115 protein-coding genes, 1 pseudogene and 1 riboswitch (2 of these 117 only partly in view) are annotated in these 115343 nt (G+C 64.6%); of the genes and pseudogenes, 31 read left to right on the top strand and 85 right to left on the bottom strand.

What is annotated here, in order from left to right:
• The 5 genes from AC5Y5C_RS08785 to AC5Y5C_RS08765 all read right to left on the bottom strand — a co-directional run.
• Positions 1-254, bottom strand: partial view of an Nramp family divalent metal transporter gene (locus AC5Y5C_RS08785; RefSeq protein ID WP_499971811.1) — the 5' portion only. It extends 1414 nt beyond the left edge of the window; 254 of the gene's 1668 nt are visible here — the first part of the coding sequence; the start codon lies at positions 252-254; its stop codon lies beyond the left edge, outside the window.
• Positions 255-322: 68 nt separating this feature from the next.
• Complete coding sequence (locus AC5Y5C_RS08780) at positions 323-1627, bottom strand: magnesium transporter MgtE N-terminal domain-containing protein (protein WP_499971020.1); 1305 nt, start codon at positions 1625-1627, stop codon at positions 323-325.
• A 137-nt stretch (positions 1628-1764) separates the two neighbouring features.
• Positions 1765-1902: a hypothetical protein gene (locus AC5Y5C_RS08775; RefSeq protein WP_167668454.1), complete on the bottom strand. Its 138-nt coding sequence runs from the start codon at positions 1900-1902 to the stop codon at positions 1765-1767.
• 232 nt (positions 1903-2134) lie between these two features.
• Positions 2135-2303: riboswitch (M-box (ykoK) riboswitch) on the bottom strand.
• 70 nt (positions 2304-2373) lie between these two features.
• Positions 2374-3540, bottom strand: coding sequence for an SPFH domain-containing protein (locus AC5Y5C_RS08770; protein ID WP_499971019.1), 1167 nt, complete (start codon positions 3538-3540; stop codon positions 2374-2376).
• Positions 3541-3570: 30 nt separating this feature from the next.
• The gene (locus tag AC5Y5C_RS08765) at positions 3571-3996 is read right to left on the bottom strand and encodes an NfeD family protein (RefSeq protein ID WP_499971018.1); all 426 of its coding nucleotides are present in this window, start codon (positions 3994-3996) and stop codon (positions 3571-3573) included.
• 65 nt (positions 3997-4061) lie between these two features.
• On the opposite strand from AC5Y5C_RS08765, the gene AC5Y5C_RS08760 reads away from it, so the two are divergent.
• Complete coding sequence (locus AC5Y5C_RS08760) at positions 4062-4889, top strand: Rv1486c family protein (protein ID WP_499971016.1); 828 nt, start codon at positions 4062-4064, stop codon at positions 4887-4889.
• On the opposite strand, the gene AC5Y5C_RS08755 is transcribed toward AC5Y5C_RS08760, so the two are convergent.
• From AC5Y5C_RS08755 to AC5Y5C_RS08715, 9 genes are all read right to left on the bottom strand, one after another.
• On the bottom strand, positions 4886-5917 hold the full coding sequence (locus tag AC5Y5C_RS08755; protein ID WP_499971015.1) for a ferrochelatase: 1032 nt from the start codon (positions 5915-5917) through the stop codon (positions 4886-4888). The genes AC5Y5C_RS08760 and AC5Y5C_RS08755 overlap by 4 nt on opposite strands.
• Positions 5917-6726: an NADH-dependent enoyl-ACP reductase InhA gene (inhA, locus tag AC5Y5C_RS08750; RefSeq protein ID WP_499971014.1), complete on the bottom strand. Its 810-nt coding sequence runs from the start codon at positions 6724-6726 to the stop codon at positions 5917-5919. Before inhA ends, AC5Y5C_RS08755 begins: the two co-directional genes overlap by 1 nt.
• Positions 6727-6800: 74 nt before the next feature.
• On the bottom strand, positions 6801-7547 hold the full coding sequence (fabG1, locus tag AC5Y5C_RS08745; protein WP_499971012.1) for a 3-oxoacyl-ACP reductase FabG1: 747 nt from the start codon (positions 7545-7547) through the stop codon (positions 6801-6803).
• A gap of 74 nt (positions 7548-7621) precedes the next feature.
• Entirely contained in the window at positions 7622-8632 is a 1011-nt protein-coding gene (locus tag AC5Y5C_RS08740; protein WP_499971011.1) for a VWA domain-containing protein, read from the bottom strand.
• Entirely contained in the window at positions 8629-9600 is a 972-nt protein-coding gene (locus AC5Y5C_RS08735) for a DUF58 domain-containing protein (protein WP_499971009.1), read from the bottom strand. Before AC5Y5C_RS08735 ends, AC5Y5C_RS08740 begins: the two co-directional genes overlap by 4 nt.
• Positions 9597-10742 carry a chaperone MoxR1 gene (gene moxR1 / locus AC5Y5C_RS08730; protein ID WP_499971006.1) on the bottom strand — a complete coding sequence of 382 codons (1146 nt, stop codon included), beginning with the start codon at positions 10740-10742 and terminating at the stop codon, positions 9597-9599. Before moxR1 ends, AC5Y5C_RS08735 begins: the two co-directional genes overlap by 4 nt.
• A gap of 184 nt (positions 10743-10926) precedes the next feature.
• On the bottom strand, positions 10927-11613 hold the full coding sequence (locus AC5Y5C_RS08725) for an NlpC/P60 family protein (RefSeq protein ID WP_499971809.1): 687 nt from the start codon (positions 11611-11613) through the stop codon (positions 10927-10929).
• A gap of 74 nt (positions 11614-11687) precedes the next feature.
• The gene (locus AC5Y5C_RS08720; protein WP_499971807.1) at positions 11688-13130 is read right to left on the bottom strand and encodes an NlpC/P60 family protein; all 1443 of its coding nucleotides are present in this window, start codon (positions 13128-13130) and stop codon (positions 11688-11690) included.
• 316 nt (positions 13131-13446) lie between these two features.
• Positions 13447-14004: an Rv1476 family membrane protein gene (locus AC5Y5C_RS08715; protein ID WP_499971004.1), complete on the bottom strand. Its 558-nt coding sequence runs from the start codon at positions 14002-14004 to the stop codon at positions 13447-13449.
• Positions 14005-14289: 285 nt separating this feature from the next.
• Between AC5Y5C_RS08715 and AC5Y5C_RS08710 the strand changes: the two genes are divergently transcribed.
• The 3 genes from AC5Y5C_RS08710 to AC5Y5C_RS08700 are packed head-to-tail and all read left to right on the top strand — an operon-like array spanning position 14290 to position 18217.
• The gene (locus tag AC5Y5C_RS08710) at positions 14290-17115 is read left to right on the top strand and encodes an aconitate hydratase (protein WP_499971805.1); all 2826 of its coding nucleotides are present in this window, start codon (positions 14290-14292) and stop codon (positions 17113-17115) included.
• A 15-nt stretch (positions 17116-17130) separates the two neighbouring features.
• Positions 17131-17703, top strand: coding sequence for a TetR/AcrR family transcriptional regulator (locus AC5Y5C_RS08705; protein WP_078288046.1), 573 nt, complete (start codon positions 17131-17133; stop codon positions 17701-17703).
• The gene (locus tag AC5Y5C_RS08700; protein ID WP_499971002.1) at positions 17687-18217 is read left to right on the top strand and encodes a DinB family protein; all 531 of its coding nucleotides are present in this window, start codon (positions 17687-17689) and stop codon (positions 18215-18217) included. Before AC5Y5C_RS08705 ends, AC5Y5C_RS08700 begins: the two co-directional genes overlap by 17 nt.
• On the opposite strand, the pseudogene AC5Y5C_RS08695 reads toward AC5Y5C_RS08700, so the two are convergent.
• The 7 genes and pseudogenes from AC5Y5C_RS08695 to AC5Y5C_RS08665 all read right to left on the bottom strand — a co-directional run.
• A pseudogene (locus tag AC5Y5C_RS08695) lies at positions 18214-18813 on the bottom strand (hypothetical protein); the annotation flags it as partial. The gene AC5Y5C_RS08700 and the pseudogene AC5Y5C_RS08695 overlap by 4 nt on opposite strands.
• 48 nt (positions 18814-18861) lie before the next feature.
• Positions 18862-19506, bottom strand: a complete 645-nt coding sequence (locus AC5Y5C_RS08690; RefSeq protein WP_499971001.1) for an AMIN-like domain-containing (lipo)protein — start codon at positions 19504-19506, stop codon at positions 18862-18864.
• A 64-nt stretch (positions 19507-19570) separates the two neighbouring features.
• Positions 19571-19753, bottom strand: a complete 183-nt coding sequence (locus tag AC5Y5C_RS08685) for a helix-turn-helix domain-containing protein (RefSeq protein ID WP_499971000.1) — start codon at positions 19751-19753, stop codon at positions 19571-19573.
• Positions 19754-19869: 116 nt separating this feature from the next.
• A complete protein-coding gene (locus AC5Y5C_RS08680) occupies positions 19870-21498 on the bottom strand; it encodes an ABC-F family ATP-binding cassette domain-containing protein (protein WP_499970998.1) in 1629 nt (542 codons plus the stop codon).
• A 36-nt stretch (positions 21499-21534) separates the two neighbouring features.
• Positions 21535-22344: an enoyl-CoA hydratase gene (locus AC5Y5C_RS08675; RefSeq protein WP_499970997.1), complete on the bottom strand. Its 810-nt coding sequence runs from the start codon at positions 22342-22344 to the stop codon at positions 21535-21537.
• Between the two features lie 65 nt (positions 22345-22409).
• Entirely contained in the window at positions 22410-22763 is a 354-nt protein-coding gene (gene trxA / locus AC5Y5C_RS08670) for a thioredoxin (RefSeq protein WP_499970996.1), read from the bottom strand.
• A 91-nt stretch (positions 22764-22854) separates the two neighbouring features.
• Positions 22855-23982 (bottom strand): NADH:flavin oxidoreductase, encoded by a 1128-nt coding sequence (locus AC5Y5C_RS08665; protein WP_499970994.1) that lies wholly within the window; start codon positions 23980-23982, stop codon positions 22855-22857.
• 232 nt (positions 23983-24214) lie between these two features.
• Between AC5Y5C_RS08665 and AC5Y5C_RS08660 the strand changes: the two genes are divergently transcribed.
• Positions 24215-24784 carry a DUF5666 domain-containing protein gene (locus AC5Y5C_RS08660; RefSeq protein ID WP_499970993.1) on the top strand — a complete coding sequence of 190 codons (570 nt, stop codon included), beginning with the start codon at positions 24215-24217 and terminating at the stop codon, positions 24782-24784.
• 143 nt (positions 24785-24927) lie between these two features.
• Positions 24928-25704 carry a DUF5666 domain-containing protein gene (locus AC5Y5C_RS08655; protein WP_499970992.1) on the top strand — a complete coding sequence of 259 codons (777 nt, stop codon included), beginning with the start codon at positions 24928-24930 and terminating at the stop codon, positions 25702-25704.
• Here AC5Y5C_RS08655 and AC5Y5C_RS08650 read toward each other — a convergent pair.
• The 7 genes from AC5Y5C_RS08650 to AC5Y5C_RS08620 are packed head-to-tail and all read right to left on the bottom strand — an operon-like array spanning position 25701 to position 31862.
• The gene (locus tag AC5Y5C_RS08650; protein WP_499970990.1) at positions 25701-26045 is read right to left on the bottom strand and encodes a metal-sulfur cluster assembly factor; all 345 of its coding nucleotides are present in this window, start codon (positions 26043-26045) and stop codon (positions 25701-25703) included. The genes AC5Y5C_RS08655 and AC5Y5C_RS08650 overlap by 4 nt on opposite strands.
• The gene (gene sufU / locus AC5Y5C_RS08645) at positions 26042-26494 is read right to left on the bottom strand and encodes a Fe-S cluster assembly sulfur transfer protein SufU (RefSeq protein ID WP_499970989.1); all 453 of its coding nucleotides are present in this window, start codon (positions 26492-26494) and stop codon (positions 26042-26044) included. The genes AC5Y5C_RS08650 and sufU overlap by 4 nt, the downstream gene beginning before the upstream one ends.
• Before the next feature lie 6 nt (positions 26495-26500).
• Positions 26501-27781 carry a cysteine desulfurase gene (locus tag AC5Y5C_RS08640; RefSeq protein ID WP_499970988.1) on the bottom strand — a complete coding sequence of 427 codons (1281 nt, stop codon included), beginning with the start codon at positions 27779-27781 and terminating at the stop codon, positions 26501-26503.
• A 2-nt stretch (positions 27782-27783) separates the two neighbouring features.
• The gene (sufC, locus tag AC5Y5C_RS08635) at positions 27784-28548 is read right to left on the bottom strand and encodes a Fe-S cluster assembly ATPase SufC (RefSeq protein ID WP_499970986.1); all 765 of its coding nucleotides are present in this window, start codon (positions 28546-28548) and stop codon (positions 27784-27786) included.
• Positions 28549-28569: 21 nt separating this feature from the next.
• A complete protein-coding gene (gene sufD, locus AC5Y5C_RS08630; RefSeq protein ID WP_499970985.1) occupies positions 28570-29757 on the bottom strand; it encodes a Fe-S cluster assembly protein SufD in 1188 nt (395 codons plus the stop codon).
• A gap of 3 nt (positions 29758-29760) precedes the next feature.
• Positions 29761-31188, bottom strand: coding sequence for a Fe-S cluster assembly protein SufB (gene sufB / locus AC5Y5C_RS08625; protein ID WP_499970983.1), 1428 nt, complete (start codon positions 31186-31188; stop codon positions 29761-29763).
• The gene (locus tag AC5Y5C_RS08620; protein ID WP_499971803.1) at positions 31185-31862 is read right to left on the bottom strand and encodes a helix-turn-helix transcriptional regulator; all 678 of its coding nucleotides are present in this window, start codon (positions 31860-31862) and stop codon (positions 31185-31187) included. Before AC5Y5C_RS08620 ends, sufB begins: the two co-directional genes overlap by 4 nt.
• A 274-nt stretch (positions 31863-32136) precedes the next feature.
• Between AC5Y5C_RS08620 and mptB the strand changes: the two genes are divergently transcribed.
• The 3 genes from mptB to AC5Y5C_RS08605 are packed head-to-tail and all read left to right on the top strand — an operon-like array spanning position 32137 to position 35562.
• Positions 32137-33930 carry a polyprenol phosphomannose-dependent alpha 1,6 mannosyltransferase MptB gene (gene mptB / locus AC5Y5C_RS08615; protein ID WP_499970982.1) on the top strand — a complete coding sequence of 598 codons (1794 nt, stop codon included), beginning with the start codon at positions 32137-32139 and terminating at the stop codon, positions 33928-33930.
• A complete protein-coding gene (locus tag AC5Y5C_RS08610; protein WP_499971801.1) occupies positions 33872-34771 on the top strand; it encodes an ABC transporter ATP-binding protein in 900 nt (299 codons plus the stop codon). The genes mptB and AC5Y5C_RS08610 overlap by 59 nt, the downstream gene beginning before the upstream one ends.
• Positions 34768-35562, top strand: a complete 795-nt coding sequence (locus tag AC5Y5C_RS08605; RefSeq protein ID WP_499970981.1) for an ABC transporter permease — start codon at positions 34768-34770, stop codon at positions 35560-35562. Before AC5Y5C_RS08610 ends, AC5Y5C_RS08605 begins: the two co-directional genes overlap by 4 nt.
• A 39-nt stretch (positions 35563-35601) precedes the next feature.
• Here AC5Y5C_RS08605 and AC5Y5C_RS08600 read toward each other — a convergent pair whose 3' ends face one another.
• The 3 genes from AC5Y5C_RS08600 to AC5Y5C_RS08590 form a co-directional block, all read right to left on the bottom strand.
• Entirely contained in the window at positions 35602-36165 is a 564-nt protein-coding gene (locus AC5Y5C_RS08600; protein WP_499970980.1) for a TetR/AcrR family transcriptional regulator, read from the bottom strand.
• 99 nt (positions 36166-36264) lie between these two features.
• Positions 36265-36480, bottom strand: coding sequence for a hypothetical protein (locus AC5Y5C_RS08595; protein WP_499970978.1), 216 nt, complete (start codon positions 36478-36480; stop codon positions 36265-36267).
• Between the two features lie 17 nt (positions 36481-36497).
• Positions 36498-37571, bottom strand: coding sequence for an oxygenase MpaB family protein (locus AC5Y5C_RS08590; protein ID WP_499970977.1), 1074 nt, complete (start codon positions 37569-37571; stop codon positions 36498-36500).
• Between the two features lie 233 nt (positions 37572-37804).
• Here AC5Y5C_RS08590 and AC5Y5C_RS08585 point away from each other — a divergent pair, with 233 nt between their 5' ends.
• A complete protein-coding gene (locus AC5Y5C_RS08585) occupies positions 37805-38749 on the top strand; it encodes a COX15/CtaA family protein (protein WP_499971799.1) in 945 nt (314 codons plus the stop codon).
• On the opposite strand, the gene AC5Y5C_RS08580 is transcribed toward AC5Y5C_RS08585, so the two are convergent.
• Both AC5Y5C_RS08580 and AC5Y5C_RS08575 read right to left on the bottom strand, forming a co-directional pair.
• Positions 38702-39667 (bottom strand): ATP-grasp domain-containing protein, encoded by a 966-nt coding sequence (locus tag AC5Y5C_RS08580; RefSeq protein WP_499970976.1) that lies wholly within the window; start codon positions 39665-39667, stop codon positions 38702-38704. The two genes, AC5Y5C_RS08585 and AC5Y5C_RS08580, sit on opposite strands and share 48 nt — an antisense overlap.
• Positions 39649-39981: a hypothetical protein gene (locus tag AC5Y5C_RS08575; protein WP_078295837.1), complete on the bottom strand. Its 333-nt coding sequence runs from the start codon at positions 39979-39981 to the stop codon at positions 39649-39651. The genes AC5Y5C_RS08580 and AC5Y5C_RS08575 overlap by 19 nt, the downstream gene beginning before the upstream one ends.
• A gap of 34 nt (positions 39982-40015) precedes the next feature.
• Here AC5Y5C_RS08575 and AC5Y5C_RS08570 point away from each other — a divergent pair, with 34 nt between their 5' ends.
• Positions 40016-40993, top strand: coding sequence for a quinone oxidoreductase family protein (locus AC5Y5C_RS08570; RefSeq protein WP_499970975.1), 978 nt, complete (start codon positions 40016-40018; stop codon positions 40991-40993).
• On the opposite strand, the gene AC5Y5C_RS08565 is transcribed toward AC5Y5C_RS08570, so the two are convergent.
• Positions 40982-41920 carry a heme o synthase gene (locus AC5Y5C_RS08565; protein WP_499970973.1) on the bottom strand — a complete coding sequence of 313 codons (939 nt, stop codon included), beginning with the start codon at positions 41918-41920 and terminating at the stop codon, positions 40982-40984. The genes AC5Y5C_RS08570 and AC5Y5C_RS08565 overlap by 12 nt on opposite strands.
• Positions 41921-42147: 227 nt before the next feature.
• Between AC5Y5C_RS08565 and tkt the strand changes: the two genes are divergently transcribed.
• The 5 genes from tkt to pgl are packed head-to-tail and all read left to right on the top strand — an operon-like array spanning position 42148 to position 48662.
• Positions 42148-44277, top strand: coding sequence for a transketolase (gene tkt, locus AC5Y5C_RS08560; RefSeq protein WP_499970972.1), 2130 nt, complete (start codon positions 42148-42150; stop codon positions 44275-44277).
• Positions 44278-44303: 26 nt separating this feature from the next.
• On the top strand, positions 44304-45437 hold the full coding sequence (gene tal, locus AC5Y5C_RS08555) for a transaldolase (protein ID WP_499970970.1): 1134 nt from the start codon (positions 44304-44306) through the stop codon (positions 45435-45437).
• A gap of 2 nt (positions 45438-45439) precedes the next feature.
• Entirely contained in the window at positions 45440-47017 is a 1578-nt protein-coding gene (gene zwf / locus AC5Y5C_RS08550; RefSeq protein WP_499970969.1) for a glucose-6-phosphate dehydrogenase, read from the top strand.
• Positions 47014-47922, top strand: a complete 909-nt coding sequence (opcA, locus tag AC5Y5C_RS08545; protein WP_499970968.1) for a glucose-6-phosphate dehydrogenase assembly protein OpcA — start codon at positions 47014-47016, stop codon at positions 47920-47922. Before zwf ends, opcA begins: the two co-directional genes overlap by 4 nt.
• A complete protein-coding gene (pgl, locus tag AC5Y5C_RS08540) occupies positions 47919-48662 on the top strand; it encodes a 6-phosphogluconolactonase (protein ID WP_499970967.1) in 744 nt (247 codons plus the stop codon). Before opcA ends, pgl begins: the two co-directional genes overlap by 4 nt.
• A gap of 56 nt (positions 48663-48718) precedes the next feature.
• Here pgl and AC5Y5C_RS08535 read toward each other — a convergent pair whose 3' ends face one another.
• The 12 genes from AC5Y5C_RS08535 to uvrC all read right to left on the bottom strand — a co-directional run bounded on the left by AC5Y5C_RS08535 (position 48719) and on the right by uvrC (position 60285).
• Positions 48719-49468 (bottom strand): hypothetical protein, encoded by a 750-nt coding sequence (locus AC5Y5C_RS08535; protein ID WP_499970965.1) that lies wholly within the window; start codon positions 49466-49468, stop codon positions 48719-48721.
• Complete coding sequence (locus AC5Y5C_RS08530) at positions 49455-49790, bottom strand: hypothetical protein (protein ID WP_499970964.1); 336 nt, start codon at positions 49788-49790, stop codon at positions 49455-49457. Before AC5Y5C_RS08530 ends, AC5Y5C_RS08535 begins: the two co-directional genes overlap by 14 nt.
• Positions 49787-50173 carry a hypothetical protein gene (locus AC5Y5C_RS08525; protein WP_499970963.1) on the bottom strand — a complete coding sequence of 129 codons (387 nt, stop codon included), beginning with the start codon at positions 50171-50173 and terminating at the stop codon, positions 49787-49789. Before AC5Y5C_RS08525 ends, AC5Y5C_RS08530 begins: the two co-directional genes overlap by 4 nt.
• Positions 50174-50438: 265 nt before the next feature.
• Positions 50439-50675, bottom strand: a complete 237-nt coding sequence (secG, locus tag AC5Y5C_RS08520; protein WP_030093493.1) for a preprotein translocase subunit SecG — start codon at positions 50673-50675, stop codon at positions 50439-50441.
• A gap of 49 nt (positions 50676-50724) precedes the next feature.
• Complete coding sequence (gene tpiA, locus AC5Y5C_RS08515; protein WP_499970961.1) at positions 50725-51510, bottom strand: triose-phosphate isomerase; 786 nt, start codon at positions 51508-51510, stop codon at positions 50725-50727.
• Positions 51507-52754 carry a phosphoglycerate kinase gene (locus AC5Y5C_RS08510; protein WP_499970960.1) on the bottom strand — a complete coding sequence of 416 codons (1248 nt, stop codon included), beginning with the start codon at positions 52752-52754 and terminating at the stop codon, positions 51507-51509. Before AC5Y5C_RS08510 ends, tpiA begins: the two co-directional genes overlap by 4 nt.
• Positions 52755-52758: 4 nt before the next feature.
• The gene (gene gap, locus AC5Y5C_RS08505) at positions 52759-53781 is read right to left on the bottom strand and encodes a type I glyceraldehyde-3-phosphate dehydrogenase (RefSeq protein ID WP_057965938.1); all 1023 of its coding nucleotides are present in this window, start codon (positions 53779-53781) and stop codon (positions 52759-52761) included.
• 57 nt (positions 53782-53838) lie between these two features.
• A complete protein-coding gene (locus AC5Y5C_RS08500) occupies positions 53839-55059 on the bottom strand; it encodes an MFS transporter (protein WP_499971797.1) in 1221 nt (406 codons plus the stop codon).
• 178 nt (positions 55060-55237) lie between these two features.
• Complete coding sequence (whiA, locus tag AC5Y5C_RS08495; RefSeq protein WP_499971795.1) at positions 55238-56215, bottom strand: DNA-binding protein WhiA; 978 nt, start codon at positions 56213-56215, stop codon at positions 55238-55240.
• Positions 56212-57336, bottom strand: coding sequence for a gluconeogenesis factor YvcK family protein (locus AC5Y5C_RS08490; protein WP_499970959.1), 1125 nt, complete (start codon positions 57334-57336; stop codon positions 56212-56214). Before AC5Y5C_RS08490 ends, whiA begins: the two co-directional genes overlap by 4 nt.
• A complete protein-coding gene (rapZ, locus tag AC5Y5C_RS08485) occupies positions 57333-58238 on the bottom strand; it encodes an RNase adapter RapZ (RefSeq protein ID WP_499970958.1) in 906 nt (301 codons plus the stop codon). The genes AC5Y5C_RS08490 and rapZ overlap by 4 nt, the downstream gene beginning before the upstream one ends.
• Positions 58210-60285 (bottom strand): excinuclease ABC subunit UvrC, encoded by a 2076-nt coding sequence (uvrC, locus tag AC5Y5C_RS08480; protein ID WP_499970957.1) that lies wholly within the window; start codon positions 60283-60285, stop codon positions 58210-58212. Before uvrC ends, rapZ begins: the two co-directional genes overlap by 29 nt.
• Positions 60286-60424: 139 nt before the next feature.
• Here uvrC and AC5Y5C_RS08475 point away from each other — a divergent pair, with 139 nt between their 5' ends.
• From AC5Y5C_RS08475 to AC5Y5C_RS08465, 3 genes are read left to right on the top strand one after another with little or no spacing between them, the layout of a single operon-like run.
• Entirely contained in the window at positions 60425-60709 is a 285-nt protein-coding gene (locus AC5Y5C_RS08475) for a hypothetical protein (protein ID WP_499971793.1), read from the top strand.
• Between the two features lie 15 nt (positions 60710-60724).
• Positions 60725-61360, top strand: a complete 636-nt coding sequence (locus AC5Y5C_RS08470) for a hypothetical protein (RefSeq protein ID WP_499970955.1) — start codon at positions 60725-60727, stop codon at positions 61358-61360.
• A 19-nt stretch (positions 61361-61379) separates the two neighbouring features.
• Entirely contained in the window at positions 61380-63323 is a 1944-nt protein-coding gene (locus tag AC5Y5C_RS08465; RefSeq protein WP_499970953.1) for a gamma-glutamyltransferase family protein, read from the top strand.
• 1 nt (position 63324) lies between these two features.
• Here AC5Y5C_RS08465 and eutC read toward each other — a convergent pair whose 3' ends face one another.
• The 10 genes from eutC to AC5Y5C_RS08415 form a co-directional block, all read right to left on the bottom strand.
• Complete coding sequence (gene eutC, locus AC5Y5C_RS08460) at positions 63325-64098, bottom strand: ethanolamine ammonia-lyase subunit EutC (protein WP_499970951.1); 774 nt, start codon at positions 64096-64098, stop codon at positions 63325-63327.
• Positions 64095-65510, bottom strand: a complete 1416-nt coding sequence (locus tag AC5Y5C_RS08455) for an ethanolamine ammonia-lyase subunit EutB (RefSeq protein WP_499970949.1) — start codon at positions 65508-65510, stop codon at positions 64095-64097. The genes eutC and AC5Y5C_RS08455 overlap by 4 nt, the downstream gene beginning before the upstream one ends.
• Complete coding sequence (gene eat, locus AC5Y5C_RS08450) at positions 65507-66934, bottom strand: ethanolamine permease (RefSeq protein WP_499970948.1); 1428 nt, start codon at positions 66932-66934, stop codon at positions 65507-65509. Before eat ends, AC5Y5C_RS08455 begins: the two co-directional genes overlap by 4 nt.
• A gap of 76 nt (positions 66935-67010) precedes the next feature.
• Positions 67011-68534 carry an acetaldehyde dehydrogenase ExaC gene (exaC, locus tag AC5Y5C_RS08445; protein WP_499970946.1) on the bottom strand — a complete coding sequence of 508 codons (1524 nt, stop codon included), beginning with the start codon at positions 68532-68534 and terminating at the stop codon, positions 67011-67013.
• Positions 68535-68638: 104 nt separating this feature from the next.
• Positions 68639-69931 carry a helix-turn-helix domain-containing protein gene (locus AC5Y5C_RS08440; protein ID WP_499970944.1) on the bottom strand — a complete coding sequence of 431 codons (1293 nt, stop codon included), beginning with the start codon at positions 69929-69931 and terminating at the stop codon, positions 68639-68641.
• Between the two features lie 109 nt (positions 69932-70040).
• Complete coding sequence (locus AC5Y5C_RS08435) at positions 70041-70511, bottom strand: PH domain-containing protein (RefSeq protein ID WP_499970942.1); 471 nt, start codon at positions 70509-70511, stop codon at positions 70041-70043.
• Entirely contained in the window at positions 70508-70996 is a 489-nt protein-coding gene (ribH, locus tag AC5Y5C_RS08430; protein WP_078295696.1) for a 6,7-dimethyl-8-ribityllumazine synthase, read from the bottom strand. Before ribH ends, AC5Y5C_RS08435 begins: the two co-directional genes overlap by 4 nt.
• The gene (locus tag AC5Y5C_RS08425; RefSeq protein WP_499970940.1) at positions 70993-72246 is read right to left on the bottom strand and encodes a bifunctional 3,4-dihydroxy-2-butanone-4-phosphate synthase/GTP cyclohydrolase II; all 1254 of its coding nucleotides are present in this window, start codon (positions 72244-72246) and stop codon (positions 70993-70995) included. The genes ribH and AC5Y5C_RS08425 overlap by 4 nt, the downstream gene beginning before the upstream one ends.
• A gap of 95 nt (positions 72247-72341) precedes the next feature.
• Positions 72342-72938, bottom strand: coding sequence for a riboflavin synthase (locus AC5Y5C_RS08420; RefSeq protein ID WP_499970939.1), 597 nt, complete (start codon positions 72936-72938; stop codon positions 72342-72344).
• A 29-nt stretch (positions 72939-72967) separates the two neighbouring features.
• Positions 72968-73501, bottom strand: coding sequence for an Rv2240c family protein (locus tag AC5Y5C_RS08415; protein WP_499970937.1), 534 nt, complete (start codon positions 73499-73501; stop codon positions 72968-72970).
• Between the two features lie 485 nt (positions 73502-73986).
• On the opposite strand from AC5Y5C_RS08415, the gene AC5Y5C_RS08410 reads away from it, so the two are divergent.
• The 3 genes from AC5Y5C_RS08410 (at position 73987) to AC5Y5C_RS08400 (ending at position 76178) form a co-directional block, all read left to right on the top strand.
• Positions 73987-74664 carry an MspA family porin gene (locus AC5Y5C_RS08410; RefSeq protein WP_078329828.1) on the top strand — a complete coding sequence of 226 codons (678 nt, stop codon included), beginning with the start codon at positions 73987-73989 and terminating at the stop codon, positions 74662-74664.
• A gap of 62 nt (positions 74665-74726) precedes the next feature.
• Positions 74727-75410, top strand: a complete 684-nt coding sequence (locus AC5Y5C_RS08405; RefSeq protein WP_499970936.1) for an MspA family porin — start codon at positions 74727-74729, stop codon at positions 75408-75410.
• Positions 75411-75452: 42 nt separating this feature from the next.
• A complete protein-coding gene (locus AC5Y5C_RS08400; RefSeq protein ID WP_499970934.1) occupies positions 75453-76178 on the top strand; it encodes a hypothetical protein in 726 nt (241 codons plus the stop codon).
• Here AC5Y5C_RS08400 and AC5Y5C_RS08395 read toward each other — a convergent pair whose 3' ends face one another.
• From AC5Y5C_RS08395 to AC5Y5C_RS08380, 4 genes are all read right to left on the bottom strand, one after another.
• Complete coding sequence (locus AC5Y5C_RS08395; RefSeq protein ID WP_499970933.1) at positions 76179-76841, bottom strand: methionine ABC transporter permease; 663 nt, start codon at positions 76839-76841, stop codon at positions 76179-76181.
• Positions 76838-77869 (bottom strand): methionine ABC transporter ATP-binding protein, encoded by a 1032-nt coding sequence (locus tag AC5Y5C_RS08390; protein WP_499970931.1) that lies wholly within the window; start codon positions 77867-77869, stop codon positions 76838-76840. The genes AC5Y5C_RS08395 and AC5Y5C_RS08390 overlap by 4 nt, the downstream gene beginning before the upstream one ends.
• Positions 77870-77877: 8 nt before the next feature.
• On the bottom strand, positions 77878-78744 hold the full coding sequence (locus AC5Y5C_RS08385; protein ID WP_499971791.1) for a MetQ/NlpA family ABC transporter substrate-binding protein: 867 nt from the start codon (positions 78742-78744) through the stop codon (positions 77878-77880).
• A 154-nt stretch (positions 78745-78898) separates the two neighbouring features.
• Positions 78899-79630: an Rv1815 family serine proteinase gene (locus AC5Y5C_RS08380; RefSeq protein WP_499971789.1), complete on the bottom strand. Its 732-nt coding sequence runs from the start codon at positions 79628-79630 to the stop codon at positions 78899-78901.
• A 172-nt stretch (positions 79631-79802) separates the two neighbouring features.
• On the opposite strand from AC5Y5C_RS08380, the gene AC5Y5C_RS08375 reads away from it, so the two are divergent.
• Positions 79803-80477, top strand: a complete 675-nt coding sequence (locus AC5Y5C_RS08375; RefSeq protein WP_499970929.1) for an LppX_LprAFG lipoprotein — start codon at positions 79803-79805, stop codon at positions 80475-80477.
• The gene (locus AC5Y5C_RS08370; protein ID WP_499970927.1) at positions 80474-82012 is read left to right on the top strand and encodes an MFS transporter; all 1539 of its coding nucleotides are present in this window, start codon (positions 80474-80476) and stop codon (positions 82010-82012) included. The genes AC5Y5C_RS08375 and AC5Y5C_RS08370 overlap by 4 nt, the downstream gene beginning before the upstream one ends.
• Here AC5Y5C_RS08370 and ribD read toward each other — a convergent pair.
• Genes ribD through fmt form a run of 4 tightly spaced genes read right to left on the bottom strand, consistent with a single transcriptional unit; the run spans position 81980 to position 86051 of the window.
• Entirely contained in the window at positions 81980-83011 is a 1032-nt protein-coding gene (ribD, locus tag AC5Y5C_RS08365; protein WP_499970925.1) for a bifunctional diaminohydroxyphosphoribosylaminopyrimidine deaminase/5-amino-6-(5-phosphoribosylamino)uracil reductase RibD, read from the bottom strand. The two genes, AC5Y5C_RS08370 and ribD, sit on opposite strands and share 33 nt — an antisense overlap.
• A gap of 1 nt (position 83012) precedes the next feature.
• Positions 83013-83678: a ribulose-phosphate 3-epimerase gene (rpe, locus tag AC5Y5C_RS08360; protein WP_499971786.1), complete on the bottom strand. Its 666-nt coding sequence runs from the start codon at positions 83676-83678 to the stop codon at positions 83013-83015.
• A gap of 40 nt (positions 83679-83718) precedes the next feature.
• Positions 83719-85122, bottom strand: coding sequence for an RsmB/NOP family class I SAM-dependent RNA methyltransferase (locus tag AC5Y5C_RS08355; RefSeq protein WP_499970923.1), 1404 nt, complete (start codon positions 85120-85122; stop codon positions 83719-83721).
• Positions 85119-86051 (bottom strand): methionyl-tRNA formyltransferase, encoded by a 933-nt coding sequence (fmt, locus tag AC5Y5C_RS08350; protein WP_499970921.1) that lies wholly within the window; start codon positions 86049-86051, stop codon positions 85119-85121. The genes AC5Y5C_RS08355 and fmt overlap by 4 nt, the downstream gene beginning before the upstream one ends.
• A gap of 179 nt (positions 86052-86230) precedes the next feature.
• Between fmt and AC5Y5C_RS08345 the strand changes: the two genes are divergently transcribed.
• Complete coding sequence (locus AC5Y5C_RS08345) at positions 86231-86797, top strand: TetR/AcrR family transcriptional regulator (protein ID WP_499970919.1); 567 nt, start codon at positions 86231-86233, stop codon at positions 86795-86797.
• An 11-nt stretch (positions 86798-86808) separates the two neighbouring features.
• Here the strand turns inward: AC5Y5C_RS08345 and AC5Y5C_RS08340 are convergent, their stop codons facing one another.
• The gene (locus tag AC5Y5C_RS08340) at positions 86809-88815 is read right to left on the bottom strand and encodes a primosomal protein N' (RefSeq protein ID WP_499970917.1); all 2007 of its coding nucleotides are present in this window, start codon (positions 88813-88815) and stop codon (positions 86809-86811) included.
• A gap of 57 nt (positions 88816-88872) precedes the next feature.
• Between AC5Y5C_RS08340 and AC5Y5C_RS08335 the strand changes: the two genes are divergently transcribed.
• Positions 88873-89844 carry an alpha/beta hydrolase gene (locus AC5Y5C_RS08335; protein WP_499970915.1) on the top strand — a complete coding sequence of 324 codons (972 nt, stop codon included), beginning with the start codon at positions 88873-88875 and terminating at the stop codon, positions 89842-89844.
• Here the strand turns inward: AC5Y5C_RS08335 and AC5Y5C_RS08330 are convergent.
• From AC5Y5C_RS08330 to AC5Y5C_RS08315, 4 genes are read right to left on the bottom strand one after another with little or no spacing between them, the layout of a single operon-like run.
• Positions 89809-91278 (bottom strand): NCS1 family nucleobase:cation symporter-1, encoded by a 1470-nt coding sequence (locus tag AC5Y5C_RS08330; RefSeq protein WP_499970913.1) that lies wholly within the window; start codon positions 91276-91278, stop codon positions 89809-89811. The genes AC5Y5C_RS08335 and AC5Y5C_RS08330 overlap by 36 nt on opposite strands.
• A complete protein-coding gene (locus tag AC5Y5C_RS08325; RefSeq protein ID WP_499970912.1) occupies positions 91278-92294 on the bottom strand; it encodes a TIGR03842 family LLM class F420-dependent oxidoreductase in 1017 nt (338 codons plus the stop codon). Before AC5Y5C_RS08325 ends, AC5Y5C_RS08330 begins: the two co-directional genes overlap by 1 nt.
• A 25-nt stretch (positions 92295-92319) precedes the next feature.
• Positions 92320-93741, bottom strand: a complete 1422-nt coding sequence (gene hydA / locus AC5Y5C_RS08320) for a dihydropyrimidinase (protein ID WP_499970910.1) — start codon at positions 93739-93741, stop codon at positions 92320-92322.
• 10 nt (positions 93742-93751) lie between these two features.
• The gene (locus AC5Y5C_RS08315) at positions 93752-94594 is read right to left on the bottom strand and encodes a nitrilase-related carbon-nitrogen hydrolase (protein WP_499971784.1); all 843 of its coding nucleotides are present in this window, start codon (positions 94592-94594) and stop codon (positions 93752-93754) included.
• A gap of 209 nt (positions 94595-94803) precedes the next feature.
• Here AC5Y5C_RS08315 and AC5Y5C_RS08310 point away from each other — a divergent pair, with 209 nt between their 5' ends.
• Positions 94804-95595 (top strand): phosphatidylethanolamine N-methyltransferase family domain-containing protein, encoded by a 792-nt coding sequence (locus AC5Y5C_RS08310; protein ID WP_499970908.1) that lies wholly within the window; start codon positions 94804-94806, stop codon positions 95593-95595.
• 83 nt (positions 95596-95678) lie between these two features.
• Here the strand turns inward: AC5Y5C_RS08310 and metK are convergent, their stop codons facing one another.
• From metK to mihF, 5 genes are all read right to left on the bottom strand, one after another.
• Positions 95679-96881: a methionine adenosyltransferase gene (gene metK, locus AC5Y5C_RS08305; protein WP_499970906.1), complete on the bottom strand. Its 1203-nt coding sequence runs from the start codon at positions 96879-96881 to the stop codon at positions 95679-95681.
• Positions 96882-96963: 82 nt separating this feature from the next.
• On the bottom strand, positions 96964-98217 hold the full coding sequence (gene coaBC / locus AC5Y5C_RS08300; RefSeq protein ID WP_499970904.1) for a bifunctional phosphopantothenoylcysteine decarboxylase/phosphopantothenate--cysteine ligase CoaBC: 1254 nt from the start codon (positions 98215-98217) through the stop codon (positions 96964-96966).
• 51 nt (positions 98218-98268) lie between these two features.
• Positions 98269-98577, bottom strand: a complete 309-nt coding sequence (gene rpoZ / locus AC5Y5C_RS08295; RefSeq protein WP_005057694.1) for a DNA-directed RNA polymerase subunit omega — start codon at positions 98575-98577, stop codon at positions 98269-98271.
• A gap of 78 nt (positions 98578-98655) precedes the next feature.
• Complete coding sequence (gene gmk, locus AC5Y5C_RS08290; protein ID WP_499970902.1) at positions 98656-99225, bottom strand: guanylate kinase; 570 nt, start codon at positions 99223-99225, stop codon at positions 98656-98658.
• A 10-nt stretch (positions 99226-99235) separates the two neighbouring features.
• Positions 99236-99553: an integration host factor, actinobacterial type gene (mihF, locus tag AC5Y5C_RS08285; protein WP_499970900.1), complete on the bottom strand. Its 318-nt coding sequence runs from the start codon at positions 99551-99553 to the stop codon at positions 99236-99238.
• A gap of 458 nt (positions 99554-100011) precedes the next feature.
• On the opposite strand from mihF, the gene AC5Y5C_RS08280 reads away from it, so the two are divergent.
• On the top strand, positions 100012-101331 hold the full coding sequence (locus tag AC5Y5C_RS08280; RefSeq protein WP_499970898.1) for an acyltransferase family protein: 1320 nt from the start codon (positions 100012-100014) through the stop codon (positions 101329-101331).
• Here AC5Y5C_RS08280 and pyrF read toward each other — a convergent pair.
• Genes pyrF through pyrR form a run of 8 tightly spaced genes read right to left on the bottom strand, consistent with a single transcriptional unit; the run spans position 101313 to position 110146 of the window.
• The gene (pyrF, locus tag AC5Y5C_RS08275; protein WP_499970896.1) at positions 101313-102143 is read right to left on the bottom strand and encodes an orotidine-5'-phosphate decarboxylase; all 831 of its coding nucleotides are present in this window, start codon (positions 102141-102143) and stop codon (positions 101313-101315) included. The genes AC5Y5C_RS08280 and pyrF overlap by 19 nt on opposite strands.
• Positions 102131-102265, bottom strand: a complete 135-nt coding sequence (locus tag AC5Y5C_RS08270) for a hypothetical protein (RefSeq protein WP_499970894.1) — start codon at positions 102263-102265, stop codon at positions 102131-102133. Before AC5Y5C_RS08270 ends, pyrF begins: the two co-directional genes overlap by 13 nt.
• Complete coding sequence (gene carB, locus AC5Y5C_RS08265; RefSeq protein ID WP_499970892.1) at positions 102262-105600, bottom strand: carbamoyl-phosphate synthase large subunit; 3339 nt, start codon at positions 105598-105600, stop codon at positions 102262-102264. The genes AC5Y5C_RS08270 and carB overlap by 4 nt, the downstream gene beginning before the upstream one ends.
• Positions 105600-106775 (bottom strand): glutamine-hydrolyzing carbamoyl-phosphate synthase small subunit, encoded by a 1176-nt coding sequence (gene carA, locus AC5Y5C_RS08260; RefSeq protein ID WP_499970891.1) that lies wholly within the window; start codon positions 106773-106775, stop codon positions 105600-105602. Before carA ends, carB begins: the two co-directional genes overlap by 1 nt.
• Entirely contained in the window at positions 106772-107269 is a 498-nt protein-coding gene (locus AC5Y5C_RS08255; protein WP_499970889.1) for a PH-like domain-containing protein, read from the bottom strand. Before AC5Y5C_RS08255 ends, carA begins: the two co-directional genes overlap by 4 nt.
• Positions 107266-108567, bottom strand: coding sequence for a dihydroorotase (locus AC5Y5C_RS08250; protein WP_499970888.1), 1302 nt, complete (start codon positions 108565-108567; stop codon positions 107266-107268). Before AC5Y5C_RS08250 ends, AC5Y5C_RS08255 begins: the two co-directional genes overlap by 4 nt.
• Positions 108564-109574, bottom strand: coding sequence for an aspartate carbamoyltransferase catalytic subunit (locus AC5Y5C_RS08245; protein ID WP_499970886.1), 1011 nt, complete (start codon positions 109572-109574; stop codon positions 108564-108566). Before AC5Y5C_RS08245 ends, AC5Y5C_RS08250 begins: the two co-directional genes overlap by 4 nt.
• A complete protein-coding gene (pyrR, locus tag AC5Y5C_RS08240; protein ID WP_499970885.1) occupies positions 109571-110146 on the bottom strand; it encodes a bifunctional pyr operon transcriptional regulator/uracil phosphoribosyltransferase PyrR in 576 nt (191 codons plus the stop codon). The genes AC5Y5C_RS08245 and pyrR overlap by 4 nt, the downstream gene beginning before the upstream one ends.
• 114 nt (positions 110147-110260) lie before the next feature.
• Between pyrR and AC5Y5C_RS08235 the strand changes: the two genes are divergently transcribed.
• Complete coding sequence (locus AC5Y5C_RS08235) at positions 110261-111481, top strand: serine hydrolase domain-containing protein (RefSeq protein ID WP_499970884.1); 1221 nt, start codon at positions 110261-110263, stop codon at positions 111479-111481.
• A gap of 7 nt (positions 111482-111488) precedes the next feature.
• Here AC5Y5C_RS08235 and htm read toward each other — a convergent pair whose 3' ends face one another.
• The 3 genes from htm to AC5Y5C_RS08220 are packed head-to-tail and all read right to left on the bottom strand — an operon-like array spanning position 111489 to position 113694.
• The gene (gene htm / locus AC5Y5C_RS08230) at positions 111489-112172 is read right to left on the bottom strand and encodes a 2-heptyl-1-hydroxyquinolin-4(1H)-one methyltransferase (RefSeq protein WP_499970883.1); all 684 of its coding nucleotides are present in this window, start codon (positions 112170-112172) and stop codon (positions 111489-111491) included.
• Between the two features lie 54 nt (positions 112173-112226).
• Positions 112227-112775 carry a hypothetical protein gene (locus tag AC5Y5C_RS08225; RefSeq protein ID WP_499970881.1) on the bottom strand — a complete coding sequence of 183 codons (549 nt, stop codon included), beginning with the start codon at positions 112773-112775 and terminating at the stop codon, positions 112227-112229.
• Complete coding sequence (locus tag AC5Y5C_RS08220; protein ID WP_499970880.1) at positions 112768-113694, bottom strand: DUF4259 domain-containing protein; 927 nt, start codon at positions 113692-113694, stop codon at positions 112768-112770. The genes AC5Y5C_RS08225 and AC5Y5C_RS08220 overlap by 8 nt, the downstream gene beginning before the upstream one ends.
• 147 nt (positions 113695-113841) lie before the next feature.
• On the opposite strand from AC5Y5C_RS08220, the gene AC5Y5C_RS08215 reads away from it, so the two are divergent.
• Together AC5Y5C_RS08215 and AC5Y5C_RS08210 are read left to right on the top strand one after the other, a co-directional pair.
• Entirely contained in the window at positions 113842-114270 is a 429-nt protein-coding gene (locus AC5Y5C_RS08215) for a nitroreductase family deazaflavin-dependent oxidoreductase (protein WP_499970879.1), read from the top strand.
• A 230-nt stretch (positions 114271-114500) separates the two neighbouring features.
• Positions 114501-115343, top strand: the 5' portion of a protein-coding gene (locus AC5Y5C_RS08210) for a metal-dependent hydrolase (RefSeq protein WP_499970877.1). The gene runs 36 nt beyond the window's last position; only the first 843 of its 879 coding nucleotides appear in the window; the start codon lies at positions 114501-114503; its stop codon lies off the right edge, out of view.

Below are 115343 nucleotides of genomic sequence, written 5' to 3'. Positions count from 1 at the left end.
CACAGCAAGCTGTACCCGTAGCTCTGACCGGCCTGGGCATACGTCGCAACGCCGCCGGCATCGTTGTCGCCGACCATGACGATGATGCCCGGCCCCAAGATGGCGGCCATCGTCGCCATCCGTGTCTTGAAGGTGCGCGCCTGGCCGGGGTCGCTCACACTGATTCGGCCGAACGCACCTTCGATGTCACCCAGATGGGCCGAATCGAGTACGGCACTCTGTGACTGAGTCGTAACTACTTGCGGAGCCCCAATAACGTCGCTGCCGTGACTTTCCTGGCTGTCCCGGCTGTTTCTGGGGGCGCCGACGATCCTGTTTTCGCTCATGGCGTGACTCCGTCTGGGCTCGACGCAACCTGGCGCACCGGACGCGGGGCGGGCTCACGACGACGCCAATCCTCAGGGATGAGCGCGGCCAGCACATCGTCATAGGTCACGACGCCGAGCACCTTGTCGCCCTCGTCGACGACGGGAATCAAGGCCAGGTTGTAGTCGGCCATCAGCAATGCGACGTCCGTCAGGTCAGCCTCCGGGGCGACGCGCACCGGATCGTCGTCCATGATCGATTGCACGGCAGCACCAGGATCGGCCTGCAGAAGCCGTATTACCGACACCACACCCACCAGCTCGCCGTTGTCGGAAACCACGTGCACCTTCAGAAGCGCCTCGGGCTGAAGGGATTTCGCCTCCGAAATCGCACCAAGCGCATCACCCGCCGTGCCGCCGGGTACGCACGAGACAATATCCACATTCATCAGACCACCGGCCGACTCGGGGCTGAACCCCATCAACGTGACCACCTTCGTACGTTGCGGTCCCGGCATGAGATCCAAGACGGCTCGTCGACGGGACTGCCGCAGGTCGAAGATTGCGTCTGCCGCGTCGTCTGCACGCATCCGGCCAAGAAGGGCCGCGACGTCCACATCGGACATGTCTTGAAACAGCTTGCTGGCCTTGTCCGAATCGAGCTCCTCGAATACATCGGCCTCGAGCTCCGGGTTGTCACGGACACGGTCGAGGATCTCGCCGCCCTCCTCCTTGGTGGCCTCCTCGAGCAGGTCAGCGATCTCGGCGGGCTTGAGCGTGTTCACTCTCCCCCCGACGCGGCGCGCCAACAGTGACCCACCATGGCCGATCATCGGCTCGAAGGCCTTCCAATCCCTACCGGCCTGACCCGCGCCCGCCCTGATCAAACCGAAAAATCTTGCGGGACGACGTGTATCGAGCCGGGCAAGGATCCATCCCTCGGCTGATTCCACGAGTTCGATGTCGTAGGCATGCACCAGCTCGGCGTTGTCCACATCGATGAACCGGTGATCGAGCACGTCCTCTTCGAGCAGGTATTCCCCGTCTCGGCGTTCGAAGCCGCGAAGGTCAACTTTGTTCTTACTCAATTCAATTCGATCCGGTGCCACGATGGAAACGACACTCGCGGACACGAACACCCTGCGCCCACCCATGTCGACGACGCACCCGGTGACAAGCGGGTATTCATCCGACCCGCGGAGCCGAACGATGACGTCCTCCAGCCGGCCGATCGTGTCGCCGGAGCGCGCAACCACCGGAGCCTTCAACAGATCCGAGAATTGAATTACTCGCGGCGTAGCCGCCTTATTCGAAGTAGCCATGCCGACTCCTCAGCGTTGGGCCAATACGCTCCGTCCGCCCGGTGGGCGGCCGAAGCGTATTGGCCTCGAATGAATTCCGAATGTCCGCGCACTGTGAATCGACTGTGCGTGGACGGCGATAGCGGTATCCCTCAGGGTTACCGCGGTGGATGCGCCCCCAGCGACGCCGAAACAACCGCCAGCGGCGAGTAAGCCAGTTGCAGATTGGCGCGCTCTTGCGGGGTCAGCCGGTGCCGTGTCCACAGCCGGCGTACTGCGTTGAATGTTGTGCTCATGATCGGACTCCTTGCGGGGAAGCCGCATACCTGAACGCAAGCGTCAAAAACATTGACTAAAGCGAGGTTTCACCCTCGAATGAGCAGCAAGGTATGCGGCAGCTGTTGTCTATGCGGACTGTCTCCGGATATCACGGTTGTGCCTCACCTCCTTGCCGTCGGGGCGCACGCGGGCGCCAGCTGTCGGAACAACGACCACAAGAGAGAAATACCGGACAGCGACGTCGCCCGGCATGCACCCCTCTCGTCAGGGCTTCGGCACTACGTGACGTGTCCGCTCGCGGAAGCCACTTCGGGTCATCCCTTAGTCCGGGAAGACCTGTCCTAACCTTGGGCGTCTCTCGACGTCGTCAGATCAGTGGCCTGTATTCACGTAGGAGCCTCACCTAGCAAGGTGCTGAACCGGTTCCCATGATGGGCCGGAGGAATCTCCTTGTCAAGGCGACTACGCCGGTGCCGACACTGCGGATGTCACGCTCCCGGTAGTCCGTGACGGCTCGCCGGGTCGATCGCGGGGTCGGTCGCGGGGTCCGCGGCCCCGATCTCCTGGGCCGCGGATTGCGCAGCGGCAACCGCCGCAGCGACTTCGGGCGTGGTCTTGGTTTCGAACCACCCGGCAACCTCGGCGGAATCGTCCTCGGGACGCTCGGTTGACTCGTCGTCCGGGGACGGTTCATAGCGGAACACGCCGTCAGACCCGGGGGCACCCAGCAGCTTGGTGAACCCCTGCAGTGCCGAACCGAAGTCACTGGGAATGAGCCAAACCTTGTTGGCTTCCCCCTGGGCCATCTTGGGTAGCGTCTGTAAATACTGGTACGCCAACAACTCTGGAGTCGGCTTACCCGATTTCACTGCGGCAAAGACCTTTTCAATGGCCTTGGCCTGGCCCTGCGCCTGTAGATACTGGGCTGCACGCTCACCCTCGGCACGGAGGATGCGGGACTGGCGTTCACCTTCGGCGGCCAGGATCGCCGATTGCCGGGAACCTTCAGCGGCGAGGATCTGTGCCTGCTTCTGTCCCTCTGCCGACAGGATTGCCGCCTGCCTGGCACCTTCGGCAGACAGGATCATGGCGCGCTTCTCACGGTCGGCCTTCATCTGCTTTTCCATCGATTCCTGCACCGAAGGCGGCGGATCGATGGATCGCAGCTCGACCCGCGCGACGCGCAGGCCCCAGCGTCCGGTGGCCTCGTCCAGTACGCCACGCAACTGACCGTTGATCTGGTCACGCGAGGTCAACGTCTGCTCCAGCGTCATACCGCCCACCACATTGCGCAGCGTGGTGGTGGTGAGCTGTTCCACACCGACGATGTAGTTACTGATCTCGTACACCGCAGCTTGCGGATTGGTGACCTGGAAGTAGACAACGGTATCGATATTCACCGTAAGGTTATCCTCGGTGATCACCGGTTGGGGCGGAAAGGACACCACTCGTTCGCGCAGATCAACCTTGGCCCGGATTCGGTCGACGAACGGCACCAGAATGGTCAACTGCCCACTCACGGTCTTCGAATACCGCCCCAGGCGCTCGATCACCGCGGCCTCCGCCTGCGGGACGAGTGCTACGGACTTCAGCACGATGGTGACGCCCAGGATGATCAAGACGATCAGCACAAAGGCCCCGGCAGCTACTCCCATACCCGTACTCCTGTCACTGAGATTATTACGCTAGATCTTCTCGACAACCGCCGTCGCACCGTCGATTTGAACAACCGTCACCGTCTCTCCCTGCTCAAACCGGCCCGACTTCTCCAGGCTACGGGCGGACCACATCTCACCGCCGAGCCGAATCAGCCCATGGAGATCATCGACCGGTTCAATCACAATGGCACTCTTGCCCTCCAACGCCCTGGCGTTGGTATGCAGGATTGGGCCCGCCGTCAGCCGCTTACGCAACGCGGGCCGCACACCGACCAGCAAAATCACCGCGCTGATGACGAAGACCAGTCCCTCGGCCCATAGCGGCATGTCGAACACCCATCCGACACCGGCGGTGACCAGGGCCGAACCACCGAGCATCAACAGGAACATGTCACCTGTCATCAACTCGGCGGCCGCGAGCAGGATGCCTGCGACGAGCCACACAATCGGCATGAGTCCACATTAGACCGCGTGGGCAACTGGTGGGGGCGGATACGGGGCCTTAGACTGCGAGCACTATGGCGAATCCGAGTGTGTCCCTGGCGGTGTGGGCAAGCGCGTGGCTGGCCGGCCGCGCGGCGCCCGACGACGTCATCGACGCCCTCATTGCTTGGGCGCCAAAACATTTAGTCACTGCATACGACGCGGTCGCCGCCGGCCACACGGGACTCTCGTGGCCGGATATGGACGACAACGGCCCCATCGGCCTACTTCAGACGGTACGTACCGCAACCGGCCAGCCGCACGGTTCGCCCGATATCCATGTGATCCTGCCCGCACCTGGCGACCCCCGGGGCCTGCCTGCCAACACTCAGTTCCAGCGTGATGCGATGGAGGCCAGCGAGGCGATCGTGCTCAGCGATCGCCAGAATAATTCCACGGCAATAGGATTGGTGCCCGCTGTGGAGTACGACGAGGATCGCGACGAGACCGTCGGCCTGTCCTGGACCGTCTACTCACTACCGGGCCGGATCCCGGCACAAGTAGTACCGGACCTCGGGGAAGCCGAATATCAACTACGCCAGGCGGTCCGGACCGCCACAGCCACACTCAGCCGCCTGGGCCGGGTTGTGGACACAGCGGATGCCGACCCCCGCTCCCTGGTTGAAGACGTGCTCTCCACGCTACGCGCGCACCGCCTGCCGGACTACGCACCACACCGGGCGGTCCGCGTGCTCGATTCAGCCAATCAGGTTGAGGCGATCGCCACGGCAGCGGCCGAGATCATGCAGTTACCCGAAGCCCTCGACGACGGAGCGGTCGGCGAGGCGTTGCGACCTCTCGTCATTCTGGTGCGCGAGGCCCGGATGGCCGCCGCGGCCGCCATCATCGAGGCCGCGCGCTAGATCTTCGGCCCGCCGCAACACAGCGGTGAACACGGAGCACCGTTCACACTGAACCCGTAACCGGGGACCGGGTTTTTCCCCACTGCACGCAGCGGCGGTTCGCCATCCGCGATCTCTGCGATCAAGTCCACCGCGATGCGCGCGAATCGCGCGTCGGCACCCGGCGTCGCCGCGCGGGCGAACTCGATGTCGTGTTCGGCAGCGTACTCATAGGCCTCGTTGTCCAAGTCCCACAGCACCTCCAGGTGGTCCGACACAAACCCGATCGGCGCCACAACCACTGAGCGGATTTCTCGATCGCCTTGGGCGACAAGATGAGCCAGATGGTCGATGATGTCCGGCTCCAGCCATGGCACCTGTGGCGGTCCCGAACGGGACTGCCACACCACGTCATAGTCCTGGTACCCGGCTGCCTCGGCGACCAGCTGCGCGAGGTAGCGCACCTGGCGGCTATAGAGGTCGGGGCCGTGCCGCTGGTCTGCGGCTATCGGAATGGAATGGGCGGTGAACACCAGCCGAGGCGCACCCTTCAGCCCCGAAGCCGCTGCGGCGACGGCCTCGGCATACAGCTGCACCAATGCAGGGTGGTCGAAATACTGACGGAGCTTCACCAGCTCGGGCGCCCCATCCCCCACCGCAGCACGCGCCCGGGCAATGTCCTCTACGTATTGTGTGCATCCCGAGTAGCCACCCCAGGCAGAGGTCGTGAAGACGGCTGCTCGTCGAATCCCCTTGTCGCGCATATCGGCAACGGTTTGCTCCACCATGGGGTACCAATTGCGGTTGCCGAAGAACACCGGCAGGGGGCGCCCGGTCAGTTTTAGTTGGCGCGAGATCTCGTCGATCAGCGCTCGATTGATGCCGTTAATCGGAGAGATGCCGCCAAAATGGAAGTAGTGCTCGGCCACCTCGTCGAGACGCTCCGGCGGAACCCCGCGGCCGCGCGTGACATTCTCCAGGAACGGCCGAACCTCCTGCGGCCCCTCGGGACCACCGAAGGACAGCAAGAGCACAGCATCGAACTCCACTAGAGCAGCTGTGTGTGCGCGCCGCCGTCGGCGAAGATGATGTCGCCGGTGGTCGCCGGCAGCCAATCCGACAGCAGCGCACAGACGGTCTTGGCGACCGGGGTCGGGTCCTTCATGTCCCAGCCGATCGGAGCACGCTGGTCCCAGCCGTCCTCGAGCACGCTCATCTGCTGGCCGGCCTCATCACCCAGTGCGCCACCGACGATCGCACTCATAGCTAGCGTCCGAATCGGACCGGCTGCAACAAGGTTCGAACGGATACCGGCGGCACCCGCCTCGCGTGCGACGAACCGGTTGACCGATTCCAGTGCGCTCTTGGCAACGGTCATCCAGTTGTAGAACGGCATCGCGCGGGTCGGGTCAAAATCCATACCCACGATGCTGCCGCCGCGGTTCATGATCGGCAGTACTGCCTTGGCCAGCGATGCATAAGAGAACGCCGAGATGTGGAAACCCTTGGCCACGTCTTCGAAAGGCGCCTCGAAAAACGGATTCAATCCCATGCCGGTTTGCGGCATGAAACCGATCGAATGCACCACGCCGTCGAGCTTGTTGCCCTCCCCGATCACCTCGGTGACACGGTCGGCGAGGCTGTCCAGGTGCTTCTCGTCCTGCACATTGAGCTCCAGCAGCGGCGCCGGCTGAGGTAACCGCTGGGTGATGCGCTCGATGAGGCGCAGCCGGTCGAAACCGGTGAGCACCAGCTGCGCACCTTGTTCCTGCGCGACCTTTGCGATATGGAACGCGATCGACGAATCGGTGATGATGCCCGTCACCAGGATCCGCTTGCCCTCGAGTAGCCCTGCCACGATTCTCCTTAGTTGTGTTCTCGCTCGTCTAAAGCTCTTCGCGCATGCGGCTCATCGCCGCAGCATGCCAGTACCTAGTGGCCCATACCCATGCCACCATCAACCGGGATCACCGCACCGGAGATGTAACTGGCATCTTCGGAGGCCAGGAAGCTGACGACCCCGGCGACCTCAGCTGCAGTTCCCACCCGCTTCGCCGGAATGAATTCCAGTGCGCCCTCCTGGACCCTCTCATCGAGTGCGCGGGTCATCTCGGTGTCGATGAAACCAGGCGCGACCACGTTGGCGGTGACGCCCGCCTTGGAGAGCTCCCGAGCGATCGAGCGTGCCAAGCCGATGACACCGGCCTTGGAGGCCGCATAGTTGGCCTGGTTGCCGATTCCCCAGGTGCCCGAGACCGAACCGATGAAGATCATCCGGCCGAAGCGCTTCCGCTGCATAGTGCGTGAGGCCCGCTGGGCCACCCGGAACGCCCCGGTCAGGTTCGCGTTGATGACTTGCTCAAACTTCTCCTCGGTCATGCGCATCAGGAATGCATCCTGTGCGATGCCGGCATTGGATACCAACACCTCGACGGGGCCCTGGTGCTCCTCGACCTCTTTGAAGGCACGGTCGACGGCATCGTTGTCGGTGACATCGCACTCCACCCCGAACAAGCCCTCCGGCACACCGGAACCGCGGTGGGTCACAGCGACCTTGTGCCCATCAGCGGCAAGACGTTGCGCGATCGCCAGGCCAATACCCCGGTTGCCACCGGTGACCAGGACAGAACGAGAGACAAAGTCGGGACGGGCGGCGCCAGCGCCGAGAGCATCAGACATGGAAGTCAATTTATCGTCTTCTTAGACTTTGGCCTAACCGACGGGCCCAACCGAACCCGCGAGCGGACACCGAATCAGTTAGGGAGACGCCGGTTAATCACGAGCCCAACGAAGGCCGCCGCGAGCACCAAGAGCGCACCCAGCCGCAGCCATCCGACACTGGCATCGCCACGGATCGTCTCGTACCCAATCTGCTGCTGCAGGTTGGCGTACACCTCCTTGAGCTGGCCGAGCGTGGACGCCGTGTAGGTTTCCCCACCCGACAGCTTGGCCACCTTCTCCATCATGTCGGGGGCATACGGGACGTTCTGGCGCTGCCCATTGATCTCGACATACCCGTCCTTGGTGCCAAACGCGATCGTAGAGATTGGTACCTGTTGGTCCTTGGCGGTACGCGCCGCGGTATAGGCGCCCTTCGGATTGTCGGGGTTCGACGGAACCGTTTCCTTGCCGTCGGACATCAATACGATGCGTGCCGGAGGCGGCTTGTCGCCACCGCCGATGACCGCACCCACCGTCGCGATGGCCTGCAGCGCCGTGAAGATGCCCTCACCGGTGGCGGTGCGATCGGCGAGCTGCAGATTATCCAGGGCGTTCACGGTGGCGTCCCGGTTCGTGGTGGGTGAGACCAGCACCGTCGCGGTCCCCGCATACGCGATGAGACCCAGGTTGATGCCCGGGGTGAGGTTGCGGGCGAACTCCTTACCGGCCTCCTTCGCGGCACCCAGGCGATTGGGGGCGACATCGGTCGATTCCATGGACCGCGATACGTCGATGACGAGCATCACGACGGCACGGTTACGGGGAATCCTCACGTCATGGCTGGGACCGGCCAGCGCGATGGTCAGCACCAGCAAGCCAACCACCAGGAGTGCTGTCGCGGCATGCCGCCAGGCACGGGGCCGAGTCGGGGCCACCGAGTCCAGTAGCTCGGTGTTCGCGAATCGCAGCACACGCTTCTCGCGCAGGTACTGCGCAAACACATACAGCCCGACCAACGCGGCAACTACCAGCAGCACCAGGAAGAACCACGGGTGAGTGAAGCCCGTGAGAGTCATCGGCCCGAAGAACGGCAGATCGCTCATCGAGCCCCCGCCCCCGTCCCCGCCACTGCACCACGGCGCTGTTGGGAGACAAATCTCACGATGTCGTTGATCCAGTCACGGTCAGTCCGCAGGCTCAAAAGCGGTGCACCGCAACGACGTAATGTACGTGCCACCTCTTCATGATGCCTGGCCGCCGCCTGTTCGAAATCCCGGCGCAGATTCTCGTCAATCCGGTACTCCTTGGTGACGCCGGTCTCGGCGTCCTGCAACAGCACTTCGCCGACGTCGGGCAGCTCCATGTCACGGGGGTCGAGCACCTCAATGCCGAGCACCTCGTGGCGGGCACCAATGGCGCGCAGCGGCCGCATCCAGTTAATGGGGCCGAGGAAATCACTGATCACGACGGCCATGCCACGGCGGCGTTCCGGCCGCCGCAAGGCATCGATCGCCAACGACAGGTCACCCCGGACGCCCTGAGGAGCCTTCGGCATGGTGGCGATGCTGCGCAGGATGTCCTGCTCATGAGCACGTCCGGACCGCGCCGGTAGCCGAACAATCTTGTCCCCATTGGCAATCAGCGCGCCGAGCCGGTTTCCCCCACCACTGTTGAGGAAGATGATGGCGGCCGCCGCCGCGACCGCCAGGTCGCGCTTCTCGCAGTTCGTCGTCCCGAAGTCCAGGCTCGCCGACATGTCGACCACCAGCCACGTCTCCAACTCGCGATCGGCGATCATCTGGCGGACGTGCGGGTGGGTCGTACGCGCGGTCACCGACCAATCCATCCGGCGCACATCGTCGCCGGGCTGATACATGCGTGACTCGCCCGGCTCTGACCCCGGGCCGGGTATCAGACCAAGGTGATTGCCGTGCAGCACCCCGTCAAGCTTGCGACGGATCTTCAGTTCCAACGTCCGCAGCGCCGCCGAGAGCTGCGGATCACGGATCTCACCCCGGCGCAGGGACGGGATGTCTACCGGCCGGGCAGCGCCCGGACTGGATGTGCTCACCTGGGCGCGGCGTTATGGGCGGCCGGGACCGGGCCGTTTGTCCCGACCATCGCCGGCTGCACCGAATGTCCTTGTTGTGGGACGGCATTCACCTGCGGCAGGCCAACCGTCTGCAGAATCCGGTTGATCGCGGTGTCGGCAGAAACCTCGTCGGCCAGTGCGTCATAGCTCATCACCAGGCGGTGGCGCAGCACGTCCGGAATGACCTCGATGACGTCCTGTGGGATCACGTAATCGCGCCCCCGCACCAAAGCCAGTGCCCGGGATGCCGCGATGATGCCCAGCGAGGCACGTGGGCTCGCGCCGTAGGAGATCCAGTTGGCGACGTCGCCGAGCCCAAACTGTGCGGGGTTACGGGTGGCCGAGATAACCCGAACCACATAGTCCACCAGGGCGTGATGCACGAAGTTGTTGGCCGCGAGATCCTGCAGGCGCAGCAGCACCTCGGCGGACAGAATCTGTTTGGGCTCTGGTGGCGTGACACCCATCCGGTAGATGATCTCGCGCTCTTCCTCAACGGTCGGATAGTCGACGTTGATCTTGAAGAGGAAACGGTCGCGCTGCGCCTCCGGCAGCGGGTACACACCCTCGTTCTCGATGGGGTTCTGTGTGGCCATCACCAGGAAGGGCTTGGGCATCGGGTACGTCTTGCCGCCGATAGAGACATGCCGCTCGGCCATGACTTCGAGCAATGCTGACTGCACCTTGGCAGGCGCACGGTTGATCTCGTCGGCCAGCAGGAAGTTGGCCACCACCGGGCCGAGTTCGGTATCGAACTCCTCCTTGCCCTGACGGTAGATGCGGGTACCGATGATGTCGGTAGGCACCAGGTCCGGGGTGAACTGGACACGAGAGAACGAGCCACCCACCACCTTGGCGAAGGTCTCGACCGCCAGCGTCTTGGCAACACCGGGCACACCTTCGAGCAACACATGCCCCTTGGCGAGCAGGCCGACGAGAATTCGCTCGACGAGCCGGTCCTGCCCCACGATGACGCGCTTGACCTCGAAGATGGCGCGCTCAAGGTTCTGTACCTCGGCGGCCAGAGCCGGTGATGTCGGACCCTGCGGGGCGTGCGACGCGGGGCCCGCGCTTCCGCCGGAGTACCCGGCACCTCCCCCTGGTGACCCTGGTGATGACATCAACTTCCCTCCGGCTCTACCTGACGATTTCATGCCTTGTTGGTGGCTTCTTGGTGGCCATGTGCATGTGAGCGGCACCCAACCCTGGGCGGCGCCTCCGCTCCACTATTCCAGCATCCCGGGATTTGGTCCACGTACCCGTTCGCTGGCGCGCCGTTCTAGCTCACATGAAGGATCAGAAGAGCTACCACGCGATGATGCGGACGGCATAAGGAGTCATGCCTCCCGTGCGCACCGGAGACACCGTCACCTTCTCCGCGCTGCCGCTGGCTTCCAGCATCTGGCCGTTGCCGAGGTAGATCACCACGTGCTGAGAACCACCCGGTCCGTAGAACAGCAGATCCCCGCGCTTTGCCTGCGAGACCGGAATCTTCTGACCCGCGTTGTACTGATCGCCTGAGTACTTGGGCAGCTTCACGCCGGCAGCCGCGTAGGAGAACATGGTGAAGCCGGAGCAGTCGTACCCCACCTTGCCGGCGTCGTAGTCCACACCGCCACTTGGCCCACGCACGGTGCCGCCACCCCACGAGTACGGAACACCCAGCTGTGTGCCACCGCGCTGGATCACCGCTTCCACCGCCTGACGGCCATAGACGAGCGGACGTCCGGCACCCGCCGACCCGCGATTCCCGCCGATGCCCAGTGCACCCAAGGCGGTCTGTCCGACCCCCATGACCCCGTTCATGATCTTCGTGGGGTCGGCACCCTGGCTTGGCCCCGCGAAGGGCAGGGTGTTGTCCCAGTCGCCGCCCGACGGGTTCAGTCCGAGAGCATTGAGAAACGCCGTACCGACATTCGGACTGATCGGGTTGTCGTCGGCAGTGGCTCGCGGTACACCCATGAACAGCACTAGCGCGATAGCGATCCCCATCGCGAGGGCCGCACGTAACACGAAGAGGCCCTGAACTTTTAGCAACTTGGTCGTTTTCGCTGTGTTCACAGGTTCTACCACTCAATCAATCGGGTTACGAACGGCGTCATGCCGCTGGTCCGCACCGGCGACACCTTGACCACGTCGCCGGTGTTCGGCGCCTCGAGCATCTGCCCATTGCCGAGGTACAGCGCAACGTGCTGACTTGCGTTGGGGCCGTAGAAGATCATGTCGCCGCGCTTCATCTGAGCACTCGGTACCTGACGCCCGGAGGTGTACTGGTACCCGGTGTAATGCCTGAGTCTGATGCCGACTGCGGCAAAGCCGTACATCATCAGCCCGGAGCAGTCGTATCCGACGGTGCCTGCGCCGGAGTCGATTCCGCGAGTCGGCCCGTTGTACGAACCACCGCCCCACGAGTACGGCGTGCCCATCGCGCTACCGGCACGGGCAATCACCCGCTCCACGTTCTCCCGGCCGTAAACCTTGGGGATGTACTCGCCACCCGAGTTAGAAGCTGCCGCCGGGGCGGGCTTGGGGCAGAACATGCCGATGACGCCGCATACGGCGGACTGACCGACATTGGCCGCAGTGTTGCCGATGCCCAGCACCATGTTGATGGTCTGCGTCGGATCGGTAGGCACGTTGGCACTGGCGATCATCGGGAGCGTGGTGTCCCATTCGCCGCCGCTGGCCGCCGCCGGAGCCGCTCCCCCAGTCCATTCATTGCCGTTACCCGCGATGGCCGCATCGGGGTTGATCACCCGCGCGGTCGCGGTCGTTGCCGCATAGGCCGGGCCACGCGCGGCAGCGAGCTGTGCCTCCGCACTCTTCTTCTTGGAGGCGAGATCCGCGGCGGCTCCGCGCTGCGCTTCGAGCTTCTTCTGCACATCCTTCATCGCCGACACCAGGTCGTCCTGCTGTTTCTGTGCGTCAGCGGCGGCTTGGTCGGCTTTTTCCTGGATGGCCCGCGCCTGCGACTCCTTGTTGACCTGTTCGGTGCGTGCGCGGCGCAAGTTGTCCATGACGGTCTGCGAGCTTGTCTCGACACTCTTGGTCACCGAGGCCAGGCGCACCACGTCGTCGGGGTTGGTGGCGGTCAGATACGAGCCCGAAGGGCCCGCCATATAGGTGGCCGCGGCCATCCGGTCGAACTTGCCCTGTGCTTCGGCAATTGCACCGTTGGCGGTATCGACGGCACGTTGGCCCTCTTCGACCGCCTGGGCGGCGCCGGCCGCATTATCACGCGCGTCCTGAAGATCAACCAATCCCTTGTTGATGGATTCCTGCTGGGTCTGCACGTCGGCGGTGAGCTGTTCGATCTGCTGGTTGGTGTCGGCCAGTTGACTGATCAGAGAGGCCATGTCGTTCGGTTCGGCGGAGGTAACGGCGAGCGTGTTGGGCCACATCATCAGACTGGCCACCATCAGCGGGGGCACTATCAGGGCGACTGCCGCGGTCCGTTTGCCGCGCACCGCGAAACGGTCCGCGAAATGCTGCGGGACTGTCCGTTTCATCCGGTCTGCCGTCTCCTCGGTCTTCGGCGTTCGGTGAGCCTTTTCGGTCATAGCGGCCCTTCCCCGACACGCTCCCAGTTGTCACATAAGACGCACTAACCACTTTGGCGCCACTTGCACCGTACGTCACTTTGGCAACTAATGAAACTTTAGTCACAAATTACATTCGTGTAATTAATTGGCCTCTGACAGGCAATTGAAGAGACGTCTTCCGACGGTTAATTGACGTGAATTGAATACCGGCAGATCATCCGGGTTCCATAGTGCGCGCGGCTATTTCGCGGCGAAACCGACTGCGCGAATGGTTTGCAAATCGTTACTTAACCGAGTCATTCGTGAATCGGCCCCGGAGGAGCGTAATTCCAGCGCAGAGTGCCGCGACGAACAGGACAAGCACAATGGTCAGCGCCGTCCACGAGAAGTGCTCGCGCCCGAGCTCGTCCACGAAGTTGTTGGCCGACAGCACGGGGTTGCCGGTCTTGGCGACGTCCTGCCCGGCCTCCAACGTCACCCTGTCGAACGTGGCGCTATAGGTACCGGCGAAAGACGGGCTGATGACGAGGATCGTCGCGTCCGGATGGTCCTTGCCGATCTCGGTGGCGATATCGCGCAGCGGTGTGTCGATCCCGGGATTGTTGGGAAGCGCGATGACCTTCAGATTGATGTTCTTGGCATGCGCCTTCGCAACGACATCCTTCAATCCGGCAACGTCGGCCGAGGGGGCGGCGACCCCATCCTCGTTGACGTCTGTGCGCGTCATCTCCAGGCACTTGGCCGACCAGCCCAGCGGATCGGCGCCCGCGGTCTGCACTGACACGCCCACCGCCTGGCACAACTCTGCAGGGATGAAGGTCGGCAAGTGCTGCGGCGTCACGCGATCAATCTAACCCGCGCCCCGCACGGCGTTGCGCGCACAGACACGCCGCATTTAGCGGGCGCAGCGACGCCCCGAACGAGGGGCGGCGCGTGCCGAGGTGGAAATGGGGGTGAAATTTGGGCATCCCCCTTATTACGGGACAAGCGTACTGTTAGACTAGCGATGGAAGGCAGCCATCTGCGGTGGCGCCTTCGGAACCCCGCCTGGCACAGCCCGCCGGCGGGTGGCCTTCGAGCGAGCTTTGGAGCTGATGTGACTAGCAGTCCTAACAAGACAGAATCGGTGAATTCCTTCGGCGCCCGCGGCACTCTGCAGGTTGGCGATGAGTCGTATGAGATCTTCCGACTGAACGCCGTGCCCGGTATCGAGAAACTGCCCTACAGTCTGAAAGTGTTGGCAGAGAACCTGTTACGCACCGAGGACGGCGCTAACATCACCAAGGACCATGTCCTTGCCCTGGCCAACTGGGACCCTTCGGCGGAGCCGAGCGTCGAGATCCAGTTCACGCCGGCCCGTGTGGTCATGCAGGACTTCACCGGCGTGCCCTGTGTCGTCGACCTGGCCACCATGCGTGAGGCCGTCTCGGCACTCGGCGGCGATCCCGACAAGGTGAACCCGCTGTCCCCTGCCGAGATGGTCATCGACCACTCGGTGATCCTCGATGTCTTCGGCACCGCCGACGCCTTCGAGCGCAACGTCGAACTCGAGTACGAGCGCAATGCCGAGCGTTACCAGTTCTTGCGCTGGGGCCAAGGCGCTTTCGACGATTTCAAGGTCGTCCCCCCGGGCACCGGCATCGTGCATCAGGTCAACATCGAGTACCTGGCCCGCACCATCTTCACGAGGAACGGGCAGGCGTACCCGGACACCTGTGTGGGTACCGACTCGCACACCACGATGGTCAACGGCCTCGGCGTCCTCGGCTGGGGTGTCGGCGGTATCGAGGCAGAGGCCGCCATGCTCGGTCAGCCGGTATCGATGCTGATCCCTCGTGTGGTCGGCTTCAAGCTCACCGGCGAAATCCAGCCGGGCGTCACCGCCACCGACGTCGTGCTGACCGTCACCGACATGCTGCGTAAGCACGGCGTGGTGGGCAAGTTCGTCGAGTTCTACGGCAAGGGCGTGGCCGAGGTGCCACTGGCCAACCGCGCCACGCTGGGCAACATGAGCCCCGAATTCGGTTCTACCGCAGCGATCTTCCCGATCGACGAGGAGACCATCAACTACCTGCGCCTGACCGGCCGCGACGATCAGCAGCTGGCACTCGTCGAGGCCTACGCCAAGGAACAGGGCATGTGGCACGACGCCGATCACGAGCCCGCGTTCTCTGAGTACCTCGAGCTCGACCTCTCTACCGTCGTGCCGTCCATCGCCGGGCCCAAGCGCCCCCAGGACCGCATCGAGCTGTCGGACGCGAAGAACGCCTTCCGGAAGGACATCCACAACTACACCAACGATGCCGAGAGCGGCCCGGCCGCTGCCACGCCGCACACCCAACTCGACGAAGCGATCGAAGAATCCTTCCCCGCCTCCGATGTGGCGGTGCTGTCCTTCGCCGACGACGGGTCAGTCGACGCCACGCCTTCCGCGGCCAACGGCGGCGAGGGCCGCCCGTCCAAGCCGGTCAAGGTGACATCCGCCGAGCGCGGCAACTTCGTTCTGGACCACGGCGCGGTCGTGGTCGCGGGCATCACCTCGTGCACCAACACCTCCAACCCGTCGGTGATGCTGGGTGCCGCCCTGCTGGCAAAGAAGGCCGTCGAAAAGGGCCTCAGCACCAAGCCATGGGTCAAGACCAACATGGCCCCGGGGTCGCAGGTCGTCACCGACTACTACAACAAGGCCGCACTGTGGCCGTACCTGGAGAAGCTGGGCTACTACCTGGGCGGCTACGGCTGCACCACGTGCATCGGCAACACCGGCCCGCTGCCCGACGAGATCTCCAAGGCCATCAACGACAACGACCTGTCGGTGGCCGCGGTGCTCTCCGGTAACCGCAACTTCGAGGGCCGCATCTCCCCCGACGTCAAGATGAACTACCTGGCCTCCCCGCCACTGGTCATCGCCTATGGCATCGCGGGCACCATGGACTTCGACTTCGACACCGACCCGCTGGGACAGGATCACGACGGCAACGATGTCTTCCTCAAGGACATCTGGCCCACCGCCTCGGAGATCGAGGAGACCATCGCGTCGTCGATCAACCGCCAGATGTTCACCGATTCCTACGCCGACGTCTTCAAGGGCGATGAGCGCTGGCGCGGTCTGCCCACCCCCGAAGGCAACACCTTCGAGTGGGCCGACACGTCCACCTACGTGCGTAAGGCGCCGTACTTCGACGGGATGCCGCTAGAGCCCACGCCGGTCACCGATATCAAGGGTGCGCGCGTGCTCGCGCTGCTCGGCGACTCGGTGACCACCGACCACATCTCGCCAGCAGGTTCCATCAAATCGGGCACCCCGGCGGCGCAGTACCTCGACGAGCATGGTGTGGACCGCAAGGACTACAACTCGCTGGGTTCGCGGCGCGGCAACCACGAGGTGATGGTGCGGGGCACCTTCGCGAACATCCGTCTGCGCAACCAGCTGCTGGACGATGTCTCGGGTGGTTACACCCGCGACTTCACCCAGGAGGGTGGCCCACAGTCGTTCATCTATGACGCCTCGGTGAACTACCAGAAGGCCGGCATTCCGCTGGTGGTGCTGGGCGGTAAAGAATATGGGTCAGGCTCGTCCAGGGACTGGGCTGCCAAGGGCACCCGCCTGCTGGGCGTCAAGGCCGTCATCACCGAGTCGTTCGAGCGCATCCACCGGTCGAATCTGATTGGTATGGGCGTCATTCCGCTGCAGTTCCCGGCTGGGGAGTCGGCGGCCTCGCTCAAGCTCGATGGCACCGAGACCTACGACATCAGCGGTATCGAGAAGCTCAACGAGGGCTCGACGCCGAAGACCGTGCACGTGACGGCAAAAAGACTTGCGGAAGACGGCACTGTGTCTTTCCAGGTCGAGTTCGACGCGGTGGTCCGGATCGACACCCCCGGTGAAGCCGACTACTACCGCAACGGCGGCATCCTGCAGTACGTGCTGCGGAACATGCTGGCCGGCTAGAACGGCTGACCAACAGTGCCGCGCGTTAGCGAGGATCACCTCGCGGCTCGTCGCCGCCAGATCCTCGATGGCGCGCGGCGCTGTTTCGCCGAGTATGGGTACGACGGCGCCACCGTGCGCCGTCTGGAGCACACCATCGGCATGTCACGGGGGGCGATCTTTCACCATTTCCGTGACAAGGACACCTTGTTCTTCGCACTCGCCCGCGAGGACGCCGAACGGATGGCCAATGTCGCCAGCCGCGAGGGCCTGGTACAGGTGATGCGCGACATGCTGGCCGATCCGGATCAATTCGATTGGTTGGCAACGCGTTTGGAGATCGCGCGCAAACTGCGCAATGACCCTGAATTCCGGCGCGGCTGGAACCAGCGCTCTGAAGAGCTCAACACCGCCACCTTGGCCCGGCTACAACGCCAGAAGAAGGCCGGCCGGTTGCGCGAGGATGTGTCCAGCGAGGTGATTTTGGGCTATCTGGATCTGGTACTCGACGGCCTAGTGGCACGTCTGGCGGCCGGCGAATCCACCGAGAGCCTCAGCCGCGTGTTGGATCTCGTCGAAGATTCGGTGCGCCGTGCCGATCACGCCTGACTCCAAGGATTGGACCTGGGTCCTCGAACGCCCCTGCGGAGAATGCGGATTTGACCCCGCCGCAACATCATTCGCCCGGATACCCGATATCGTGCGGGAAGACCTGGGCGCATGGCATCGGATACTGGCCCACCCCGAGGCGCGTCTACGCCCCGACGAGCAGACCTGGTCGCCGCTGGAGTACGGAGCACACGTCCGCGACGTGTTCCGCATCTTCCTGACCCGGCTGCAGCTCATGCTGGCCGAGGATGATCCGCTCTTCGAGAATTGGGACCAGGACAAGACGGCCGTCGAGGACCATTACGCCGACCAAGACCCACAGGCGGTTGCCATCGAGCTCACCGCGGCGGGCGAAGCTGTAGCGGCCGCCTTCGCCGACGTCCCGGAGTCGGCATTACGCCGCCGGGGACGACGAAGCAACGGTTCGATGTTCACGGTCGAGACACTGGGTCTGTACTTCGTGCATGATCCGATACATCACCTGCACGATGTTTCCCGCCTGTCGGCGGATTAGTGCGGGAAGTCGATGACGGCCCGTGCGGGCGTGTCGGCGATGTACACGACCGGGCATTTGGACGCCTGTGCCGCGACTTTCCACGCCATCACACCGTTCTTGTTTTTGAAGATATCCGCATCCTGAATCAGCCGAGCCGATCGGACCACCGGGGAGCCGGGAGGGGCGCCGAGATCATTGGGCTGCGGAAACGACTTCACCTGCCGGTTTTCGGGACGGTCGTAGGTCCCCATGACGGTGTCGTGCGCCGCCGCGCCGCGGAAGGCCACGGCGTATCCCCCGTCGACCGGCGTGACCGAGAATGGCGGGGTCTGCCAATACGTCACCGGTCCCACCGGCGGCGCCAGCTTGTCCGCTCCGAAGCTGAACGTCACCCTGTCGAGGTCATCGAGGGTTTCGATGCGCACATCGTGCAGGACATTGGCGTAGTTCTCGGCGCCACCGTCGGTCAATGTCGGGCACGCCGGCGCAGCCGCCGCCTGCGGGGCACCCGCCATCGGGCCGACTACCAGTACAAGCGGTACCAGGTATCGATACATGGTTAGCGAATGTACGGTGTCCGACGCCGAACCGCTGGCATTCGACTGGAGATTGTCCCCCGTGGCTAACCGGGGGCCGAGCGATCGTGCCCGGTCACAAACACCCTAGTGCGGCAAATCCACTACTAGACGGGGCGGATTGGTCAGCGTGCTCACCTGGGGGCAGCGCTGTTTGTTCAGACCCAACGCCCACCGCACCTTCCCCTCGAAGTCCTCACCTTGCTCGGCCTCCGCCAGAATCGGGAAGTCCTTCGGCTTGATCTCACTGGGACCCGGATACGACCGGACGGGCCTATCAGCCTCATGAGCGGACGCGCCCTCGAACAGCACGCCGAGCAACGCGGTACCGGCGACGATGACTTTATCTCCCTTGGGGCCCGCGGAGACACTGGCGGGGCTGTCCACCGAGTACTTGGGAACCACCAGCTGATCCAACGCCACCTTGGCCTTCGGGTCAGCCTTGGCGGCCGGCCCGAATTCGAAGGTGACCCTGTCGTAGTCGTCCTGCTTGCCCACACGGACATCTCGCAGCTGTGTGGCCACGTTGTTGCCGCCACCCCCGCTGACCGTCTCGCAGGCGGTGACGCGGAATGTCTCCGGTGCCGGTGTTGATGTCTGCGGCAGCGCCGTCGTCGTGGCCACGGGCGACACCGAGTCGCCAAGCTGACGCACCTCACCGGCGCAACCGGATGCCGTCAGCGCCGCCAGCGCCAGCACGCCGATGTTCCGGATACCGCCTTGTCCTCGCATCGCATAACGGTAGCAACAATTGGCGGCCGAAAGCTCAACGGGCACACAGCGTGTCGGACGCCGGTTAGACCTTCCGGCCGCGCCGATTCGGGCCACCACGCCCGCGCAGGGTGACGCCCGATTCCACGAGAGCGCGATGCACATAACCATACGATCGGCCTGCGTCCGCGGCGAGCGTGCGAATGCTCGCCCCCTTCTCGTATGCCGCCTTCAGCTCGGCACGCTCCTCGTCGCGTGTTGTCGCCATCGCGACCTCTCTCCCGACTCCATACCGCCGCCCCTATGGGCGGCTCGACCCGGTTGCACCATAGCGCAAATGTGATCACGCAGGTGAACGAGACGCGGATGGCGTATCAGAAATGGTCAGGCCAGCTCGATGAGGTCCCGATACTCGTCCGACCAGTAGTCTTCGGTGCCGTCCGGCAACAACACCACACGTTGCGGATTCAAGGCTTCAGCGGCGCCCGGATCGTGCGTGACGAGAACGACAGCACCCAAGTAGCTGCGTAAGGCGTCCAAGACCTGTTCACGTGAGGCGGGGTCGAGGTTGTTGGTCGGCTCGTCGAGCAGCAGTACATTCGCGGTCGAGGCCACCAGACCCGCCAGAGCCAGACGGGTCTTCTCACCGCCGGACAACGTTCCCGCCGGCTGTTCCAACTGTGGACCGCTGAACATGAAGGCGCCCAGGATTCCACGCAGCTCTTGCTCGCCCGTATCCGGAGCGGCGTGGCGGATGTTCTCCCACACCGTCGCGTGATCGTCGAGGGTGTCATGCTCCTGCGCAAAGTATCCGAGCTTGAGGCCGTGGCCCGGTTCCAGCGCGCCGGCATCTGCCGTCTCCGCGCCCGCCAGCAGTCGCAGCAGCGTTGTCTTCCCCGCACCGTTGAGCCCAAGAACGACGACTCGTGAGCCACGATCGATGGCCAGGTCGACGCCGGTGAATATCTCCAGGGACCCGTAGTTCTTGGTCAGTCCCTTGGCCACCAACGGCACCCGCCCACATGCCGCGGGCGTCGGGAACTTGATACGGGCCACCTTGTCGGCTACCCGCTCTTCGTCGAGTCCTGACAACATCTTCTCGGCGCGACGCAACATGTTCTGCGCAGCAACGGCTTTGGTTGCCTTGGCACCCATCTTGGCAGCCTGAGTACGCAGCGCCGATGCCTTCTTCTCCGCGTTGGCCCGCTCGCGCCGGCGGCGCTGCTCATCCAGCGACCGAGCGTCCAGGTACTTCTGCCAACCCATGTTGTAGACGTCGACCTCGCCGCGGACCGCATCCAGGAACCACACCTTGTTGACCACATCGGCCAGCAGATCGACGTTGTGACTGATCACCACGAGCCCGCCGTCGTGGTTCTGCAGGAAGCCGCGCAACCAGCCGATCGAATCCGCGTCGAGGTGGTTGGTCGGCTCGTCGAGCAGCAGCGTCATGTTCGACCCCGCACCGCCCTCTGCCGCACCAAAAAGAATCCGGGCCAGCTCCACGCGTCGCCGCTGACCACCCGACAGTGTGCGCAGCGGCTGAATCAGCACCCGCTCGGGCAACCCGAGGCTTGAACAGATGCGGGCGGCCTCGCTCTCCGCGACATACCCACCCAGTGAGGAGAAGCGCTCCTCCAGCTGCCCATAGCGGCGAATCGCCTTGTCGCGCTGATCGTCGTCGGCCAGCTCCGCCATCAGCGTCTGCTGCTTCTCCAGCTCGCTGATGATGGTGTCCAGGCCGCGCGCCGACAGCACCCGATCACGGGCCAGCAGATCCAGGTTCCCTTCCTTTGGATCCTGTGGCAGATAACCGATTTCGCCGATCCGAGACACCGATCCGGCGTACGGCTCGCCCTCGCCGGCCAGAATTCTCATCGAGGTGGTCTTGCCGGCCCCGTTACGCCCCACCAGCCCGATACGGTCGCCGGGCTGAATACGTAACGCGGGGCCCGGCGCGTAGACAAGCGTGCGGGCGCCGGCGCGGACCTCGAGGTCCGTCGCGGTAATCACTACTTACTCCTTGAATGCTGTGTACGCGTCGCGTGCTCAGCGCTTGTCTCTGAAGGTCGCTTTGCGCTGCTCCTTGCGGGCGGCGGTGGCCTCTTCGAAATTGTCGGTGAGCAGCCGGACATATAGCTGGCCCAGACCCTCTTGGTGCATGTGACTTTCCAGGCTAGCGGCGTCCAGCCCACTCCAAATGGTGCGCTTGGTCAACTCGATCCCTGGACGAGAGAACCCGGCGATGCGCTCTCCAATCGCGTAACACTCTTCCAGCAGCGACTCGGAGGACACCGTGCGGGATACCAAACCGATGCGCTCGGCCTCGTCGGCGTCGACATCCCGGCCGGTCAGCATGATGTCCGAAGCACGGGACGTGCCGATAGCGCGCGGCAACAGGTAGCTCAGGCCTAGCTCGCTGGCCGTGAGGCCGTTGTTGATACCGGCGGCCCGGAAGTAGGCGGCCTCGGACGCCACCCGAACATCGCAGGCCAGCGCCAGACACAGACCGCCGCCGATGGCGGCGCCGTTGATAGCGGCGATCACTGGCTGGTGCATGCGGCGCAGGGTGAGAATGACATCGTCGAGCAGCTCCATCGATCGCAGCGCAATCGTCGGCTGGGTCAGCCCTGCGATATGAGGGATGGGCCCGGCGGATTTCTGATCGGCGCCCGAACAAAAGCCCTTACCAGCCCCGGTGATGATGACAGCGCGCACGTCGTTGTCGTGGCTGATGTCGACGAGCATCTGCTTGAAGGGCAGCATCACGTCGAACGCCATCGCATTCATCCGCTCGGGCCGGTTCAGGGTGATCAAGGCAATATCCGGACGTGGACGATCCACCAGCACGAAACTCATGCGTCCATATAACCGACCCCGCCGGACTGCACCAAATCGTTTCCGTGCGGTGCCGCTCTGGGGCGTTACGCCTCTTGCTCGCGCAACGCCGCCTCGACGTCCAGATCCCGGACCTTCTGCACCAGATCAGCCAACGAAGCCGCCGGCAGCGCACCGGCCTGGTTGAACACCAGCTGGCCCTGCTTGAACACCATCAGAGTCGGAATGGAACGGATATTCGCCGCCGCCGCCAGAGCCTGCTCGGCTTCGGTGTCTACCTTCGCGTGCACAACGTCAGGGTTCTCCTTCGACGATGCCTCGAAGACCGGCCCGAATTGACGGCACGGTCCGCACCAGGACGCCCAGAAATCGATCAGCACGATGTCGTTGTCGTGGACCACGTCATTGAACGCGTCAGCGGTGATGTCACGTGTTGCCATGTCGTCCTCAACGTCGCCGGGGCGCGCGATGTTCCGTCCTCGCCCAGTACAGATTCCGATCAGTACAGGGCCCGATCAATACAGGGCCCGATCAATACAGGGCGGCCAGCGCCTTGCCTATGTTGAATCCGACGAACTCGTCCTGCCGCCCGGCACGCAGCTTGTTCACCCATTCAGGATCCGACAGCAGGGCACGGCCAACGGCGATGACATCGAACTCATTATTGGCGAATTGTCGCAGCACCGCGTCGACAGACGCCGGCTCGATATCCCGGACCTCGGTGGGTTTGAATTCCGTCTGCAATCCCACCGAGCCGACGGCAATGGCGGGCAATCCCGTGACACGCTTGGTCCAGCCGGCAAGGCTCAGCTCTCCGTCGGCTCCGGCCAAATCCGCGAAGGCGGGCAGATAGTGCCGGCGCGTGGATGGGTGGAAGACATCGACACCCGCCTCGACCAGGGGCGCGAGCAGCCGTTCCAATTCCGCCGGGCTGTCGGCCAACGTAGCCGTGTAATCCGCCTGCTTCCACTGCGAAAACCGGTACAGGACAGGGAAATCCGGCCCGACAGCGGCACGTACCGCCCGCACCACCTCGACCGGGAACCGCACCCGATCGGTGGCCGATCCGCCATAGCCGTCGGCCCGAACATTGGTGCGCTCCCACAGGAATTGGTCCAGCAGATAGCCGTGGGCACCGTGCAACTCGACGGCGTCGAATCCGGCTGCCTGGGCATTGCGGGCCGCCGTCGCATACTGCTCCGCAAGCGGGGCGAGCTCACCGGTCTGCAGCGCACGACCTTGTGGCGAGGCGTCTCCGCCCAAGCCCGACGGACTCACCGACTCCACCTGGGGATTGAACTCCGGATCGACGCCGCGTTCGACACCCTGATGCCACAGCTGCGCGGCGATCACCGATCCCTCGTCGTGCACGGCATCGGTAACGGCAGACCATCCGGCCAGCGCCTCATGACCAATGAGGCGTGGAACGCTGGACTGACCACCGGCGGCATCATCCGGAATGAAAACGCCCTCGGTGATGATCAGCCCCACACCGCCCGCAGCACGGCGGCGGTAGTACGCCGCCACGTTCTCGCCGGGCACACCGCCAGGTGATGCCGACCGCGTCATCGGAGCCATCGCGAACCGATTGGGGGCGGTCAGCGATTTGACGGTGAACGGTTCGAAGAGGGGCGCTACGTCTGGTCTCGCGTCGGTCACGAGGTGTCAAACTACGCCGTCGCCCGATCCATTCCGGATAACGTGGTCAACCATGTCACCAAATCTCTGGCCACGGCCCGCGTTGCTAGTGATCGCCGGGGCTGTCGCGTTGTCCAGCGCAGCGTGCGGTGGGTCTGGGGACAAGCCCACCGAGTCGTCGCCGGGCCCCGCCTCGACCACTGTCACACGGCACGCGGGTGGACACGACAGAGCCGGTGGACTGATCTCCTCGGTGTCGGGTCACACCGTCCAGGTGACCAGCCCCGCCGGTAACGCCGATATCGACTTCAACACCATGACAAAGCTCACCGAGGTGCAGCCCGCGGAACTTTCGGATGTGGTCGTCGGCAGCTGCGTCAGCGTGCTGGCGACGGCCGATGCGTCGGACCAGGCCACGGCACAGCGGGTGCTGATCAGTGCGGCCGAGGACAACAAATGTGCCGTGGAGACACCGCCCGGGAGCGCACCGCCGCCCGGCATACCGCAGGGGCCGCCGCCCGGTGATCCGGAGAGCCCGCCCCCGTTCGGCGGCCCGAGCGTCCGGGGCGCGGTCGCGGCAGTCAACGGCAACACCATCGTGGTCACCAATACCGATCCCAGCGGGGCATCAGAGATCCAGACCAATGTCACGGTGACCGCCGACACCGCCTACGACGAACGGAAATCCACCGAGGCCAACGCGATCATCACCGGCAAATGCGCGGACGCGCGCGGCACCAGGGACGCCACCGGGGCCCTCCAGGCCACCACGATCGATTTGGGTCCCGCCACAGACGGGCGTTGCGGACCGCCCCCGCGGTAGATCCACGACGGCTTCGTGCCACGCATACGTCTTGAGGTTTGACATCCGCAACACACAGCAACTTGGCACACACACCAGAGCCCAACCTCAGCCAGCACAAGCACGCTGAGGTGTGTCCTATTCGTCAACCATGGAGAACATCGATGTCCCCAACCCAGATACTCACCCGACCACGATTCGCCCGCAGCGCCCTGTTCGCGCTCGCCGGACTGACTGCGCTCTCGGTGGCCGCGTGCGGCTCGCCTTCCGATACCAACAGCACAGCGACAAAGTCGTCGGCCCCGGCCACCTCTTCGGCCGCGCATCAGGGTGAGCGCAACGACAAGGACCACCTGATGGGACTTATCGCCTCGGTGTCCGGTAACACCATTCAGGTGACCAAGAAGGACGGCACCGCGACCATCGGGTTCGGCCAGTCGACGAAGGTCTCCGAGATCACTGCAGCGCAATTGCCGGACGTCACCGCGGGGAGCTGTATTGCCGCCATGGCACAACAGGACTCGAACCCGCCCACCGCCCGTCGCGTGATGATCTGGCCGGCCACTGACGGTAACTGCACGAGGTCACACGCCAAGGACTCACAGGATTCCGCGTCTCCCACCCCCACGTCCGGTAAACGCGCCGAGCCTCAGGGGGTTCACGGAACAGTCGCCTCGGTCAGTGGGAACACGATCACGGTCAGTAGCACCAACCCGAATGACGGAGCCGCCACCCAGGTGACTGTGGCCGTGAACAACGACACCGCTTACGCCAAGCGTGCCCCGGTAGAGCAGAGTGCCATCGCCGCAGGCAAGTGCATCGCCGCGCACGGAGCCGATGACGCATCCGGAAATGTGCAGGCCTCGACGATCACCCTGCGCGCGGCCAAGGACGGTTCCTGCGAGGGACCTGATGGCCGTGCAGGCCACCACGAGCGCTAGACCGTGAAGCCCAGGGCCCGGAGCTGCTCCCGACCGTCGTCGGTGATCTTGTCCGGGCCCCACGGCGGCACCCAGACCCAGTTGATCTTGATCTCGTTGACCAGTCCCGCTCCTACCAGCGCGTTACGCGACTGATCCTCGATGACGTCGGTCAATGGACATGCCGCCGAGGTGAGCGTCATGTCGATGGTGGCGACCTTGCCGCTCTCGCCCTCGTCGACGTTGAGCCCGTAAACAAGCCCCAGATCGACGACGTTGATACCGAGCTCGGGGTCGACAACATCACGCATCGCCTCCTCGAGATCTTCCAGAAGCTTCACTTCCGCTGACACTTCGGTCATCGCTTCACCTCTTCTGCGTTCGTGGCCTGGACGAGCGCGTCTTTGAATGCCATCCATCCTAGGAGCGCACACTTCACGCGGGCTGGATACCGCGAAACCCCCGCGAAGGCAATGCCGTCGCCAATGATGTCCTCGTCCCCGTCGATCGTCCCGCGCGAGGAGATCATTTCGTTGAACGAAGCCACCGTCTTGAGCGCTTCGTCCACCGTCAGCCCGATCACCTGGTCCGTCAACACCGAGGTCGCGGCCTGACTGATCGAGCATCCCTGCCCGTCGTAGGACACGTCCGCGATCGTGTTGTCATCCAAGGCGACTCGCAGGGTTACCTCGTCACCACAGGTGGGGTTCACATGGTGCACTTCGGCCGCGAACGGCTCACGCAGCCCGCGGTGATGCGGATGCTTGTAGTGATCCAGGATGACTTCCTGGTACATCTGCTCAAGTCGCATGCTCGGTCAGTCCCCCGTCGCTGCGCTCGCCCCGACGCCGAAGAACTCCTGCGCGCGGCGGACTCCGGCGACCAGTCGGTCGACTTCATCCAGCGTGTTGTAGACCGCGAAAGAGGCACGAGCGCTCGCCGCGATGCCGAACTGCCGGTGCAGCGGCCAGGCGCAGTGATGTCCAACGCGTACCGCGACACCCTCATCATCGAGAACCTGTCCCAGATCGTGCGCGTGGATGCCGTCCACCACGAAGGAGACCGCGCCTCCACGGTCGATGTTCTCGGTGGGGCCGATGATGCGGACGCCCTCGACATCTCCGAGCCCGGCGAGTGCGGCCGACACCAGCTGATGCTCATGCGCGGCAACGGCTTCCATGCCAATCGCATTCAGGTAATCAACGGCAGCGCCGAGTCCGACCACCTGGGAGGTCATCGGGACCCCGGCCTCGAATCGCTGGGGTGGCGGCGCGTAGGTACTGGCCTCCATGGTGACCGTCTCGATCATGGAACCACCCGTGATGAACGGGGGCATGGCCTCCAGCAGTTCGCGACGGCCGTACAGCACGCCCACGCCCGACGGCCCGAGCATCTTGTGCCCGGAGAAGGCCGCGTAGTCGACGCCCAGTTCCCGGAAATTCACCGGCATGTGCGGAACGGACTGGCAGGCATCCAGAACAACAAGGGCACCGACGGATTTCGCGCGGCGCACCAACTCGTCAACGGGGGCAATCGCACCAGTCACATTGGACTGGTGGGTGAACGCGACGACCTTGACGGCCTCGGTGAGCTCGAGCGAGTCGAGATCGATGCGGCCGTCGCCGGTGACTGCGTACCAGCGCAGGGTGGCGCCGGTGCGGCGGCAGAGCTCTTGCCAGGGCACCAGATTCGCGTGGTGCTCCAGCTCGGTGATCACCACTTCGTCACCCGGTCCCACCGCGCGATCGAACCGGTCGTCGCCGAGGGTATACGCCACCAGGTTCAGCGATTCGGTGGCGTTCTTGGTGAAGACGATCTCGCCGTCGTCGACGCCCACAAAGCGGGCGATCGCGTCGCGCGCTCCCTCGTAGGCGTCGGTGGCTTCCTCGGCGAGCTGGTGAGCACCGCGATGTACCGCGGCGTTGCGCTCGGTAAGGAAGACCCGCTCGGCATCGAGTACCTGGTTAGGCCGCTGCGAGGTCGCACCGGAATCCAGGTACACCAACGGCTTACCGCCGCGCACCGTTCGGCTCAGGATCGGGAAGTCATCCCTGATCTGCGAGATCCGAGTGGTGTCCAGCGGCACGGTGGCCGTCACGGTCAGGCTCCCACCGCTTGGGCAAAGCGGACGTAGCCGTTTTCCTCCAGCTCGTCGGCCAGCTCGGGGCCGCCCGACTCGACGATGCGCCCGCCAACGAAGACGTGCACGAACTGCGGCTGGATGTAGCGCAGGATGCGGGTGTAGTGGGTGATGAGCAGAACGCCACCATGCTCGCGCTCGGCGTACCGATTGACACCCTCGGACACGATCCGCAGGGCATCGACATCGAGGCCGGAATCCGTCTCATCCAGGATGGCGATCTTCGGCTTAAGCAACCCCAACTGCAGGATCTCGTGGCGCTTCTTCTCGCCACCCGAAAAGCCCTCGTTGACGCTGCGCTCGGCGAAGGCGGAGTCGATCTCCAACTCCCCCATGGCTTCCTTGACTTCCTTGATCCAGTGCCGCAGCTTCGGCGCCTCGCCGCGGACGGCGGTGGCGGCAGTGCGCAGGAAGTTCGACATCGACACTCCCGGCACCTCGATCGGGTACTGCATGGCCAGGAAGAGACCCGCACGGGCACGCTCGTCCACGGACAGTTCCAGCACGTCCTGCCCGTCGAGAGTGATCGACCCCGAGGTCACCTCGTACTTGGGGTGTCCGGCGATGGCATAGGACAGTGTGGACTTGCCGGAGCCGTTGGGGCCCATCACCGCATGGGTCTCCCCCGAGTTCACCGTCAGGTTGACGCCCTTGAGGATCTCGATGGTTTCGCCTTCATTGGGCGAGATGCTGACGTGCAGGTCCTTGATTTCCAGAGTGGTCATGAGTTGCTTTCTATCTACGAGTTATTGAGCGGTCGTTTGCAGTTCTTGTTCGATGGCCGCGGTAAGGCGGTCTCGCACTGACTCGATCCCGATCCGGCCAATGATGTCCTGGAAGAAACCGCGCACCACCAAACGGCGCGCGTCCTCCTCGGCGATACCGCGCGAGCGCAGGTAGAACAGCTGCTCGTCATCGAATCGCCCGGTGGCACTGGCGTGCCCGGCCCCGGCGATCTCACCGGTCTCGATTTCGAGGTTGGGCACCGAGTCGGCCCGAGCGCCGTCGGTGAGGATCAGATTGCGGTTCAGCTCGAAGGTGTCGGTTCCGGTTGCCTCGGCGCGGATGAGCACGTCGCCGATCCAGACGGTGTGCGCGTCTGCTCGACCGGATTTGGGGTCTCCCTGCAGTGCACCCTTGTACGTGACATGCGAACGGCAGTTGGGTTGGGCGTGGTCGACCAGCAGCCGGTGCTCGAAGAACTGACCGTCGTCGGCGTAGTAGAGACCCAGCAGCTCGGCGTCGCCTCCCGGCGCCTCGAACCGGACGGTGCCGGTGAGGCGAACCACATCACCACCGAGGGTGACGGCGATATGGCGCAACACCGCGTCCTTGCCCAGCTTGGCGTGATGCGCGCTGACATGCACGGCGTCATCGGCCCAGTCGGCGATCGAGACGACGGTCAGCCGAGATGCGTCCTCGAGCAGGAATTCGACATTCTCGGCATATGTTCCGCTGCCGCGATAGTCGATGACCACGAGCGACTCCGACAATTCACCAGCTCGCACCTGCAGATGCCCATAGGCCACCTCTCCGGCACCGGGGCCGGTCACGGCGATCTCGATCGGATCTGCGACCACAGCCTGCTTACCGACCGAGACCACGGTGGCGGACGAGAACGCGGAGTATGCCTGTGCGGCAACCCGATCCGACGGAACCCCGCCCTTGCCGAGCCGTTCGTCGGCGCGATCAACCGTCTCGACGGTGACGCCGTCACCACCGGTGACTCCCACGGACGGATCTGCCGTCGCGACAGCGGATCCGTCGTGCAGGCCGCGCAGGCGGCGAAGCGGGGTGAACCGCCACAGCTCGTCACGGCCACCGGGTACCTCGAAGGCCTCGACGTCGTAGGAGCTGAACAGTTCGCCCTTGTTCGCGGAGGCCAACGTCCCGCCGTTGTTGGAGCCCTCGACAGCTTGAGTCAACTGCGTCATGACTTAACCGACCGAACCTTCCATTTGCAGCTCGATGAGCCGGTTGAGTTCGAGCGCGTACTCCATCGGCAGTTCCTTCGCGATCGGCTCGACGAACCCGCGCACCACCATGGCCATCGCCTCGTCCTCGGTCATACCGCGGCTCATCAGGTAGAACAACTGATCGTCGCTGACCTTCGAAACGGTCGCCTCATGCCCCATGGTGACGTCGTCCTCTCGGATGTCGACGTACGGGTAGGTGTCACTGCGGCTGATCGAGTCGACAAGCAGCGCATCGCATTTCACCGTCGAACGGGAACCGTGCGCGCCCTTGTTGACCTGGACCAGCCCACGGTAGGAGGCACGCCCCCCGCCCCGCGCCACCGACTTGGAGACGATATTGCTCGACGTATTCGGCGCGAGGTGCAGCATCTTGGCGCCGGTGTCCTGGTGTTGTCCCTCGCCGGCGAAGGCGACCGACAACACCTCACCCTTGGCGTGTTCACCGGTCATCCACACGGCCGGGTACTTCATGGTGACCTTGGAGCCGATGTTGCCGTCGACCCATTCCATGGTGGCCCCCGCCTCGGCGCGGGCTCGCTTGGTGACCAGGTTGAACACATTGTTCGACCAGTTCTGGATGGTCGTGTAGCGGCAGCGCCCGCCCGGCTTGACGATGATTTCCACCACGGCCGAGTGCAGCGAATCAGACTTGTAGATCGGCGCGGTACATCCCTCGACGTAGTGCACGTAGGCGTTCTCGTCGACGATGATGAGCGTCCGCTCGAACTGGCCCATGTTCTCGGTGTTGATGCGGAAGTAGGCCTGCAGCGGAATATCGACCTTCACTCCCGGCGGCACGTAGATGAACGAGCCACCCGACCACACCGCGGTATTGAGCGCGGAGAACTTGTTGTCTCCGGCCGGGATAACGCTGCCGAAGTACTCCTTGAAGATCTCCGGGTGCTCGCGCAGGCCCGAGTCGGTATCCAGGAAGATCACGCCCTGGGCCTCCAGGTCCTCCCGGATCGAGTGATAGACGACCTCCGACTCGTACTGTGCGGCAACACCGGACACCAGGCGCTGCTTCTCGGCTTCGGGGATACCGAGGCGGTCGTACGTGTTCTTGATGTCGGCGGGCAGATCGTCCCATGTGGCAGCCTGCTTCTCGCTGGACCGCACGAAGTACTTGATGTTGTCGAAATCGATGCCCTCAAGGTTCGATCCCCAGTTCGGCATCGGCTTCTTGTCGAAGGTGCGCAGCGCCTTCAAACGGACATCGAGCATCCACTCGGGTTCGCTCTTCTTCGACGAGATGTCACGCACCACGGCCTCAGACAGACCACGCTGCGCGCTGGCTCCGGCTGCATCGGAGTCAGACCAGCCATAGCCGTAATTGCCCAGTGACGCGATCGTCTCGTCCTGGGTCAGCACCTCACGCTCGAGGGTCATCGTGACTCCTTACTGGTCGTTGTACTGGTCGTTGCATCCGGCGCGGGGCTGGGCGCCAGAGTTGTAGATAAGTGCAGGGGAATGTGCGTCGTGCAGGCACAGTCGCCGTTGGCGATGGTGGCCAGCCGCTGTACATGTGTTCCCAACACCTCGGCGAAGGCCTGTTGTTCCGCCTCGCAGAGTTCGGGGAACTCGGCGGCCACATGTGATACCGGACAGTGATGCTGGCATATCTGCACACCACTGGAGGAGCCGCCCGCTCCACCGACTCGCTGGGTGCTGGCCGCGTACCCGGCCTTGGTCAGCGCAGTGGCCACCTGATCCACCGCAACCTCGGTGTCGTCAAACGGTGCACCGGCCACGACATCACTCAAGATCGCGTCGATACGACGCCGCGCGAAGGTACGCACCGCGTCGTCGCCGCCGATCTCGCGCAGCTGGCGCATGGCGGCCGATGCCAGGTCGTCGTAGGCGTGGTTGAGCTTGGCGCGACCGTCCGCGGTGAGCTGGAACCGCTTGGCCGGGCGCCCTCGGCCGTTGTGCTGCCACGCGGCCGCTGGATTCGAGACGGCGTCACCTGCTTCAATCAACGCGTCGAGGTGGCGGCGCACACCCTGAGGCGACAGACCGAGCCGCTCCCCGATCTCACCCGCCGTGACCGGCCCGGACTCCATAAGCAGCCGCACCACGGCGACGCGTGTCTGACCGTCATGTGACACAGTCGGGGCGGCCTCCAGCACCTGCGACACGGCCGTTCCAGACGTCGCTACCGACGTCCCTGGAGAGGCCACTGGAGAGGCCTGGCCGAATTTCACAACACCAGTGTGACGCAATTCGGAATGCCGCGTCTAGCAAGGGTTACCTATGTTGAGCGCCGCCGGGCCGGCCGGACAGGCCCCGCCCGGCCGGTTCCACGGGGCGGGCATGACGGGCCGATACGCTGCTGGCGTGTCGGTACGTGGTCAGTGGCTGAGCTCGTCGCTGTCGCATCTGCATGATGACGAGCGTTCGTCGGCGCCGCTGAATGCGCGTGAGCTCACGGCCATGAACCGAACTCGGCTGTTCGGCGCCACCGGAACGGCCCTCATGGCCATCGGTGCGCTCGGTGCCGGTGCCCGTCCCGTCATCCAGGACCCTATCTTCGGGGTCCGGCTACTCAACCTGCCGTCGCGGATCCAGACGGTGTCCCTGACGATGACGACAACGGGCGCCGTGATGATGACGTTGGCCTGGCTCATGGTGGGGCGCTTCGCCATCGGCAGCCTGCGCAACAAAAACGCCAACGGCGAACGTGGACCGGTCCGGCGGATGTCCCGCGGCCAGCTGGACCGAACCCTGCTGCTGTGGATTCTGCCGCTGCTCGTTGCGCCGCCGATGTACTCCAAGGACGTGTACTCGTATCTGGCGCAGAGCCAGATCGCGCGGCTCGGCAAAGATCCGTATACCGAAGGCCCGGCGGTCGCCCTTGGCCTGGACCACGTGTTCACGCTGTCTGTGCCCAGCCTGTGGCGAGAAACACCTGCCCCGTACGGTCCGTTGTTCCTGTGGATCGGCAAGGGCATCTCGCGGCTCACCGGCGATGACATCGTCGCCGGGGCGCTGTGCCATCGACTTGTCGAACTGCTCGGGGTACTGCTGATCATCTGGGCGACGCCCCGTCTGGCCCAGCGCTGCGGCGTCGCGGAGGTCAGCGCGCTCTGGCTCGGCGCGGCGAATCCGCTGCTGCTGATGCACCTTGTCGCGGGAATCCACAACGAGGCGCTGATGCTGGGCCTGATGCTGGCCGGCACCGAGCTGGCCATGCGCGGTGTCGATTCGGCGCGCTCGCTTGTGGGGGGCGCACTCAGGTTGAATCCGTTGAAGCCACGCGGCCGCGCCGAATGGGCCACCTGGGCGCCGCTGGGTAACCTCCTGGCCGGCACCGTGCTGATCACCGCATCTTCACAGGTCAAACTCCCCTCCCTGCTGGCTCTGGGCTTCGTCGGCATGGCGCTGGCACGCCGATGGGGCGGCGGCGTTCGCGGTCTCTTCCAGGCCGGGGCGCTACTGGGCACCGTCACCGGCGCCTGCACGGTCCTCATCGGATCGGCCAGCGGGCTCGGGTTCGGCTGGGTGTACACACTCGGCACCGCGAACGCCGTCCGCAGCTGGATGTCGCCGCCGACCCTGGTCGCCCTGGGCACCGGGCAGGTCGGAATCCTGCTCGGTCTCGGCGATCACACCACCGCGATACTGTCGCTGACCCGTGGGATCGGCATCGGCATCATCGGTATCGCGGTGTCGTGGCTGCTGTTGGCCGTGCTGCGCGGTCGGCTGCACCCTGTTGGCGGGCTGGGTGTCGCGCTAGGCATCACGGTGCTGCTGTTTCCGGTGGTTCAACCCTGGTACCTGCTGTGGGCAATCATCCCGCTGGCCGCGTGGGCCACCCGTCCCGCATTCCGTGGGACGGCAATCGGCATCACCCTGCTCGTAGGCATTTTCGGGCCCACCGCCAACGGCGACAGGTTCGCGCTGTTCCAGATCATCGACGCGACAGTGGCGAGTGCCATCATCGCGCTACTGCTCATCGCTATCACGCACGACTATCTGCCGTGGCGTCGGCTGCCTAACGGTGACGAAGGCGCGCCGCTTACGCTGACTGACCGTGACGCAACCACCGACAAGGACGGCACCACCGGTGCGGATGCGGTCGGTGACGAAGCGGTACGGGACAACGACAGCACTCCACAGCCTCAACCTTGAGGTAGAGCAGGCCCAGGTCTTCGCATTGCTCGGCCCCAATGGTGCCGGCAAAACCACGACCGTCGAATTGTGCGAGGGCTTCTTGCATCCCGACGAGGGCACCGTCGAGGTGCTGGGCATGGATCCAGTCGCGAAGAACTCGGCGGTGCGCGCACGTATCGGTGTGATGCTGCAGGGCGGCGGCGCCTACCCCACCGCGCGGGCCAGCGAGATGCTCAGTCTCGTCGCCTCGTATTCAGCCAATCCGCTTGACCCACAATGGCTTCTGGACACTCTTGGGCTGACGGACGCCGCCCGCACCCCCTATCGGCGTCTATCCGGAGGGCAGCAGCAGCGCCTCGCGCTGGCATGCGCACTGGTGGGCCGGCCCGAGCTGGTGTTCCTCGACGAGCCGACCGCCGGTATGGATGCGCACGCCCGGCTGGTGGTGTGGGAACTCATTGACTGTCTGCGGCGCGACGGCGTTTCGGTGGTGCTGACCACCCACCACATGAAGGAAGCCGAGGAGCTTGCCGACCAGCTGATGATCATCGACCACGGTGCGGTGGTGGCGGCCGGGACGCCGTCGGAACTCATGCAGTCCGGCGCCGAGAATCAGTTGCGCTTCTCCGCCCCCCCACGACTGGATCTGGCCCTGCTCACCTCCGCACTACCCGAGGGATACAAGGTCGCCGAGGTCACTCCCGGCGAGTACCGCGTAGAAGGCGTCGTCGACCCACAAGTGCTGGCCACCGTCACCGCCTGGTGTGCCCGGATGGATGTGCTGACCACGGACCTGCGGGTGGAGAAACGCAGTCTCGAGGATGTGTTCCTGGAACTAACCGGCAGGGAATTGCGATGACCGACACCACACCCCGTTTCGATCCGGGCACCTTCAGGCCGGACCCGCGGCCCAGCGCGGTGCGCACCATGCTGTTCGCACAGTTCTGGCTGGAACTCAAGCTGCTGCTCCGCAATGGCGAACAGCTGCTGCTCACCATGTTCATCCCGATCACCCTGCTCATCGGACTGACACTGCTGCCACTGGGCCAATTCCCCGGCTCGCGTACCGACATCTTCGTGCCCGCCATCATGGCGCTGGCGGTCATCTCCACCGCCTTTACGGGGCAGGCCATCGCCGTCGGGTTCGATCGCCGCTACGGTGCGCTGAAGCGGTTGGGCGCCACCGCATTACCTGTGTGGGGCATCATCGCCGGCAAGGCGCTGGCGGTCGTCACGGTGGTGGTCTTACAAGCCGCGGTCATCGGCGCGATCGGCGGGGCGCTGGGTTGGCGCCCTCATCCGTTGGGGCTGCTCCTCGGCGCCGTGGTCATTGCCCTCGGCACCGCGACGTTCGCGGCGATGGGGCTCCTACTCGGCGGCACGCTGCGCGCGGAAATCGTGCTGGCCCTTGCGAATCTGCTGTGGTTCATTTTCGCCGGCTTAGGGGCGTTGACACTGGAGGACGGTCGCACCACCGACGCGATCCCCCATGCCGTGGTGCTGCTAGCCCGGCTGTCGCCCTCCGGCGCCCTCTCCGAGGCACTGGCGGCGGCCATGACACTTTCGGTGGACTGGTTCGCGCTTGCGGTCCTCGCCGTGTGGGGCTCGCTCGCCGGTTACGGGGCGCTACGCTGGTTCCGATTCACCTGATCCGATGAGAACTCGGTTAGTCGTGCGGATACCTCGCTCTTAGCCAGGAGTGGCCCGCAATGCCCGGTACGCGGCTCGGCCGACGATTTCGGCCAGGTCCGCGGCCGACCATCGCGGTTCGGGACTGAGCATCAACCGTATGGCCCCCTCGCTGATCGCCAGGAGCGTTTCCACCAGCGGGGGCATAACAAAGTCGACATCGCGGACCTGCCACCGCTGCAACAGGGGTCGCATGACTTCGCAGATCTGCGCCCGGATCTGTGCCCGCCCCTGCGAAATAGCCTCGGCAAGAACGGGATCTGACTGTGCCGCCGCGATGATCTGCCACGAGGCCGGGCGTCCGGCAACGTCGCCCAGCAGAGCTCCGAATCCATCGACGAACATCTGCTCGACGGAGCCTGTGCGCCGTGGCGGAAGGATGGCACGCAGACTGGTGAGAGCCAGCCGCGTTTCGCGCTCCAACAGTTGCGTCAGTACCTCACTTCGCCCGTTGTAGCACGCATACACAACGGGGCGGGTGACGCCCATGCGCGTGGCGATGGCAGCCATCGTCACATTCGCCACGCCCTCTTCAGCGGTAATCTGCAGGGCCGTATCCAGCACCTGCGCCCGCCTGCGCTCCGGTCCGAGATGTTCGGCCCGGGCGCGCGGATTCGTCGAGGCTGGCGGCGCAGTGACGGTGTCCTCCTACGGATGGCCCGGCTACTGCAGATACACGTTGGCGATGATGAGCACCGGCCAGGCGACAATTTCTCCCAGCATAGAGAACAGCTTGTCCAATCCGGTGAGTTGTCCAAGGTGGTCACGGTGGGTCATCGCCCAGATCACGCCGATCACGAAGTACGGCAAGCCAACGACGATCGCCAGATAGACGAGCTGGCGGATGCTGAGGCGACGGTCGAGCAGATCCTTGATCATGGTGTGTTCCTTCTCAATCATCCAACGGTGCCGAGAATCGGCTCCGACTCCCTGATTCCCTCGTCGCTGGGAGCTTGTCCCTCTCCCAAGACGCGCGCCTTCTGCCTATCCCGGAGTCCACGGTGCGCCTGGCTCGGAATCTCATAGCCGTAAAGCTCCTGAGCCTCCCTGGGCGTCATGGTGATCGGGCTTTTGGGCGGTACCGACAGCAGCACGCGGGCGCCGATGGGCACGGTGCCAGGTGAGATCAACCGGAGCAGGATCAATTGCAGCCGTTTGCTCATGCTGATGGCCGTGAATGCAGCGCTAATCGGTGGCACGATCGCCGCATCGAGCAGGGGGGCAACGCTTAGCCCGGCCATCTCCCGCATCCACCGAGGCATGGTCGCCAAGGTGCCCCGGCGCAAGAACCATGTGATCACCTTGGTGAACGGGCGCAACACCAGCGGCATCGGCGGCAGCATCACCTCGGCGCTGAGCAAGTGCCGCATCGCCTGTCGGGCGATATCAGAGCCGAGGAGTAGCGGCCGCATCATCTCGAAGTATTCGCTTATCCCCTCACGCGTTCGGGGAATGTCACGCGGGTCGCATGTCTGCAATTCGGCGGCACGGGCGCATTCGGTCCAGAACTGCGTTTCTTCCCAGTCAGAAAGCCGCCCTGGGCCGTACTTCTCGTAGGCGAGCAGAATCGAATGCCAGGCCGTGAGATGAATCCACAACTGCGATGCGGGATTGTTCGCGTCGTAGTTCTCACCGGTGACCGGATCGACGCCGATAGCCTTGGAATGAATTTTGACCAGAACATCCGCTGCCTTGGCTGTCGACCTGCTGTCATCAAAGGCGACCATCGCGAAGTACCGCAAGGTCCGGTCATAACGGGTCCGTGGCCGCGCATAGATCTCATGCGTCTTATCCACGGCCGCAATCAATCCGGGATCGAGTTCCTCGATCACCACGGCACGCTGAAATCCGATGGACAGTGACGTCGGGTAGCTCCACACGCGCCATGACACCGATTCGGGGCCAAAGAAGCCGTAGTCCTCAGCAGGTTCAACCTTCGGTAGTGACAGCCACTCCCGGATCACACTCACAGGCCCGCTCCCTCGGCATCAGTAATCCTACGACATGTAGGAATTTAATACACCGTGTAGGATTCATCACCGGGTCGCTTACGTCAAGGGGTCGCGCGTCAAACAATTGCCCCACCGCCCGAACCCAACATGCACATGAGATCCGCAGTGATTACTACAAGGCGTAGTTGGCAGTGGCATAGACTCATTGCGTGCTATATCGGGCGTTTTTGCGGGTAGTCGATCTACTGCCGATGCCGAGCCTGCGGACGCAGCGCCTCATTGCCGCGGCGGTAGTGCTGACCCAGGGCGGAATCGCCGTGACCGGCGCCGTAGTTCGCGTCACCGCATCCGGCCTGGGGTGCCCCACCTGGCCACAGTGCTTCCCGGGGAGTTTCACCCCCGTCGCCGTCGCCGAGGTGCCGCACATCCACCAGGCCGTCGAATTCGGCAACCGGATGATCAGCTTTCTGGTGGTCATCACCGCCGCGTTGGCAGTACTCGCCGTCACACGGGCTCGCCGCCGGCGCGAGGTCCTGGTGTACGCCTGGCTGATGCCGGCCTCCACGGTCCTGCAGGCGGTCATCGGTGGCATCACCGTGCTGACCGGCCTGCTGTGGTGGACGGTGGCGATCCATCTGCTGGTATCGATGGGCATGGTGTGGCTGGCAACGCTGCTCTACGTGAAAATCGGTGAGCCAGACGTCATTTCCGATTTCCCCATGGTGCCGCCGCCTCCCGCGCCACTACGCCGACTGACCGCGCTGATCGGCGTGACATTGGCCGCGGTCCTGGTGGCCGGAACGCTGGTGACCGGAGCAGGGCCACATGCCGGCGACAAAAGCGTCAACCGTGTGGTGCCCCGGTTGCAGGTCGAGATCACCACATTGGTGCATCTGCACGGCACACTGCTCATCGCCTACCTGGCACTGCTCCTGGGGCTGGGATTCGGACTGGCGGCCGTCGGTGTGACGAGACACATCTGGGCGCGGTTCACGGTGCTGGCGGCACTCACCCTGACCCAGGGCCTCGTGGGCGTCGTGCAGTTCTACACGGGTGTGCCCGCGGTGCTCGTCGCCGTCCACGTCGCGGGTGCGGCTGCATGCACGGCGGCCACCGCTGCGCTGTGGGCGGCGCTGACCTCCCCGGCGCTAGCGGCGTCCGTGCTGCCCCAGCGGACCCAGGCCCAAACGCTCTAACGCGTCCTCGACACCGATCACGAACTTTCGTTGCGCCAAGTCGCGCTCCTCGGTCTCCAGCTGACGCCAGCCCAGAGAGGGCTCGACCAACTCCAGCTCCAGCAGACGTGGGGCGTCGTCATGCACCCCGCCGATGACGTCGACTCGCGCGTAGAGCAGCTCTGTCATGCCGATCCCGGCCTTGGTGGCCGCGGCCGCCAGTGCCGCGGCACCGAATTTCCACAACGCCGACGACGGCTTCACCGGCGCCAGCCGCTCGGAGTGGAACAGGCCCGACTCGTCGACCTCGGCGGCGGCACCCGGCGGCGGTAGCAACGCCCCCTTGGTAAACGCATGGGATGGTTCGCCGTTGAGGAAGACCAACGCCGTCTCGCCGTGCACATCGACACGCGGATCGTAGGGCTGGATGAGAACCGTACGGCCCTCATCTTGCAGCGCCTCAGCATGATTACGTGCGGACTCCGGGCATGTGAAGCGGCCCGCACCGCGCGATCCACCGGCGACCGCGGGCTTGATCACCAGTTCGCCGTCGGGCAGGATTATGGGCTCATCGGGCGCGAAGAAAGTGCTCGGAACCGTTGGAATACCGGCTGCGGCAAGATCATTCAGGTAGCGCTTGTCGGTGTTCCACCGCAGCACAGGTAGCGGGTTGAGCACATTACGCACCGACCCGGCCCATTGCAGGAATTCGTCCAGGCGTTCGGGGTAGTCCCAGGTAGCGCGCAGGATCACCAGATCGGCCTGTGCCGCCTCGGGGTCATCCCAAGACAGCCAGCGGGCGTGCAAATCGCGAACACGCAACGCGGCAACCAGTTCGGCGTCGTCACCATCACCGGAGACGAGCTGTGGGCAACCGGCCAGAACGATGCGCGGATGGAAGATATCCGGCCGTCCCAGCCTTACGTCCGGGCGACCCACCCGGCCATCTTCTTGGCGTGACCCGGTGCCGGATTGGCGGTGCTGACCAATTCGCGGTCCCATTCCTCGACGGGCTCGATGCCTTCGACAGCGGCCACGGCGGCGTGTGCGGTAGCGAGGTCGGCGACCACCTGATCACCCAGGATGCCGTCGGCACCGACCAGGGTGATCCGGACACCGGCCTGCCCGACGGGCTGCAACACGGCCTTGGTGGGCATGTGGTGCGCCTTCACGAATGCGGTCAGTGCGCGGTGCACCGAGGGAGAGACAGACACCTTCCGCTGCTTCTCGGCTGGCTGGGCTTCGTCGGTCATATGTAGAGCGTACGTGGCCTGGATACTGGTACCCATGCGCGCCATCGAAGTCCCCGTGACCGGCGGACCCGAAGTCCTCACTCTTGTCGAAAAGACCGACCCGACACCGGGCCCCGGCCAGGTACTCATCGACGTCGACGCGGTGGGAGTCAACTTCCGCGACATCTATCTACGCAACGGCAGCTATGCCGCTCCGCTCCCCCACATCCCAGGATCCGAGGTCAGTGGACTGGTGAGCGCGGTCGGCGAGGGCGTGGAGAACCTCGTCCCCGGAGACCGCGTGGCCAGCCCGGTCGCGAACTGGGGATACGCCGAATCTACTACTGCGCCAGCAGGCTTCACCGCAAAAGTGCCCCAAAGCCTGTCCGCGGAAGTCGCCGCGAGCGCGCTGCTCCAAGGCATCACCGCGCACTACCTCCTCACCTCGGTCTACCCCGTGGCGGCCGGTGACACCGTGCTGGTGCACGCCGGCGCCGGCGGCATGGGCTTGCTGCTGACCCAGTGGGCGTCCCATCGCGGCGTCAGGGTCATCACCACCGTGTCGAGCGAGGCCAAAGAGAAGCTGTCCCGCGAGGCCGGGGCCACCGACGTGCTGCCCTACCCCGATCCTGCGGATCCGGCGGAGTTCGCCTCACGGATCCTGGAATTGACCTCCGGAGAGGGTGTCGCGGTCGCCTACGACGGCGTTGGCAAGTCGACCTTCGAGGCCAGCCTGGCCGCCGTCCGGGTGCGCGGCCTGGTCGCCCTGTATGGCGCGGCCAGCGGTCAGGTACCGCCCTTCGACCCGCAGCGCCTCACCGCCAAATCGGCGGTGCTCACCCGCCCCACCATGGGCCATTTCATCCGGACCCCCGAAGAATTCGCCTGGCGAGCCGGCGATGTCCTGGACCTGGTGGCACGCGGGACATTGAAAATCACCGTCGGCGCGAGTTACCCGCTGGACCAGGCCGCGCAGGCACATATCGATCTGGAGGCGCGCAAGACCACCGGATCGGTCGTGCTAGTGCCCTAGCAGCCCGTTACCCAGCAGCAGCGGCCAGCCGACCACCGAGTCGACGGCCAGCGCGCAGAAGACGACCGCCAGATAGTTGTTCGACTGCAAGAACAAGCGCAGCGGTTTGATCGGCTGTCCCTTCCGCACACCCGAGTAGAGCTGGTGTGCCATCGCCAGGAACCACACCCCCGCCAAGAACGCGACCACGGCATAGATGACACCCGCGGCCAGCGCGAGCGCCAGCGTGGCCAGCACCGTCAGCCAGGTGTAGATGAGGATCAGCTTGGTGACCTTCTCCTCGGTGGCGATCACCGGCAGCATGGGGACACCCGCGGCCCGGTAGTCCTCCTTGTAGCGCATCGCGAGTGCCCAGGTATGCGGTGGTGTCCAGAAGAAGATGATCGCGAACATCACCACGGCCGGCCACTGAATCGTGTCGGTGACCGCTGACCAGCCGATCATCACCGGCATGCATCCGGCCGCGCCGCCCCAGACCACGTTCTGTGCGGTGCGGCGCTTGAGCACCAGCGTGTAGACGAACACGTAAAAGGCGATGGTGGCCACAGCGAGCACACCGGAAAGCAGGTTGGCGGTCCACCACAGCCAGGCGAACGCCCCGATGCCGAGCACGATTCCGAAGATCAGCGCATTGCGGGTCGTGACCGACGCGGTGGCCAACGGCCTGCGCGCCGTGCGCTTCATCACCTTGTCGATATCGGCATCGGCGACACAGTTCAGGGTGTTGGCGCTGGCCGCGGCCATGATCCCGCCGACGAGCGTGTCCAGGATGAGCAGCGGATTCACATGACCGCGATCGGCCAGGAGCATCGCGGGGATCGTGGTGACCAACAGCAGCTCGATGACCCGCGGCTTAGTCAGCGCCACATAGGCCAGGATGGTCGAAAGGAAGGGGCCGCGAGCGCGCGAGCCTTGCGTCTCTCGCATCCGCACAGCGCTGATCCTCCTGGGTAGCTATTCGGTGAGCCAGCCGACCCGCGGCACTGAGCGCTCTACTACAGACGATGGTAGACCGCCAGGGTCGCGCGTCGACAACCAAGGTCGGCCCCGCGGAAGTGAACATAGGTTGTCCGCTATCGGACTATCACATTGCCTGGAACACGTGACCCGGCCGTGAGGCAGCGGTGCGAAATCGGCAGCACTACGATGGGGCCGTGACCGCGACCTCGCATGAACTGGCGGAGATCCCGACCGATATCCCAACCCTCACCCGGGCCAACCACCCGGATGACTGGACTGACCTGGACTCGCGCGCGGTGGACACCGTGCGGGTGCTGGCCGCCGACGCCGTGCAGAAGGTCGGCAATGGCCACCCCGGCACCGCGATGAGTCTGGCGCCCTTGGCGTACACGCTTTTCCAGCGCCAGCTGCGCCACGATCCCAGTGACACCACCTGGATCGGGCGCGACCGATTCGTGCTGTCCTGCGGCCACAGCAGCCTGACCCTGTACTTGCAGCTGTACTTGGGCGGGTTCGGCCTCGAGCTCTCCGATATCGAGGCGCTGCGCACCTGGGGCTCGCTGACCCCGGGCCACCCCGAGTACCACCACACCAAGGGCGTGGAGATCACCACCGGCCCGCTCGGCCAGGGCCTGGCCTCGGCGGTCGGGATGGCGATGGCGTCCCGCTATGAGCGTGGCCTCTTCGACCCCGACGCCGCTCCCGGTACCAGCCCGTTCGACCACTTCATCTACGTCATCGCTTCTGACGGCGACATCGAAGAGGGAGTTACGTCCGAGGCGTCCTCGCTGGCAGGTACCCAGCAGCTCGGCAACCTCATCGTTATCTGGGACGACAACGAGATCTCCATCGAGCACGACACCAAAATCGCGCTCAGCGAGGACACCGCGGCCCGATACGAGGCATACGGCTGGCACGTGCAGACCGTGGTCGGCGGCGAGAACGTCGCCGGTATCGAAGAGGCCCTTGCCAACGCGCGCGCGGTCACTGACCGTCCGTCGTTCATCGCCCTGCGCACCATCATCGGCTTCCCGGCCCCCACCAAGATGAACACCGGCGGTGTACACGGCTCGGCTCTGGGCGCCGACGAGGTGGCCGCCACCAAGAAGATCCTGGGATTCGACCCGGACAAGTCGTTCGATGTCGCCCCCGAGGTCATCGAGCACACTCGCGCACTGGTGCAGCGCGGCAAGCAGGAACATGCCGAGTGGGACAAGGACTTTGACGCCTGGGCCGCCCGCGAGCCCGAACGCAAGGCGCTGCTGGACCGACTGCTGGCCGGGGCCCTGCCCGAGGGCTGGGACACCGACCTTCCGTCCTGGGAGCCCGGCTCCAAAGGTGTCGCCACCCGCGCGGCCTCCGGCGATACCCTGTCGGCACTCGGCGCCAAGCTGCCGGAGCTGTGGGGCGGCTCGGCCGACCTGGCGGGCAGCAACAACACCACCATCAAGGGCGCCGACTCGTTCGGCCCCACGTCCATCGCGACCTCCGATTGGAACGCCCAACCCTACGGGCGCACACTGCATTTCGGCATCCGCGAGCACGCCATGGGCTCGATCCTGTCCGGCATCGTGCTACACGGGCCCACCCGCGCGTACGGTGGCACGTTCCTGCAGTTCGCCGACTACATGCGACCGGCGGTGCGCCTGGCCGCGTTGATGAACATCGACCCGATATACGTGTGGACACACGACTCGATCGGCCTCGGCGAGGACGGCCCCACCCACCAGCCGGTGGAGCACCTGGCCGCCCTGCGCGCCATCCCCAACCTGTCGGTGGTGCGTCCCGGTGATGCCAACGAAACCGCCTATGCCTGGGCCACCGTCCTGGAGCGTCAATCCAGCACCGGCCCAGTCGGTTTGGCTTTGACCCGCCAAGGCGTGCCGATCTTGGAGGGCACCAGCCGTGAGGGTGTCGCCAAGGGTGCCTACGTGCTGGAAGCAGCCAGTGGCAATCCGGCGGACACGCCCGACGTGATCCTCATCGGCACCGGCTCGGAGCTGCAGCTTGCCGTCGAGGCGAAGAAGATTCTGGCCGCCAAGGGAATTGCGGCCTCTGTGGTGTCGTTCCCCTGTGTGGAATGGTTCGAGTCGCAGCCTCGGGAGTACCGCGACAGCGTGCTGCCGCCATCTGTGCGCGCCCGCGTGGTCGTGGAGGCCGGAATAGCGCAGAGCTGGTACAAGTTCACCGGAGATGCCGGTCAGATCGTCTCGCTGGAGCACTTCGGAGCTTCCGCCGACGACAAGACCCTGTTCCGCGAGTTCGGCTTTACCCCGGATGCAGTGGCTGCGGCCGCCGAAAGGTCCATCGCAGCAGCTCAATAACCCCGAATCAGGAAGGGATGAATCCCATGGGCACATCTGATCAGAACGCTAATCTCGCCGAACTGAGCGAAGCCGGAGTCGCCGTCTGGCTCGACGATCTCTCCCGGGACCGACTCAACTCGGGCAACCTCGCCGAGCTGATCGCGACCAGAAGCATCGTCGGGGTGACCACCAACCCGGCGATCTTCCAGGCCGCCCTGTCCAAGGGGCATGCCTACGACGCGCAGATCGCCGAGCTGGCCGAGCGGGGGGCCGATGTGGACTCCGCAGTCCGCACCGCCACCACCGACGACGTGCGGGCCGCCTGCGATGTGTTGGCTCCGCAGTACGAAGCCTCCGAGGGCGTGGATGGTCGAGTTTCCATCGAGGTGGACCCCCGCCTGGCCCACGACACCGACAAGACCATCCTGCAGGCCATCGAGCTGTGGAAGATCGTTGACCGGCCGAACCTGTTGATCAAGATCCCGGCGACCAAAGCCGGTCTGCCCGCGATCGCGGCGGTGATCGCCGAAGGCATCTCGGTGAATGTCACCCTGATCTTCTCGGTGGAGCGACACAGGGAAGTGATGGACGCCTACCTGACCGGCCTGGAGGCCGCCAAGGAAGCCGGCCGAGACCTTTCCAAGATCCACTCGGTGGCATCGTTCTTCGTCTCCCGGGTGGACACCGAGATCGACAAACGCCTTGAGGACATCGGCAATGGTCAGGCGCTATCCCTGCGCGGCCGGGCCGGGGTCGCCAACGCCCGCCTCGCCTACCAGGCCTACGAGAAGGTCTTCGATCACGGTCACCGGTTCGCCGAGCTCAAGAAGGCCGGTGCACGCGTGCAGCGTCCGCTATGGGCCTCGACCGGAGTCAAGAACCCCGACTACGACGACACGATGTACGTGGTGGACCTGGTAGCTCCGCACACCGTCAACACCATGCCCGAAAAGACACTGGAGGCTGTTGCCGACCACGGTGTGGTCACCGGCAACACCATTCACGGGACCTACGACGGCGCCCACGCGGTCTTCCATGAGCTGACGCGCGCGGGGATCGATCTGGATGACGTGTTCGAAGTGCTCGAAACCGAAGGCGTCGACAAGTTTGAGGTCGCCTGGAACGAGCTCATCGATGCCACCCAGGCCCAGCTCGACGCGGCCTCTGACAAGAGCTGAACATGGGCGATGGTCTTCGCGCAAGCGGCTCATCCACAGCAGCATCGGCGAAAGGGCCACGTGAACTGAACCCGTTACGGGACAAGCGCGATAAACGTCTGCCGCGCATCGCGGGTCCGTGTTCGCTGGTGATCTTCGGCGTCACCGGCGATCTGGCCCGCAAGAAGTTGATGCCGGCCATCTATGACCTGGCCAATCGCGGCCTGCTGCCTCCGTCCTTCGCGCTGGTCGGATTCGCCCGCCGGGACTGGGCCAACGAGGATTTTGGGCAGATCGTGCTCGACGCCGTCAAGGAGCACTCGCGCACCCCGTTCCGCCAGCATGTATGGGACCGCCTTGCCGAGGGGATCCGGTTTGTACAGGGCAGTTTCGACGATGACGCAGCCTTCGAGCAGCTTAAGAAGACGCTGCAGACGCTCGATGAGGAACGTGGCACCGGCGGCAATCACGCCTTCTACCTGTCGATTCCGCCGAAGGCCTTCCCGGACGTATGCGAGCAGCTGTCCAAATCCAGCCTCGCACAACCGGTGGACGGCGCATGGCGCCGAGTGGTAATAGAGAAACCCTTCGGCCACGACCTGCAGAGTGCTCGCGAGCTCAACGCCGTGGTGAACAAGGTATTCCCTGAGGAATCGGTGTTCCGCATCGACCACTACCTCGGCAAGGAGACGGTGCAGAACATCCTGGCGCTGCGTTTCGCCAACCAGTTGTTCGACCCGATCTGGAATGCCCACTTCGTCGACCATGTCCAGATCACGATGGCCGAGGACATCGGATTAGGCGGTCGCGCAGGGTATTACGACGGTATCGGGGCGGCCCGCGATGTCATCCAGAACCACCTGCTGCAGCTGCTGGCATTCACCGCCATGGAGGAGCCCATCAACTTCTCCCCCGCCGAACTGCAGGCCGAGAAGATCAAGGTGCTCTCGGCCACCCGGCTCGCCGAGCCGCTCGCCGAGACCACCGCACGCGGCCAATACGGTCCGGGGTGGCAGGGCAGCCAGCAGGTACCAGGGCTGCTGGAAGAGGAGGGCTTCTCCAAGACCTCGACCACCGAGACATTCGCCGCGATCACCCTGGAGGTCGACAGCCGGCGATGGGCCGGAGTGCCGTTCTACCTGCGGACCGGAAAACGCTTGGGCCGCAGGGTTACTGAAATCGCCTTGGTGTTCAAGCGAGCACCGCACCTGCCCTTCGACTCCACGATGACCGAGGAACTAGGCGCCAACGCGCTGGTGATTCGGGTGCAGCCCGACGAAGGCGTCACGCTGCGGTTCGGGTCGAAGGTCCCCGGCAACGCCATGGAAGTACGGGACGTCAATATGGACTTCTCGTACGAGCAGGCGTTCACCGAGGAATCGCCGGAGGCCTACGAGCGGTTGATCCTCGATGTGCTGTTGGGAGAACCCTCGCTGTTCCCGGTAAACGCCGAAGTCGAATTGTCCTGGCAGATCCTGGACCCGGCGTTGGACTTCTGGGCCTCCGGCGGCAAACCCGAGACCTACGAGTCCGGAACCTGGGGCCCGCAGTCGGCGTTCGACATGATGGCCCGTACGGGACGCGATTGGAGGCGGCCGTGATCGTCGATCTGCCCGACACCACCACCAACGACGTCAATAAGAAGCTGGTGGAGCTGCGCGAAACCGGCGGCGCCGTCACCATGGCCCGTGTGCTGACCCTGGTTGTCATCACCGATGTCGGCGATGACGTCGAAGAGGTCATCGAGGCCGCCAACGGTGCCAGCCACGAGCATCCATGCCGCATCATCGTGCTGGAACGCAATCCACTGGCCCCCAAGACCGGTCTGAACGCCCAGATCCGGGTCGGTGGCGATGCCGGGGCTGGCGAGGTTGTCGTCCTGCGGCTGCGCGGCCCGCTCGCCGCCCACGAACACAGCGTCGTGATTCCCTTCCTGCTGCCCGACACCCCGGTGGTGGCCTGGTGGCCTAACCAGGCTCCGCCCGTCCCCGCTAAAGACCCACTGGGACGCTTGGCGATTCGCCGCATCACCGATGCGACAACGGCACCGGACCCCCTGACTGCGATCAAGAACCGGCTCGCCGGGTACACCCCGGGAGATACCGACCTATCGTGGAGCCGGATCACCTATTGGCGGGCACTGCTGGCCTCGGCGCTAGATCAGTCACCGTACGAGGGCATCAACTCGGCAGTGGTGTCCGGGCTGGCCACCGAGCCCGCGCTGGATGTGACCGCAGGCTGGCTCGCCTCACGTATCGAGGGCCCCGTCACCCGGCTGGTCGGCGAGCTCAAGGTGGAACTGCACCGCGACAGCGAGATCGTCACCTTGAGTCGGCCGCAGACCGGGGCCATCGCGACATTGGCCCGCACCGGGCGTCCGTCGGCGTCACTTCCATTGCCGCGCAGGGAGACACGAGATTGCCTGGCCGAGGACTTGCGCCGCCTCGATCCCGATGAGATCTATCGCACGGCGCTTGAGGGGATCGCGAAGGTGCAGTACCTATGAGTGAAACAATCATCGAAAAGTACGCGGACACCGATGCTTTGGTGACCGCGTCGGGTGATCGGCTGGCGCTCGCGATCGCCGGTGCCCTCGCCGAACGCGGTAAGGCGATGATCGTGCTCACCGGCGGCGGCACCGGTATCGCCCTGCTCAAACATCTGCGCGATGTCGCCAGTGACCTCGACTGGGCCAACGTCCACGTGTTCTGGGGCGACGACCGGTACGTACCGAAAACCGATCCGGAACGCAATGCCTGGCAGGCCTGGGAAGCGCTGCTCGAACATGTCGACTTTCCCATGCGCAACATGCATGCCATGCCCAACAGCGACAGTGAATACGGCACAGATCTGGATGCGGCCGCGCTCGCTTACGAGCAGCTGCTGGCCGCCAATGCCGAGCCCGGCCAGGACTGCCCCACCTTCGACGTTCACCTACTGGGCATGGGCGGCGAGGGACATATCAACTCGCTGTTCCCGCACACTCCTGCCGTCAGGGAGACGCAGCGGCTGGTCGTTGCGGTACCGGACTCCCCCAAGCCGCCACCGCAGCGGATCACGTTGACACTGCCCGCCATTCAGCGCTCGCGTGAAGTGTGGCTGATTGTTTCGGGCGAGGCCAAGGCCGACGCGGTAGCCGCAGCCATCGGCGGAGCCGACCCGATTGACGTACCCGCGGCCGGCGCCATCGGCACCGAGCGCACGGTGTGGCTGCTCGACCACGCCGCCGCGAGCAAGCTGGACTAGCCGTCCTCGCACTAAGTGCCCCTCGATAGGTCCGCGTAAACGCTGCGCGCTGCGGTCTAACTCTCGTTCCCTTGCCCCGCGGCGAACAGTGCATCCGGATCGACAGAGAGTCCATGTTCGGCCGGTGCCGAAGCCGGTTGCGACTGTCGGGCGGCCGGGGCCTGAATCGGGGCGACGGCGGGTCCTGGCGCAGGCGTCCGCAGGCGCTCCACATTCATCGTGAACTCGGCCACCCCATCGCGGATCGCGGCCGCGTGTTCGTCGAGGCGATCCAAGAGCTGAGACAGTGTGCGCCCCATCTTGTTTCCGAGCGCGGAGGCATCTGCTACGGCAGAGGCGATGGTGGTCGCCATGCTGCCACCCTGGGTGATGGGTGAGGCGGCTCGGGCCGCCGTGAACTCGGTGATGACGTCATCCACGTACCCTTCTACCCATTGTCCGAGCATGCTTCGGGTGTGGGTGACCAGATCCGTCACCACATTGATGCGCTGATTGACGTTTGCCGCGACCACGCGCAGTTCTTGTAGAGCCTCATCGATCAGACCGGCCGACTCGCCGAACCCTTTTGCCGCCGCACCACGGTGACCTTCATCCAGCGCGCTGAGCACAGCCGCCAGCTCCTGCTGCACATTCGTGACATCGGCGATGCAATACCGCCAGAAGGTGGCCTCCGCGGAGGCTGCGACCGGGTCACCCCGAAGCGCATCGAGTGGTTCTTCGAGGAACTGCACATGCTCGACCAGGAAGCCCAACCCGGCTTCGTGGAGGCGAGTGAGCGGTTTCAGCTCGGCATCAAGGGTGTCCACCGAACCCTTCACCAATCTTCGTCATCGCGGCGACGGTCTGATCCTCCGCTTCGGCAATCTGCCGAGCCTGGTCGTGCAGACGCTGCCCTGTCTCCACCATGACATCACCCAGGGTCCGCACCGCGTCGGACAGCTGGTCGATACTCCCCCGCACCGACATCACGAAATCCGACGACACCGCCCCCAGATCCTGCTCATCAAGCCCGTCTCCGTGACGATCGAGCAGGAATCGCACCGACCCCCCGGCGCTCTCCAGATTCGCCGCCTCGTGCAGCACCACGTCTCGGTCAAAGTGGAAAGTCCCGCTCGCGTCACTGCTCATGACGACGATCCCAGATGTTCACCCTCCCCAAGGTGCCCCCCGTCCAGGTAGCCCTTGACGTAGTCCATCGCCGGGCCGTCGCCGGTGAGGTCATGCAATGTGCTGTGGATCTGGCTGGCCGCGTTGACCTGCGCCGCGGCGATAGTCCTGGTGATGATTGCCGACAGATCCCTCGCATCCATCGACAGCGTCGATTCCTCCAGATCCAGGGCCTCGATGCGGCCTCCCGATCCAACGGTCACCGCTATCCCCACGTCGTCCTTCGCATGGCCCCGAACCAAGCCGACGGTCTGTTGCACGTACTGGGCACGCTGCCCAAGAACCTCCAGGCGATCCTGATACTCACGAATCCATTGGCGGGGGTCACCACGGCACTCCGACATGACGAGGGGCTCCTTTCCTGGGGTACGGCCGGTGAAACGGGAACGTCCCCTCCGCGTCCCCGGTCCACCGACCGCTGATGGCACTTGTCGACTTCTGTGCCATACATAGAGATGGATGGGCCGAGGACATGAATCGGTTCCATGAATTTTGAAGAAATTTCTCGGCAAATAGATGAAACATTAACTACCTGCGAGGATATCGACCGCAGAGACAAAACAGCGGACTACCTGTGCAGTAGTCCGCTGTCCATAAATCGCTATTACGTTATCCGCCGAGCTTGATCTCCAGCCCGACACCGATGATCGAGATCACCCAAATGGCTGTGACGAAGTAGGTGAGCCGGTCCAAGTTCTTCTCCACCACGGTTGAACCGGAGAGGCTCGACTGGACGCCACCACCGAACAGCGTCGACAGACCGCCGCCCTTCGCCCGGTGCAACAGCACCAGCAGGACCACCAACAAGCTCGTGATCACCAGGATGATCTGCAGCGCCAATTCCATGGGGGTAAGCCTACCGGCTCCGTTCCAGCCACCTGCGCAGGGATGACTGCTACAGCAGGGGTCCACCCGCGGCGATCGCCGACATCTGGGCGAACTGCTCACCGTCCAGGGAAGCGCCACCCACCAGGGCACCATCGACATCGTCCTGTGCGATGAGTTCGCCCACGTTCTTGGCGTTGGCCGAACCGCCGTACAAGACGCGCACCGACGCTGCTACCTCCGCGTTCGCAATCTGGGCCAGCTCGGCACGGATCGCGGCACACACCTCCTGCGCATCCGCCGCGCTGGCCACCCGGCCGGTGCCGATGGCCCATACCGGCTCATAGGCGATGACAACCTTGTCGACCTGTTCCGCACTGAGCCCGGCCAGCGACCCACGCAAGGAGTTCACGTTGTATTGGACGTGGTCCCCCGCTTCGCGGACGTCGAGGGCCTCGCCGATGCACACGATCGGCGTCAGGCCGTGCTTGAGCGCCGCGGCGGCCTTGGCGGCAACCAGCGCATCATCCTCGGCGTGGTACTGACGACGCTCGGAGTGCCCAACCACGACGTACGTGACACCCAGCTTGGCCAGGAATGCGCCGCTGATCTCACCGGTGTAGGCACCCGAGTCATGCACCGACAAGTCCTGGGCACCGTAGGTAAGGCGCAGCTTGTCCCCGTCGACCAGGGTCTGCACACTCCGAATATCGGTGAACGGCGGGATGACCGTCACGTCCACCTTGTCGAAGTACTTGTCCGGCAACGAGAACGCAATCTTTTGCACCAGGGCAATGGCCTCGAAGTGGTTGCGGTTCATCTTCCAGTTGCCGGCGATCAGGGGTTTGCGGCTCATGACTCCAGTACCTCAATTCCGGGAAGCGTCTTGCCCTCAAGGTATTCCAGGGATGCGCCACCACCAGTCGAGATATGGGAGAAGCCGTCGTCCGGTAGGTCCAGCGCACGCACCGCGGCCGCCGAATCGCCACCGCCGACCACGCTGAACGCGCCTTTCTCGGTGGCCGCGATGATCGCCTCGGCGACACCCCGAGTGCCTGCGGCGAAAGCCGGGAACTCAAAGACACCCATGGGACCGTTCCAGAAGATGGTCTTGGCATTCGACAACACCGCCGTGAATCGCTTCACCGACTCCGGCCCGATATCCAGGCCCATCTTGCCCTCCGGAATGGCATCCGCGGCAACGATTTCCGACGGCGAGTCGGCGGCAAACCCGTCCGCCGCCACGATGTCCATCGGCAGGTGAATCACATCGGCATAGGTATCCAGAAGCCGCTTGCACGTCTCCACCATCTCCGGCTGCACCAGCGACTTGCCGACCGGCAGCCCCTGTGCGGCCAGGAAGGTGAAGCACATCCCACCGCCGATCACCAGGCTGTCGGCCTTCGTGGCCAGCGATTCGATGACCGCCAACTTGTCCGAGACCTTGGACCCACCGAGCACCACCGCGTACGGACGCTCGGTGCTAGCGGTGAGCACCCGCAGAACTTCCACCTCGGCAGCCACCAGTCCACCGGCGTAATGCGGCAGCAGGGTCGCCACGTCGTAAACGGAGGCCTGCTTGCGGTGCACCACACCGAATCCATCGGAGACGAACGCGCCATCGGTACCCGTTGGGCCGCCTACCAATTCGGCCAACTCCTGGGCAAGTGCCAGCCGTTGTGCATCATCTTTACTGGTCTCACGGGGATCGAACCGGATGTTCTCCAACAGCAGCACGTCACCGTCGGTGAGGCCTTCGGCACGCGCTAGCGCGTCGGTGCCGACGACGTCGCCGGCAACCTGCACGTGCTGACCCAGCAGTTCGCTGAGCGCAGCACCCACGGGAGCCAGCGACAGCGCGGGGTCCGGCTTACCGTCCGGGCGGCCCAGATGGGCGGCGACGATGACCTTGGCCCCGGCACCCGCGAGCGCGCGGATAGTCGGCACCGAGGCCACGATCCGGCCGGGGTCAGAAATGTGGGCGATGTTGCCGTCCAGGTACTCGAGCGGGACGTTCAGGTCCGACCGGACCAGCACGCCCTTGCCCGAAACTCCCTCTGCCAGCAGGTCGTTGAGGGACCTTAGCGAAGACACAGCCATGCTTCTACAGCGACTTGCCGACCAGGCCGACCAGGTCGACCAGGCGGTTCGAGTAACCCCACTCGTTGTCGTACCAGGAGACCACCTTGGCCTGGTTGTCGATCACCTTGGTCAGCCCTGCGTCGAAAATCGAGCTGTGCGGGTCGGTGACGATGTCCGAGGACACGATCGGCGCGTCGTAGTACTTCAGGATGCCCTTGAGCTTGCCCTCCGCGGCGGCCTTCATGGCGGCGTTGATGTCGGCGGCGCTGGCGGCCTTCGCAAGCTCCACGGTGAGGTCGGTCGCCGAACCCGTGGGGATCGGCACGCGCAGGGCGTAACCGTCGAGCTTGCCCTTGAGCTCAGGCAACACCAGACCGATGGCCTTGGCGGCGCCGGTCGAGGTCGGCACGATGTTCAGCGCGGCGGCGCGGGCGCGACGCAGATCGCTGTGCGGGCCGTCCTGCAGGTTCTGGTCCTGGGTGTAGGCGTGGATTGTGGTCATCAGGCCCTTGACGATGCCGAATTCGTCATTGAGCACCTTGGCCAGCGGTCCGAGGCAGTTCGTGGTGCACGAGGCATTGGAGATGATGTTCTGGCTGCCGTCGTACTTGTCGTCGTTGACGCCCAGCACGATGGTGATGTCCTCGTCGCTGGCGGGCGCGGAGATGATGACCTTCTTGGCGCCGGCGTCCAGGTGACCCTGTGCCTTCTCACGCTTGGTGAAGATGCCGGTCGATTCGACGACGACGTCGACACCCAGGTCACCCCACGGCAGTGCCGCCGGACCTTCGCGGACCTCGAGAGCCTTGATCTTGTGGTCGCCGACAACGATCGTGTCATCGCCTTCGAGGCTGACGTCATAAGGAAGCCGGCCCAGGATGGAGTCGAATTTCAGCAGGTGGGCCAGGGTGGCGTTATCGGTCAGGTCGTTGACCGCGACGATCTCGATGTCGGTGTTGATCCCTTGAGCCTTCTGCGCGTCCAGTGCCCGAAAGAAGTTCCGGCCGATCCGGCCAAACCCGTTTACGCCTACCCGGACAGTCACGTAGCGCTCCCTCTTATGTCTGTTTGATATGTGGTGTACCCGTTATTGGGACTCACATTAGCCCAGGGGGTGAGCCACTTCGTCCCGGCCCAGCCGCGCCAACACATGGGCGGTGACCGCCAGAACCAGCGGCGCTATCCCGGCGATGACGAACACTGCGGTATTGCCGATCACGTGAGCCACCGGCACGACCATCGCGAAGGAAGCCGGCAGGCCCACCAACGAGACGAAGAAGTCCATGCTGGCGGCACGGCCCAGCATCTCCTCGGGCACCCGGCGCTGCATCAGGGTGCCCCAGATGACATTGGCTGCCTGCATGGTGCCGCCGACAATGATCATCGCCACGATGATGGTCCATAGATGCCCGGTGAAACCGATGAGCACCAGCGGCAGCGACCCGGCACCCCACATCAGGATCATCACGGTCAAGTACCGCCGTGCCAGGGGCAGCGATGACACCACGAACGACCCCGCCGCGCCCGCGATACCGAACAGCGCCAGCACCGTGGCATGCGAACCCGGGTCGCCACCGTGATCACGAATGACGAAGGGCAACAGGATTTCGATAGGGCCGACCACTACCAGCACGTAGCCGATCGCGAAGAGGAGCGTCGCGAAGAACCAGCTGGTGTGCACCATGTATTTGAAACCATCGAGGAGATCGGTGGCCGCGCGTCGCAGCGGGTGCTCGCCCGAGTCCGCCGGCACCGGCTCGTGCCGATGCCGAATGAGCGCCAGGCAGCCGACGGCGATCGCGATGAGGACCCCCTCGGTCAAGAACACCCCACCCGGCGCCCAGGCATTGACGATGGTGGCGCCGATCGCGGGTCCCAACGCCAATTGCACGGTGGGTCGCAGCACCCCTTCGATTCCGTTGGCGGCCAACAGTTCATCATGCGGCAAGAGGCTCGGCAACAGCGCGGTATACGAGGGGATGTAAAGGCCTTCGGAAATCCCGAACAGCAGCGATGTCACGCCGAGATGCCAGATCTGCAGGCTGCCCGTGAGGGCCAGCAGCGCCGTGACGAACATGATCGTGGCCTGGACGATCAGCGAACAGCGCATCACCCACAGCTTGGGCAGCCGGTCTGCGGCCACGCCGGCAGGTAACACACTGACCAGCAGTCCGATGCTGAACATGGTGCCCGCGACGGCCACTTGCCCCGGGCCCATGCCCATCCGGATGACCTGCCACACCAGCGCCACGGTCCACATCCCGTTGCCCAGCAGGGTCACCGCCAGGCCGAGCGTCAGCAGCCGGTAGTCACGATGGCGCAGCGGCCGCAGCGCACGGGGAAGTCTGGTCATCTGATGGTGTGACTCCTCGTCCGAAGAGTCCTCGGGGGTTTTCCCAAGGACCCCTTCGGTTTTCAACTGCTTGGCAGAGTCCACCGACCTAGGGTACGAAAGCACTCCGACAATTCGCCATCGGTTTTCGCCCCGCGGAGGCGACCTGCTAGGCCTCTTCGAGGAGCTCTGGGGTCACCGCGGACTCGGTATCGGGGATACCATCCGTCTTAGCCTTACGGTCGGCCATCGACAATAGTCGCCGGATACGGCCTGCGACAGCGTCTTTCGTCATCACCGGATCGGCAAGACGGCCCAGCTCCTCAAGCGATGCCTGACGGTGCTCGACACGCAACTTTCCGGCCGCCGCGAGATGGTCCGGCACCGTGTCACCGAGGATTTCCAGCGCCCGCTCCACCCGGGCAGCGGCCGCGACCGCGGCACGCGCGGACCTGCGCAGGTTCGCGTCATCGAAATTGGCGAGCCGGTTCGCCGTTGCCCGCACCTCACGGCGCATCCGGCGTTCTTCCCAGGTCAGCCGGGTGTCCTGGGCGCCCATCCGGGTCAGCAGGGCACCGATGGCTTCGCCATCACGCACCACCACGCGATCGCTTCCCCGCACCTCACGGGCTTTGGCACTCACACCAAGTCGTCGAGCCGCGCCCACCAGCGCCAGCGCCGCCTCGGGACCCGGGCAGCTGACCTCCAGCGCCGAGGACCTTCCGGGCTCCGTCAGCGAGCCGTGTGCCAGGAAGGCGCCACGCCACGCAGCCTCGGCATCGGCCACGCTGCCGCCGACCACCTGTGCGGGCAGCCCACGCACCGGGCGGCCCCGCAGATCGAGCAGACCGGTCTGTCTCGCCAGCGCCTCGCCGTCTTTGGCGACGCGGACCACGTAGCGAGTTGTCTTGCGGATACCGCCCGCGGACAGCACGTGGACCACGGCGCTATAGCCGTATAGATCGAAGATGTCCTTACGCAATCGCCGCGCAATGCTGCCCTGGTCGACCTCCGCCTCGACGACGACCCGCCCGCTGACGATATGCAGTCCGCCAGCGAACCGCAGCAGCGACGCGACCTCTGCGCGGCGGCTACTGACCTGAGTCACCACCAGGCGGCTCAGTTCGTCCTTGACCTCGGCGGTCATCGCCACGGGGCGTCCCCTCTCTGGATTCCATGCTCTGTGCTCCCGCCCCCCGCTGCCAGGCGCACCGTGGATTCGGCATCTGTTCCTACGGCCGCGGCCGTATTACCCGTCCGTACTCGATCCAAGACCGCCGACAATTTCGCGGGATCATGTAAATGTGTACCAGGGCGCGAGACATCAGCGAATTGAACCTGCGCATTGAACAAGGCGGCCGCCCTGGTCAAGTGGTCGCGTTCGGTGTCATCTGCAGACGCAGATTCGACGACGATGTCATGCACACCGAACTCGGGAGCGTGCTGCGAGAGTACGTGCAAATGGCGCTCCGCGGAAAAGCCCGCCGTCTCCCCCGGTTCCGGCGCAAGGTTCAAGATCAGGGCCTTACGAGCTCGAGTCTGCTGCAGGGCCGCGAAAAGATCGGGCACCAGCACATGCGGGATAACGCTCGTGAACCACGACCCTGGCCCCAAAACTACCAGGTCGGCGGCCATAATGGCCTCCACTGCCTGCCGGGTGGCGGGCGGGTTACCCGGGTGCATACGCACCCGGCGCACCTTGCCCGGTGTGGTCGCCAGCGCCACCTGTCCGCGGATCACCCGGCTCATGCGCGGGTCAGATTCCAGGCCGGATACGTCGGCCTCGATCTGCAACGGAATCGGACACATCGGCAGTACCCGTCCGGTGATACCGAGCATGCGTCCCATCTCGTCGAGCGCGGTGACCGGATCGGCGAGCATGTCGGTAAGTCCGGCCAGGATCAAGTTGCCGATCGGGTGCCCCGCCAATCCGCCGGTGCCTCCCAGCCGATGCTGAATGGCCGTGGCCCACATTCGCCCGCGCGGGCTGTCGGAGGCGAGCGCTGCCAATGCCATGCGTAGATCACCGGGGGGCACGATCCCGAGCTCGGAGCGGATTCGGCCGGACGACCCGCCGTCATCGGAGACCGTGACCACGGCGGTGATGTCGTGGGTGAGCCGTCGCGCCGCCGAGAGCGTCGCGTACAGACCGTGCCCGCCACCGAGAGCAACGATGCGCGGTTCGCGTCGCGGGAACTGGGAGTCCTCCGCCGCATCTGGGAGGTTCCCCCGTCCGCTTGCGGAAGGCCGCTCGGTGCCCGGATTCATTCGCGCCCCAAGTCGCGGTGCAACACACGCACCGACATACCTTCATTTGGTGCCATAGCTGCGGCCAGCGCCTCGGCTATCGCAACACTGCGATGCTTACCGCCTGTACAGCCAACCGCGATTGTCATGTAGCGCTTTCCCTCTCGCCGGTAACCGTCGATGACGAGGTTCAGCAGCCGATGGTAGGTGTCCAAGAACTCGTCCGCACCGGGTTGGCTCAACACGTACTGGCTGACCGAGGGGTGCTGGCCGGTGTGCGGCCGCAGCTCATCGACCCAGTGCGGATTCGGTAGAAATCGGACGTCGACGACCATATCGGCATCCATCGGCAGTCCATATTTGAATCCGAAAGATTCCACGGTAACGCTCAGGTGTGCCACTGTCTCGGTGCTGAAGGCGCGTTCGATGGCAGCACGCAGGCCAGGCACGGGCAGTGAGGATGTGTCGATGACCAGGTCCGCGGAGGCCCGAATGGGCGAGAGCAGTGCGCGTTCGGCGGCGATGCCCTCGGCGAGCGTCTGACCGCCCTGCAGCGGATGGCTGCGCCGGTTCTGTTCGTAGCGGCGCACCAGGCTTTCGTCGGATGCCTCAAGGAACAGCACTCGTGGGCTGATGCCCCGGGTGGCCAGGTCGGCGCGCACCGACTCCAGATCACCGGTAAAGCCCCGAGACCGAACATCCATCACCACGGCGAGCTGCGTGATGCGTGAACCGGCGGCAAGACCCAGGTCGACCATGCGCGTGATCAGTTCGGGCGGCAGGTTGTCCGCGACGTACCACCCCAGGTCCTCGAGCACCTTGGCAGTGGTGCCGCGCCCCGCGCCCGATAGGCCCGTGACCAGGACGACGTCGATATCGGCGTTCGCGGTCTCGTTAGACGGATGGAGTGTCATCGACTCCATTTTCGACCATGGCGGGCATCGGCGCGTCGGTTGCCCCGGAAGTCGCACCCGAAGTGTCAGGAGCGACGAGTGCCTCACGTACCGCGAGCGCGGTGGCCGCACCGATGCCCGGAACCGCGGTGATCTCCTCGACGCTGGCCTTCTTGAGCTGCGCCACCGAACCGAAATGCGCGACGAGTGCGGCCCGGCGGGCCTCACCGAGCCCTGGTATGCCGTCAAGCACCGAGGCAGTCATCCGCCGGGACCGCTTGCTGCGATGGAACGTGATGGCGAATCGATGCGCCTCGTCGCGTACGCGCTGCAGTAGATAAAGCGCCTGACTTGTTCGCGGCAGGATCACCGGATCTGCCTCACCCGGCACCCATACCTCTTCGAGCCGCTTGGCCAAACCGATCACCGCGACATCGGTGACACCCAGCTCGCGCAGTTCGGCGGCGGCCGCGTTGACCTGGGGCGCACCACCATCGACGACGAAAAGGTTTGGCGGATAGGCGAATTTCCGCGATCTGCCTTCCGGAGCCGCCACGCCGGCGACATCCAACCCCGGAGCCGCCACGCCGGCGACATCCAACCCACTAGCCGCATCCTTGTGGCTCTGCGCGTCTTGCACATGCCGCGCGAATCGTCGCCGGGTGACCTCCGCGATGGAGGCGACGTCATCGGAGCGCCCGTCGCCGGCGGCCTCCCTGATGCTGTAATGGCGATAATCCGACCGGCGGGACAGGCCGTCTTCGAAAACCACCAGCGAAGCCACCACATCGGTGCCCTGGACATGGCTGATATCGATGCACTCGATACGCAGCGGCGCATGCTCCAGACCGAGTGCATCCTGAAGCTCCTGCAACGCCGCCGATCTCGTGGTGAGATCGCCTGCGCGCTTCAGCTTGTGCTGCGAAAGGGCCTCTTTCGCGTTGCGCTCCACCGTCTCGGCGAGAGCCTTCTTATCGCCGCGCTGCGGTACCCGCAACGAGACCCGAGAACCACGTAGACCGGTCAGCCAGGAGGTCATCCCCTCGGCATCGCGCGGCAGAACCGGCACGAGAACCTCGCGTGGTACCGGCGCCACATCCGCATCCGTATCCGCGGCATGGGCGAGGTCGGCCTGATCGCCGTAGAACTGAGTGAGGAACTGTTCGACGAGTCCTTCCAGATCGGAATCGCCGGGATCCCCGGTTTTTTCCACGATCCATCCGCGTTGGCCGCGAACCCGCCCGCCGCGCACATGGAAGACCTGCACGGCGGCTTCCAGCTCATCATCGGCGAACGCCACCACATCGGCGTCGGTGCCGTCGCCGAACACCACGGTCTGTCGTTCCAGCGCGCGCTGCAGTGCTGAGATGTTGTCGCGCAGCCGTGCCGCCCGCTCAAAATTGAGTTCCTGAGAAGCATGGTTCATTTCGCGTTCCATGTCGCGAGCTAGACGATCCGTCTTACCCGACAGGAAGTCGCAGAAATCAAGGACGATCGCGCGGTGCTCTTCGGCGCTCACTCGCCCAACACAGGGCGCCGAACACTTTTCGATGTATCCGAGCAGGCAGGGCCGGTCAATCTGTTTGTGCCGCTTGAACACTCCATTGGAGCAGGTGCGCGCAGGGAACACCCGGGTGAGCAGATCGAGTGTTTCTCTGATGGCCCATGCATGCGAGTACGGGCCGAAGTAACGCACACCCTTGCGGCGGGGCCCGCGGTAGACGAACAGCCGCGGATACTCCTCGTTGAGGGTGACGGCAAGCACCGGATACGACTTGTCATCGCGGTAGCGGACATTGAAGCGCGGATCGAACTCCTTGATCCAGTTGTATTCGAGCTGCAAGGCCTCGACCTCGGTGCCCACCACGGTCCATTCCACCGAGCCCGCGGTGGTGACCATCTGCCGGGTGCGCGGATGCAGGCTCGCGACATCCGCGAAGTACGAGGTGAGCCGACTACGAAGGCTCTTGGCCTTGCCCACATAGATGACCCGTCCGTGCGGATCGCGGAATCGATAGACCCCCGGCTCGACGGGTATCGAGCCGGGAGCCGGTCGATAGGTCGAGGGATCGGGCACATATCCAGGCTAGTCGGGGGCTCCGACGCTCGAACTCATCGATAGGCGCCCGTCGCTGTTCGACAATCCGCTACCCTCAGGGGTACCTCAACTTAGAGGCGAAGGAGCGACAACCGTGCGTAGATTGCCCGCGGGGTTGATACCCGTGTTCGTCGCCGCGGCGGCAGGCCTGTCCCTCATCACCGCGGTACATGCCCTGGCCCGTCCGTCAAACGATGCCGATGCCGTCATCAACAGCCTGCAGGCCAGCGGCTATCGCGTGACCGTGACGAGAATCGGCTCGGCGCATCCCGACAACTGCGTCGTCCAGTCCGTCAATCAGCAGTCGCCGGTCTCCAATGTGGCCAGTGCTCGCGATATGCGCAACAGGCCGACATCGGTTCCCGTGTCTACCAAGGTCGCTCACGTCACACTGGCGTGCTGACAGATAGGACGATGGATGAGAAACAGCGTTGGCTCACTGGCCATTGCCATGGTCGCCACGACCGGAATCGCCCTGTCGCCCGCGATTGCCGCAGCTGATCCCGATACCCCAATACCTACGCCGAATTCTGAAACCGTTTCCCGGACAGCGATACTTCCCGTCTTCGCGCAGGAGGGCGTCAAGGTAAGGACCGGAAAACCTGGCGAGCTGCTGACCATCCATTTGCCCGATGACGCTCCCCTGCTGCCCGCCGAGTGGGGCCCCGACGGCGAGGCCACCTACCGCTCCGCCGACACCGACTTCACTGTGACGCCTCTTGTCGACGGTGGCGAGTACTTCACCATCGTGAAGAAGAACCCGTCCGACTCGTTCGACTACAACCTGCGCCTCGGACTACCCACGGGCACGCACTGGGTGCGCCACGACACCACGCTGCTGATCGAATCCGATGGCGCCGGTCCGGATCAGCCGGCCCTGTTGGTCGGAATGTTCGCATCGCCGAGGGTGACCACCGCCAGGGGCACCGATGTCCCGTTGACCGTCCAGCTCGATCCGAACGGCGACGCCGTGCTTTCGGCCCGGAGTCCGGAGCTGGCCAACACGCCGGTCGAAATCGGCTTCTCGTACCACCCGGTGGACATCTCCCCCTAACCGCTAACGTGATGGAACTGTGAGGACTCTGTCGAGACTGCTGGCCTTCCCCTCCATCGTCCTCCTCGCCGCCGCAGGTTGCTCGACTGATCACGCGGTACGCCCGGGTGCTGGCTCCGAACCCTGCAGCATCGTCACCAATGGCATTCCGGTTGCCAAAACCGCTGTGGCGGGTACCACCACCCAACGCGATATATCCACCAGTCCTGAGGTAGCCACGGGTTACCGCAAAGGCATGTCGGCGGTCCGCACCGCGAGCTATGCGGTCGCGACGGCCAACCCGCTGGCGACCCAGGCAGCGTGCCGGGTGCTGCGAGACGGCGGGTCGGCAGCGGACGCCTTGATTGCCGCGCAAGCCGTGCTCGGACTTGTCGAACCGCAATCCTCCGGAATCGGCGGCGGCGGGTTCCTCGTCTACTACGACGCACGGACGGGCGCCGTGCAGGCATACGACGGCCGAGAGGTCGCGCCCGCGGCGGCCACGGAGAACTACCTGCGCTGGATCGACGATGCCAACAGAGGCGGCCCCAGGCCGGATGCGCGGTCATCGGGCCGCTCGATCGGGGTGCCCGGAATCCTCCGCATGCTCCATGACGCCCATTCCGCACACGGCACCGTTCCGTGGCGCGACTTGTTCACTCCGGCAGTCCAATTGGCCGATGAAGGTTTCGAGATCAGTCCCCGGCTCGCCGCCGCGATCAGCGACTCGGCGACCAGCCTCGCCGTCGATCAGGAAGCGGGTACCTACTTTCTCAATCCCGACGGATCAGCGAAAGCCTCAGGGACAAAGCTCACCAACCCCGCCTATGCGAAAACCCTGGGTGCCATCGCCACCGACGGGCCGGATGCCTTCTACCGAGGTGCGATAGCCGAGGACATCGTCGCCGCGGCAGCAGATACCTCGTCCGGACGTACCCCGAGCCTCATGACGACGGCAGATCTGTCCGGGTACACGGCGAAGAATCGCGAACCTCTCTGCACCACATATCGCGATCACGAAATCTGCGGCATGCCGGCACCGTCCTCGGGTGGTATCGCCGTCGCCGCCACTCTGGGCATGCTGCAGAACTTTCCGATGGCGTCCTATCGACCTACGGAAGTCGACCTCGACGGAGGCAGGCCCACGGTCGACGGAGTGCACTACATCACGGAGGCCGAACGCCTGGCCTACGCAGATCGCGACAAGTACGTCGCCGACACCGATTTCGTCGCACTCCCGGGTAATTCCCCGGACACCCTGCTCAATCCGACCTACCTGACCGGGCGTGCCCAACTGATCTCCGGCGAGAAGACGATGGGCAGCGCCCGACCCGGCGAGTTCAATGTTCCGGCGTCGGCGGCCGTGTCCACTCCCGAACATGGCACCAGCCAGGTGACCGTCGTCGATGCTCGGGGCAATGCCGCATCGCTCACCACCACAGTCGAATCCGCGTTCGGCTCCTTCCACATGGTCGACGGCTTCATCCTCAACAACCAGCTCACTGACTTCTCTGCCGAGCCGCTGGGCAAAGACGGGCTTCCGATTGCAAACCGGGTACAGCCGGGCAAGCGGCCGCGTAGCTCCATGTCACCCACCATGGTCTTCGAACGCACGGAGTCCGGTCAGCGCGGTGCACTGCTACTCGCAGTCGGGTCGCCGGGGGGCTCGGTGATCATCCAATTTGTGGTGAAAACCCTTGTGGGCATCTTGGACTGGGGCCTGGATCCGCAGCAGGCGGTGTCCATGGTGGACTTCGGTGCCAACAACTCTCGGAAGACCAATGTCGGTGGCGAGCACCCCAACATCGATGCCCGCGACAACGGCGCCAACGATCCATTGGTCCAAGGGCTGCGTAGCCGCGGTCACACCGTGGACGTGGCCGACCAGTCCAGTGGCCTGTCGGCCCTGGTGCGGCGAGGGCCGGGGTGGATCGGCGGCGCGGATCCGCGGCGCGAGGGCCTCGTCATGGGCGACACCGGGTAGGTCAGCACAGCTCGCTGTGGCCGCCATCGTCGATCGCGCCGGCGCGTGAGGTGTCCTTGAGTGACACGCCGGAACGGCCCAGCAGGCGCGCACCGCGGACCAAACTCGTTGCGATGTGCGCGGCCTCCCGGTAACTGAGCCCGTCGGGTGGGTGGATGTTGGAAATGCAGTTGCGATCGGCGTCAGTACGACCCGGCCGCGGTCGATGCGTGACATAGATACCGAGACTGTCGACGACGCTGAGCCCGGGCCGCTCACCGATGATGACGATCAGTGTGCGGTACCGCCCCTGCGCCGCGATGTGATCGCCCAGCGCTACCCGGGCCTGCGTGGCGATCACGGGCGTGGCCAGCGTGTATAAGCCGCCGAACCGCAGGACGAGTTCGCGAACCAGCGGGACGCCATGGCGCATGAGTGCCGTCGGTGACAGTCCATCGGCGAGGACAAAACCGATATCCGCCGCGCCGCGTGGCACCGCAGACAAATCGGCGGGCAACCGTCCGAGGTCAGGTCTACGCAAATACTCGGCGCGCGAACTCACTTGGCTGGTGACCACGGTGGGCATGCCCAGCCCAATACCGCCGACTTCGGCAGTAAGGCGCTCGGTATCCAGCGGCACATGGACCGCATCGCGGGCGGCCGCGTGGGCAGCCGCCAAGTCCAGCACATCCCGGGTATGCAGTGCATTGCCCGCCCGTTCCAGACCGATCCGGGCTTGGGTATTTACCCGGAGTTCTTTCCAAAACTGTTGCCGGGCCACATCACCGGTGTTCATCGAGTGTCCGGTGTGGTCAGTGCACGCAGTGGCGAACTCGCCGCGTCGAATGGTGTGAGCCGGCCACCTTCGTCGATCATTCCGATAGCGTGCAACCACTGCTCGAACTCGGGCGCAGGCCGCAGTCCCAGCGTCCGGCGCGCCTGCAAGACATCGTGAAACGACAGACTCTGATAGCCGAGCATGACGTCGTCGGCGCCGGGAACGGTGATGACAAACGCGACTCCCGCTGCGGCAAGCAGGATCAGCAGTGTGTCCATGTCGTTCTGGTCGGCCTCGGCGTGATTGGTGTAGCAGACATCGACACCCATCGGCAGGCCAAGTAGCTTGCCGCAGAAGTGATCCTCCAGTCCGGCACGGACGATCTGCTTACCGTCGTAGAGGTATTCCGGCCCAATGAATCCGACGACGGTGTTGACCAAGAAGGGCTCTAGATCGCGCGCCACCGCGTAGGCGCGGGCCTCTAATGTCTGCTGGTCAACGGGTTTGCCGCCAGCGCCCATATGGGCGTGCGAGCTCAACGCCGATCCTTGTCCGGTTTCGAGGTACATGACGTTGTCCCCAACGGTCCCTCGTCGCAGGGCCCGGGTCGCATCTCGGCCCTCGCGCAGCAGCGCAATGTTCACTCCGAAAGCGGAATTCGCGCCCTCGGTGCCTGCGATCGATTGGAACGTCAAGTCCACCGGCGCGCCCCGTTCGATCAGTCCGATCGTCGTGGTGATGTGCGAGAGAACGCATGACTGGGTGGGGATGTCGTAGCGCGCTCTGATGGAGTCGAGTAGGTGAAGCAGATCCGATGTGGCATGCGGTGAATCGGTCGCCGGGTTGATGCCGATGACGGCGTCGCCGCATCCCAGAAGTAGCCCGTCCAGCACGGCAGCGGCGACACCACGGGGATCGTCGGTGGGGTGATTCGGCTGCAGCCGGGTGGCCAGCGTGCCCTTGCGGCCAATGGTGGTGCGGAAAGCCGCGCTCACGTGCATGGCTGCTCCCACAGCGACCAAATCTTGATTGCGCATGATCTTGCTCACCGCCGCCGCCATCTCTGGAGTGATTCCGGCGGAGACGGCGGCGATCCGCTGAGCGCCGTCATCACGGGAAGCGTTTTCCAGTAACCAGTCCCGAAAGCCGCCGACCGTAAGATGCGCGATGGCAGCGTAGGCCCGGCGATCGTGGCTGTCGATGATCAGTCTGGTGACTTCATCGGTTTCATAGGGCACCATCGCTTCGTTGAGAAAGATGTCTAGCGGAAGATCTGCGAGAACCCATGCCGCAGCTGCCCGTTCGGCATCGGAGTCTGCTGCGCAGCCGGCGAGCTGGTCACCCGACCGCAGCGGCGTCGCCTTGGCCATCACATCCACGAGTCCGTCGAAGCTGTGGCTCACCCCCGCAATCTGTTGCCGGTACTTCACGTAAGCTCGCTTTCCGCCTCCGCCAGCATCGCGAACTCTTCGTCCGGCGAGTTCGCCACCAGGCGATGGCGGCTGTAGAGGGCGAAGTACAGCATGAACGCCGCGAACACGGCCAGACAGAGGCTTGCCGCCACCGGGTTGACCAGGAATGTCGCGATGACCGCCAGCACCGCGACCACCAAAGCGAAGCCGGTCGTGGCGATGCCGCCCGGGGTCCGGTACGGGCGCTGCATATTCGGCTCATGTACCCGCAGCACAATGTGGCTGACCATCATCAACACGTAACTCAGCGCAGCTCCGAAGACCGCCATGTTCAGCAGCAAGTCACCGTGCCCTGTCAACGACAACGCGAATCCGATGATGCCCGGGACCACCAGCGCCAGGGTCGGCGCCTTGCGGGAGTTGGTCACCGAGAGAACCGTCGGCAGATAGCCCGCGCGAGACAGCGCGAACAGCTGACGTGAATACGCGTAGACAATCGAGAAGAAGCTCGCGATAAGCCCGGCCAACCCGATGTAGTTGACCAACTTGGCGGCGGTGCCGTGACCAAGCGCCTCGACCAGCGGATTGCCTGAATCCGACATCTGTTCCGCGCCACCGGCGCCGGTGGTCAGCACCAGCGCTATCGCACAGGTCACCAGCAGCACACCGATCGCCGCGATGATCCCGCGCGGCACATTGCGTTCCGGATTGGCCGTCTCCTCAGCCGCCAGCGGAACACCCTCGACAGCGAGGAAGAACCAGATGGCGAACGGGATCGCAGCCCAGATTCCCAGGTAGCCATGTGGCAGGATGCTCGAAGCTCCCGCGGCACCTTCGTCCACCGCGATATTGGTCAGATTGTGAATGTCGAAATGGCCTGCAGCGGCGACCGCGAAGATCAACAGGCCCACCAACGCAATCGCGGTGATGGCGAACATCACCTTCAGCGCCTCACCGACACCCGACAGATGAATGCCGATGAAGACGGCATAGGCGGCCAGGTATACCCACCACCCGTTGGTGATGCCGAACAGCCCCAGCGACTGGACGTATGCGCCGATGAAGGTGGCGATGGCCGCCGGCGCGATCGAGTACTCGATGAGAATTGCGGTGCCCGTTGCGAATCCCCCCCACGGGCCAAGTGCACGGCGCGCAAACGTGTACCCGCCCCCCGCCGTCGGCAGTGCCGAAGACAGCTCTGCCATACCGAGCACCAGCGCCAAATACATGCCCGCGATCACCACGGTGGCGATCGCCAGTCCACCGAACCCGCCGTGGCCGAGGCCGAAGTTCCAGCCCGAATAGTCGCCGGACACCACATAACTCACCCCGAGGCCGGCCAGCAGCAGCCAACCCGCGCTCCCCGGTCTGAGTTGGCGTTTGCGCAAATAGTCCGCGCTCTCGAGATGCTCCTCGACGTGGCCGTGCTTGGTGGTCGCCATATATCGTTTCCTTGCTCTCCGCAGATCAATTCAGTGAGGTGACGTCGCTTTCAGGTGATATCGCCGATGGCGATGGTCAGAAGAATCCCTGCGCCTTCGAGCTGTAGGACACCAGCAGGTTCTTGGTCTGCTGGTAGTGATCGAGCATCATCTTGTGGTTCTCGCGGCCGATGCCGGACCGCTTGTAACCGCCGAACGCGGCGTGCGCGGGGTACTGGTGATAGCAGTTGGTCCACACGCGGCCCGCCTTGATGTCACGCCCGGCGCGGTAGGCGACATTGCCGTTTCGGCTCCACACTCCCGCACCCAGCCCGTAGGGAGTGTCGTTGGCAATGGCGATGGCGTCGTCGTAGTCGGCGAACGAGGTCACAGCCAGTACCGGCCCGAAAATCTCCTCCTGGAAGATTCTCATCGAGTTGGTGCCGGCGAAGACCGTCGGTGTCACGTAGTAGCCGCCCGACAGGTCACCATCGAGTTCCGCGCGCTCACCGCCGGTAACCAGCCGTGCCCCTTCGGATTTACCGATGTCGATGTAAGACATGATCTTCTCGAGCTGCTCATGGGAAGCCTGTGCCCCCATCATTGTCTCGGTGTCCAGCGGGTCGCCCTGGCGGATGGCCTTGGTGCGGATGGCGGCCAGTTCCAGGAACTCGTCGAAGATATCGGCCTGAATCACGCTCCGCGAAGGACAGGTGCACACCTCGCCCTGGTTGAACGCGAACATCGTGAACCCTTCCAGGGCCTTGTCCTGGAAGTCGTCACCGGCCGCCATCACATCAGAGAAGAAGAGGTTGGGGCTCTTGCCACCGAGCTCCAGTGTCACCGGGATCAGGTTTTGGCTGGCGCACTGCATGATCAACCGGCCCGTGCCCGTTTCACCGGTGAACGCGATCTTGGCGATCCGGCTGCTGGAGGCCAACGGCTTTCCCGCCTCCACCCCGAACCCGTTGACGATATTCACGACGCCGGGTGGCAGGAGATCGCCGATGAGCGAGAACAGGTACAGGATCGAGGCGGGGGTTTGTTCGGCGGGCTTGAGTACCACCGTGTTGCCGGCGGCGATGGCCGGGGCGAGTTTCCAACTGGCCATCAAGAGCGGGAAGTTCCACGGAATGATCTGCCCGACCACACCGAGAGGCTCGTGAAAGTGATAGGCGACGGTGTCCTCGTCGATCTGCGATAACGAACCCTCTTGCGCCCGAAGGACACCGGCGAAGTATCGGAAATGATCGACGGCCAGTGGGATGTCAGCGTTCAGGGTTTCGCGGATGGGCTTACCGTTGTCCCACGACTCGGCAACGGCGATGGACTCCAGGTTGGATTCCATCCGGTCGGCGATCCTGTTGAGGATGAGAGCCCGATCGGCCGGTGAGGTCTTGGCCCAGCCCGCCGCTGCGGCGTGTGCGGCATCGAGGGCCTTCTCGACATCGGCCTCACCGGAGCGCGGGATCTCGCAGAACACCTCCCCCGTCACCGGCGTGCGGTTCTCGAAGTATCGCCCCTGTGCCGGAGGGACCCATTGTCCGCCAATGAAATTCCCGTAGCGGGACGCGAACGTCATCAGCGCTCCCTGCGCACCCGGGCGGGCATAAACAGTCACGGTGGTCTCCTGCCTTCAAGACAACAAATGTGTCGGTAATCACTGAAGGTAGGTTTTGGCCCGTTGCAGCACGGTTGCAACTTTTCGTGCGGCGGCGGCAGTGTTCAGGCGAGATCGGAATCCAGCGCAATGAGGTGGCCGCGGGCTTCAGACTGGATGAGCACGCCCGCGCCGTGATGATCGTGCAGCGCCTGCCACCCCTCACGGTCATCGCGCGCCTCCGGAAGATCCAGCCAACGGCGCAGCAGGTGCAGATCGCCATCGGCAAGTACGGCGCCGCGAACGCTCGCGCTCAGCTCCAGGCGCAGTCTCCCAATGGCCGGGGCCGCGGAACGCGGCAGCAGCTGGCCCGAATAGCAGTCGATTACCCTGGCAATATCCCCGGCTCGAAGAGCGGCGAAGACGTCACCCATATCGCTTCCTACCTGAGTAGTCAGCCGGTAGGGCCGGGACACGATCAACTCGTCTCCCACGATGCGGCGCAGTCGCGACATTTCCGCGCGGATGGTGACGACGTCGAGATCGTTTTCGTCGAGCAGCATCGCCAGGTGGTCGGCGCTCAACCCCTCGGGGTGACGCAGCAACAGCGCCATGATCTCGGCATGGCGACCGGACAGCCGGTGCGCGCGTATCCGATGCTGGCCGTCACCGGTGTGCAGAACCGGGCGGTCAGCGCCGAGCAAGGTCAGTCTCGGTTCGGTATCGCTGTCCGGGTGCCCGCGCTGCGGGTAGTTCAAGGCGATGAAATGCTCGACGGCAACCGCCGTTGCACGCACCAACGCCAGGGTCTGTGCCGAGGCGACGGCCGAACCGCCCGTGAGATCGATACTTCCCAAGGCTAATCCGGTCCGCGGGTCATGTATCGGCACTGCGGTGCACGACCACGGCCGGACCAGCCTGCAGAAGTGCTCGCTGCCACGGATCTGCACCTCTCGATCCAGCGCGAGGGCGGTACCCGGGGCGTTGGTGCCCACCGCCCGCTCACTCCAGTCGGCACCGGGCACGAAGTTCATCGTGGCCGCCTTGCGCCCCGCGCCAGGGTCACCTTCTACCCAAAGCAGTGCGCCGTCGGCAGCGGTGACCCCCACCAGCACGCCCGAGTCGATGGCGTGGTCCACCAGCAGCCGACGGATGACTGGTAACGCACCGGCGAGGGGATGGCTGCTGCGCAGTTCGGTCAGGCGCGTCGCGGCGGCCGCTTCACCGGGCCCACGGTCGGGATCGACCCCGGTGGCCAGGCTCCGCTGCCAGCTGTCGGTCACGAGACGCGGCAGAGGTACCGACTCGAGATACGAACCATCTACGTGACCCGCCACGAAGAGGTCGTGCGCGTCACGTACGGACGCCAACGATGCGCGGACAGCCCCGCGGCGCGTTGCACTTCTCGTAGTCGCCACGGTCTCCAAGCTCTCTGCCCTGGCCATAGTCGCAGGCACGGTCGATATTCACACGATACGTCGACATCGCCGCCAGGAAGGGAAACTGGGCGAGATAGCCGGCCACCGGCTAGGCCGTTGACTGATCCGTGTACTTGACGACCAATCCCCGCAGCGCGTCCATCGCGTCGACAGCACGCTGCTTATCAACTGTCTGAATGGCCATGAGCGGCTCGTACTCGTAGTCGTCCAGGTCCAGCCGCGCCCATTGCGCACCTGCCGGAAATGAGACGCCAACTACCTCTGTCCAAGGAATGAGCTTGGGACCCAACACGTTGCGCACCTCGATGCCCGCCGCACCGGCGCGTACCCGAGGGCGGGCGAACATGAGGACCACGCCGGCGATGACGAAGCCCACCAGAGCGATTCCGACCTGGTCGGACGTCTTGAAGATCACGCCACTATTGGGCGAGATCTTCAGCAGCAGACCCACCGCGACATGCGCGGCCGCGATGACGAACGCGGCCGCGTATACAAAGTACGGCGACAGATGCGGTTTAAGGACGAGTTCCCATTCGCCGTCGCGCGGCGATTCGGTCACGCCTCGGTCCAGGGCTGACGGAGCCGACGCAGGGTGAGCGCGGTATCCAGTGCGGCCGCCGCTGCCTGAGCGCCCTTGTCCTCCGAGGACCCAGGCAGGCCGGCACGGTCGAGGGCCTGCTGCTCGTTGTTCACGGTCAACACCCCATTGGCAACTGGTGTGCTGGTATCCAGCGAAACACGAGTCAGCCCGGTGGTCACCGCATCGCAGACATAGGTGAAATGCGGTGTCTGGCCTTGGATCACAACCCCGAGCGCGACAACGGCGTCGTGCGTGCGGGCGAGGGCCTGCGCCACCACTGGTATCTCGATGGCGCCGAGAACCCGCACCACAGTCGGACGGTCGATACCCGCGTCGGCGGCGACACGCTTGGCGCCGTCCAAGAGTGCGGTGCAGATCTGGTCATGCCACGTACTGGCCACTATCGCCACGCTAAGCCCAGATGCGTCACCGACTTTCAGCGACGGGATGCCATCGCCGCTCACGCGCCGTCTGCCTCGGGATGATCATCGAGATCAGCCAGGTCGTGCCCCATCCGGTCCCGTTTGGTGCGCAGGTATCGGATGTTCTCCGAGTTGGCACGCACCGGCAGCGGCACTCGCTCGATGATGTGCAGCCCATAGCCGTCCAATCCCACACGCTTGGCGGGGTTATTGGTCAGCAGCCGCATGGACTTCACGCCCAGGTCGACCAAAATCTGTGCGCCCAAACCATAGTCACGTGCGTCAGCAGGCAAGCCGAGCTTAAGGTTCGCATCCACGGTGTCCTCCCCGGCATCCTGCAGCTGGTAGGCCTGCAGCTTGTGCATCAGTCCGATACCGCGCCCCTCGTGGCCGCGCATGTACAGCACGATGCCACGACCCTCCTTGGCCACCATCTCCATCGCGGCGTCCAGCTGCGGACCGCAATCACAACGGCGCGAACCGAATACATCGCCAGTCAGGCATTCGGAGTGCACCCGCACCAACACATCATTTCCGTCGCCGTCAGGTCCGGAGATGTCCCCGAGGACCAGCGCCACGTGCTCGACGTCGTCGTAGATACTCGTGTAACCCACCGCACGAAACTCGCCGTGCTGGGTAGGGATCCGCGCCTCGGCGATCCGCTCCACATGCTTCTCGTGCTTGCGGCGCCACTCGATCAGGTCGGCGATCGAGACCAGTGCGAGGTTGTGCTCATCGGCGAAGACCCGCAACTCCTCGGTCTGCGCCATCGCACCTTCGTCCTTCTGGCTGACGATCTCGCAGATCACCGCCGCGGGCCGCAGCCCCGCCAGCTTGGCCAGGTCGACCGAGGCCTCGGTGTGGCCGGGGCGCCGCAGCACTCCACCTTCCTTGGCGCGCAACGGAACAACGTGGCCGGGCTTGGTGAAGTCATTGGGGGCGCTCGCTGCATCAGCCAAGAGCCTCATCGTCGCCGCGCGATCAGAGGCCGAAATACCGGTCCCGATACCGTTTTTCGCGTCGACGGTGACGGTGTATGCGGTGCCGTGCTTGTCCTGATTCACCGCGTACTGGGGCAGCAGCCCGAGCCGGTCGCAGTCCTCCCCGGCCAGCGGCACACAGAGGTACCCCGACGTGTACCGCACCATAAACGCCACCAATTCCGGGGTGGCCTTCTCCGCGGCGAATATCAGATCGCCTTCGTTCTCCCGATCCTCATCGTCGACGACGACGATGGCCTTACCGGCGGCGATATCGGCGACAGCGCGTTCGATGCTGTCCAACCTGGTCATGGGGACCACTCTCGTTAGGGGCATGTGGGCAACTCAATTATGAACCACCGGGAATTCAATGGTTCGAGCGCTGTTCACTCAGCGGAACCAAGGGACTAAGAACGGTGTTCGAGCAGGCGTTCGACGTACTTGGCGATGACATCCACCTCGAGATTCACCGTCGTGCCCGCCGCAGCCGATCCGAGCGTCGTCAAACCCAACGTGGTCGGAATGAGCGATACCTCGAACCAGTCCGGCCCCAGTCCCGACACGGTCAGCGACACCCCGTCCACCGTGATCGAGCCCTTGTGGACCACGTAACGGGCCACCGCCTCCGGCAGTGAGACGCGCACGACCTCCCAGTTCTCTGACGGGGTACGGGCGAGCACCTCTCCGGTGCCATCAACATGCCCCTGCACGATGTGCCCACCGAGCCGGCTGTTCACTGCGGCCGCGCGCTCCAGATTGACCTTTGTACCGGTCACAATCTTGTCCAGGCTCGATCGCGACAGCGTCTCTCCCATGACGTCGGTGGTGAAAACTCCGCCAGGTCCCACGTCGACCACCGTGAGGCATACGCCGTTGACGGCGATCGAATCGCCATGTTTCGCATCCTCGACAACGAGCGGGCCAAGCACGGTGAGACGGGCAGAGTCGCCAAGATCTTCTCTACCCAGAATCTCGCCAAGCTCCTCAACGATTCCGGTGAACATGGAACAAGAGTAGGGCGCCGGCCGCCGTGCTAGGCGTGCGTCCCTGCCTGGGCGCAGGCCATCTGGACCTTCTGCGCATCGGTGTTCAGGTCGTTCGCCTTGCCGTTCACACCATCGACCGGGGCACGCACACCCATGAGGATCATCAGCTTGTTCGCGTTCGTCGCCCACGAGCGCATCGGATCGGCGATCGCCGGGTCCAGCTCCGGGGTGCTCGCCGCCTCATTGGCAAAGGTCGCGGCCTCACGGAGAGCACTGCGGCCAGTTCCATTGCTCGACGACACGTAGGCGTCGCTGTAGTTGCCTTCCATGCCGGCCAGGTTCTCGGCGAAGTCGGAATAGTTCGTCGCCGCGTAGTCGAGTGCCGTCGCGAACTTCGCGCACGCCTCGACGGCCGCCGGGGTTGCGCTATCGGAGGTCGGTGCGGGTGCGGACACCACCGCGGGGCCGGGCGCCTGCACGGTCTGCTGCGCCGGCTGTTCCGCCTGATCTTGGCCATCTGGTTCGGCATACGCCACAGGAAGCGTCGCCAGTCCCATGCCGATCGCCAGCAGCGACGGCACCGCCGCCTTCCGACAGAGATGTAGTGGCCTCATCAATTCCTCTCCAGATTCTCTGGTGCTGTTCGGCCGTGACCGTACCGGTAATTCCATACGGCGTCGCGGTATGACAGCACCAATACCCGATAGTGAGTTGCGGAATTGTCACGAGTCTGAACGACTGTTGAACAACTGGCATACGAAGAGGAATTCGACTGACCGTTGAAAAGTGTGCTAGATACCCCTACCCGGTAGTCCCAAACTGTCTCATCCAGACGGCAGCGACACCAGTGGTTTTCGTCACAATCGCCGAGGCAGAAGGCTTTTCGCGTTTCAAATCATCGCGGTTGGAACGGTGTGTACCGACGTACGAAATGGATAGACATTGGGCGATAACTGTTGTCCGTCCATTCACCCTTTGGAAACACAGCACCCCCAACATTCGTCGGGACAGCTTCCTCACAGAAGTCACACGGACATCACCAACAATTGAGAGGCGCTACCGCACCATGCTGAAAAGTCTTGTCACTCTGACTGCAGTCTGCGCGCTTGCTGCTTCGGCGCCCCTCGCCCTGGCAGAACCCGGTGATGATCCGGCCCCAGTCCAGCCGGTGGCCGACGCACCGCCGCCCCCGCCCGTCGACACCGGCGCGATGCCCTCGGCAGAGCCCGGAACCTTGCCTACCCCGGACGGCTGGATCCTCGCCGTCGCCGCTAAGGACGAAAGCCTGCTGCCGGTCGCGCCTTTGACCACGGCGCTGTCCTCACGCGAGTACATCGTCGGTGGCACATTCATCGGTGGAGTGAAGGGTTCGGGCAAGACCAAGCTCGCCGGTGGAACGCTCGAGGCCGGATACCAGATCGGCTGCGGTATCACCGGTGGTCCCGTGGAGCTCATGGGTGGTGTCAGCCTCCAGCCGTCGATCAGCATGGCGGGTGTCCCCAGCGCCAGCGCCGGCATCGTCGGTCAGATCAAGGTCGGCCTCAAGCCCGGTACGGTGACCATTGTTCCGGTCAATAAGAAGGCCTTCGAGGGCACCACCACGCGCACCACCATCACCGGATTCCGTATCAAGATCGACGGCTGCGTCGGTCAGTCCTTCATCCGGTCATACGCGACCTTCACCAGCTCCACGGAAAACACCGATGACGTGGTCACCTACATGGGTATCACCAAGGCCGTCTGACGTCGATGCCCCACACGCTTACAGCCACCCCCACGCAAAAGACCACGAGAGGCCTCACTCCCATGCTCAAGAGTCTCGTCACCCTGACCGCCGCGTGCGCACTCGCCGCATCGGCGCCGCTCGCACTGGCGGACCCAGACGACCCGCCACCCGTGCAGCCCGTGGCCGACGCCCCACCTCCCGCAGACGGCCCGCCGCCCGACAATGGCGTTGTCGGCTCCGAGGATCCGGGCATCGTCAAGACGCCCGACGGCTGGATACTCACCGTGGGTGCCAAGGATGAGACCCAGTTGCCCATCCCACCGCTGACCACCGCCACCTCCTCCCGTGAGTACCTCGCCGGTGGCACCTTCACCGGCTCGGCGAAAGGCGGCGGCAGCAGCAAGCTGTCCGGCGGCACCCTGGAAGCCGGCTACCAGATTGGTTGCGGCATCAGCCTGAACACCGTCAAGCTGAATGGCTCGATCGGCCTCAACGCGGGCCTGGGTACAGCCGGTCTCACCAGCCTCGGTATGCCCATTCAGGGCCAGATCGAGGTGCACCCCCAGCCCGGTGAGGTCATCAACGTCTCTGTCGACAAGAAGAAGTACAAGGGCAGCGAAGTGCGCATCACTCTCAAGGACGTGCACATCAAGATCGACGGCTGCATCGGACAGTCTTTCCTGCGTTCGTATGCCGTGCTGACCAGCTCGTCCAAGGACAACGACGACATCGTCGCCTACTACGGCGTCACGAAGACCGTCTAGCCGGACCGTCCGAACCACATTCAGTACAGAGGAGGCGCAGCCATGAGGAACCCCGATCGTCCGTCCATCGTGAAGATCGGGGTGGCTGCGGCTCTGGCCGCCAGCGCGCTGCTGGCCTCGGCGGCCACCGCCGCCGGCGATCCCGGGGAACCAGACCCAGCGCCTGCACCCGCGGCCGCACCTCCCCCTCCCGGTCCGCCGGAACCACCGCCGCCGTCGCAGATCGGCAACCCACTCGCCCTGTCCGGAACCGAACAGGGTCCCGGCGGCATACCCACCAACCTCGCGATCGTCGGTAACCCCAATCTGATTGGCCAGAACCCAGTACCGGCGGCACCGGCCGCTCCTGGCGCCGAGGCTCCCGTCATCACCCCGAACACCAGGGCACTGAACAACCAGTACCTGCTGCCGCAGAATCTGCAGCCCGCCGAGCCCGGCAAGGGCGAGATCTATGGCGTGAACCCCGGAGAAGAGAACGCCGACATCTCGGGCCGCGACTACCTGGGACGGCTCGTGCGCGGTGTTCAGGACGGCCAATGGCGCGGCGGCATCGTGGGCCGGGGAACCAAGGAATCGCTCAACCAGCCGTTGCCCGGCACTGCCCCACCTCCCGGAACACGCATCCCCGGCCTGGGGGATGACTCCCAGGGGCCGGCCCCAGACCAGTGGCATTGGACCCCGCCCGAGGCACCCGAGGGCGCTCCACCCGCACCCGGCGCACCCCCTGCGCCGGCGGCGGCACCGCCCGTACCGGCACCCCCTGCCTGACTATCGCCGAAGGGCCTTGCGCGCCAAATAATTTCCCAAGAACTGTGCCGCCTGGACCAGCGCGATGATGATGACGGTCGAGACGATTGTCACCTGCCAGTTGAAGCGCTGGTACCCCTGCACGATCGCGAAATCGCCCAGCCCGCCGCCGCCGACCAATCCTGCCATCGCGGACATGTCGACAATTCCGATCAGCACAAAGGTGTAGCCGAGAATCAAGGGCCCCAACGCTTCCGGTACCAGTAGCGTCAGGATGATGCGCAGCGGACCGGCGCCGACCGCGCGCGCCGCCTCGATGACCCCGGGGTCGATGGTCACCAGATTCTGTTCGACGATGCGGGCGATCGCGAACGAGGCCGCGACGATCATCACGAACACCACCGCCGTAGTGCCGATCGTCGTCCCCACGACCCCCAGCGTGATCGGCCCCAGGGCAGCGATCAGCACCACGAACGGTATGGGCCGGACGATGTTGACCACCACATTGAGGAGCGTGTGCAGCACCCGGTTCTGCAGCAGCCCGCCGGATCTAGTGGTGTACAGCAGCATTCCCAACGCCAGACCGACGAGGCCGCCCACCACCAGGGTGATCGACACCATGTACAGGGTGTCACCGAACGCCTCGAATAATTGCGGCCGCAGCCGCTCCCAATTCGTCGTCATCGCCTCACCGACTGGATGGTTGTCACGGCCGACAAATCCGAAATAATCTGCGCCACTTGGTCATCAGGCCCTTCGAGTTCGAGAGTGAGATTGCCGAAGGAACGCGACTGGAGCGTGGTGATACCTCCGTACACCACCTCGAAGTGCACCCCGAGCCCGGTGGCGCGGGCCAGCGCCGGGCCAATCTGCACACCCTCACTGATCTCGACCGAGACGATGCTGCCCTTGTGCCGCTGGACTATTCGTGCCACGTCTGCGGCGCTGGGGGTGTTCTGCAGGACAGTGCCGACGAAGCGCTTACCCGCCTCGCTCTGCGGGGCGGAGAACACGTCGAACACGGTTCCGGTCTCGACGACCCTGCCGTCGGCGAGGACCGCGACACGGTCCGCGACGGTACGCACCACATCCATCTCGTGGGTGATCACCACGATGGTCACCCCGAACTCATCGTTGACCGCGCGCAGCAGCTGCAGAACGTCGCCGGTGGTCTCGGGGTCCAACGCACTGGTGGCCTCATCGGCCAACAGAATCGACGGTGATGTCGCGAGTGCCCGCGCGATGCCGACACGTTGCTTCTGCCCGCCGGAGAGCTGATCGGGATAGCTCTTGGCCTTATCGCCCAATCCGACGAACTCCAGCAGTTCGGCGACCCTGGCCGTGCGCTTCTCGGCGGTCCATCCGGCCACCCGCAGCGGATACGCGATGTTTCCCGCCACGGTTCGGGACCGGAAGAGGTTGAACTGCTGAAAAATCATGCCGATATCGGTGCGCAGACGCCGCAGTTCACGCTCCCCCAGCGCGCTCACCTCAGCTCCATCCACGACGACGCGACCAGAGCTGGGTTGCTCCAGCCCGTTGATGAGACGTACCAGCGTGCTCTTGCCAGCCCCCGAGTAACCGATCATCGCGAATACGTCACCCGCAGCGATGTCGAGCGACACATCGTCAACAGCGGTCACGGTCTTCTTGCCCACCCGAAAGGTCTTGCTGACGTTCTCGAACCGGATGAGCGATGTCGCGCCGGTCATTTCCGTCATCATTTTTCGCTGCGGATCTGCTGCTCGATCCTCGCCAGGATCGACGCGCAGTCCGGGCCACTCTTTGTCACCGTCAGTTGAGTTCCCTTGCTCTCCTTGGCATATGCCTCGGTGACGGCCGGGGAATGGAACACCTCGACCAGTTTTTGGTACGTCGGATTGTCCTTCTCTTCGGCGCGCGCGACGATAACGTTGATGTACGGCTCGGCGCCTGGACTCGCCGGGTCATCGGCGTAGAGCGCGCTCTTGGGGTCGATGTTCGACTGCGCCAGATAGGTGTTGTTGACGATGGCCCCATCGACCGACTTGAGCGACAACGGCGTCTGCGCCGCGTCCACCAGCGTCACCGTGACCCTGGAGGCACCCTTGTCGATATCGGCGGCACTTGGCGTCACCAGCCCACCCTGGAGAGTGATGAGCCCGGCCGCCTTCAACACGAGCAGTGCGCGTGCCTGATTGGGCGGATCGTTGGGGATGGCGATCTGTCCACCTTGTGGGATATCCGCGAGGGTCTTGTGTTTCTGCGAATAGAGCCCGAGCGGCACGATGTAGGTGGCGCCGACCGGGGCGAGTGTTGCGTTATCGGCAACATTGTATTCAGCTAGAAAACGTAAATGCTGAAACAGATTCACATCGATCTGTTTTTGGGTGAGTGCCACATTCGGCTGGCTGTAGTCGGTGAAGTTGGTGGTGACGAGCTTGATTCCCGCCTTTCCCGCCTCATCGACGAAGACGTCCCAGGATTCCTTCCCCGCCTCTGACGTGCCGATACGAACAATGTTCCCACCTTGACCGTCGCTTCCGGAACACCCGACGCTCCCCATGGCTATCGCGAACGCGGCGAGAGCAATGGCAATGCGCTTCATGTCTACCTTCCAAAATTCAGTGTGATCACAATGATTGACATTGTGGAATTTCTGAAGGCTCAGCAAATTTATTAATGGCCCCAGAACGGCGCCACAGTACCAGAATGAAAAGCGCAATGCGCCCTATGCGAATGCGAAAACGAGCCGGGGTGTCCTAGGACGCGGCCGGGGCGGTCGCCGCAGCAGTGACGGCGGGGAGCTCGGGACCGCCGTTACCCGGTCCGGCAGCCGGAATCTCCGGTACCAGCTGCGACTGCATTTGAGCCGATATCGCCGACCAGGACATGGCCGCCGGCCTTCCGCCCCATCGCAGCGAGTAGATACCCACCAGCAAGGCCTGGCCTGGCTGGGTGATGGTGTACACCGGAGCGCCCGAATCACCGTGTTGCCCACCGATATCCGCCATGGTGAACCAACCGTTGTTGATCGCGTCGACCTTGCCGCAGGTCTCGCCGGACACCGATCCCATCAGACACACCGGCAGCCCCGGCTCGGGCCCGGCGTTCTGCGCCATCCGCAGCGCAACCCCATTGGGCAGAATGCTGCTCAATTCCACCCCGGGCGCGAACGAGATGCCTTCGTAGTCGGAGACGACATCGCCGGGGCCGATCGCACCGCCGGTCGGCAGGTTCCGGCTCATCAGCAGCACCTCACCGATACGGTTCCCGCCCAGGTCGGTAACCGATCCGGTGGCATTGCAGTGGCCGGCCGTAAGGCCGATCCGAGATGCCGGATCGACGTAGCCAAGAGTGCAACGGCTGTCCCCCTGGACAATCGACATGCCCGGGAAAGCGACAATCTTGGGAGGAGTTTCGGAGGCTGGATCGGCGGCCGAAAGCGCAGGTGAAGCAACAAGTATGCCGGCCACCGCGACGGCCGCGGACACACCACATGCCAGTGCTCTGCTCACGTTTTTCACAACAACCAGCCCTCGGTTGACAATCCCGCCCTGCAAACGAGCATGGCGCCGGATTGCTGGAGTGTCAATTTTCATTGCCAGCAACTCCGTCGTGTCGCGAGCCTCCCCGGGGTCGCGCTCAGCCTCTACGATCGAACGCATGCGCAATCGCATCCGCCTCGCCCTTATCCCTGTCGCAGTCGCCACCATCGCGTTGGCCGGCTGCTCCAAGACCGACAAGGCCGACGTCAACTTGCCCGAGGCCGCCACACTCCTGAGTGAGTCGGCAGCCACCACCAAGACACAGACGAGTACACACCTCGTCCTCAAAGTCACCGGCGACAAGCCGACCATCAAGCTCTCCGAACTCACCGGTGATCTGACCACTACACCGGCCCTGGCCGCCAAGGGCACCGCCAAGACCGGCGGATTGGAGCTGCCCTTCGTGGTGGTCGACGGCGAGCTGTTCGCCCAGCTCGGCAGCGCTTACTCCAGCATGGGCCCCGTCAAGGACGTTTACGACGTCGGCATCATTCTGGATCCCAACAAGGGGTTGGCCAACCTGCTGTCGAACTTCACCGGCGCGAAGTCCGAGAAGACCGAGACCGTCGACGGTGTCGATTCTGTCCTCGTGACCGGGACCGTGAACAAGGACGCCATCAACACCTTCGCCGGCTCCAAGCTCACCTCGGACATCCCCGGCAAGGCCTGGATCGCGAAGGACGGCAATCACGCACTGTCCAAGATCAGCGTCGATACGTCCCCGGGCAACACCATTGAGATGTCGTTGTCCGATTGGGGCAAGCCGGTCACGGTCGACAAGCCCGCCTCGTGATCGACACAGCCAAGGAGACAGCCCTCCCGCTGCGGCATCGCGGCATCGCGATCGGCGCCGGAAGTCTGGCGGTCCTGCTCGGTGCCCTCGACACCTATGTCGTGGTCAGCGTCATCACCGACATCATGCGTGATGTCGGCATTGCACTGAACAACATCCAGCAGGTCACCCCGATCGTCACCGGGTATCTGCTCGGCTACATCGCGGCGATGCCACTACTGGGGCAAGCCTCCGACCGATTCGGGCGCCGGCTGATTCTGCAGCTGGCGCTGGTGGGCTTCGCAGTCGGTTCCGTTGTCACCGCGATGTCGACCGATCTCACGATGCTGGTCACTGGCCGGGTCATCCAGGGTGTGGCGAGCGGCGCACTGCTGCCAGTCACCCTGGCCCTGGGCGCCGATCTCTGGGCGGCACGCAATCGTGCCACGGTTCTCGGCGGCATCGGTGCCGCGCAGGAACTGGGCAGCGTACTGGGCCCGCTGTACGGCGTGCTGTGTGTGTGGCTGTTCGGCTCCTGGACCGCCATCTTCTGGGTCAACGTGCCGCTCGCAATCATCGCCATTGTGCTGGTTCAGTTCAGCGTTCCCGCGCACGAGCACGACGCGAACCGCCCGAAGGTCGACGTCATCGGAGGCGCACTCCTTGCCATCGCATTGGGCCTGCTGGTCGTGGGCTTGTACAGCCCCGATCCCAAGGTCTCCGCACTACCGGAGTGGGGTCTGCCGGTTCTCACCGGGGCCGCGGTCGCGTTTGTGGCGTTCATCCTCTGGGAATCGCGCGCCAAGACGCGGTTGATCAGCCCCGAAGGAGTTCGATTCGGTCCATTCTTCGCGGCGCTGGCGGCATCGCTGGCCGCCGGAGCCGCACTCATGGTCACGCTCGTGAACATCGAGCTGCTCGGGCAGGGCGTGCTGCAGATGGACAAGGCCAATGCCGTGTTCCTGCTGTCGAGGTTCCTCGTCGCGCTGCCGATCGGCGCGGTGATCGGTGGCTGGCTGGCTACCCGATTCGGCGACCGGATCATTGCGGTGACCGGTCTGCTGATCGCCGCGTTCGGGTATTACCTGATATCGGGCTGGCCGGTGGACGTGTTGGCCGCCCGGCACGATTTCGGGTTCTTCACACTGCCCCGGTTGGACACGGACCTGGTGGTCGCCGGTGTGGGTCTGGGCCTGGTGATCGGCCCGCTCTCCTCGGCCGCGCTACGCGTGGTGCCCGCGGTACAGCACGGCATCGCATCGGCGCTGGTGGTGGTGGCCCGGATGACGGGCATGCTGATCGGGATGGCAGCCCTCGGCGGCTGGGGCATTCACCGCTTCTACCAGAACTTCGACGCACTGGCCGCCAAGGAGCCCAAGCCGGAAGGAAAGCCGAATCTCCTTGTGCTACAACAGCAGCTCCTCGACCGGTCCATCCACGCCTACAGCCAGATGTACAGCGAGATGTTCGCGATCACGGCAATCGTCTGCGTGATCGGTGCTGGCATCGCGATATTCGTCGGTTCACAACGTAAGTCGGGGGACGAGGCTCAGTAGCACATCAGGCCCCATCCGCTCGATATCGTCGTACTCCCAGCGCAGCGCACGCGACAGGGTGGTGACGCCCACGTCCTCCACGGCGGGGACGTTGCCACCCAACAGCATCGGGGCGAGGTAGGCCAAAATCCGGTCTACCAGCCCCGCACGCAGGAAGGCCCCGGCCAGTGTCGGCCCGCCCTCCAAGAAGACATCGGTGCGATCCGCCAGGGCCGCAATCACCTCGGCCGGGTCGTGCGTCCGGATCACCATGGTGTGCGAGTCGTCGTTCAATACCTTGGCGTCCGAGGAAACCTCGCGCATACCGACAACGACGCGTAGCGGCTGGTGCGGAAACAGGACGTTGTCGGGAGTGCGTGCGGTGAGCTGCGGGTCATCGGCGAACACGGTGCCGGTGCCCACCAGGACGGCATCGGCGAACGCTCTCCGCCGATGCACGTCGGCCCGCGACTGCTCGCTGGTGATCCATTGACTGGTGCCGTCATTGGCGGCACTGCGCCCATCGACACTGGCACCGTATTTCCAGGTGACATGGGGGCGTCCGGTGCGTTGTTTATGCAGCCACTCTCGCAGTGGTCCCGCGGCAACCCGGTCGGCACCGACGCCACCCAGGACCTCGACGCCCAGCGCGCGCAAGTGCTCGGCTCCCCCGGCTGCACGCGGATTGGGGTCGGCGACGGCGTAGACAACACGTGAAACACCCGCCGCTGCAAGCGCATCCACACACGGCCCGGTTCTCCCCTGGTGATTGCACGGCTCCAGAGTGACGACGGCCGTACCACCTGCTGCGGCATCGCCGGCCTGGGCCAGCGCCACCACCTCGGCATGCTCCTGCCCGGGCGGACGGGTACCCCCTATCCCGGTAACCGCTCCCGCGGCATTCAGGATCACCGCGCCAACAGGCGGATTCGGATAGGTGCCGCCCTTGACTTCCTCAGCAGCCCGGATCGCCAGGTCCATGGCGGCATCCAAGCCAATTGGGCTGGCCGATTCCGTCATATCAGCGGGCCGAATGTGCTGCCGCCCTGGCGGCTTGTTCACGCAGCGCCCGCACCGCCGCTCGAGGGTCTTGCGCCCCATACACGGCCGAACCCGCAACGAAACAGTCGACGCCTGCCTCGGCGGCTTGCTCGATGGTGTCGGCGTTGATCCCGCCGTCAATCTCCACGAGCACAGTCAGCTCGCCGGAGTCGACGAGCTTGCGCACTGCACGCACCTTGTCGAGTACGCCCGCGATGAAAGACTGTCCGCCAAAACCTGGTTCCACCGACATCACCAGCAGCGTGTCAAAGTCCTTGAGCACTTTGAGATATGGATCCAAGGGTGTACCCGGTTTGATGCTGAGACCGGCCTTGGCGCCCGCCGCACGAATGTCACGGGCGACGGCGACCGGATTATCCGTGGCCTCGGCATGAAAGGTCACATTGTGCGCTCCCGCCTCGGCGTACCCCGGCGCCCAACGATCGGGGTTGTCGATCATCAGGTGGCAGTCGATGGGGATGTCGGTTGCGGCGAGCAGGCTGTCGACAACGGGTAGGCCCAACGTCAGATTGGGTACGAAGTGCCCGTCCATGACATCCACGTGCAGCCAGTCGGCCCCTGCCACGGCCGCCATCTCGTCGGCAAGACGTGCGAAGTCGGCGGACAGGATCGATGGGGCGATCATGGGAGCGCGGTGCGACATGCCGTTCAGCTTATGTGCCGCTTTATGGGTGTTTGCGCAGGAGGGCGGTGAACATGGCATCGGTACCGTGCCGGTGCGGCCACAATTGCACCGTATCGGCATCGCCCAGTCGGTCCACACCGGGGAACACCACACGGGCGTCCTCGGCGGTCACCGGGTGACGCCGCACCGCATCGGAGACCACACCCACCGTTTCCGCCAGGTGCGGCGAGCAGGTGCTATACACGATGACGCCGCCTGGCCGAGTCAATTCGATGGCGCTGGAAAGCAATTCGCGTTGCAGCTTGACCAGCGCCGGGATATCGCCCGGTTGACGCCGCCAACGAGCCTCCGGACGGCGGCGCAGCGCGCCGAGCCCCGTGCACGGTGCGTCAACCAGCACGCGATCGAAGGAAGCGGGCGCCAGCCCGCTTTCCCGCCCATCCGCGGTGAGCACCGTCACCGGTAAGGACTTCGCGGCGGTAGCGACCAACCCGGCCCGATGCGCGGCGATCTCTACGGCCGTGACATGGGCACCGCTCTCGGCTGCCAGCGCCCCCAACAGAGCCGTCTTGCCGCCTGGCCCGGCGCACAGGTCAAGCCATCGTTCGTCGGTGCCGTCGAGTGGCGCCAGCGCGGTCGCGCGCGCCACCAGCTGGCTGCCTTCGTCTTGTACCTGCGCCAGGCCGTCACGGAGCGCCTCCAGCCGGCCCGGGTTTCCGCCGGGTAGATACACCGCGTAGGGCGAGTAACGACCGACGGTGCCGCCCACCTCGTGGGCCAGCGTTTCCGCGTCTATATGTCCCGGACGAGCGGCGAGGTGAACGGTAGGGCGCTCGTCGTCACTGGCGAGCACGTCATCGAGTTCAGCGGCGGCCGGGCCGAGTGCATCGGAAAACGCCTGAGCGATCCACCGCGGGTGAGCGGTCGCGAAGGCGAGCCTGCCGACCCTGTCGGATTCCGGCGGGGCCAACTCCTCCACCCATTCTTGCTCGCTGCGACGAGAAATGGTGCGTAGTACCGCGTTCACGAAACCAGCTCTGCCCTGGTCGAATTCGACGGCAACGGCATCTACGGTGGTGGACAGTGCGGCGTGGGGTTCCACGCGGGTGCGCAGCAGCTGGTAGGCACCCAGCCGCAGCGGATCCAGCAGCCCCTCATCCACCTGGTCAATCGAGCGGCCGGCGGCCGATGCGATCACCGCATCGAGAAGGCCACGGGCCCTGGATGTTCCATAGGTGAGCTCGGTGGCGAAGGCGGCGTCGCGCCCCGCTATCCCGCGCTCACGCAGCAACGCGGGTAGCGCCAGATTGGCGTACGCATCGTGACGCGATACCGCCCGCAGCACATCGAGCGCGGCCTGCCGTGCCGGATCGAGCTTGCGGCGCGCCCGCTCAGGCGGACGTGAATCCTGGTTGGGCCGCCGACGCGGCGGTCGTGTGCTCACAGTGCGCGAACCTCCGCATCCAGTCTGGCGCCGCGCGCCCAGTCGACAGCATTCATCAGCTTCTTACCTTGGGGTTGCACCTCGTTGAGCGCGATCGCCGTCGTACCGGTGCCGACCAGCACGCCACGCTTGCGAACCGAAACCGCTCCAGGCGGCAGTTGTTCAGCCTGCTCCTCAACATCCATCCGCACCGGCCCCACCTTGACCCGTGCCTCGCCGATGGTTGTCCAGGCACCGGGTTCGGGAGTCATGGCGCGCACATGGCGGTCGATCACATGGGCCGGAAGCTCCCAACGGATACGGGCCTGCTCCACGGTGATCTTCGGTGCGGTGCTCGCCCCGTCAGCCACCTGCGGAACGGCCACCAGCGCCCCGTCTGCGATGCCGTCCATTGTCGATTCAAGAAGGCCCGCACCGGATTCGGCGAGCCTGCCCAGCAGCGCACCAGCGGTGTCCCCGGCAGTGATCCGCTCGGTGACCACGCCGTACACGGGTCCGCTGTCCAATGCGGGCTCGATAAGAAACGTGGTAGCACCGGTTATCTCATCACCAGCCGCGATGGACGCTTGTACGGGCGCGGCGCCGCGCCATGCGGGTAACAGCGAGAAATGCAGATTCACCCAGCCATGCGCGGGCACGGCGAGCAACTCGGGTTTCAGCAGGGCGCCGTAGGCGACCACCGCGCAGCAGTCCGGAGCGAGTTCGGTGAGCTCGCGGACGAATTCGGGGGCGTTCGGGAGCGACGGTGTGAGCACCGCGAGCCCATGCTCGCGGGCCAACTCGGCGACCGGCGACGCGGCCGAGGCTCGTCCCCGGCCCGCGCGGGCGTCGGGCCGGGTCAGTACCGCGACCACCTCATGACGGGAGGCCAACAGCCTTCGCAGAGACGGCAACGCCGGGGCCGGAGTACCGGCGAACACTATGCGCACCGCGTCAGTCTAGGAAGGATGCGCCGTCCACATCGAATCCCAGGTGGATGGATAGAGCCTCAGATAGTCCGGGACGTTCGCCGAGGATAGTGATCCCAAGTCTGGATACATCCGATAGCATAATCTTGATGGCTACCAGAGGACGAGGCCGGCCGAGTGGCGCTCCCTATGATCGCAAATTGCGGACAGAGGAGCTACTCGACGCCGCGGAGCGCGCGATTCGCAACAGCGGCGGCTCCGTGTCCATTGCCGAGGTCGCCAGGGAAGCAGGATTCGCCCGATCTGCCTGCTACGCGATCTTTCCCACCAAAGCGGACCTGCTGCGTGCGTTGAGCCGCCGTCATGCCGATCGGCTGATCGCCGGTTCCTGGCGGGACAGCATGGTCGGCGACATACGCGATCAAACCCGGGCATTTTCCGACATAGTGATCGACTGGATCACTGCGGAGCCGGAGCTGTACGTCGCACTCGATCGCGATCTCACTGCCCAAGAGAGGCTCGACCACGGGGTCTTCGACCTCATTGCGCAGGTGACCGAAGAGCATTTGCAGGCCCAGTTCCCCGGCGCGCATATGCGACAGCTCGCACCCATCTGGTCGCGGCTCGCCGTTGGGGGCGTGCTCATGACCATCAACTGGTGGACAAACACGAGCGGTATGACCCGCGAGGAGCTTCTCGGCTACATCGTCGAGACTTTCGCCCACGGTATCGGTGGCAGTCCCGCGCTCACTGCCGCTAATTCCTGAAGTTCGCCGGATTACCCCACGTGCAGCGGATCGATCTGGACTCTGACGGGCTCGGCGTCGCGCCGCGCACTCAGCGTTGCCACCCCCCGGCGCAAAGCCGCGGCCATCTCAAGTCCCGCGGTGCGCTCGACCCGAATGAGCATGCGCACCACCTCCACGCCGTCGGATATCCCGGCCGGGCGGCGCGCCCCCACCGGTAGATCAACGGGCCCCAGCAGCTCGGCACCCTCGGGAAGATCGGCTGTGTCGATGAGGGCGGCCACCGCCGCGGCTGGCCCGTCGATGGCCGCGATGTGCACCTGCGGCGGTAACCCGACCTCCGCGCGGGCCGCCAGCTCGGCGGCGGCATGGCCCACCGGATCCCACCGGATGAGTGCCTGCACCGTCGGCAGGGCCGAGTCCGCGACGACAACCACGGCGCCGCCCTCGTCACCTCCGCGCACCAACGCGGCGGCAGCCATCCACTTCCGCAAGGTGTCCTCCGCCGCACGCAGGTCCTGCCGGCCAAGTAACGCCCACGCGTCCAGGAGCAGAGCCGCGCCATATCCGTTGGGAGTCAAGGGTTCTGCCCCCGGTGTGCATACCACCAGGCTCGGCGGCCCGGTGACTGTGGCGTGTACCTCGCCGCCCCCGGATGTCACCACCGGAACTCCCGGCAGTGCTCTACCCAGCTCTTCGGCAGTCCTGCGCGCGCCCACCACGACGGCGCGTACCGAACCCGAGCCGCAGCGAGCACAACGCAGATCGGCATCGACCCGCCCGCACCAGCGACAGCTGGGGCTTGAGGTATCACTGGGTCCTTCCAGCGCCAGCGGGCCGGTGCAGTGACGACACCGCGCGACAGTCCGGCACCGGGTACAGGCCAATGCCGGAACATACCCACGGCGCGGTACCTGCACGAGAACCGAATGCCCGCGCTTCAACGCATCCCGGGCGGCGCTCAGCGCCACCATGGGGAGCCGCGCCGAACGCGCCGCCGGATCACGTTCCTGCGCATATCCGCTGTCATCGAGGGCACTGATCCGAGCGGAGGCCTTGCGCACTACCGCACGGGCGGCCACCACATCGTGCGCCCAGCCGCTCTCCACGAGTGCCTGCGACTCGGCGGTGCGCGCGTATCCGCCGATCACCGCCGCACACCGCAGCTGATGCGCCCGCAACATCGCCACCTCGCGGGCGTGCGGGTAAGGAGAGCGCGGCTCAGCGAGGTTGTCATCGCCGTCGTCCCACACCATCACAAGACCCACATCGGAGACCGGTGCGAATACCGCGGCTCTGGTGCCGATCACCACCGTCGCATCTCCACGCAGAACCGCCAGCCAGCGCCGGTATCGCTCGGCAGGACCGAGTTCCGCCGAAAGCGCGATAACACGTTGTGCACCCACATGTTTCACACATTCAGCTGCCAATGCATCGATATCGCGCTGATCCGGGACGACCGCGAGCACTCCCCTGCCCGTGTTCACCGCCGCCACCGCGGCCTCCGCGAGGCGGGTGCACCACGCCTCGCCGGGCAGTGCCTGCCACACCGCACGCGCGGCGCGGCCCTGCGAGAGTGCCTCGAGAAATCGTTCGCCACGCTGATAGCGGCCCCAGCCCGAACCATCGGCCGCCGATGCCACGAAATGATCGGCCGGCGCCGCGCGGATTTCCTTCTCGACGCGTGCGTGACGGGGCGGCAGCGCCAGGCGCAACACGTCGGCGCGGGTTCCCGCATATCGGGCCGCCACCGCGTCGACGAGCCTGCGCACATCCGGTGTCAGCACCCGCGTGGGCGACACGACACGATCCAGCCAGCCGAGCTTGCCGGGGTGATCGGTTTCGGAGCGGCGTTCCAACAGGATCGCGTCCACCAGCCGACCGTGGAATCGCACCCGCACCCGCACGCCGGGCTGGGCGTCGTCGGATTGCTCCGCCGACACCAAATAATCGAACTCGCGATCCAGATGAGGCACGGTGAGCAGCGGCAGTACCCGAGCAACCGGCTCGTATTCGGCCATCGCCCGCGTCGCAGTCACCTGGTCGTTCTAGCAGACGCCCCCGACTCGCAGGTCAGCACCCGATACAGTGACGAGATGACCGATTCCGTCGCTCTTCGCGCAAGCGGCTCATCGCACACCGAACCGAGCATCGACCCGATCATCCTCAAGATCCTGGAAGCTGTTCCGATTCAGCTCGTTTCGCCAGATGGGCCGCAGGCTTCCCGGGACGCCTATCGGGCAATCGCCACCGCGCGCCCGCCGTGGATCGAGGTCGCCAAGGTGGCGGACCGCACCATCCCCGGCCCCGCCGGAGAGATACCGGTGCGTATCTACTCCCCGTCCACGGACCGAGTACACCCGGTGTTCGTGCTGATCCACGGGGGCGGCTGGGTAATCGGCGATCTGGATACCCACGACGCGATCGGTCGCGCTGCAGCAGTGCAGGCCGACGCCGTGGTGGTGTCGGTGGACTATCGGCTGGCGCCGGAGCATCCCTATCCGGCTGCGGTCGAGGACTGCTGGGCCGCGTTGCAATGGGTGCACGAACATGCCGCCGACATCGGTGGCGATCCGGATCGCCTTGCCGTCGGGGGCGATTCCGCCGGTGGCAACCTATCTGCGGTACTGGCCCAGCTGGCCCGTGACAACGGCATTCCGCTGGCCTTCCAGCTGCTCTGGTACCCGGCCACCACCTTCGACGTGACACTGCCGTCGATGATCGAGAACGCCGAGGCGCCCGTGCTGGACGTCAAGGCGGTCGCAGGTCTGAGCAAGTGGTATCTCGGGGACACCAATCCCGCCACCGCCGGTCCGACGCTGGTCCCGGCCCGTGCCGAGAGCTTCGAGGGGCTGGCCCCGGCGTTCATCGGCACCGCACAGTTCGATCCGCTGCGCGATGACGGCGCCAAGTACGCCGAACTGCTGAGCGGCGCCGGCGTAGCGGTGGAGTTGCACAACGCCCCCACCCTGATCCACGGCTATCTGGGTTACGCCGATATCGTGCCCGCCGCCACCGCAGAGCGGGACCGCTCACTGGCCGCTCTCCGGACGGCGCTGCACGGCTAGCCCTACGCGGGACAAGCTCAACACGTACATCAGCGCGCCCCCCAACAGCGCCCCAACCGGCCAAGAAAGCGCCGTCAGACTCTGCGACGAGGGCACGAGCGCGATGGCGACTGCCGCCGCACCCGCGACGCCCAGCGCGATCAATGCCGCGGGGTTGAATCCGCGGATGTAGTAGTAGGCACCCTCGGTGGACTCTGAGTACAGATCCGCGGTGTTCGTGCGCTGGCGACGCAGCAGGTAGTAGTCGACAATCAGGATCCCGAACACCGGCCCCATCAACGCGCCCACCCCACCGAGGAAGTACACGATGGCGGCCTCATTCCCCCAGACCTTCCAGGGCAGCACGACGACCGACAGGACCGCGGTGATGATGCCCCCGGTGCGAAACGAGATGTACTTCGGTGCGACGTTGGAGATGTCGTAGGACGGGGAGACGAAGTTGAGCACCACGTTGATACCCACGGTGGCGATGGCGAAGAGAACCGCCGCGACGATCACGATGGCATCCGAATCGATATCGGCGACCAGCTCCACCGGATCGGTCATCGCACTGCCGTACTTCTTCAGCGCGGCAAGCGAAATGACGATCGAGATCACCACAAACGCCGTCTCGTTGAGTGGGATACCCAGGGCATTCCCGCGCAAGATCGCCCGGCGGCTGGGTGCGAACCGGGCGAAGTCCGCGTAGTTGACCAAGGGACCGGCCATGAAAGCGACCATCAGGAACGCCACTCCGGTGAAGGCAAGCACCGTGGCCCCAGGTGCCAGCGGCGCGCCGACGCGGGCACCGAAGTCGATGCTCCAGTCCACACTGGCCAGCATCCATATCGCCAGGGCGATCATCCCGATCCACACGACCGGGCCGGCGACATCGGAGGCCTTGCGGACTATCTCCATGCCGTAATTGAGGATCAGCAGCTGCACGGTCCACAGCGTCAGGAAGGCGGCCCACCCCAGTGCGTGCAGGCCCAAGAACGTCGGCTCGGTCCACGCCCGCAGCCCGGGATCCAACCGCAAAAGCAGCACGATCACCGCTGTGGACGCCAGGTAGGTCTGGATTCCGTACCAGAAGATCGCGACCAGCCCGCGCAGCAGAGCCGGAACATTGGCACCGAAGACCCCGAATGTGGCGCGCGCGAACACGGGGAACGGCACTCCTAGCCGTTGGCCGGCGATCCCGATCAGGTTGCTCCCGAACCAAAGCACGAGCACCCCGGCGAAAAGCGCCAACAGGGTCTGCCAGCCCGTGAGTCCCAGCGCCAACATGCCGACGGCGAAGCCGTAGCTGCCCAGGCTGTGCGCGGAGGTCATCCACAGACAGAAGATGTCCCAGGTGCGCCAGGTCGCCTGCGCCGGGGTGGTGGGCGCCAGGTCCGCGTTACTCAGCCGGCCCGCAGCCGCTACCGGCGCGAGCTCCCCCGCTGCCGTCGCCATCAGCTCTTCGCCGTGATGTGTTGTGACAGCGCGGGAATGACCGTTTCCCCGTATACCCGCAGGGTCTCCTCCTTGTTGTCGTGCTGGAGGTACCCCGCGAACTGGTCCACCCCGAGAGCTTTGAGCTCCAACAACTTTGCGATGTGATCTGCCGCGGTGCCGAGTACACAGAAGCGCTCGACGATGTCATCGCTCACGAACTTCGCGTGGATGTTCCCTGCCCGGCCGTGCTGGTTGTAGTCGTACCCCTCACGTCCAGCGATGTAGTCGGTAAGAGACTGCGGTACGTGACCATGGGAGCCGTACCTGGTCACGATGTCGGCCACGTGATTGCCCACCATGCCACCGAACCATCGGCATTGGTCGCGCATATGCGCCCGGTCCGATCCCACATATATGGGTGCGGCCACGCAGATCCGCACATCCGCCGGATCACGTCCGGCCGCCGCTGCGGCGTCCCGCACCGCCCCGATCATCCACCGCGCGATGTCGATATCGGCGAGCTGCAAGATGAAACCGTCCGCTACTTCGCCGGCCAGGGCGAGCGCCTTAGGCCCGTATGCGGCGACCCATACCTCGAGCGTGGAGCCGCGGCTCCACGGGAATTGCATAGTGGCACCGTGGTATTCGACCGGCCGCGAATTCGCGAGCTCCCTGATGACGTGGATCGAGTCACGCAGCGTGGCCAGGGTTGTAGGCGCGCCGCCGGTCACCCGGACCGCCGAATCACCCCGGCCGATGCCGCAGATAGTGCGGTTGCCGTACATGTCGTTCAGGGTGGCGTACAGCGACGCGGTGACGGTCCAGTCTCGGGTCGCCGGATTGGTCACCATGGGCCCCACGACAATCCGCTTCGTCTCATGCAGAATCTGGCTGTAGAGCACGTAGGGCTCCTGCCACAGCACGTGTGAATCGAAGGTCCACAGATGACTGAAGCCATGTGCCTCGGCAAGTTTGGCCAGCTGCACGGTTCGCGCAGCCGGTGGATCACATTGCAGGACAACTCCGAAATCCATCGCAGGCCCTCTCTTTCGACCAGTCTCAGATGAGGTATTGACACAGGTCGCGGCGCACAAACACACCGTCTCCCTTGCTGCCCAGATACTCGTCGCCGTCGACGATCACCTTCCCGCGGGAGAGCACGGTGTCGACGTGTCCGTCGATCTCATACCCCTCCCACGCCGAATGGTCCATGTTCATGTGGTGGGTCTTACCCAACCCGATCGAAGTGTGCCCGTGGGGGTCGTAGACGACGATGTCCGCGTCGGCATCCGGCGCGATCACCCCCTTGCGGCCGTAGAGCCCGAACATCCGGGCCGGGGTCGTCGAGGTGATCTCCACCCACCGCTCCACGGTGATCCGGCCGTCCACAACTCCCTGGTACAGCAGATCCATCCGGTGCTCGATCGAGCCGATCCCATTGGGAATCTTCGAGAAATCGCCGACGCCCATGTCCTTCTGCCCCTTCATGCAGAACGGGCAATGATCGGTCGACACCATCTGTATGTCGTTGGTGCGCAGCGCGCGCCACATCTCATCCTGGTGATGTTCATGCTTGGACCGCAGCGGTGTCGAGCAGACCCACTTGGCTCCCTCGAAGCCCGGCGCACCGAGATTCTCCTCAAGGGACAGGTACAAATACTGCGGGCAGGTCTCGCCGTATACGTTCTGACCGGCATCACGCGCCGCGGCCAGTTGGGCGACTGCCTGTTTCGCCGAGACGTGCACGACGTACAGCGGCGCCCCCGTCAGGTTGGACAACATGATGGCGCGGTGCGTCGCCTCCTCCTCGAGCTGCCAGGCCCGCGCGATCCCGTGGTAGTACGGATCCGTCTTTCCCGCCGCGAGCAACTGAGCCACCAAAACGTCTATAGCAGGACCATTCTCGGCGTGCATCATGGTCATCAGCCCGGTGTCGGCACCCACCTGCATGGCGCGCAATATCTGTGCGTCGTTGCTGTAGAAGACACCCGGGTAGGCCATGAACATCTTGTAACTCGTGATGCCCTCATCGGCCAGACCGCGCAGAGCCGTGAGGGAGGCATCGTTGACGTCACCCACAATCTGGTGAAAGGAGTAGTCGACCGCGCACTGGCCCGACGCCATCTCATGCCATGTCTGCAGCGAATCCTGCAGCCGCTCACCGTACTTCTGCACAGCGAAGTCGATGATGGTGGTGGTGCCGCCCCAGGCCGCCGCGCGCGTCCCGGTCTCGAAGTCGTCCGACGCCGTGGTGCCGCCGAAGGGCATCGACATATGGGTGTGCGCGTCAATTCCCCCCGGGATGACGTACTTACCGTCGGCCTCGATCACGGTGTCGACCGCACCGGCCAGGTCTACTCCCAGTAGCGTGCTGCCGGGCAGCAGGACCGCCGCGATCTTCTCGCCGTCGACCAGAACATCCGCGTCGCCGCGGCCGGTCGCCGTCACCACGGTGCCGCCTCGGATCAGGGTCGTTGTCATCGACAGCCTCCTAGGGAGCGACGATCGGACCGTAGGTGTCGGGCCGGCGATCCCGGTAGAACTGCCAGTCGCCCCGCACCTCACGGACCACGGACAGATCCAGATCCCGTATCACGATCTCTTCGGCACTCTCGGAGGCGATCTCGCCGACATAGTTGCCACGCGGGTCGACGAAGTAGGAACTGCCGTAGAACGTTACGGCCTGATCCCCGAATTCACCGTTCTCGGTTCCTATTCGGTTGTTGGCCCCGACAAAGTACTGGTTGGCTGCTGCCGCCGCAGGCTGCTCTAGCTCCCAAAGTCTGTTGGACAGACCGGGTTTGGTTGCCGACGGGTTGAAAACCACCTCTGCTCCCGCGAGCCCGTAGTTACGCCAGCCTTCCGGGAAATGCCGGTCGTAACAGATGTAGACGCCGATCTTCCCGACCGCGGTGTCGAACACCGGGTATCCGAGGTTCCCCGGCCGAAAGTAGAACTTCTCCCAAAACCGGTCGAGGTGCGGAATGTGATGCTTGCGATATTTGCCCAGGTAGGTCCCGTCGGCGTCCACGACCGCAGCGGTGTTGTAGAGGACGCCCGGCCGCTCCTCCTCATACACCGGTAGCACCATGACCATCCGGTGTTCCCTGGCGAGCGCCGCGAACCGCTCGGTGACCGGACCAGGCACGGGCTCGGCGTAGCCGTAGTACTTCTTGTCCTGAACGATGCCGAAGTAGGGACCGTAGAAGAGCTCCTGGAAGCAGATCACCTGGGCGCCCTGGGCCGCGGCCTCAGCGACGAAGCGCTCGTGCTTGGCGAGCATGGATTCCTTGTCGCCGGTCCAAGTCGCTTGCGTCAGTGCGGCTCTGATCACCGACGAGCCGCTCGCGCGAAGAGCATCAGACACCGTCATTGACCGACCCTATGCGCACCTCGCTCCGTGCGCGCGTCAAACCGTGCAACGGCCGGTAAGTACCCCTGCGGCCGCCCACTTTTTCCGCACCCCGCGCGGGCGTGGTAGAACACGTTGCAGTTCTGCGGTACGCGTCCGGGCGATGCCGCGCGCTCACCGAGGGAAACACGATGCACTGGTATACCGGCAACACCGTTTACGACACCGTGCTGACGGCGGCCTTCGGGTTCGCGGCATTCGTGATCGTCGGAGGACTCTTCGCCCAGAGTTCGTACGGGCGCTTCTCGACAACGAAACTCGGGCTCAATCTGAATCCGAAACTCGGTTGGTGGCTGATGGAGATTCCGGCGACCGCGGTTTTTCTCATCTGTTATCTCACCGGACCGGCCCGCTTCGAGCCGGCGTCACTGGTTCTCGCCGGGATATGGATGCTGCACTACGCCAACCGCGGCTGGTACTTCCCACTCGCCATCCGCCAGGTACCCGGCAAGCGCAGCACCTTCAACGTCTCGGTTGTCGTCATGGGCATGCTCGTGACGACAATGCACGGATACCTCAACGGAACCCTCTTCAGCCACAACTTCTTCGGGCAATACGACAGCGCCTGGCTGCGGGACCCACGATTCCTGGCGGGCCTGGCGATCTACCTGTGCGGATTCGCGCTGCTACTCAGCTCCGAGTCCATCGTGCGAAACCTACGTGACAAGAAGGGCCCTGGCGGTATCGAATATCGCATCCCGTTTGGTGCTGGGTTCCGATTTGTTAGCAGCCCGGCGTATCTGGGCGAGCTGATCGCCTGGTCCGGGTTCGCCTTACTCACCTGGGCCCTGCCCGGCGTCGCCATTCTGCTGATCACCGCCGGCAATCTGATCCCCCGCGCGCTGGCCACCCACCGCTGGTACCGGGAAAAGTTCACCGACTACCCGACCGACCGGAAAGCACTGATTCCCTACTTCATCTGAGTGCGGAGGGTTGGTGCCGGTACGACGAAGACGCCGAGCGTGAACAGTTAGTTCTGCTCGCACTCGGCGTCTTTTCTGAAAAGCTAGATGGCGGCTTTGAGCGCGTCGACCCGGTCGGTCCGCTCCCACGGCAGGTCGATATCCGTACGGCCGAAGTGGCCGTACGCGGCGGTCTGTGCGTAGATCGGCCGCAGCAGATCCAGATCGCGGATGATCGCACCCGGGCGCAGATCGAACACCTCGTTGATGGCCTTCTCGATCTTGACCTGGTCGACCGTGTTGGTGCCGAAGGTGTCGATGAACAGGCCCACCGGAGCGGCCTTGCCGATCGCGTAGGCGACCTGCACCTCTACCCGGTCTGCCAGCCCGGCGGCCACCACGTTCTTGGCCACCCAGCGCATCGCGTAGGCGGCCGAACGGTCCACCTTTGACGGATCCTTGCCGGAGAACGCGCCGCCGCCGTGGCGGGCCCAGCCACCGTAGGTGTCGACGATGATCTTGCGGCCGGTCAGGCCGGCATCGCCCATCGGGCCACCCAGGACGAACTTTCCGGTGGGGTTCACCAGCAGCCGGTAGTCGGAAATGTCCAGCGATTCCTGATCCAGCTCGTCCAGGACCGTGTTCACGACCTTCTCGCGGATATCCGGAGTCAGCAGGTTGTCCAGGTCGATATCGGCGGCGTGCTGCGTGGAGAGCACGACCGTGTCGAGCCGCACTGCCTTGTAGCCGTCGTATTCGATGGTGACCTGGGTCTTGCCGTCGGGCCGCAGGTACGGCAACAGCCCTTCCTTGCGAACCTCGGTCAGCCGGCGGGCGAGGCGGTGCGCCAGCGCGATGGGCAGCGGCATCAGCTCGGGGGTGTCGTTGATGGCGTAGCCGAACATCAGGCCCTGGTCACCGGCGCCCTGGGCGTCCAGCGGGTCGGCAGCACCCTCGACGCGGGCCTCGTGGGCAGTATCGACGCCCTGGGCGATATCGGGCGACTGGGCGCCGATGGCGATGTTCACACCGCAGGAGTGCCCGTCGAAGCCCTTGGACGACGAGTCGTAACCGATCTCCAGTACGCGATCACGCACGATCTTGGGGATGTCGGCGTACGCCGACGTGGTGACCTCACCGGCAACGTGGACCTGACCGGTGGTCACCAGCGTCTCCACCGCGACCCGGGACTTGGGATCCTGGGCGAGCAGCGCATCGAGGATCGAGTCGCTGATGGCATCACAGATCTTGTCCGGATGCCCCTCGGTGACCGATTCGCTGGTGAAAAGCCGTCCCGCTGAGCTCACAGCGCAGCCCCTTTCAGATCGTTACGTGTCCTAATCATTATGGCCGACGAATTGACATCGGGGCCATGCCCGGTTGTCAGGTTCACTGACAAAGCCCGGCGACGGCATCCACAATACGGCTTGCCATCAGAACTTTGGTGCCGTGCTCGAGGACAACTTCGGTGACCTCGCCGCCGCTTTGGACGGAAAGCAGCCAACCATCGTTGCTGTCTACTTCAAACGCTCGTCCTTCACCAACGGCGTTGACTACCAACAGGTCACAGCCCTTGCGCTTCAACTTGGCGCGGGCGTGGTGGAGCACATCGCCGTTGGCGTCACCGGTTTCGGCGGCGAATCCGACGATGGCCCGCATCTTGGGCAGCTGCCCGTCTGTGCGCGCATGGACCACACCGGCCAGCACGTCGGCATTGCGCAGCAGTTCGATAGGCGCGTCTACGGGATTCTCGCCGTCGGCACTGTGGCTCTTTTTGATCTTGCTGGTCGCAACGTGGGCGGGACGGAAATCGGCCACGGCGGCGGCCATGATCAACGCCTCTGCCGCGGGAGCATGTTTTGTCACCGCGTCCTGCAGTTGCGCGGCGGAGCTGATGTGCACCACGTCCACCCCGGCCGGGTCCGGCAGTCCGACGGTGTGGGCCGCGATGAGCGTGACCTCGGCGCCGCGCTGTGCGGCGACCCGGGCTATCGCGTATCCCTGCTTACCGGAACTGCGGTTCCCGATGAAGCGCACGGGATCCAGAGGCTCGCGGGTGCCTCCGGCGGTGACCAGGACGCGTACACCGGCCAGATCGTGCGGCAGCGCGTCGGCCCGCGCCAACAGTAGCTGCGCCAGCGTAGTGATTTCCTCGGCCTCGGGAAGGCGGCCGGGACCGGTGTCAGCACCGGTGAGCCGTCCCGAAGCAGGCTCTAAGACGACGGCGCCACGTTCACGCAGTGTCGCGACATTCTGCTGGGTGGCGGCGTGCAGCCACATCTCCGTGTGCATCGCGGGGGCGAAAAGTACCGGACAGCGGGCTGTCAGCAGGGTCGCGGTCAGCAGATCGTCGGCGCGACCCGTGGCTGCGCGGGATAGGAGATCTGCGGTGGCAGGCGCGACCACCACGAGGTCGGCATCCTGCCCGAGCCGCACATGGGGAACTTCCGGGACGTCATCGAACACCCCGGTTCTGGCCGGCTCACCCGAGAGCGCCTCGAAGGTCGCGGCACCCACGAACTGCAGGGCCGACTCGGTGGGAATGACTCGGACGCTGTGTCCGGCCTCCGCGAGCTGGCGCACCACGGTGCAGGCCTTGTAGGCGGCAATTCCCCCGCCCACTCCGACGATGATCCGCGACACCGCCCGGACCTCAGGCCCGATGCTCTTCGCGCAAGCCGCTCATCGCAGCTTCTACTCGCCTTCGGTGTGCTCAAGCAGGTCGCCGTGGATCTCGCGCAACGCGATCGACAGCGGCTTTTCCTGCAGACCCGGCTCGACCAGCGGCCCCACGTACTCGAGGATGCCGTCGCCCAGCTGGTTGTAGTAGTCGTTGATCTGGCGGGCGCGCTTGGCTGCGTAGATCACGAGCGCGTACTTGCTCGATGCCCGCGCCAACAGCTCGTCGATGGGCGGGTTGGTGATACCCAGCGGCGTGTCAAGAGCGGCGTCGTAGCTGTCGGTGCCCGGTTCAACGATGACGTCGGTCTGGGAGGTGCTCACTAAGAAATCTCCTGCATAGGTGGATGGCGCTGAATATGGCTGGCGCGGTGTTCACGGTGTCTGTTGATGCGCTGCCGGTTAACGTCCGACCAATAACGATACCAACTGTGCGCAGGCATTTTCCAACTGGTCATTGACGACGACGACATCAAAGTCACTTTGAGCCGCCATTTCGACCTCGGCAGTTTCCAATCGCCGGGCGATCACGGCCTTCGATTCGGTGCCTCGGCCGGTAAGCCGCTGCACCAGTGCGTCCCAGCTCGGTGGGGACAGGAAGACCGTCAGGGCCTGTGGAAGTGCGGCCTTGATGGCACGGGCACCGGCCAGGTCTACCTCGATGAGGGTCGGACGACCGGCCTCCATCGCCTCGCGGACGGGCGCGGCAGGGGTTCCCGAACGCTGCAATCCGCCGTGAATATCTGCCCATTCCAGCAGCGCACCGGTGTCAATCAGCCGCTGAAACTCCCCGGCAGTGACGAAGTGGTAGTCCACGCCATCCACCTCACCGGGCCTCGGGGCCCTGGTGGTGGCGGAGACGCTGAAGAAAAGGCCATCCACGTCATCGCGCAGGCGACGCACCACGGTGGATTTACCGACGGCTGAGGGGCCGGATAGGACTACTACCCGGCCCCTCATCGAAGCTGTCATCTGGAGAAGATCAGGCGAAGTCGAACCGCTCCAGCAGCGCCTTGCGCTGACGGTCACCGAGACCACGCAAACGGCGGGTCGGGGCGATCTCCAGCTCGGTCATGATCTCCTGCGCCTTGACCTTGCCAACCTTGGGCAGGGCTTCCAGCAGTGCAGAAACCTTCATCTTGCCCAGGACCTCATCGGTCTCGGCGTCCTTCAGCACCTGCTTGAGATTGGTGCCGCCTTTCTTGAGCTTCTCCTTGAGCTCGGCCCGGGCGCGGCGGGCGGCTGCCGCCTTCGCCAACGCGGCGGCACGCTGCTCGTCAGTCAACTGTGGAAGGGCCACGATTCCTCCGTCTCATACGAAAACTCGTCGGTTTTTCTTATCGGCTGGAAAACAACCAGCCAGCGACAGCGACCGTACCCACGCCAACCGACATATGTGAACCCCACCCCCCTCTTCTCGGCGAAAATCGCCTGCTAGAGGGGCCGCGGGCGATCCCGTCGAGCAACCATCGCATCCATGCGTCCCTACTCGGCATTTCTGCAGGTGACGATTGAATGACACTGTCGCACAATATGTTTCATACAGAGTTGACAACACCGGCGATTCTTGTACCAGAACCGGAGACAAGCAAACCGTGATTGCCATGAGGGCAAACTGAAAATCTTGTGTGAATGTCGTGTTGCGCGTGTCGCGACCCGTCAACGTCCAGTTGAAGAGACGCAGGTGAGAAGACCGACGACCAGGCATCCGGCGACGTGCTTAGCAAGGCACAGCAGTTGCTGGGTAGGGTGCGCCGTATGGGTGACTCCACACACCCATCACGTGAGCGTGATCGGGTATTGGATGCCGTGAGGCTCGTGTCACTGGCCACCGTCGTGGCCTACCACGTCCTCGCGGGTAGCCCTACCATCGTCAAGGGCAAACCAGCGATGTCGGCGAATTACAACGTGCACTGGCTATTTTGGCTGATCCCACTGATGCCACTGTTCTTCTTCGCAGGTGCCGCAGCAAATCTCCACTCCTGGGAATCCGGTAGGTCGTGGGGGCAATTTCTGATGAGCCGGACGACGCGGCTCTTCCGCCCGGTGTTCTACTTCCTCGCATTCGTCGCGCTGGTGACCACCTTGCTGCGCATCACCATGGGTAACTCCAGACAGCTCCTGTATCTCGAGATGCGCCATATCGAGCTGCTCTGGTACGTCGGGGCCTATCTCCTGACGCTGGCGTTCATGCCCTGGCTGGCCCGTATCCGCACCGGAAGCCGACTCGGTTGGTTCGTCGCGGCGATGTGCCTGCTCACCGCCCTGGTCGACACCATCAGCGTCATCACCGATACCTGGGTGATGACCGGCTGGATCAACATGATCTTCATGTGGCTTGTCCCCGCCGCATTGGGTATCGCCTATCAGCGCGGGCTCATCCCCGGCCGGATGGCGTTGGCAGCCGCAGCCGTCGCGCTGGGCGCCACCGTGGCACTGGCCATCCTGGGGCCCTACCCGTCGGGGCTGATCGCCAACATGCCACCGACCTTGCTACTCGCGATGAGCGCAATAGTGGAGTGCCTCGTGGTGATCGCGCTGGCACCGGCCATCAATCGCCGGCTACAGGGGGCGCGCACCTGGAGATTCCTCACGCTGTGCAATAGCGGCAGCATGACGATCTACCTGTGGCATTGGGTAGTCACGTTCCTGTTGTCCTACGGGGTCTACCTGGCCCTTCATATCGGGTTGGTGAGCCCGCGCGATGCCTGGTACTGGCCGGGAAACGTGCTGCGACTGGCGATCGTGTGCGCCATCGTGGCGGTCTTCTTCGTCCCCCTGCGGGCCACGGAGCGCCGTGCGCTGCCGTGGTGGGACCGCCCTATCCCGCCGATGGGCAAGGGACGCGATATCGCGGTCGGCGTCCTCGTGCTGATCGGCGCGATACTGACGCTTGTCTATACCCGGATCTACGTCATCAACCCCGGCTGGGGCGGGTTCACACCCATCGGACGATGGGTGGTCGTGGCCTCACTCATCCCGCTCGCCGCCGCGCGCATCCTCTGCCGAAAACCGTTGCCCGGCAATGTGAATAGATCAGACGACCAGCTTCCGCTTGTTCAGTCGGTAAGCAGGTAGGCGACGCTGTCACGCAGCCTTGACACGGCCGCACGCAGTGCCACGACATCGGGCCCCTCACGCAGCACCTCACGCGAGACCGCCGGCAGCAGCAGCGATCCCGGAGCCCCGCCCAGGCCGCGCAGATCCTCGGGCCTACCCCCCTGGGCGCCGAGCCCCGGAACAAGCACGGGTCCGCCGATCGACGACAAGTCCGGCGGATCGGTGACGGTCACTCCGACCACCACACCCACGGATCCCGGACCTGCCTCCTCGGCGTTGAGCGCGGCCACCTGGTCCACCATTGCTTGCGCGACGGTCCCTCCTTCTCCAGTGTGTGCCCGCTGTACCGGCGGCGCTTCCGGATTGGAGGTCGCGGCGAGGACAAAGACGCCACGATCACGTTCGCGCGCCAGGTCCAGCAGCGGAGATAACGACCCAAAACCCAGATACGGCGAGGCGGTGACAGCATCGGAACTCAACGGCGAATCACCCACCCAGGCCTGTGCATATGCCGCCATGGTTGACCCGATATCCCCACGCTTGGCGTCGGCCAGCAGCAACACCCCGGCCTCACGCAGTCCCGCGATGGCTCGTTCGAGTACCGAATACCCTGCAGCACCATAGGTTTCAAAGAACGCCACCTGCGGTTTGACAATCGCCACCTCGGCGAAGGCCTCCACGCAAATATCGCTGAACCGGGCCAGACCCGATGCATCGGCGTCCAGCCCCCAGGCGCGCAGCAGCTCCGGATGCGGATCGATGCCCACGCACAGCGGGCCGCGGGATGCGGTGGCGGCCTGCAGCCGTGCGCCGAACGTCACCGGGCCCAACCCTCTTCGCGCAAGCGGCTCATCGCCGCCCAACCCTCTTCGCGCAAGCGGCTCATCGCTGCCTGACGCTCTTCGCGCAAGCGGCTCATCGCTGCCTGACGCTCTTCGCGCAAGCGGCTCATCGCAATCCCGCGTGGAGTTCCTGCAGTGAGCGCACGCCGATATCGCCCCGGATACCCGCCTCGATCCCCTGCACCGCGGCCGAGGCGCCCTGCACCGTGGTGATACACGGGATGTTCATCGACACCGCGGCCGATCGGATCTCGTAACCGTCGACGCGAGGACCCGAGTTCCCGTACGGGGTGTTGATGACCATCGCCACCTTGCCGGACTTGATGACGTCCACTGCCGACTGCACCGGACGCCCCTCTCCCGCGCTCTCATAGTGCTTGCGCACCTCTTCGCACGGTATTCCGTTGCGGCGCAGCATCTCTGCGGTGCCCTCGGTCGCCAGCACCTTGAATCCGAGATCCGCCAGCCGCTTCACCGGAAACACCAGCGAGCGCTTGTCGCGGTTGGCCACCGAGACGAAGATCGTGCCCTCTTTGGGCAGCGAACCGTATGCCGCGGTCTGGCTCTTGGCGAAGGCGCTGCCGAAGTCGGCGTCGATGCCCATGACCTCGCCGGTGGACTTCATCTCGGGGCCCAGCAGGGAATCCACTTGGCTGCCATCAGCCTTGCGGAATCGGTGGAACGGCAGCACGGCTTCCTTGACCGCGACGGGAGCACCGGATGGCATGGTTGCGCCATCACCATCGGCGGGCAACAATCCCTCCGCGCGCAGCCCGGCGATATTGGCGCCCAGCATGATCCGCGCGCATGCCTTGGCCAGCGGCACCGCCGTGGCCTTGGACACGAACGGCACCGTACGGCTGGCCCGCGGGTTTGCCTCCAGGACGTACAGCACGTCGTCCTTGAGCGCGTACTGCACGTTCAGCAGGCCGACCACACCAATTCCGTGCGCGATGGCCTCGGTGGCGGTGCGCACCTTTTCGATATCGCTGCGGCCCAGGGTGACCGGCGGTAGCGCACATGCCGAGTCACCGGAGTGGATGCCGGCCTCCTCGATATGTTCCATGACACCGCCCAGGTAGACCTCGGTGCCATCGCACAACGCATCGACGTCGATCTCGATGGCGTCCTCGAGGAAGCGGTCCACCAGCACCGGATGTTCGGGCGAGAGCTGGGTGGCGCGAGTGATGTAACCGTGCAGGGTGTCCTCGTCGTAGACGATCTCCATGCCCCGTCCGCCCAGCACATAGGACGGCCGCACCAGCACCGGGTAGCCGATATCTGCCGCGATCTGCCTGGCCTGTTCGAAAGTCGTTGCGGTGCCGAACCGTGGCGCCGGCAGACCGGCCGACACCAGCAGGTCCCCGAATACGCCCCGGTCCTCGGCGCGGTCGATGGCCGCCGGGCTGGTGCCCACCACCGGCACTCCGGCATCGGCCAAACGCTTGGCCAGCCCCAATGGGGTCTGTCCGCCGAGCTGCACGATCACACCGACAACACCCGGTCCACCGCGGCCAGATTCGCTTTCGGCGTGGAAGACCTCGAGCACGTCCTCGAAGGTCAGCGGTTCGAAGTACAGACGGTCAGCGGTGTCATAATCGGTAGACACCGTTTCCGGGTTGCAGTTGACCATGATGGTCTCGAACCCGGCCTGCGACAACGTGGTTGCCGCGTGCACGCAGCTGTAGTCGAATTCGATGCCCTGACCGATGCGGTTGGGACCCGAGCCGAGGATGAGCACCTTGGGCCGCTCGGTCTGCGGGGCCACCTCTGATTCCGCCGCCGGATCCAACTCGTAGCTGGAGTAGTGATACGGAGTCTTGGCCTCGAACTCGGCGGCGCAGGTATCGACGGTCTTGTACACCGGCCGGATGCCCATCCGGTGGCGCAACGACCGCACGCCGTCCTCCCCCGCCAGTTCCGGTCGCAGGGCGGCGATCTGACGGTCCGATAATCCGTAGTGCTTGGCGCGGCGCAGCAGTTCCTCGTCGAGGATGGGGGCACCACGCAGCTCGGCACCGAGTTGGTGAATCTGCGCTATTTCCTCGACAAACCACGGATCGACTCCGGTGACCTCGGCCACCTGTTCGACGGGGACACCGGCAGCCAACGCGTGTTCGATGCCGTAGAGGCGACCGTCACGTGGCACCCGCAGTTCCCGCAGGAACGTGTCCAGGTCCTCGATGGGTCCCGCTTGATCGGTCCAAAAGCCCGCCGCGGAGGTCTCCAGCGAACGCATGACCTTCCCGAGTGCCTCGGCGAAGTTCCGCCCCAGGGACATCGCCTCACCCACCGATTTCATGGTGGTGGTCAGCGTTGCGTCGGCACCGGGGAACTTCTCGAAGGCGAACCGGGGCGCCTTGACCACGACATAATCCAGAGTCGGCTCGAAACAGGCCGGGGTCTCCTTGGTGATGTCGTTGACGATCTCGTCGAGCGTGTACCCGATCGCCAGCTTGGCCGCGATCTTCGCGATCGGGAATCCGGTTGCCTTGGAGGCCAATGCACTTGAGCGCGATACACGCGGATTCATTTCGATGACGATGAGGCGGCCGTCGCTCGGGTTGATGGCGAACTGGATATTGCAGCCGCCGGTGTCCACACCGACCTCGCGCAGGATCGCGATACCGAGATCGCGCATCTTCTGATACTCGCGGTCGGTCAGCGTCATCGCGGGAGCAACCGTCACCGAGTCTCCGGTGTGCACACCCATCGGATCGACGTTCTCGATCGAGCACACGACCACCACGTTGTCGCGGCTGTCACGCATCAGCTCGAGCTCGAATTCCTTCCAGCCGTAGATGGATTCTTCGATCAGCACATTCGCCGACGGGGACGCCGAGAGTCCCTCTCCCGCCATCCGCTCAACGTCCTCGGGGGTGTACGCCATGCCGGAGCCCAAGCCACCCATGGTGAACGACGGGCGCACCACCACCGGCAATCCGAGGTCCGAGACGGTGTCGCGGACCTCGTCCATGGTGAAACAGACGCGGGATTTCGCCGACTCGCCGCCAACCTTGGCGACGATGTCCTTGAACCGCTGCCGGTCCTCACCGCGCTGGATGGCCTCGAAGTTCGCGCCGATGAGCTCCACGTCGTACCGGTCCAGTGCACCGTTCTCGTACAGCGCGACCGCGGTATTCAATGCGGTCTGACCGCCCAGCGTCGGCAGCAGGGCATCGATCTTGTTGCCCTTCTCGGCCTGTGCGGCAATGACTTTCTCGACGAACTCGGCAGTGATGGGCTCGACATAGGTGTTATCGGCGTACTCGGGGTCGGTCATGATCGTCGCCGGGTTCGAGTTGACGAGACTGACCTGCAGCCCCTCCGAACGCAGCACACGGCAGGCCTGGGTACCCGAGTAGTCGAACTCGCACGCCTGGCCGATCACGATGGGTCCGGAGCCAATGACCAGGATGTGGTTGAGGTCTGTGCGACGTGGCATCAGCGGTTACCCCGATTCTCAGAGTTTGTTTCCAATGCGGATACGAACTGGTCGAACAGGTACTCGGCGTCATGCGGTCCGGCCGCTGCCTCGGGGTGGTACTGCACCGAGAAGGCCGACCCGTCGAGCAGCCGTATCCCCTCCACCACACCGTCGTTGGCGCAGGTATGGCTGACTTCGGCGCGCCCGAACGGCGTGTCGAACTGCTCGCCCGCTTCGCCTTCGAGAGCGAAGCCGTGGTTCTGCGCGGTAATCGCGACTCGACCGGTCGAGTGGTCGATGACCGGGATGTTGATGCCGCGATGCCCGAAGGTCATCTTGTAGGTGGACCGGCCGAGCGCGCGGCCCAGCAGCTGATTGCCGAAGCAGATGCCGAATAACGGGATCCGCTGTTCGAGCACCGCTTGTGTCACCGCCACCACATGGTCGGCGGTGGCCGGGTCGCCGGGCCCGTTGGACAGGAAGACACCGTCCGGTGCCAGCGCTAGCAGCTCGTCCGGTCTGATGGACGATGGCACCACCTGCACGCGGATGCCGCGTCGGGTGAAGTTGCGCGGGGTGTTGGTCTTGATGCCCAGGTCCAGGGCAGCCACAGTGAACCGGTGGGCGCCATCGGGTTCCACGATGTAGGTCTCGTCGGTGCTCACCTCTCCGGCCAGATCCGCACCCAGCATGGCGGGTTGGCCGTTGACGCGCGAGAGCAGGAAGTCGATGGGCGCGTCGGCAACGGTCCCGCTGAAGATCCCCGCCTTCATCGACCCGCGGGTGCGCAGGTGACGTACGGCAGCGCGAGTGTCGATTCCGGCGATGCCGACGATGTGCTGTGCCCTGAGGGCATCATCGAGCGAGCCGGTGGCCCGCCAATTCGATACCCGGTTGGAGGGATCTCGCACCGCGTACCCGGCAACCCAGATCTTGCCGTTGCGACTCTCGTCGTCCTCGTCGTTCCACCCGGTGTTGCCGATCTGCGGCGCGGTCGCCACCACGATCTGGCGGTGATAGCTCGGGTCCGTCAAGGTCTCTTGGTAACCCGACATGGCCGTGCAGAACACCGCCTCGCCGAGGGTTTCACCCACCGCACCGAACGGCTTACCGGTGAACACCCGCCCGTCTTCGAGAACGAGCACCGCCTTGTCGCGACCGAATCCTCTTCGCGCACGCGGCTCATCGGTCATGACGCTACCTTCCATTCCTCGTATTCGCTTCGCGGTCGTGCCAGAAATCCGGTGTCGATCTCGATGCCCGAGGGCAGCCGCCACCGAATCGCGAGAATTCCGTCGTGGGTAAGAACCTTGCCCGCCAGCGCCTTTGCCGTGCGGATCTCGGTGATGACATCGGCGGGTATCCAGATGTCTCCGGTTCCGCTGCGCTCCAGCAGGACTCCCCCGGTGTACCGAGTCAAGGTGGCGTTCGCCCGGTAGCCCAAGTCGCCCACCGCGATCCGATCTTGCCAGTCCGGTGCCATGGTACTGCCGACGTAGAGACCATCCGCCGGTTCGATGACGATGTCTCCGCGCTCGGCGGGCACAATCGGCAGCTCTCCGATGGTGTCGACCTGGCGCTTCGCGCGTGCGCGCCAGCCGCGCCACATCAGGCGGAAGAGCAGCACAGACAAGGTGAGTGAGGCGCCCGCCATGATGAGCGCGCCGACGAAGTCTCCGTGGTTCACTGCGTCACCTTGCCGTCCCGTGCGGTGACTCGGCCGCGCAGCAGCGTGGCAGTCACGGTGGCAGGCAACGTCATCGATTCGAATGGGGTGTTGGCCGACTTACTGGCCAATCCATCACCGCTGACGGTCCAGGTGCTATCGGGGTCGACGATCACGAGGTTGGCCGGCTCACCGACGGCCAAGGGACGTCCTTGATCGGGCAGACCGACAATCTGTGCCGGACGCTCGCTCATCACCCTGGCGATATCGCGCCAGGCCAGCAATCCCGGTTTCACCATGGTCTCGACCACCACCGACAGCGCGGTCTGCAACCCGAGCATGCCGGGGCGGGCCGCGGCGAACTCGCAACATTTCTCGTGATCGGCATGCGGCGCGTGATCGGTTGCCACACAGTCGATCACACCATCGGCGAGGGCCTGGCGCAGCGCCTCGGCGTCGGTGGACTCTCGCAACGGCGGGTTCACGCGGTACACACCGTCGTACGAGGCGAGCCGGCTGTCATCGAGCAGCAGGTGATGCGGAGTCACCTCCGCAGTGATGGAAATTCCTTGCCCCTTCGCCCATTTGAGCAACTCGACGGTGCCCGCAGTGGACGCGTGACAGATGTGCACCGGAGCGCCGGTATCGCGGGACAAAATCGCATCCCGCGCGACGATGGATTCCTCGGCGGCGCGGGGCCATCCGGTCAGGCCCAGTTTGGCCGCGTGAGCGCCTTCGTGTGCCACGGAGCCGACGGTCAGCCGCGGTTCCTCGGCATGCTGGGCGATCAGCACACCCAGCCCCTTGGCGTACTCCAGCGCACGTCGCATCACCAGCGGATCGTGCACACATTTACCGTCATCGGAGAACATCCGCACCCGGCCCGCGCCGCGCGCCATCATCGCCATCTCGGTGAGTTGCTTGCCCTCTAATCCGACGGTGACGGCACCAACCGGATGCACGTCGACAAGTCCCACCTGCTGGCCACGCTGCCACACGTGGTCGGTCACCACGGGGCTATCCGCCACGGGGTTGGTGTTGGCCATCGCGAAGACGGCGGTGTAGCCACCCAAAGCCGCTGCTGCCGAGCCGGAGTCGATGGTTTCGGTGTCTTCGCGGCCCGGCTCACGCAGGTGCGTGTGCAAGTCGACGAATCCGGGCAGCAGCACCTGACCGGGCGCTTCGATGGCCGTGTCGACCTCCGTCTCGATGCCCGGCCCAAGACCGGCCTCGATGCGGGTGATCTGCCCGTCCTCGACGAGGACGTCAACCTGTTCGCCCTCCCCGTACAGCAGTACGCCCTTGATCAAGACACTCATGCGGGCACCGCCTCATCGGGACCGTCGCCTCTTCGCGCAAGCGGCTCATCGGAACCGTCGCCTCTTCGCGCAAGCGGCTCATCGGAACCCACCAGGAGGTGGAACAGCACGGCCATGCGGATATGCACCCCATTCGATACCTGTTGCAGAACAGCGGATTGCGAAGAATCAGCCACCGAGGACGCGATCTCCATACCGCGCAACATCGGGCCTGGATGCAGCACAACCGCATGGTCGGCGAGGAGCCGCTGCCGGGCCTCGGACAGGCCGTACAGCACCGAGTACTCGCGCGCCGAGGGGAAGAAGCCACCGGTCATACGTTCGGCCTGCACCCGCAGCATCAACACCGCGTCGGCGCCGGGCAGCTCGGCATCCAGGTCATGGGTGACCGTCACCGGCCAGGTCTCGACACCGACGGGCAGCAGCGTGGGCGGTGCTACCAGCACCACCTCCGCACCGAAAGTACTGAGCAGCAAGGCGTTCGATCGGGCAACGCGGCTATGCAGGATGTCACCGACGATGACGATGCGGCGGCCCTCGAGTCCGCCCAGCCGCTGGCGGATGGTGAGGGCATCCAGCAGCGCCTGCGTCGGGTGCTCATGGGTGCCGTCACCGGCATTGATAACAGCCGGGCCACCCTCACCTTCGGCAGTCCACTGGGCCAGTTGCGCGGCGACTCCCGAAGCCGGATGACGGACGATCAACGCATCGGCGCCGATCGCACGCAAGGTCAAGGCGGTGTCGCGCAGCGACTCTCCCTTGGCCACCGAGGAACCGGATGCGCTGACGTTGATCACGTCGGCGCTCATCCACTTGCCCGCTACCTCAAAGGAAACTCTTGTCCGCGTGGAATTCTCGTAGAACATCGTGATGATGGTGCGCCCGCGGAGGGTCGGCAGCTTCTTGACCTCGCGTCCCGCGAGGGCCTGCATGAACCGGTCGGCGTCGTCGAGGATGGCGGTGGCCTCGTCGCGGGTCAAATCGGCCGCCGACAGCAGGTGCTTCACGCGTCCTCTCCCCGCCCGCTATTGATCACCACGGAGTCGTGACCGTCATGTTCGATCAAAAGCACCTTGACGTCTTCGGAGCGTGCGGTCGGCACGTTCTTGCCCACGTAATCGGCGCGCAACGGCAGCTCGCGGTGTCCGCGGTCGACCAGCACTGCCAGCTGCACCGCACGCGGCCTGCCCAGATCACGCAGCGCGTCGAGAGCTGAGCGCACAGTACGACCGGAGAACAACACGTCGTCAACCAGGACGACCAGTGCGCCGTCCACCCCGCCCTCAGGAATCGAGGTGCGTTCGAGCGGGCGGTGGGGTTTGTTGCGGAGATCATCGCGGTAGAGCGTGATATCCAGGAATCCGGCGGGCACCTCGACACCGGAGAACTCGGTGATATGGGCGGCCAATCGCTTGGCGAGGGTGGCACCGCGCGTGGGAATCCCGACCAATACGACGCGAGGTGCGTCACCAGAATCGGAAAGCGCAGTCTTTTCGATGATTTGATGCGCGATACGCGAGATGGTCCTGCCGACATCTGCGGCGGACAACAGTTCGCGTCCTTCTTGTGCTGCGCCCACGCTTACGCGAGACCTCCTTCTCCGCCTCACCGGACGGATCGTTAAAGGATGTCACTTACCGGCAGGGAGCTTAGCATCCGGGCACCGGACGGCCACGACTGACAGGATGGAGTCATGCCCGAATCCGACTCCGCCTTCGATGCAGCTCTCGCTCCGATTCGCGCGGCGGTCAATGACCGTATTCTGGCCGGAGCGGTGACGCTGGTGTGGCAGGGCGGACAGCTCAAGCACCTGGGCGCCGTGGGTTATCGCGATGCCGACGCCGGTCTGCAGATGGCCGACAACACCATCTTCCGCATCGCATCCATGACAAAGCCGGTGATCAGCGCGGCCGCCATGACGCTTGTCGACGACGGCACGATCCACCTGAACGACCCGATCACCACCTGGCTGCCGGAGTTCGCCCAGATGCGGGTGCTCACAGATCCGGAGGGGTCGCTGGATGACACGTTCCGGGCGCCACGCGCCATCACGGTCGAGGATCTGTTGACTCATCGCAGTGGGCTGACCTACGACTTCATCGCGACCGGACCCATAGCGAAGGCCTACCAGCCGCTGCACACCGCGGCCTTCAGTGAGCCCGACGAGTGGATCGGGGCTATCGCCGCGCTGCCGTTGGTTTATCCGCCTGGGGAACGTTTTCACTACAGCCATTCCACCGATGTACTGGGCTTGCTCCTGGCCCGGGCGGCGGGGCTGCCGCTGAACGAGCTGCTTCGTCAACGAATCCTGGACCCGTTGGGTATGGCGGATACCGACTTCTTCGTTCCCGAGCGCAAGGCGAGCCGATTGGCGCGCCTGTACGGCCTCGGCGATGACGATCAGATCACGGTGGCCGACCGCGGCTATCTCACCTCGATGCCCACGTCGGCACCGGCACTATGCCGCGGCGGCGGCGCACTCGCGAGTACCGCGCACGACTACCTCACCTTCGCGCGGGCGCTGCTCGGTGGAGGCGAGGTCGACGGGGTGCGCATCCTGTCCCCCGAATCAACCGCCGCGATGCGCACCAACCGCCTCACCCCTGCCCAGCGGAAGCTGCCGTCCTTCGGCCTGCCGTACTGGACCGGACGCGGTTTCGGCCTTGGCCTGTCGGTCGTCCTCGATCCGAACGAGGCCGCATTGTTCGGTCCGGGCGGCACCGGCACCTTCGGCTGGCCGGGGGCGTTCGGCACCTGGTGGCACGCCGACCCGAAGGCCGATGCGATCCTGATGTTCCTGCCGCAGTGGCGCATGCCGGAACTGGACCCCAAGGCCGCACTGGCGCGCACATCCACGCTGCGCCTGCAGCTGTTGCATGTTCAGTTCGCGCAGGCCGTGTACGCCGCGCTGTAACCGCCGCTCAGCTCAGGTGTGCCTGGAGCAGCCAGCCCGCCATGGAGACCCGGCCATCGGGCTCCTCACGAACGTCGGCGAAGTGCTGCGCGGCGCCATCCTTGAATCCCGCACCGTTCGCGTACAGCCGCGCTGGGCTGATGTCGTCGATCGTCCAGTATTGAGACACGATCTCACGCAGCTCCGGCTCGGTGACGGGGTGTGGTCCGTCGATATCCGGCGGAAAGCCCGCCTTGTCGAAGACCAGCACGATGTAGGTGGCGCCCGGTGCCGCCGCCCGCACGATTGACCGCTGGTATCCCTCCCGCAATGCGATGGGCATGGAATGAAACAGCGTCGAATCGATGATCGTGCCGAAGCGTCCGTCGTACCCCGTGAAATTCGAGATATCGGCGACGTCGAAGGTGACGTTGGTCAGCCCGCGTTCAGCCGCGTAGCTCCTGGCCAACTCGATCGCCGTGGGTGCGGCATCCAGGCCGACCGCGTTGTGGCCCCGCTCGGCGAGGTACAGGGCGGTGGCCGCCTCCCCACATCCGGCATCCAGCACGTCGCCGTGCACCTTGCCCTGTTCAATGAGTGTCAGGATTTCGGGTTGCGGCTGCCCGATACTCCACGGCGGCCGAGCGGCGAGCTGCTCGGGTGCCTCACCGCGATAAGAGGATTCGAACATATCTTGCAAGTTCTCGGTCATGCTGTCACGGTGCCAGGAATACCTCCTTATGTCAATGCTCTTGACATAAGGAGTTCAACAGGTCTCCCGGGACAATGCACTCGCGAACTCGATGAGCCTGTTCATCTGCGCCGCACCCTGGTTCGAGTATTTTGAGAAACGGAAGTCCTCGACGCTGTGGCGGTGCTCTTCTAGTGACGTCTTCACACTCCGGTAAGTCGTAGAGGTGTACACCGTCACGTGCACGGCGGTGAGAACCCGTGATCCATCCGCCTCCACGTCATATTCGGTAACCAGCGACTGGTCGCTGATTTCCGAGAGCGGGAAGGTACGCATGGTCGCCGACAGTGTCGGGTGCGGGGCGCGCCCCCCGTGCCCCACACAGTGGCCGTCCTTGCCGAACCACAGGATCATGCGGCCACCTTCCACCAATGCGACTTCGCACCAATGCATCTCGCCCCAGTCCTGCGTCTCGGTGCCTCGGCTCAGCACGAACGCAGACACACGCTCGAAGTCGACGACACCACGCAGCTGGTCAATCACCAAGTCTGCGTTCGGGGTAAACGCCTCGACGGCGCTCTCCAGCCGCGGCAAGGTCGCCCAATCTGCACCCGGATCAAACATGCTGAGCCACCGCCCGTCCAAATTGCAGGAGCCGTTCCATCTGTGCAAGTCCACCGTCGACGATGGACTTGGCGAAGTAGAAATCGTCGACCTCCCATTTCGTTTCCGAAATTGAGACGGCACGTGATTTGTCCGGTGTCGCCGTGGATAACCAGAGTTCGACGGCCAACAATGAGCGCACGCCGTCAACGTCCTGGTACGTGGTCCGCAATTCTTGCCCCGTGATCGCGGACAGCGGGACCGTGCGAACCGTCGAGGTGAATTCCACGGAGCCGAATGGTCGGGGCTTGTCCTCGCCATGCCACATGATGAGGCGACGACCGTCGACAAGCGTCACCTCCTGCCAGAGCCCTCGGGAGTCTTCGGTGGGTTCGCGATCCAGCGTGAAGACCCGAACATCCGACAGGTTGACGACGGCAGTCAATTCATCAAGGGCCACCTCGGGATCGCGCAGCGCGATGGCTGCCGCCTCTACCAGCCCGGGATAGGGAGCCCAATCGTGATAGTCCGGTGCGCCGATTCCGCGCAACGAGGCATCGACGGCCCCGACCATGGCACGCCACTGACTCGCATCGCCGTCCTCCCACAGGTCCGCCAGTTCACTGCCGGTGCCGGCAACTCGCGTGATCGCCGCACTGGCCAGGAGCCCCAGTGCATGCGCTTGAGTTTGCTTGATACTGATGTTGGCAACCTCTTCCAACCAGGGCACCACCACCGGATCCACCGCCCCTGAACACAGAAGAGCAATCACTGTAGCGGCCGCGACGGCGGACGCGCCCTCGGGCGCCTCAACATACTCGCCGGTCGCCAGTCGTAGATATCGAGCCAGTTCCAGCCCGGTATCGTCACTCTCCCTGAGGCCACTCAGGAAGTCAGCAGCATCATCATTATCAAACGGCCCCGCACCCCACGTACCCACACAGCTAATCGTGACAGAACACCGATCATCATGCATTCCGAGGCAGAACCCCTACGCCGATCGGCCAATTTTTTTCTGTTGCTCACCTCGTTGTCGTCCGTAACAGGCCGTTAGGCTCGACCCGGCACCGAGAGAATCGAGACGGCAATGACCGAACCATCAGGCACCGAGCAATCATTCAACGAGGCCAACATCGCCGAGTTCCGCGCCAATGGCGGCAAGGTCGGCGGCCAGTTCGAGGGGTTTCCGCTGATGCTCCTGACGAGCACCGGGGCCAAATCCGGCGCACAACGCGTGAATCCGTTGGCGTATTTCAATATCGACGGCAAGGCCTACATCGTCGGTTCGTCGGCGGGCAGGCCGAAGAATCCGGCCTGGGTGGCGAACCTCCGCGCCAACCCCAATGTCGAGGTCGAGATCGGCGCCAATCCGAAGTCCAGCGCCACGGCCATCGAACTCCCCCGCGCCGAACGTGATCGGATCTTTGAGATCGTGAAGCAACGCGCTCCCGGATTCGCCGAGTACGAAACCTTGACCGACCGAGTGATTCCGGTGTTCGAGATTCGGCTCGGGTAGCCCACCGACATCGATAGCCAGACACACTCGACAATCGGTTAATAGCTGCCGGGAACACACATGCAGATCGCGGGTCCGCCGCCGCCATAAAATGTGATGTGGAACACGATCCACCGGCAGGTGTGGCACGAACGACGAGTGATGAGACGCATTTCCCATGTTACCGTTTGTTCAATTCGAGTGAAGAATGTCACTCATGGTCGCTTTTTCAGTGTTGAAGGGCGGTTTTCATGACATCGATTCATGAGCCACAGGACATCACGATTCGTGCGCGGAACGTCTCGTTCGATTTGAGCGAGACGCCGCTGCACTGGATTCCGAACGAGCCCGCCGCGTCCAACACGCTCAGCGTCTTGCACATCATGGTCCCCGAAGGGGAACGATGGTTCTGCGAGGCATTTGCTGAAGCGTTGCCGTACGTCAAGGACGAGAAGCTCGCGCACGATATGCGGGGCTTCATCGGCCAGGAGGCCATGCACGCCGAGGTCCATGACAGGGCAGTCGGCGAATTCCTTGAGGCGCGCGGCATCAACACCGCGCCGTACCTGCGTCATGCCGAGTACCTTTTCCGTAAGGTGTTGGCGCCCAAGCAAACACGGTCGACACGGGTGCGCTACAACGACCTGATCCAGCGCCTGTGGTTGATCGCCGCCATCGAGCATTACACGGCGGTGCTCGGAGATTTCGCCCTGAATGCCACCTGGAGCGAACACGGCGCCGACCCGACGATGACGGACATCCTGCGGTGGCACGGCGCGGAGGAAATGGAACATCGCAGCGTCGCTCACGATGTCGCGAACTACTTCCATGCCAGCTACTTCCAGCGATGTCGGGCGATGATCTTGTCGATCATCGGGCTATCCGTGTTGGTCCATCGCGGGGCGCTGTTGATCCTTCGCGAGGATCCGTCCATCAACTACTCCTACCCCCGGGTATGGGTCGAGTACTTCAGGGCCGCACGCCGTGGGTTGTTACCCAAGCTCGGCTTCTTGGTTACCTCAACGCTCAGTTATTTCCGGCCCAGCTTCCATCCCGAGGAGGTTGGCTCCACCGCTCAGGCGGTGGCCTACCTG

This window comes from Mycobacterium sp. NGS15 (assembly GCF_059813245.1).
Note: the sequence above shows the minus strand (reverse complement) of the source record. Positions and strands in the feature narration are given on the sequence as shown.

Excerpts from the sequence above, each read along its gene's own strand:
- AC5Y5C_RS08780 (WP_499971020.1), bottom strand. The coding sequence starts at position 1,627 with ATGGCTACTTCGAATAAGGCGGCTACGCCGCGAGTAATTCAATTCTCG.
- AC5Y5C_RS08775 (WP_167668454.1), bottom strand. The coding sequence starts at position 1,902 with ATGAGCACAACATTCAACGCAGTACGCCGGCTGTGGACACGGCACCGG.
- AC5Y5C_RS08770 (WP_499971019.1), bottom strand. The coding sequence starts at position 3,540 with ATGGGAGTAGCTGCCGGGGCCTTTGTGCTGATCGTCTTGATCATCCTG.
- AC5Y5C_RS08765 (WP_499971018.1), bottom strand. The coding sequence starts at position 3,996 with ATGCCGATTGTGTGGCTCGTCGCAGGCATCCTGCTCGCGGCCGCCGAG.
- AC5Y5C_RS08760 (WP_499971016.1), top strand. The coding sequence starts at position 4,062 with ATGGCGAATCCGAGTGTGTCCCTGGCGGTGTGGGCAAGCGCGTGGCTG.
- fabG1 (WP_499971012.1), bottom strand. The coding sequence starts at position 7,547 with ATGTCTGATGCTCTCGGCGCTGGCGCCGCCCGTCCCGACTTTGTCTCT.
- AC5Y5C_RS08740 (WP_499971011.1), bottom strand. The coding sequence starts at position 8,632 with ATGAGCGATCTGCCGTTCTTCGGGCCGATGACTCTCACGGGCTTCACT.
- moxR1 (WP_499971006.1), bottom strand. The coding sequence starts at position 10,742 with ATGTCATCACCAGGGTCACCAGGGGGAGGTGCCGGGTACTCCGGCGGA.
- AC5Y5C_RS08725 (WP_499971809.1), bottom strand. The coding sequence starts at position 11,613 with ATGGGGATCGCTATCGCGCTAGTGCTGTTCATGGGTGTACCGCGAGCC.
- AC5Y5C_RS08720 (WP_499971807.1), bottom strand. The coding sequence starts at position 13,130 with ATGAAACGGACAGTCCCGCAGCATTTCGCGGACCGTTTCGCGGTGCGC.
- AC5Y5C_RS08690 (WP_499971001.1), bottom strand. The coding sequence starts at position 19,506 with ATGCGAGGACAAGGCGGTATCCGGAACATCGGCGTGCTGGCGCTGGCG.
- AC5Y5C_RS08685 (WP_499971000.1), bottom strand. The coding sequence starts at position 19,753 with ATGGCGACAACACGCGACGAGGAGCGTGCCGAGCTGAAGGCGGCATAC.
- AC5Y5C_RS08675 (WP_499970997.1), bottom strand. The coding sequence starts at position 22,344 with ATGAGTTTCGTGCTGGTGGATCGTCCACGTCCGGATATTGCCTTGATC.
- trxA (WP_499970996.1), bottom strand. The coding sequence starts at position 22,763 with ATGGCAACACGTGACATCACCGCTGACGCGTTCAATGACGTGGTCCAC.
- AC5Y5C_RS08655 (WP_499970992.1), top strand. The coding sequence starts at position 24,928 with ATGTCCCCAACCCAGATACTCACCCGACCACGATTCGCCCGCAGCGCC.
- AC5Y5C_RS08650 (WP_499970990.1), bottom strand. The coding sequence starts at position 26,045 with ATGACCGAAGTGTCAGCGGAAGTGAAGCTTCTGGAAGATCTCGAGGAG.
- sufU (WP_499970989.1), bottom strand. The coding sequence starts at position 26,494 with ATGCGACTTGAGCAGATGTACCAGGAAGTCATCCTGGATCACTACAAG.
- sufC (WP_499970986.1), bottom strand. The coding sequence starts at position 28,548 with ATGACCACTCTGGAAATCAAGGACCTGCACGTCAGCATCTCGCCCAAT.
- sufD (WP_499970985.1), bottom strand. The coding sequence starts at position 29,757 with ATGACGCAGTTGACTCAAGCTGTCGAGGGCTCCAACAACGGCGGGACG.
- sufB (WP_499970983.1), bottom strand. The coding sequence starts at position 31,188 with ATGACCCTCGAGCGTGAGGTGCTGACCCAGGACGAGACGATCGCGTCA.
- AC5Y5C_RS08620 (WP_499971803.1), bottom strand. The coding sequence starts at position 31,862 with ATGGAGTCCGGGCCGGTCACGGCGGGTGAGATCGGGGAGCGGCTCGGT.
- AC5Y5C_RS08610 (WP_499971801.1), top strand. The coding sequence starts at position 33,872 with ATGCGGTCGGTGACGAAGCGGTACGGGACAACGACAGCACTCCACAGC.
- AC5Y5C_RS08605 (WP_499970981.1), top strand. The coding sequence starts at position 34,768 with ATGACCGACACCACACCCCGTTTCGATCCGGGCACCTTCAGGCCGGAC.
- AC5Y5C_RS08595 (WP_499970978.1), bottom strand. The coding sequence starts at position 36,480 with ATGATCAAGGATCTGCTCGACCGTCGCCTCAGCATCCGCCAGCTCGTC.
- AC5Y5C_RS08585 (WP_499971799.1), top strand. The coding sequence starts at position 37,805 with ATGCCGAGCCTGCGGACGCAGCGCCTCATTGCCGCGGCGGTAGTGCTG.
- AC5Y5C_RS08575 (WP_078295837.1), bottom strand. The coding sequence starts at position 39,981 with ATGACCGACGAAGCCCAGCCAGCCGAGAAGCAGCGGAAGGTGTCTGTC.
- AC5Y5C_RS08570 (WP_499970975.1), top strand. The coding sequence starts at position 40,016 with ATGCGCGCCATCGAAGTCCCCGTGACCGGCGGACCCGAAGTCCTCACT.
- AC5Y5C_RS08565 (WP_499970973.1), bottom strand. The coding sequence starts at position 41,920 with ATGCGAGAGACGCAAGGCTCGCGCGCTCGCGGCCCCTTCCTTTCGACC.
- tal (WP_499970970.1), top strand. The coding sequence starts at position 44,304 with ATGGGCACATCTGATCAGAACGCTAATCTCGCCGAACTGAGCGAAGCC.
- zwf (WP_499970969.1), top strand. The coding sequence starts at position 45,440 with ATGGGCGATGGTCTTCGCGCAAGCGGCTCATCCACAGCAGCATCGGCG.
- pgl (WP_499970967.1), top strand. The coding sequence starts at position 47,919 with ATGAGTGAAACAATCATCGAAAAGTACGCGGACACCGATGCTTTGGTG.
- AC5Y5C_RS08530 (WP_499970964.1), bottom strand. The coding sequence starts at position 49,790 with ATGAGCAGTGACGCGAGCGGGACTTTCCACTTTGACCGAGACGTGGTG.
- AC5Y5C_RS08525 (WP_499970963.1), bottom strand. The coding sequence starts at position 50,173 with ATGTCGGAGTGCCGTGGTGACCCCCGCCAATGGATTCGTGAGTATCAG.
- secG (WP_030093493.1), bottom strand. The coding sequence starts at position 50,675 with ATGGAATTGGCGCTGCAGATCATCCTGGTGATCACGAGCTTGTTGGTG.
- tpiA (WP_499970961.1), bottom strand. The coding sequence starts at position 51,510 with ATGAGCCGCAAACCCCTGATCGCCGGCAACTGGAAGATGAACCGCAAC.
- AC5Y5C_RS08510 (WP_499970960.1), bottom strand. The coding sequence starts at position 52,754 with ATGGCTGTGTCTTCGCTAAGGTCCCTCAACGACCTGCTGGCAGAGGGA.
- whiA (WP_499971795.1), bottom strand. The coding sequence starts at position 56,215 with ATGACCGCCGAGGTCAAGGACGAACTGAGCCGCCTGGTGGTGACTCAG.
- AC5Y5C_RS08490 (WP_499970959.1), bottom strand. The coding sequence starts at position 57,336 with ATGAATCCGGGCACCGAGCGGCCTTCCGCAAGCGGACGGGGGAACCTC.
- rapZ (WP_499970958.1), bottom strand. The coding sequence starts at position 58,238 with ATGGAGTCGATGACACTCCATCCGTCTAACGAGACCGCGAACGCCGAT.
- AC5Y5C_RS08470 (WP_499970955.1), top strand. The coding sequence starts at position 60,725 with ATGAGAAACAGCGTTGGCTCACTGGCCATTGCCATGGTCGCCACGACC.
- eutC (WP_499970951.1), bottom strand. The coding sequence starts at position 64,098 with ATGAACACCGGTGATGTGGCCCGGCAACAGTTTTGGAAAGAACTCCGG.
- eat (WP_499970948.1), bottom strand. The coding sequence starts at position 66,934 with ATGGCGACCACCAAGCACGGCCACGTCGAGGAGCATCTCGAGAGCGCG.
- AC5Y5C_RS08425 (WP_499970940.1), bottom strand. The coding sequence starts at position 72,246 with ATGACCAGGTTGGACAGCATCGAACGCGCTGTCGCCGATATCGCCGCC.
- AC5Y5C_RS08420 (WP_499970939.1), bottom strand. The coding sequence starts at position 72,938 with ATGTTCACCGGAATCGTTGAGGAGCTTGGCGAGATTCTGGGTAGAGAA.
- AC5Y5C_RS08410 (WP_078329828.1), top strand. The coding sequence starts at position 73,987 with ATGCTGAAAAGTCTTGTCACTCTGACTGCAGTCTGCGCGCTTGCTGCT.
- AC5Y5C_RS08405 (WP_499970936.1), top strand. The coding sequence starts at position 74,727 with ATGCTCAAGAGTCTCGTCACCCTGACCGCCGCGTGCGCACTCGCCGCA.
- AC5Y5C_RS08400 (WP_499970934.1), top strand. The coding sequence starts at position 75,453 with ATGAGGAACCCCGATCGTCCGTCCATCGTGAAGATCGGGGTGGCTGCG.
- AC5Y5C_RS08395 (WP_499970933.1), bottom strand. The coding sequence starts at position 76,841 with ATGACGACGAATTGGGAGCGGCTGCGGCCGCAATTATTCGAGGCGTTC.
- AC5Y5C_RS08390 (WP_499970931.1), bottom strand. The coding sequence starts at position 77,869 with ATGACCGGCGCGACATCGCTCATCCGGTTCGAGAACGTCAGCAAGACC.
- AC5Y5C_RS08385 (WP_499971791.1), bottom strand. The coding sequence starts at position 78,744 with ATGAAGCGCATTGCCATTGCTCTCGCCGCGTTCGCGATAGCCATGGGG.
- AC5Y5C_RS08375 (WP_499970929.1), top strand. The coding sequence starts at position 79,803 with ATGCGCAATCGCATCCGCCTCGCCCTTATCCCTGTCGCAGTCGCCACC.
- ribD (WP_499970925.1), bottom strand. The coding sequence starts at position 83,011 with ATGACGGAATCGGCCAGCCCAATTGGCTTGGATGCCGCCATGGACCTG.
- rpe (WP_499971786.1), bottom strand. The coding sequence starts at position 83,678 with ATGATCGCCCCATCGATCCTGTCCGCCGACTTCGCACGTCTTGCCGAC.
- AC5Y5C_RS08335 (WP_499970915.1), top strand. The coding sequence starts at position 88,873 with ATGACCGATTCCGTCGCTCTTCGCGCAAGCGGCTCATCGCACACCGAA.
- AC5Y5C_RS08330 (WP_499970913.1), bottom strand. The coding sequence starts at position 91,278 with ATGGCGACGGCAGCGGGGGAGCTCGCGCCGGTAGCGGCTGCGGGCCGG.
- AC5Y5C_RS08325 (WP_499970912.1), bottom strand. The coding sequence starts at position 92,294 with ATGGATTTCGGAGTTGTCCTGCAATGTGATCCACCGGCTGCGCGAACC.
- hydA (WP_499970910.1), bottom strand. The coding sequence starts at position 93,741 with ATGACAACGACCCTGATCCGAGGCGGCACCGTGGTGACGGCGACCGGC.
- AC5Y5C_RS08310 (WP_499970908.1), top strand. The coding sequence starts at position 94,804 with ATGCACTGGTATACCGGCAACACCGTTTACGACACCGTGCTGACGGCG.
- gmk (WP_499970902.1), bottom strand. The coding sequence starts at position 99,225 with ATGACAGCTTCGATGAGGGGCCGGGTAGTAGTCCTATCCGGCCCCTCA.
- AC5Y5C_RS08280 (WP_499970898.1), top strand. The coding sequence starts at position 100,012 with ATGGGTGACTCCACACACCCATCACGTGAGCGTGATCGGGTATTGGAT.
- AC5Y5C_RS08270 (WP_499970894.1), bottom strand. The coding sequence starts at position 102,265 with ATGAGCCGCTTGCGCGAAGAGCGTCAGGCAGCGATGAGCCGCTTGCGC.
- carB (WP_499970892.1), bottom strand. The coding sequence starts at position 105,600 with ATGCCACGTCGCACAGACCTCAACCACATCCTGGTCATTGGCTCCGGA.
- carA (WP_499970891.1), bottom strand. The coding sequence starts at position 106,775 with ATGACCGATGAGCCGCGTGCGCGAAGAGGATTCGGTCGCGACAAGGCG.
- AC5Y5C_RS08250 (WP_499970888.1), bottom strand. The coding sequence starts at position 108,567 with ATGAGTGTCTTGATCAAGGGCGTACTGCTGTACGGGGAGGGCGAACAG.
- AC5Y5C_RS08235 (WP_499970884.1), top strand. The coding sequence starts at position 110,261 with ATGCCCGAATCCGACTCCGCCTTCGATGCAGCTCTCGCTCCGATTCGC.
- htm (WP_499970883.1), bottom strand. The coding sequence starts at position 112,172 with ATGACCGAGAACTTGCAAGATATGTTCGAATCCTCTTATCGCGGTGAG.
- AC5Y5C_RS08225 (WP_499970881.1), bottom strand. The coding sequence starts at position 112,775 with ATGTTTGATCCGGGTGCAGATTGGGCGACCTTGCCGCGGCTGGAGAGC.
- AC5Y5C_RS08215 (WP_499970879.1), top strand. The coding sequence starts at position 113,842 with ATGACCGAACCATCAGGCACCGAGCAATCATTCAACGAGGCCAACATC.